Genomic DNA, 115,343 nt, shown 5'->3' with positions numbered 1-115,343 from the left:
TGTTGCACTTGTACGCCTTGCCGTCCTTCGGGCTGAGGCGCGGCACGTTGAACGGGCAGCCGGACACGCAATAGCCGCAGCCGATGCAGTTATCCTGGTTGTAGTCGACGATGCCGTTCTTGTGTTGGACGATGGCGCCCGGCGACGGGCAGGCCTTGAGGCAGCCGGGCTCGGCGCAATGCATGCAGCCGTCCTTGCGGATCAGCCATTCCAGCTTGCCGTTCTCCTCCACCTCGGCGAAGCGCATGACGGTCCAGGCCTGCGACGACAGGTCGGTCGGGTTGTCGTAGACGCCGACGCAGGTGCCGACATCGGCGCGCAGTTCGTTCCATTCGGAACAGGCGACCTGACAGGCCTTGCAGCCGATGCAGACCGACACGTCGATGAGCTGAGCGATCTCGGCCGGGTTCCGGGCCTCAGCCGCCGCGGTCGGGCTCGCCGAGCGGCGCTGGATGTCCAGGGATGACGAGGTCATGGCGTTACGCTCCCACGATCTTCTCGACGTTCACGAGGAACGCCTTGTATTCCGGCGTCTGGGTGTTGCAGTCGCCGACGGCCGGCGGCAGGGTGTTGGACAGGTAGCCCTTGCGCGCCACCGTCTCCCACCCCCAGTGCAGCGGAATGCCGACCTGATGGATCGTCTTGCCGCTGACCGTCAGCGCCTTGACGCGCTTGGTCACCACCGCCTTCGCCTTGATGAAGCCGCGCCGGGAGCTGACCTTCACGGTGTCGCCGGTGCGGATGCCCTTCTCGGCGGCCAGCGTCTCGCCGATCTCCACGAACTGTTCGGGCTGGGCGATGGCGTTCAGCGCCACGCTCTTGGTCCAGAACTGGAAATGCTCGGTCAGGCGGTAGGTGGTGCCGACATAGGGGAACTGGTCATGGGTGCCGAGCCGCGCCTTGTCGGCGGGGAAGATGCGCACCGCCGGGCTGGTGACCACCTTCGGATGGAGCGGGTTGGTGCCCAGCGGGCTTTCCATCGGCTCGTAATGCTCGGGGAACGGGCCGTCCACCAGCTTGTCGGTGGCGAACAGCCGGCCGACGCCCTCCGGATTCATGATGAAGGGGTTCATGCCGCTGGAGGGCGCCGCATCGATCTTGAAGTCCGGCACGTCGGCGCCCGCCCACCGTTCGCCGGTCCAGGCGATCAGCGTGCGCTTCGGATCCCAGGGCTTGCCCGACGGATCGCAGGAGGCACGGTTGTAGATGATGCGGCGGTTGGCCGGCCAGGCCCATGCCCAGCCCGGCGTGTTGCCGAGACCGGAATCGGAGTTGTCGCGCCGCGCCATCTGGTTGCCCGCCTGGGTCCAGCAGCCGGCGAAGATCCAGCAGGCCGACAGGGTGGAGCCGTCATCCTGCATTAGGGCGAAGCCGGGAAGCTGCTCACCCTTGCGGGCCAGGAACTTCGTCGGATCCTTTGGGTCGGGGATGTCGGCCAGCGCCCGGCCATTCAATTCCTTGGCCAGCTCCTCCGGCGTCGGTTCCAGCGGGTTCCGATAGGGCCAGGAGAGATTGAGGATAGGCTCCGGCGCCGTGCCGCCATCCCGGCGGTAGAGGTCGCGCAGCGCGACGAACAGCTCGGCGATGATCTCCTGGTCGGTCTTGGCCTCGCCCGGCGGATTGGCGCCCTTGTAGTGCCATTGCAGCCAGCGCGCCGAATTGACGATGGCGCCGTCCTCCTCGGCGAAGCAGGTCGACGGCAGGCGGAACACCTCGGTCTTGATGGCGGCGGTGTCGACATCGTTGATCTCGCCGTGATTGCGCCAGAAGGACGCCGTCTCCGTGGCGATCGGGTCGATCACCACCATGTATTTCAGCTTGGAGAAGCAGGCGGCGGTCTTGCGCGCGTCGGGGAAGGAGGTCAGCGGGTTGAATCCCTGGACGATCAACCCGTTGACCTTGCCGTTGTGCATCAGGTCCATGACCTGAAGCACGTCGTACATCTTGTCCCACTTGGGGATCCAGTCGTAGCCCCAGTCATTGTCCCGGGTGGCGTTGTCGCCCCAGAACCACTTCATCAGGCTGACGAAGAATTTCGGCGTGTTGCTCCAGAAATTGAGCTGGCCGGGCTGCTGCGCCTTGGGCGTCGTCCTGGCGAGATAGTCGGCGAGCGTCGGGTGCGCCTTCTCGTTGGGCAGCGTCAGATAGCCGGGCAGGCTGGTGGACAGCAGGCCGAGGTCGGACAGGCCCTGGATGTTGGAGTGGCCGCGCAGCGCGTTCACGCCGCCGCCCGGCATGCCGATGTTGCCCAGCAGCAGTTGGATCATCGCCATGGTGCGGATGTTCTGGGCGCCGACGGTATGCTGGGTCCAGCCGAGCGCATAGAGGATCGTGCCGACCTTGTCGCGCGCCGACGTCGCGCCAAGATAGCGGCAGACCGTCAGGAAGCCGTCCTTCGGACTGCCGGTCAGGTCGGCCACCACGTCGGGCGTGTAGCGCGCGTAATGGGCCTTCATCAGGTTCCACACGCAGCGCGGATGCTGGAGCGCCGGGTCGGTCCTGGCGTTGCCCGCCTTATCGAACTCGTAGTTCCAGCTCTTGCGGTCGTACTGCCCCTTGGCCGGATCGAAGCCGGAGAACAGGCCGTCCTCGAAGCCGAAACCCTCGTCGACGATGTAGGAGGCGTTGGTGAACGCCTTCACATACTCCCACTGGATCTTGTCGTTGGCGATCAGCCAGTTGATGACGCCACCCAGGAAGACGATGTCGGAGCCGGCGCGAATCGGGACATACTCGTCGGCCACGGCGGCGGAGCGGTTGAAGCGCGGATCGACAACGACGATCCGGGCGCCCCTCTTCTTCGCCTCGATGGCCCATTTGAAGCCGACGGGGTGCGCCTCGGCCGGGTTGCCGCCCATCACTAGGATGAAGTCGGCGTTGGAGATGTCCACCCAGGTGTTGGTCATCGCCCCGCGCCCGAAGGTGGAAGCCAGCGCCGACACGGTCGGGCCGTGGCAGACGCGGGCCTGCGCGTCGGTGCCGACGATGCCGAGCGAGCGCATGAACTTCTGCGTCAGGATGCCGGTCTCGTTCGACGAGGCCGAGGCGGTCAGCATCGCCGTCGACACCCAGCGGTTCACCGTCACGCCCTGGTCGTTCCTGACGACGATGTTGGCGTCGCGGTCGTCCTTCATGTGACGGGCGATGCGCGAGACCGCCTCATGCCAGGAGATGCGCTTCCATTCGCTGCTGCCGGCCTCGCGCACCTCCGGGGATTTCAGGCGGTTCGGGCTGTGGATGAAGTCCAGCAGGCCGGCGCCCTTCGGACAGAGCGAGCCGCGGCTGACCGGATGGTCGGGGTCGCCTTCGATATGGACGATCTCCGCCTTCGCGTTCTTGGCGCCATCGCCCAGGCTGTACATCAGCAGGCCGCAGCCGACCGAACAATAGGGGCAGGTGTTGCGAATCTCCTTGGCGCGGGCCAGCTTGAACTGCCGCACCTCGGCCAGCGCGGTCGCCGGCAGGAACCCCAGCGCCGCAACGCTGGAGGCCGCGATTCCCCCCGCCGTTGCCTTCATGAATTGCCGACGACTGAGCTGCATGGTTCCTCCCGGATTGGCGCTGTTCTGGGCGCGCCCAAGGCAGGTTCCGTGCCAGTCCGGAAAAGCCCTCAAATCCTGTGGCCTTCCGTCTGGCCTTAGCGTGTTTATGGACATTCTGTCCAGATCGGAGGGACAGAATGTCCACATAAGGGTTAGGCCGATTGGCGCTTTCCTCTGCGAAAAGGCGGCTCGGCCGGCTTGTACGGAAATTGCAGCGGACGGCGGGCACAACCTCATAAGAGACGGCCCTCCATGTCCCAGCACAGCCACGCCACTGCTACCGAAGGATCCACTCCCGTCAGCGGGGCGATGGCCGAAGCCATGGCCGCCGCCGGACTGGAGCCCGGCCGGTCGCCGTCCCCCGTGCGCCTGCCGGATGCCGGTAAGCTGTTTCAGCACCGCGCCATGCGTCTTCGCAGCCTTGCCTGCGGTCATCGCTTGTCCTCCTGGTTGGCCTTCATGGCGCAGTTGAGCGATGTCCAGCACGCGCTGGCCGCGGTCCCAGCCGCGGCGGCGCCTGAGACGGGCTGGCTTTCCGACCTCGAACAGCTGCGTCACCGGCTGCGCGGCACGCTCCCGGCGGCGGCGGAGAACGCGCTGGAGGGTTTGCCATGGGGCGACGGGGAGGCGCTGAACGCCTTGGCCGCGCGGCTGCTGACCGGCGAGGCGAACCGGGGGGACATCGGCGGCGCGCCCTTCATCGTCGCCGCCTTTCAGGTCGCCTGGACCCGCCACGCCGGCGGATTGGAGGCCGGTGCGGTCTCCGCCTCGGCGGTGGCCGGCCACTGCCCGGTTTGCGGAAAAGCGCCGGTCGCCGGGGTGATCCACACCGGGAGCAAGATCGGCGGGCTGCGCTATCTCCATTGCGGCCTCTGCCATACGGCGTGGCACCATGTCCGCAGTGCCTGCGTGGCCTGCGGCGAAGGCAACCGGATCGACTTGCGGCTGATCGAGGCGGGGGAGGATTCCGGCAACGGGTCCAACGATCCGGCGCGTGCCGAAACCTGCGAATCCTGCAATGGCTATCTGAAGCTGTTCCTGATGGAGAAGGCGCCCGGCCTCGACCCGGTGGCCGACGACCTCGCCTCCTTCGCCCTCGATATCTTGGTCGGCGACGAGGGATTCCAGCGGATCGGCGGCAACCCATTCCTTTCCCAGGGGGAATGAGCGACCGGTTCACTCGTCGCCGAACAGGACCGATGGGGATGCCGCTTCGCCGGGCCGGCCGGCGAAGCGGGCCTTCCGGCGCAAGGCCACGGTGAAGGTGGTGCGGAGGCCGGGCCGGCTCTCCACGGCGATGTGGCCGCCCTGGCGCTGGACGATGGCGAAGCTGATCGACAGGCCCAGCCCCGTCCCCTCGGACTTCTTGGTGGTGAAGAAGGGGTCGAAGACGCGGCCGAGACAGTCGGGCGGGATGCCGTGTCCGGTGTCGTGGACCGAGAGGACGACGCCCGCTTCGCCATCCTCCGGGAAACGCGTGTCGGCGGTCTCGATGGTCAGCGTGCCGCCGTCCGGCATCGCCTGGACGGCGTTGACCATCAGGTTGACCAGCACCTGCTGCAACTCGCCCCGGCTGATCTCGACCGGCACCGTCGCTGTCAGGCTGGTTTCCACCGCGATGCGGCGGCGCCCCATGGTGTGGCGGGTCAGCAGCAGGCAGTCGAGGACCACCGCATTGACGTCGACCGGCTCCGCCTGCCCGGCATAGTCGCCCGGCCGGGCGAACTGGAGCAGCTTGGCGATGATGGTCTGGATGCGCCGGGTCTGCTCGTCGATCAGGCGGATCTCGTCCTTCACCGGTGCGGCGGCATCGCCCAGCACCTCGCCCAGCAGGTCGAGGTTGCCCTGGATCACCGCGACGGGGTTGTTGATCTCGTGGGCGACCCCGGCGGTCAACTGGCCGATGGCGGCCAGCTTCTCGCTCAGCACCAGCTGGCGGCTGGCCTGCCGAAGCGTGGCATTGGCGCTTTCCAGCTCGGCCGTGCGCTCGGCAACCTTGCGGTCGAGATCCTCGGCCGATTGCTGCAATTCCAGCCGGCGGGACGCCAGCGAGTCCAGCAGCTGGTCGAAGGCCCGCGACAGACGCCCAAGCTCGTCCCGGCTCCGGCTTGGCCCGGCGCGCGCCGTCTCGTCGCCCGCCTCGATGGTGGCGATGACCCGGTTCATCCGTTCGAGCGGCCGGAAAATGGCCTGGGCGAAGCGCAGGTCGGCCAGTGTTCCTAGCGCGGAAACCGCCAGAATTGCCAGGACCAGCCCGGTCATGGCGCGGTACAGCGCATCCTGCAACGGCGCTTCCAGGAAGCCGACATAGAGCATGCCGATGCGCCGCCCTTCGGTGTCGAGCAGCGGCTCGTAGCCGGAGACATAGGTGTCGTCCACCACGAAGGCGGAGCCCAGCCACACCCTCCCCTCGCCCATCACCCGGCGGTAGACCGCCGCCGACGCCCGCGTGCCGAGCGCACGCTCCCCTTCGAACAGGCGGACATTGGTGGCGATGCGGGTGTCGTCGAGGAACAGCGTGGCGGTGCCCTGGCTGCCCAGCGGCAGCGACGCCTCCTGATAGACGACGGTGTTGATGCGGTCGACGATGGTCTGGCTGCCGTTGAGCAGCATGCCGCCTTCCAGCACACCGAGAATCTCGCCATCAAGCCCGAATATCGGCACTGCGGCGTGGATGGTCAGCGCACGGTCCTCCACGCTGCGTGCGGTGGAGGCCGCGTTGCGGGTGGGCACCAGCGGAATGACGGTGCGGGCCGGCAGGGACGGGTCGATGGTGGCCAGATGCTCCGGCTCCAGCACGTCGAGCCCGTGGGTGCCGTCGCCCCGCAAGGCCGAGCGCACCACCGTCCAGCCGGACCGGTCGGCCCCTTCCGATCCGGCCTTTTCCGATCCGCCGCCGGCCCGCACCCGGCCCTGCGGATCGAGCAGCAGCAGGAAGTCCAGACCCTGCCGGTGCGCGGTCTCGTCCAGCAGCGCTTCCAGTCTGCCGCCGTCCCGCCGCTCGAGCGCAAGCGCCAAGCGGTGGGAAGCGGCGAGCGCCGCCATCCCGTCGCCGACCGTGCCCTGCACGCGGTCGAACACCTGCCGGGCGGTGCCGAGATCGGCGCTGACCTTGTTGATCAGCAGCTGGTTGTAGCCCTGGGTGCCCCAGTACCAGACGATCAGCAGTAGGGCGGGCATGCCCAGCAGCAGCGGCGCCAGGACCAGCGCCAGCAGCTTGTGGCGGACCGATCCCGTGAAGGGTGTCAGACGCTCGTCCAGCGCGGCGCGCAGGCGGCTCAGACGCCCCATTCGGCCCACTTCCGGTCGAGCGTCTTGCGCGATACCCCCAGCAGGGCGGCGGCCCGCGCCCGGTTTCCGCCGCAATCGGCCAGCACGGCCAGGATATGACGCTTTTCGACCTCGGCCAGCGTCTGTCCGCCGGTTGCGTCGGCGCCGCCCCCCTCCGGGGCGACACAGACCGACAGCCCCAGATCCTCCAGCGGAAACTCGCCGAACAGCAGGGCGCGCTCCACGAGGTTGCGCAGTTCGCGCACGTTGCCCGGCCAGCCATGGGCGATCAGCGCCGCTTCGAGCGGCGGGTCGATGTCCAGCGGCGGAACCCCCAGGCGCAGCGACAGCACCCCCATGAAGCGGCGCGCCAGCTCGACGACATCGTCGCCCCGCTCCCGCAACGGCGGAACGCGCAGGGTCATCACGGCGAGCCGGTAGAACAGGTCCGCCCGGAACCGGCCGGCGGCGACCTCCGCCTTCAAGTCGCGGTTGGTCGCGGCCACCACGCGGACATCCACCGGAAGCTCCTGCTCGCCGCCGACCGGACGGATGCGGCGTTCCTCCAGAACGCGCAGCAGCTTCGATTGCAGCGCCAACGGCAGTTCGCCGATCTCGTCCAGAAACAGCGTGCCGCCATGGGCGTAGTAGAACAGCCCCTTGCGCGCCTCCTTGGCCCCGGTGAAGGCGCCGCGCAGATGGCCGAACAGCTCGGCCTCCACCAGATCGGCCGACACGGCGGCGCAGTTCAGCGCCACGAAGGGCCGCTCAGCCCGGTGCGAGCGGGTGTGCAGGGCGCGCGCTACCAGCTCCTTGCCGACGCCGGACTCCCCTTCGATCAGCACGGTGGACGGCGAGGGCGCGACCCGTTCGATGAGCGCCCGCAGGCGCAGGATGGCCGCCGAGCGGCCGACGATCTCGTCGGTGGTGCCGCGCCGCTTGGCCAACTGCCTCCGCAGGACGAAATTCTCGCGCTGGAGCCGGGTGCGCTCCATGCAGCGGGCGATGGCGCTGACGATCTGCTCGACCCGGAACGGCTTCAGGATCAGATCGGCCGCCCCGGCCCGCAACGCCTCGATGGCGGTGTCGATGTCGGCGAAGGCGGTGATCAGGATCACGTCGCCGCCGAAGCCGGCCGCCTGCAACTCCTTCAGCCAGTCAAGGCCCGACTGCCCCGGCAGGGCGATGTCGAGGATGATCAGATCGACACAGTGCCGTTCCAGATGAAGCGCGGCGTCCTCGGCGCTGCCCGTCGTGGTGACGCGCCAGCCGCGCCGCTCCAGGCTGCGCGACAGAAAATTGCGGATGCCTTCCTCGTCATCCACGATCAGCACGGACGGCGCGGTTGCCGGCTCCTCCGCTGCGGCCGCGGACGGGATGGCTGCGTCATCGGGCGGCGGGGTATCGGTTGGCATTCTCGGCTTCAGTGAGGCATCGCACAGGGGTATGACCGCGCGATCATAGCGAATGTCCACACTGTTTCCAGTGATAAGCGGCAATCTGCCGCTACTGCCTCCCGGTTGGGTTAACATTTCACTACCGCTTTGATTGCGGCGGTCCTGTCTATGGCACACGGTTGGCAAGAAAAACCGTTTGTTTGGACACAAACTATTGTCTATCATATTTCAGTCATTGCAATCACATAGCAATTAATTGGGCTCGGGTTTTCCTGATCCCGTTGCCGCCGGTTGCCTTGGGCAGAAAGACCCCGATCCACTCCATCGACCTTGGAAAGAGATATCCCATGGCCCTGCACGCCTGGTTTTCCGATCGGAAACTGGTTCACAAGCTGCTCATCCCGGCGGTCCTGCTGCTTGCCGTCATGGGCAGCGTGGTCTGGACGGCCAGATCGGCCTTGGTCGACCTGACCGCCTCCACGAGCCGGGTGACCGATGTGGTGGCCGGGCGGCTGTCGGCGGCACTGACCATCCAGTCGGCCATGGGCGACGCGATGGACGCGGAATCCAACGCGCTGGTCGCCGGCACGCGCGAGCGCATCGACGCCGCCTTCGCGAATTACAAGGACAACATCGGCAAGGCGCTGACCGCCATCGACCGGCTGGCCGCGGCCTACGACGCCCCGGCCGACCGCGAGGCGATCTCCGGGATCAAATCCATCGTCGGCGAGTATGAACGGGTGTCGCAGAAAGCGGTCGAGCTGGCGCGGGCCTACGACACCGACAGCGCGATCCGCGTGTCGATCGACGTCGGCCGCCCGGTCCGGCAGAAGCTGAACGCTGCCCTGTCGGAGCGGGTGGATCACAGCCTGGAGGAGACCAAACGCGCCGAGGAGCGGGCGCTGGCGCTGTCCTCCAGCGTCATGACCCGCCTGTACGGTGTCACCGGTGTCGGCCTGCTGGTCGCCTTCGGCCTGTTCGCCTCCATCATCGTGGCTTTCGTCGTCCGGCCGCTGCACCGGCTGGTCGCCGACATGACCGCCATCGCCGACGGCAATCTCGCGGTCGACATCCAGGGCGCCGGCCGCAAGGACGAGATCGGGCTGCTCGCTCGCGCGCTGCTGGTGTTCAAGAGCAACGGCCTTGCCATGCGCAGCCTGCAGGAGGAGCGCGAGGCGCAGAAGCTGCAGGCGGAACGCGACCGGCAGGCCGGCATGCGGGCGCTGGCCGACCGCTTCGACGCCGATGTGCAGGACGTGGTGCAGGCAGTGGCGACGGCGGCCCGCCATCTGCGCGGCAATGCCGAGACCATGACCGCCATCGCCTCGCAGACGACGGAACAGGCGGCGACCGTCGCCGCCACCACGGCGCAGTCCTCCGCCAATGTCGCCACCGTCGCGGCGGCGTCGGAACAGCTGGGAAGCTCCATCGGCGAGATCGGCCGGCAGGTCAACGCCGCCGCCGCCATCGCCCGCAACGCGGTGCAGGAGGGCGAGCGGACCAACGCGCTGGTCGCCCGGCTGGTCGAGGCCGCCCAGCGGATCGGCGATGTCGTCAGCCTGATCCAGAACATCGCCAGCCAGACCAACCTGCTGGCGCTGAACGCCACCATCGAGGCGGCGCGGGCCGGCGAGGCCGGCAAGGGCTTCGCCGTCGTGGCGCAGGAGGTCAAGGCGCTCGCCACCCAGACCGCCCAGGCGACCGAGGAGATCGGCAGCCAGATCGCCGAGATCCAGACGGTGACCGATGGCACGGTGACGGCGATCCAGACCATCGGCCGCACCATCAACGACGTCGATTCCATTGCCGGCGCCATCGCCGCGGCGGTGGAGCAGCAGACCGCCGCCACCCAGGAGATCGGCCGCAACATCCAGCAGGCGGCCCAGGGAACCCAGCTGGTGACCGGCAACATCGCTGAGGTCAGCAGCTCCGCTGGGCAGGTCGGACAGGCGGCCTCGGAGGTGCTGGGCGCCGCCGACAGCCTGTCGCACGATTCCGACCGGCTGCGCGAGCGAATCCAGGCCTTCATCGGAGAGGTCCGCGCGGCCTGACGCGACCGGCCGCATCCGGGCCGGATGGAACGCTATGGAACGGTTTTCCGGCCCTGTTCCACTGTTCCATCCGCCGCTCCTGCGACCGCAAGGGGGCAGGTTTTGGCGCGATGATCGGCGCCGGCACTCGATTGTTTCGGAAACGAGTCGGGTGGACCGCCGCCACCGCTCCATGCCGTTCCTCCGGTGGGTGAAACACTGGGGGTCACCCAGTTCTATCACCGTCGCCGGCCGGCGCTAAGCACGGGATGAAAAAAGCCGGGCGGGCGTCAGGCCCGCCTGCGGGTGCCGGACGCCGCGACCATGTTGAAGAACTGCGCCTCGTCGATGGTGTCGGGCTTGCCGTACTTGGCGCGCCGGGCGGCGGCGGTGTCGAGCTTGGTGGCGCCGGGGGCATGGCCGACGACGAGATAGTCGGTGTCCTTGCGGACGCTGTGATGCCAGTGTCCGCCCAGAGCCTGGATGCGGGCCATCACCGCCTCGCGCGACAGACCGGTCAGCTCGCCGGTGACGGCGAAGGCATAACCGGCGATGCCATGCGTGATGGGAACGGCCGGTTGCCGGACCAGCGGCGGCGGGTCGATCTGGTTCGTCGGCGCCAGATGGGGAACCGCCAGCATCTCGGCGCTGCCGAGGATCATCTTCTGGAACAGGCGGCTGGTGATCTCGGCATCGACGAAGGCGCCGTGGAAGCGCGCCCGGATCCCGACATCGATGCCGAACAGCGTCGCCACCGCATCGAGCGATGCCCGCCCGGCCACCTGCGCCCTGGCATGCTGCATGGTGCAGACCGACTGGCCCGCCATCCAGCGGATGCCACAGAGTTCGAACTCATGCCGGAGGAACTCGATGTCGAAGCCGACATTGTGGCCGACCAGCACCGCGTCCTCCAGGAAGCCGAGGATGTCCTGGGCGACGTTGTGGAAGGGATCCTGGTGGCGAAGCAGATGGTCCGGCAGCCCGTGCACCCTCAACGCATGCGGGTTCGACTTGCGCCCCGGATTGAAGATGAGGCTGAGACTGCGGCCGGTCGGGACCGCATCCGCCAGTTCGATGGCGGCGAAGCTGACCATGCGGTCGCCGCCGGCCGTCGACAGACCGGTGGTCTCGCAGTCGATGACGACAAAACGGCGGGAAGACGGCCGGCTCTGGCTAGGCTTCGCCCCCGCCGACGGACTGGTAGGCACTGTATCGCTCGAAAGGCTCATCGACGCTCGCCCTGGGGGCTGGACCGCCCCGTTGCACCACACAAGCACAGGATAATGGCAGGGTCGCCACCGCAGGTCGAGTGTGCGCGCCGCCGCATGGTCCACGGCCCGGTGGGACCAGAGCCGACCGGCATTCGCTTCCATCCCGGAAATTTCGTCGTCTATCCAAAAATTCGGTCTCTATGCAAAAAGTGGATTGTTGGCTCACCAATCACGCGCTATCATATTCCAGTTGCTGTAATCGAATAGCGATTACAAACAAACACTATGCAGATCAAGGAGATCGCGTGTGGACGTGATCGCTGAGCTGTCGGGCCTGATCGGCGCCGACGCCGTTCTGACATCCAAATCCGACCTGGACGCGGCGACGGAAGACTGGCGCGGGCGCTACCGCGGGCCGGCCCTCTGCCTCGTCCGGCCGGCGAATGCCGAACAGGTCGCGGCGGTGGTGCGCTGCTGCGCGCGGCACGGGATTCCGCTGCTGCCGCAGGGCGGCAACACCAGCCTGTGCGGTGGCGCCACCCCATGGGAAAGCGGCCCCGCCCCGGTCATCCTCAATCTGGCCCGCATGCGTGCGGTGCGCAGCATCGACCCTGTCAACAGCACCATGGAGGTCGAGGCCGGCTGCGTGCTCGCCACCGTGCAGGAAGCGGCGGCAGCGGCCGGGCGGCTCTATCCGGTCAGCCTGGGCGCCGAAGGCTCCTGCCAGATCGGCGGGACCATCGCGACCAACGCCGGCGGCACCTCGGTCCTGCGCTACGGCAACACGCGCGACAATGTGCTGGGGCTGGAGGTGGTGCTGGCCGACGGCACGATCTGGTCCGGCCTGTACGGCCTGCGCAAGAACAACACCGGCTATGACCTGAAGCATCTGTTCATCGGGTCGGAAGGCACGCTGGGCATTATCACGGCGGCGACGCTGAAGCTGCACCCGCTGCCGACGCGTCATGCCGTCGCCTGGGTCGGCATGGCGGATCCCGCCGATGCGCTGACGCTGCTGACCCGCGTGCAGCAGCGCTGCGGCGCCCGGCTGTCGGCCTTCGAGATGATCAACCGCCTCCAGCTCGATCTGGTGGTGGAGCAGGTTCCGGGCCGCCGCAGCCCGCTCGAAACTTCGGCCGACTGGCATGTGCTGATCGAGCTGTCGGACAACAGCGACGGCGACGCGCTGGACATGGAACTTCAGCTGATCCTGGAGGACGCCTTCGGCGATGGCCTGCTGACCGACGCGGCGCTCGCCGCCAGCGACGCCCAGCGCCACGCCATGTGGGAGGTGCGCCACAGCGTGTCGGAGGCGAACAAGAAGGCCGGCGTCGGCCTGACCACCGACTGCGCGGTGCCGCTGTCGGCGGTGCCCGCCTTCATCGACGCCGCCAATGCCGCGGTGCGGGCGCTGGTGCCGGATCTGCCGTCGATCGTCGTCGCCCATCTCGGCGATGGCAACGTCCACTTCATTCCCTTCTTCACCTTCGACGCCTGGAATGCGGTTGCCGACCGCGAGGCGCTCGCCGCCGCCATCCGCCATGCGGTGAACGACGAGGCCGCCCGGCTGAACGGCACCTTCAGCGCCGAGCACGGCGTCGGCCGCGTCCAGCTGGGCGAGATGGCACGCTACAAGCCCGCCGCCGAACTGGCGCTGATGCGCGCGGTGAAGCAGGCGCTGGATCCGCAGAATCTGTTCAACCCCGGCCGCCTGCTGCCGCCGGGCTAAGCCCTTTCCTTATCGTTTCCTGCCGTTCCGTCCGCCGTTCCGGCCCACCACGAGGAGTTCCGACATGAGCATCCGCCAATCCGGTTGGTCCCGCCGCACCCTGCTGAAAGCCGGCGCCGCCGGCACGGCCGCGCTTGCCATGCCGGCGATCTGGAGCCCTGCCCGCGCGCAGAACAAGCGGATCGTCGTGCGCGACGACGGCGGCATTTACACCAAGGCCTATGGCGAGGTCTTCTATAAACCCTTCACCGCCGCGACCGGCATCGAAGTGGTGGGCGTCCAGGCCAATGCCGAGCCGACCGCGCAGATCCGCTCAATGGTGGAAGCCAAGTCCTACACCTGGGACATGGCGAAGATCAGCCAGCCGGCCATCCTGATGCTGACCGGCGGCGACAAGCCGCTGCTGGAGAAGCATGGGCTGGAGGCCGATCCGGCCGTCGCCTCGATCCCCAAGCAGTACATGTCGGAATACGGCGTCGGCACCAACGTCTACACCACCGTGCTGGCCTACCGCACCGAAGCCTTCAAGGGCCGCAAGGCGCCGGCCTCCTGGAAGGACTTCTACGATGTCGCCAACTTCCCCGGCCGCCGCGCCCTGCGCAAGCACCCGTTCGACACCATCGAACAGGCGCTGATGGCCGACGGCGTGCCGAACGCGGAGGTCTATCCCTGCGACTTCGACCGCGCCTTCAAGGCGCTGGACCGCCTCAAGAAGGACGTCTCCGTCTTCTGGACCAGCGGCGCGCAGGTCGAGCAGATGCTGCTGTCGGGTGAAGTCGACATGGTCCCGACCTGGGTGTCGCGTCCGCAGGCGGCCATCGCTGCCGGTGCGCCGGTCGGCATCGTCTGGGACCAGAACATCTGGGGCCTCGACAGCTGGGCGATCCTGGCCGGCACCCCGAACGCCGACGCCTGCCGCCAGTTCATCAAGTTCGCCTCCGACGCCAAGCGTCAGGCCGAGCTGGTGAAGTATTTCCCGGCCGGCGTCACCCAGCCGGACGCCTTCAAGCACATCGACGCCAAGATCGCTCCCGACTGCCCGACCTTCCCGGCCAACATCGAGCGCGGCGTGCAGATCAACGCCGACTACTGGCTGAAGAACCAGCAGAAGGGTCTCGAGCGCTACAACGCCTGGCTGCTGAGCTGAGGAACAGCGGGGAAGGGACGCCGTTGCAGCCTCCCTTCCCCGCCCTTTCCGCCCCCATCCCCCTTCGGCCCCACCCCTTAGCGAGGAGGCGCGCATGTCTTCTTCCAGCCTTTCCGTCCAGGGTCTTGCCAAGCGCTACGGCGACTTCGTGGCGCTCGCCCCGACGGATCTCGTCGTCGCCGACGGCGAATTCCTGACGCTGCTCGGCCCGTCGGGCTCCGGCAAGACGACGCTGCTCAGCCTGCTGGCCGGGCTGGTGCCGCCCGACGAGGGAAGCGTGCGCATCGGCTCGCAGGACGTCACCTACGCCCCGCCCTATGAGCGCGACATCGGCGTGGTGTTCCAGAACTACGCCCTGTTCCCGCACATGACCATCGAGGAGAACATCGCCTTTCCGCTGAAGATGCGGAAGGTCGGGGCGGCCGAAGCCAAGCGGCGCGCGCTTGAGGCGCTGGAGATGGTCCATCTGCCGCACATCGCCGGCCGCTACCCGCGCGAGCTGTCTGGCGGCCAGCAGCAGCGCGTCGCGCTGGCCCGCTGCATGGTCTACAAGCCGTCGATCATCCTGATGGACGAGCCGCTGGGCGCGCTCGACAAGAAGCTGCGCGAGCACATGCAGCTAGAGATCAAGCGCCTGCACCGCGAGCTGGGAACGACGGTCGTCTACGTCACCCACGATCAGGAAGAGGCGATGACGATGTCCGACCGCATCTGCCTGATGAATGCCGGGCGGATCGAACAGCTGGGCACGCCGGCCGACCTGTATTTCCGTCCGCGCTCGCTGTTCGTCGCCGATTTCCTGGGCGAATCCAACATCCTGCCCGCCGCCCTGGGCAACCGCAGCGGCGACGAGGTCGAGATCGGGTTCGGCTCGCTGGGGGTGTCCGGCCGGGCGCTCGCCAACGGCAACGACCTGCCGCCGGGCACCGAGGTGCGCGTGATGGTGCGGCCGCAGAACCTGACGGTCGCCCGCAAGGGCGGTGGCGCCGCGGACGGGCTTCAGGGCCGCGTGTCGGAGGTGATGGTCACCGGCAGCCTGACCAAGGTCTATATGGAGCCGCTGGACGGCAAGCTGCCGCCGCTGGTCGCCGCCTTCCCCACCCGCAACGACGACGACGCGGTGCGCATCGACGACGTGCTGACGCTGTCCTGGAGCGGCCGGGACGCCGTGGTGATCGCCGACAAGCTCGCCGATACCGCCCGCGCGGCCGGGACGGCGTGAGATGAGCGGACAGTCCATGACCATGACCCACGCCCCCGGCGTCAAACGCCACTCGCCCCCGCCCGCCTGGCGCAAGCCGGTGCTGATGGGCGCCCCGCTCGTCCTGCTGCTCGTCGCCTTCCTGGTCTTCCCGGTCGGGCAGCTGCTGGCGCTCAGCGTCTACAACGGCCAGGGCTTCACGCTGGCGCCCTACGCCCAGCTGTTCGCCTCCAGCCTCTACATCACCGTCCTGTGGATCACGCTGAAGATCTCGCTGGCGACGACGGTGGTCGCGGTGATCGCGGCCTATCCGGTCGCCTACCTGATCTCCATCGCCAAGGGCCCGGCGAAGAGCCGGCTGATCTTCTGGGTCCTGCTGTCCTTCTGGACCAGCTTCCTAGTGCGCGCCTTCGCCTGGGTCGTCATCCTCGGCCGCAACGGCGTCGTCAACAGCACGCTGATGTCGCTGGGCGTCATCGACACCCCGGCCGACCTGCTCTACGGCTTCGGCGCCGTGCTGATCGGCATGGTGCACGCCATGCTGCCGCTGGCGGTGATGACCATGCTGGCGGTGATGGAGAACATCGACCGCACCCTGCCGCGCGCCGCCGGCACGCTGGGCGCCCGGCCCGGCACCGCCTTCTGGACCGTCTATTTCCCGCTGTCGCTTCCCGGCGTCGCAGCATCCGCGATCATGGTCTTCGTGTCGGCCATCGGCTTCTTCATCGTGCCAGCCCTGCTGGGCGGCCGGAAGGAGACGATGATCACCCAGCTGATCATCGATCAGGTGCAGCAGACGCTGAACTGGGGACTGGCCGGCGCCATCTCGGTCCTGCTGCTGACGGTCGTGCTGGTGGTGTTCCTGCTGTACGACCGCGTCTTCGGCTTCGCGTCGCTGACCGGCGAGAGCGCCGTGGTGCGCAACCGCGACACCGCCATGCGGCGGCTGGGCGGGCGTGTGCTGGCCGCACTCGGCTCCGCCAGCGATGCGCTGATCGGCCTGGTGCCGCGCCGTCATCCGCTCCGCGGCCGGTCCGAGCGTCCGGTGGCGCTGACCGCCTTCGTCTGGCTGCTGCTGGTGCTGATCAGCCTGCCCGCCTTCCTGATGATCCCGCTGTCCTTCGGCAAGGGCGGGCTCGCCTGGCCGCCGTCGGGCTTCACGCTGCAATGGTACCAGCAGCTGCTGGACTCGCCGATCTGGATGCAGGCGCTGTGGCGCTCCATCGTGGTGGCGTTCGGCACCGGCCTGCTGTCGATGGCCATCGGCGTACCCGCCGCCTTCCTGATGGTGCGCAGCCAGATGCGGGGCAAGGGCGCCATGCTGGCCTTCATCCTGTCGCCCATCGTCGTGCCGCGCATGATCATCGCCGTCGGCATGTTCTATGTCTTCGCCCAGATGGGTCTGGTCGGCACCATCCTGGGGCTGGTCATCGGCCACACCGTCGTCGCCGTGCCCTATGTGGTCATGACGATGATGGCGGTGCTGCGCAACTACGACACCCGACTCGACCTCGCGGCGCAGAGCCTGGGCGCCCGGCCGGTGGCGGCGCTGCGGCACGTCACCTTCCCGATCCTGGGGGCCGGCATGCTGTCGTCCTTTCTGTTCGCCTTCGCCACCTCCTTCGACGAGCTGACCATCTCCCTGTTCTCCTCGGGCGGGCTGAGCGCCACGCTGCCCAAGCAGTTCTGGGACGAGGTGACGCTGCAGGTCTCCCCCGTCATCGCGGCGGTGTCGACCGGGCTGCTGCTGTTCGTCGCCACCCTGATCTATGTCGCGGACCGTCTGCGCCGCCGCAGCCTCGCCGGCTGAGGCCGGCTCCCCAACCGCCTTCACCACCAGCTTCTTCCAAGGATTCGACATGCTCAACGCCACGAAGATTCGCGGCATCCTGCCCGCCACCCCGACGCCGGTGACAGCCGACGGCACCATCGACGTCGCGGCCTCCAAGGCGCTGTTCTCCTGGCTGTTCCGCCAGGGGATCGACGGGCTGGTCCCGCTCGGCGGCACCGGCGAGTATGGGGCGCTGGCGAAGGACCAGCGCATCCGCTTCGCCGAACTGTCGGTCGAGGCGATGGCGGGCGCGGGTGAGAAGCGCGGGCCGGTGATCGCCGGGGTGCTCGACACCGGCTATTACGACGCGCTGTCGGCGGGCTGCGATTTCGCAGCCGCCGGTGTGGACGGTCTGCTGGTGCTGACCCCCTACTACACCAACCCGACGCAGGCCGGCATCCGCGACTATTTCCTGCGCTATGCCGACGAATCGCCGGTGCCGATCCTGATCTACGAGATCCCCTACCGCACCCGCATCGCCATCGATCCGGAGATCCTGCACGAGCTGTCGCGGCACGAGCGGATCGTAGGCATGAAGGCCTGCAACACCGACATGTACCATTTCCTGCGCACGGTGGCGGGGGTGGACTCCTCCTTCGCGGTGCTGAGCGGCGAGGACACGCTGTTCCCGCTGCATGTGGCGTCGGGCGCCCGGGGCGGCATCGTGGTGACGGCCAACCTGCTGCCGCGGGCGTGGAAGCTGATCCACGACCTCGCCTCCACCGGCAAGCTGGACAAGGCGCTGGAAATCCACCGCACGCTGATCCCGATGATGAATCTCGCCTTCGCCGAGACCAACCCCGGCCCGATGAAGGCGGTGATGGATCTGATCGGGGTGCATGCCCCGGCGATGCTGGCGCCGCTGCGCGAGCCGGCCGAGCCGCTGAAGCAGTCGCTGCGGCGCGAGCTGTCCCGCCTGCTGGTCACCTACGAGGGAATGCCGGCCGCCCAGCCGGTATGACGGGTTGCACCGCGCGGCGCGTGGCATTCGGTTCGCCGGATGCTATGCGTTAGCGTGGACATGCCGGCCCCTGGCGCGCAAGCACGGGACCAGGGGCCGGCGGGATGGAGACTGCCTTGGGGAATTGCCGATGACGCGGACAGCAGGACGGAAGCCGAAGGCGGAACAGGCCGTGACGGAGCCGGGCGGCACTGCGACTGAAATGACGGCGGTTGGAATGACGGCGCCCGGCCTGAGCGCGGAGCCGGAGGCCAGGAAGCCCGACCCGCGCGACTCTTCGCTGTTCGTCGGCTCGACCGAGAAGACCTTCCAGATCCTCCACGCCTTCGACGGGCCGCACCGGCAGATGCCGCTGTCGGAGATCGCCCGGGCCGCCAACCTGGACCGCAGCGCCGCGCAGCGGCTGGTCTACACGCTTGAGGTTCTGGGCTACCTGCGCCGCGTCCACGGCACGCGCAACTATGCGCTGACGCCGAAGCTGCTGCAATTCTCCTACAACTACCTGCGCGCCAACGAGCTGATCGAGAAGGCCTTCCCCTATCTTCTCGACATCAGCCGCAGCGTCGGCGAAACCACCAACCTGCAGGAGCTGGACGGCGCCGAGATCGTCTTCGTCGCCCGTTTCCCCGGCAAGCATCTGGTCAACATCGAATTCATGGTCGGCAGCCGCCTGCCCGCCTATTACACGGCGTCCGGCACCGCCATCCTGTCGCGTCTGTCGGAGGAGGAGCGGGAGGAGATCCTCGCCCGCACCGACCTGCGCCCGCTGACGCCCTACACCGTCTGCGATCCCGACCGGCTGCGGGCCCGCGTGCGCGAAGCGGGGGAGAAGGGCTATGCCCTGCTGATCAACGAGACGGTGATGGGCGACATCTCGGTCGGCGCCGCCATCACCGACGAGCATGGCCGCGCCGTGGCCGGCCTCAGCATCTCGGTCCCGGCCACGCGCTGGACGCCGGAACAGGTCGAGCGGGAGCTTGCCCGCCATGTCCAGGTGGCCGCGGCCTCCATTTCCGTCCACAAATTCGGCAGCTATTCCCGATAGCGGCCCCACCCCGCGGGAGGCGGTGATCCCATGGCGGCCCACCAGGCATGCCTGAACATCGACGAGTTGCGGCTGCGCGCCCGCCGTTTCCTGCCGCGCGGCCTGTTCGAGTACATCGACCGCGGCACCGAGGACGAGACCTCCCTGCGCCGGCTGCGCGACAGCTTTGCACAGGCCGAACTGACGCCGCGGGTGCTGGTCGATTGCAGCGGACGCCACACCGGCGTGACGCTGTTCGGCCGCGACCGCCCGATGCCCTTCGTCATCGCGCCGACCGCCGCCGCCGGTCTGGTCCGCTATGACGGCGAGGTGCTGCTGGCCCGCGCCGCCCGCGCCGCCGGCATCCCCTTCTCCGTCTCGACCCAGTCGATCACCAGCATCGAGGCCATCGCGGAGTCCGGGGCCGAGCTGTGGTTCCAGCTCTATGTCTGGCGCGGCCGCAGCCTGACCCACACCCTGCTCGACCGCGTCGCCGCCTGCGGGGTGGACACGCTGATCCTGACGGTGGACACCGCGGTTTCGCCCAAGCGCGAGTATAACCGACACAACGGATTCAGTGTTCCGGTCACGCCGTCCCTGCGCGGCGCCCTGGACGTGGCGCGCCACCCGGCTTGGGCGGGTGGGGTTCTGCTCCGTCTGCTGGCCAACGGCGGCTGGCCCGGCTACGCCCATTATCCCGAGCAGTTCCGCACCCGCATCACCGACGCCGCGGCGCACGACCCGATCCGGCTGTGCGACCGGGTCAACTGGGACGATGTGGCGGAGCTGCGCCGCCGCTGGCGAGGACGCATCATTCTCAAGGGCCTGCTGGCGCCGGAGGATGCGCTGCGCGCGATGGCCGCCGGGGTCGACGCCATCGTGGTGTCCAACCATGGCGGGCGCAATCTCGATTGCGCGCCGTCGCCGCTCACCGTTCTGCCGCGGATCATGGACGCGGTCGGCGACCGGCTGACAGTGCTGGCCGACAGCGGGGTGCGGCGCGGCAGCGACGCGGCGAAGCTGCTGGCCGCCGGGGCCGTCGCGGTTCTGCTCGGCCGGGCGCCGCTGTTCGGCCTTGCGGCCGGCGGACAGGCGGGGGCCGAGCACGCGCTGGCGATCCTGCGGGATGAACTCGACCTGACCATGGCCCTGCTCGGCTGCCAAACCGTGGCCGATCTCCCCCTGCTGCGACGCCTGCCTGCCGGCCGGGTTGCCGAACCGGCGTGATCGCCGTCGGCGAATGATGGGAGGTCCGGCAACGAGGCGATGACCGGTCCGCGGATCGACGCGCCGTTTCGACGTTCTCGCTGTTCACGCAGCAGACGCGTCGGAGGTTCTCTTGTCCAGCAGACCCAGCCCGCTCACCACCCCCGATGGCCGCTACATCGTCGTGCGCGGACGTCTGTGGCGCACGGCCAACCCAGCCTTGTCCGACGAGGCCCGCGCCGGCCTGGTTGCCGATCTGATGCGGGCCCGCCGCGCCGTGGCGACCGCAAGGCGGGACGGCGACGACAGCGCGGAAGCGGAGGCGCATGCCGCCGTCGATCAGGCCAAACGGGCGCTCGGCGAGCGGGGACCCGTCTGGTGGTCCGACGGCGCGCCGGACCTGAACCGGCACATGATCCGGACGACACCCTATGCCGACTGGTTCCGCAAGATGGGCGGCACCGGCGGGCGATAGATTTTGGCCAGCCATGCGGCTCGGCCAACGGCATTGCTCCGAAAGAGCATATCCTGGGGCCTTGAGAAATGTCAGCCGAGCCCGTATCGTTTGTGTGCCGCAGATAGACTGCGGCGCTCTTTCAGCAAGGAGCTTGCTGAGCATGACCATCGTCTCTCCTACCGGACGCGAGTCCGGCACCCTGTCGTTGCCGCAGAAGACCGCGGCTCCCGGCGCGCAAAGCGCCTCAAGCCCCAATTCAAGCGAGAGCGCGCAGAGCGCCTCGAGCTTCGATTTCCTGGTCTTCGTCGGCCGCTTCCGCCCCTTCCATCTCGGCCATCTCACCGTCGTGAGGCGGGCCCTGTCGCTGGGTCGGCATCTGATCGTGCTGGTCGGGTCGTCGCGTCAGGCGCGCAGCCACCGCAATCCCTTCCGCTTCGAAGAGGTGCGCTCCTGCATCGAGGGCGCCTTCACGCCGGAAGAGTGCGGGCGCATCACGGTGCTTCCCCTCATCGACCGCTACAACGATCTGGAATGGATCCGCGATGTCCAGGCCGCGGTGCATGGCGTCGTCGTGCAGCACCACCGGCCTGCCGACGGCTCGCCCCCCAAAGTTGGGCTGATCGGTCATTCGAAGGACCACAGCAGCTATTATCTGCGCATGTTCCCGCAATGGGGTGCCGTGGAGTGCGCGAATTTCCAGGGCATTTCGGCGACGCCGATCCGCGATGCCTATTTCGCCGATGCCGCGGCGGCGCTGGAGGAGTGGAAAGAGGCCCTGCCCACCACTGTCGCCGCCTTCCTGGCGGAGTTCGCGCGCACCGACGAGTACAAGCGGCTGGCCGAGGAAAGCGCCTATATCGCCAAATACCGGGCGGGCTGGGCCAACGCACCATACCCTCCCACATTTCTGACCGCCGATGCCGTGGTGGTTCTGTCCGGTCATGTCCTGCTGGTCGAACGCCGCGGCCTGCCGGGGCGCGGCCTGCTGGCGCTGCCCGGCGGCTTCGTCGGCCAGCATGAGCGGATCAAGGACGCCATGATCCGGGAGTTACGGGAGGAGACGAAGCTCAAGATTCCGGCGGGGTTCCTGGAGGGTGGCATCCGCGCCAGCCAGATCTTCGATCACCCCTACCGCTCGACGCGCGGGCGCACGGTGACGCAGGCCTTCCTCATCCAGCTCAAGCCCACCGACGAAGGCTTTCCCAAGGTGCGTGGCGGCGACGACGCCAAGTCGGCCCGCTGGATGCCGATTGCGGAAATCGATCCCGAACGGATGTTCGAGGATCACTACCACATCATCCAGACCCTGATCGCCCAGTCCAACGGCTGAATCCGGCCGGCATCCGCACACATGGTCAGGGTCGCATCATTCTACGACGATCAAGCCCGCCGGACAGACCGGCGGCATTCGGCAAAGGAGCTTTGCCATGTCCAACGACACTACCACCATCTCTTCCACTTTGCGCATCGTCTGCGTCCAGGCCAACCCCACGGTCGGCGCGCTCCAGAGCAACTTCGACATCGTCCGCCGCCATCGGGCGCAGTATCGCGGCAAGGCCGACCTTTTGGTGTTCAGCGAGTGTTTCGGCAGCGGCTATCCGCTTCAGGATCTGGTGCTGCGTCCCGGCTTCCGGCGCGATTTCCGCGCGGCGCTCGACGCGCTGGCCGGTGAGATGCGGGGCGACGGCGGGCCGGCGGTGCTGGTCGGCGGTCCGCTCGACGGCGCCGCCCTGCCCTACAACGCCGCCTTCCTCATCGAGACCGACGGGTCGATGAAGATCGTACTCAAGCACACGCTGCCGAACGACGAGGTCTATGACGAGAAGCGGGTCTTCGCCCCCGGCCCGATGCCCTCGCCCGTCGATTTCCGCGGCTTCCGCCTGGGCATCGCCATCTGCGAGGATTTCTGGCACGGCAAGGTCGCCCAGGCGCTGGCGGCCGAAGGGGCCGAGATTCTGATCGTGCCGAACGGCTCGCATTTCAGGACCGGGAAGCAGGCGGTCCGCCTCGCCATCGGCCGGCGCACGGTCAAGGCCACCGGCCTGCCGGTCCTCTACGTCAATCAGGTCGGGGGACAGGACAGCCTGGTGTTCGACGGCGGAAGCTATGTGATGGACCGGGCCGGGCTGGTGATCGCCCAGGCCGGATTCCGGGAGTGCGAGTTCGATATCACGCTGGAGCGCGGCGAGGACGGCGGCGTCGATCTGCGGCGCGGCGACGTGCTCGGCATGCTGCCGAACGGCTACCCCGACGAGACCGAGGCGATGTATCGGGCGCTGGTGCTGGGCCTGCGTGACTACGTCGACAAGAACGGCTTCCCCGGCGTGGTGCTCGGCATGTCGGGCGGCATCGACAGCGCCCTGTCGGCCGCGGTCGCGGTGGACGCGCTGGGGGCCGGGCGCGTGCTGCCGGTACGCATGCCGTCGCCCTACACTTCGGCGGAGAGCATGGAGGATGCCGAACGGGCCGCTTCCCTGCTCGGCACCCGCCTGCTGACCGTGCCGATTGCGCCGGCGATGGCCGCCTTCGACGGCATGCTCGCCCCGGTCTTCGATGGGCTGCCGGTGCCGGCGGCGGACACCACCTTCGAGAATGTCCAGGCCCGGGCGCGCGGCATGACCCTGATGGCCCTGTCCAACCGGCTTGGGCTGATGGTGCTGAGCACCGGCAACAAGAGCGAGATGAGCGTGGGCTATGCGACCCTCTATGGCGACATGTGCGGCGGCTATTCGGTGCTGAAGGACGTCTACAAGACGGTGGTCTTCCGGCTGGCGCGCTGGCGCAACGCGCACAGGGCCGAAGGGCTGCTCGGCCCGCAGGGTGCCGTGATGCCGGACCGTATCATCGTCAAGCCGCCGAGCGCCGAACTGCGCGAGGGGCAGACCGACGAGCAGGCGCTTGGCGCCTACGAGCATCTGGACGCGGTGCTCGCCACCATGGTCGAGGGGCTGAACGGGGCGGACCGTGCCGCCGAACTGGCGAGCGCCGCCATCGGCCAGCCGATCTCCGCCGCCTATGCCGAGCGCATCGCCCGCATGACGGCGCGGGCGCAATACAAGCGCGACCAGAGCCCTCCGGGCGTCGTCGTCACCGAACGGACCTACGGGCCGGGCTGGCGTCTGCCGGTCACCAACCATTACGGGCTGTGACCCGGTCAGCGAAAACAGGAGGTTTCAGCCATGCTCGTCAATTTCAGCGGCCGCGCCCACAATCATAATTTCGCCACCGACTTCATCGTCCGGTCGCTGCTCGACACCGACTGGTACAAGCTGGCGATGCTGCAATTCATCTGGCGGCATTTCCGCGACGTGAAGGTCCGCTTCAGCCTGATCAACCGCACCCGCTCGGTGAAGCTGGCCCGGATCATCGACGAGGCCGAATTGCGCCGCCAGTTGGACAATGTGCGCTCGCTGCGCCTGAAGCGCTCCGAGGCGGTCTGGCTCCAGGGCAACACCTTCTATGGTCAGCGCGGGATTTTCCGGCCCGAATTCGTCGCCTGGCTCGCCGAGGATTTCGCCCTGCCCGACTACCGGCTGTCGGAGGAGGACGGCCAGTGGCGCCTGGATTTCGAAGGGTCGTGGGCGATGACGACGATGTGGGAGATCTACGCCCTCAGCGTCATCAACGAACTGAAGACGCGCGCCGCGCTCGCCAGCATGACCGAGACCGAACTCGACATCCTCTATGCCCGCGCCAAGGTCCGCCTGTGGGACAAGATCGAGCGGCTGCGTCCGCTGGAGGATCTCAGCCTGTCGGATTTCGGCACGCGGCGGCGGCACAGCTTCCTCTGGCAGGAATATGTGGTGGAGACGATGGCGGCCGAACTCGGCCCGCGCTTCATCGGCACCTCCAACACCCATCTGGCCATGAAGCATGATCTGGAGGCCATCGGCACCAACGCGCACGAGCTGCCGACGACGGTCGCGGCACTGGCGCGGACCGACGGCGAGCTGCGGGTGGCGCAGTACGATGTGCTGCGGCTGTGGCAGGAGACCTATGGTGGCGCGATGCTGGTGTTCCTGCCCGACACCTTCGGGTCGACCCAGTTCCTGCGGGACGCGCCGGACTGGGTGGCGGACTGGACCGGCATGCGGGTGGACAGCAAGGAGCCGGTGACGGCGGGCGAGGAATACATCGCGTGGCTGGAACGGCACGGCCGCGATCCCCGCGAGAAGCGCGTCCTGTTCAGCGACGGGCTGGATGTCGAAGACATCGTGACGCTTCACCAGACCTTCGGCGGCCGCATCCGAGACGGTTACGGCTGGGGCACGCTGCTGACATCGGACTTCCGGAACTGCCACCCGCGCAACGGCCAGGGGCTCGATCCGCTGAGCCTCGTCTGCAAGGTGACAGCGGTCGAGGTCGATGGCGCCTGGAAGGGGGCGGTCAAGCTCAGCGACAATTACGAGAAGGCCACCGGGCCGGCTGCCGAAGTCGCCCGCTATCGCGCCATCTTCGGCACCGAGGGCGTCGCCAACGTCCCGGTGCTGGTCTGAACCGGAGGAGAACAGCCATGACCGAAACCATCGTCAGCCCAGCCGCCGCTCTGGAGGTCGTCGCCGCCGCCCTGCCGGTGCGCAGCACCGTCGTCTCGCTGGCCGGCAAGCGGGTTGGGAAGCTTGACGTCGATCCGGTGAACGGGTTCGCCGCCATCGGCGGCGGCAATCTGGCGCCGCCGGTCGCCAATGCCCAGGTCTCCCGCATGATCGCCGAGATCGACCGCACGAACCGGCTGTTCCTCTCGGCCGGCTATCCAATTGCGGTCTTCCTCGACACCCATGAGCCGGGCAAGCCCGAATACCCGTACCCGCCCCATTGCGAGGCCGGCACCGGCGAGGAAAATCTGGTCGAGGAACTGTCCTGGCTGGACGGCACCCCCGGCGTCACGCTGATGCGCAAGGACTGCATCAACGGCGTGGTCGGGACGACCGACCTGACGACGGGGCAAAACCGGCTGTTCGACTGGATCGCCGCCAGTGGCATCGAGACGCTGGTGGTGGACGGCATCTGCACCGACATCTGCGTGCTTCAGGCGGTGCAGGCCCTGCTGTCGGCGCGCAACCACGGCATGACCGGGCCGCTGCGCGAGATCGTCGTGTATGAGCCGGGCTGCTCCACCTACGACTTGCCGCTCGACACCGCCCGCGGCCTCGGCCTGCCCGACACCGCGGCCCACCCGCAGGCGGTCGCCCACCACATCGGGCTGTATCTGATGCAGGCGAGCGGCGCCATCATCGCCGATGAGCTTGCCTTCCGCGGTGCGTGACCGCAAGCGCCGTCAGGCCGGCGCGATCAGGTGCGGGACGAAGCGGCTGGTGTTGCCGGTGATCAGCGCGCGGTCCTCGCGGATTCCCAGACCGCAGGCCCTGTCGCCGGCCATCCAGACGCCGAAGACGGCATGGTTGCCGTCGGCCTCCGCCAGCGGCGTGAAGGACTGGTACACCCAGCCTTCCTCGCCATAGGGCCCTTCGGTCTGGGCAACCGGCTGCCCGACCGGGAAGCCGGCGGCGTCGAGGGTGGCGATGCTGACGTTGCTGCCCTCGCGGCCGAGCAGCGGCTTCGCCACCACCGTGGCTCCCGCCGGAAAGCCGGTGCGGTCGAGCGAGGTCGGCAACAGGTTGGGGTGGCCGGGGTTCAGCTCCCACAGCAGGGCGAACAGCCCCTTCGACGCCATCACCATTTTCCAGGCCGGCTCGATCATCCGGATCCGCCCTTCCGCGGCCGCGGTCGCCAGTTCGCGGCCGGTCTCCTCCCGGATCATCCAGTCCCAGGGATATAGCTTCATCAGGTGCCGGATCGGCAGGCCGGCATCGTCCAGGAAGCAGCCGGAGGCGTCGTCGTAGCGGATCGCCTGGATCGGCATTGCCTTGGTGGTCATGCCGGCCCGCAGGGCCAGGGTCTGGAGATAGGCGATGGTCGCCTCGTCCTCCGGATGCGGCATCAGGCAGGCGAAATGCACCGCCTCGGCCTGCGACGCCAGCGCGGGGAAAGCCTGCATCCGCGCCTGCCAGCGCTCGACCAGGGCTTCTTCCAGGCTGTTGAACTGGTCGGCGTCCGGATGCACGTCCTGAAGCCAGCACCATTGGGCGACGGCGGTCTCGTAGAGCGAGGTCGGCGTTTCCGCATTCAGCTCCAGCGCCTTCGGCGGCCCACCCTTGCCGTCCCAGGCGAAGTCGAAACGGGCGTAGAGGGGCATGTCCCGCCCTTCGCGCTCGTTCCAGCTCGCTTCGATGGCGGGAGCCGCCCAACGGGGAAGTCCGACCGCCTCGTACAGGCCCCGCGACACGACATGGCCGACCGCCTCCTCGCAGAGCCGGTAAACCTCCTCGGCGGCGGCCTCCAGCGTCTCGATTTCGGCGAGGGAGAAGCGCCAATAGGCGCTTTCATCCCAATAGGCCGTGCCGTCGGCGTCGGTGTGGAAGGGAAAGCCGATCTCGTCGAGCTTGGCCTGCCACTGCGGGCGGGGGGCCGTGGGTACACGCTCCATCGTCTCAACTCCCCGAAAAGCCGCGTGACGACCCGGTCGAGCCGAAGCCGGCGCTACGCCCGCTGGTGGTGACCGTGAAGGACTTGCCCGAATTGCCCGAGCCCGGCCGGTAGTAGGACCCGGAACTGGAGGCCACGCCCCCGCTGCCCTGGCGAATCTCGTCCCGGCGCTGCGGCGGCAGCGGCGTCTCGGCGATCCGGGTGTTGCCGCTGCGGGCGTAGCCCTGGCGGTCGAAATAGACCGGCTGGGCGTAGCCGCCGGTCAGGCTGCGGCCGATCATGAAGCCGACCAGCGCCGGAACGAAGATGCTCCCCGTGCCGCTTCCGACGCCCTCGTTGGCCGGGGTGCAGGCGCCATCGCCCATCTCGGCCTCGCAGGCCTCCCGGCTGGCGAAACGGGGAGCGCCCGCCAGATGCTCGTCGCGGGCGGCGGCAAAGGCCTCGGCACAGTCGTTTGCCGGCTTCTCGGCGGTGCAGGCCTCGATCGAGGGATAGACGGTCGCCTCCTCTGGGCCGTCTTCGCCGCAGGCGAACAGGAGCGGGCTGATGCCGCCCAGCAACAGGGCCGCGACGGTGCGCGAGCGCTTCATCGGAAAGCCTTTCCTCAGATCAATAGGTCAGCGAGCCGTAATTCAGCAGCCCGACCGCGATGGACAGGCTGGCGAGCAGGATGCCGTAGGCGGTGCGGTCGGCTTCGACACCGGCACGGAAATCCGGCAGCAGCACGCGCGAGCCGATGACATAGACCAACAGCTGCGACACCAGCGCGATCACGCCCCACACCGCCAGATCGAGGATGTTGGTGGTGTGGGAGGCGACGCTCATTAACGGCAGGGCGAAGCCGATCATGGCGCCGCCCAGGGTCAGGGCCGCGGTCGTATTCCCCTGACGGACCAGGGCCAGATCGCGATAGGGGGTGACGGCAGTGTAGGCCAGGATGAACAGCAGCAGGAACCCCAGCATCACGACGGCGAACAGCAGATATGACGGAAGGGTTGTCAGAGACTGGAGAACCGGCGTCATATCTTCATCCAACGTTGCATCGCTACCCCCTAGCGTTGCATCGTTCGTGGGCGTTCGACAAGGACGGATCGGCATGGCTGGGGGTGAACTGCAGCGGCTCATAGGTGGTATATCCATGAGCTGGGCCGGGAACGCCGCACCCTATACTTATTTGTCGTTGCGCCCGTGAAATGGCCTCGTCACCTTGTGAGTGAACATTCATTCACACGGAGGCGTCATGTCCACCGACGTTCGCCACAAGGTCCGCGATGCCGCCATCGCGCTGTTCGCCCAAAAAGGGGTGAAGGCGACGACGGTCCGCGACATCGCCCGGTCGGCAGGGGTATCGGAAGGAGCGCTCTACCGCCACTGGCCGAGCAAGGAGGAGCTGGCGGCCGACCTGTTCGCGGCGGAATACACCGCCATGTCGCAGAGCCTGCGCGAGGCGGCGGGCCAGGGTCCGGCGCCGGAGCGGCTGCGGCGGGTGATCCATCACGCCTTCCATCTGGCGGAGGCGGCTCCCGACCGCACCCGCTTCCTCCTGCTGTCGCAGCATGAATCGCTGCCGCTGGTGCCCCAGGGCCAGGAAACGCCGGTCGACGTGATCTGCGGCATCGTCGCCGACGGGATCGCGGAGGGCAGCATCGTGCCGGCCGACCGCGATGCGCTGTCCCACATCGTCATCGGCGCCATCGTGCTGAACGTGCAGTCGCAGGTTTACGGCCGGCAGACGGCGCCGCTCTCCAGCCTCGCCGACCCGATCGCCGACGCGATCCTCACCGGGATCGCAACCCCCACCGCCCCCCTCACCGCCAGGACAGGAGCCGGACAATGAACGCGTCATCCCTTCTCGCGTCGCGGCGCTTCCTGCCGCTGTTCCTCGCCCAGTTCCTCGGCGCCTTCGGCGACAATGTCCTGCGCGGCGCCATCGCGGTGCTGGCGGTCTATGGCGTGTCCGGCGAGGGCGCGCTGAGCGGGGCAATGATCTCCACCCTGGCGGCGGGCGCCTTCACCCTGCCCTTCCTGCTGCTGTCCGCCAGCGCCGGCCAGTTGGCCGACCGCTACGACCGCACGGTGATCGCCCGCATCGTCAAGCTGGCGGAAATCGGCCTGATGGCGCTGGCCTCCTGGGGCATCGTCGCCGCCGACCTGCCCGTCCTGATCGTCGCGCTGGTCGGCATGGGCGCCCATTCGACGCTGTTCGGGCCGGTCAAGTACGGCCTGCTGCCCGACCTGCTCGACCCCTCCGAACTGACCGCCGCCAACGGTCTGGTCGAGGCCGGAACCTTCGTCGCCATCCTGCTGGGCACCATCGCTGGCGGCTCGCTGGCCCTGCTCCACCCCTGGGCGGTGCCGGGCATGCTCGGCGCTTCCGCGTTGCTGGGTCTGGCCGCGTCGCTGTTCATCCCGCGCGCCGGCAATGCCGACCCGGCGGTGGCCGTCGGGCTCAACCCGCTGTCGGTGACTGTGCGGGTGCTGCGCTCGGTCGCCGGAGACAGGGCGTCGATGCGGGCGATCCATGGCATCTCGGTGTTCTGGGGCGTCGGCGCGGTGGTGATGGCGCAATTCCCGTCCATCGCCCGCGAGACGCTGGGAACCGACAGCGGCGGCGCCACCCTGCTGCTGGCGGTGTTCGCCATCGGCGTGGCCGCCGGCTCGGTGTATGCCGGCCTCAGCCACCGCACGCCGTCCACCGCCGATGCCGGCCGCGCCGCGCTGGCCGGTCTGGTCGCCGCCGTGGCGGGCGCCCTCCTGCCCCTGCTGACCCCGGCCGCCCCGGCTTTGGTACCGCTGTCGCCGCTGGCCCTGCTGGCCCAGCCCTGGGCGCTGCCGCTGCTGGCCGACCTCTTCGTCATCGCCGCCGCCGGGGGCGCCTTCGCCGTTCCGCTCTATGCGCTGATCCAGCATCGCGCCGCACCGGGGGCCCGAGCCCGCGTCATCGCCGCCGCCTATGTGGTCAACGCGCTCTACATGGTGGCCGGCTCGGCGGTCGCCGCCGGGATGCTGGCGCTGGGAGCCTCGCCGCTGACCGTCGCGTCGGTGGGCGGCGCCAGCATGGCGGTCGCCGTCGTGATGGCGCTCGCCGTCGATGCGCAGGCGCTGATGCGCGCCGTCTTCCGCGGCCTGTTCCGGCTGGCTTTCCGTGTCGAGGTTCGCGGGGCGGAGCATCTGACAACTCTCGATGGCGCCGCCGTGGTGACGCCGAACCACCAGTCCTTCCTCGACGGCGCGCTCCTCGCCGCCTTCCTGCCGGGCATGCGCTTCGCGGTCGACACCCACATCGCCAGGCACCCGCTGGTCAAGCCGTTCCTGGCAATCGCCGACCATGTCACCATCGATCCGACCAACCCGCTCGGCACCCGTATCCTGGCCCGCGCCCTTGCCGAGGGCGACAAGGTCTGCGTCTTCCCGGAGGGGCGGATCACCGTCACCGGGTCGCTGATGAAGATCAACGGCGGCCCCGGCATGCTGGCCGACAAGGCGCTCTGCCCGGTGGTGCCGGTCTGCATCGAAGGCGCCCAGCGCTCGGTCCTGTCGCGGATGAAGGGCCGGCTGCGGCTCGGCCTGTTCCCGCACATCACCATCACCGTGCTGCCGCCGGTCAGGACGCCGGATGTCGGTGGTCTGGTCGGCAAGAAGCGGCGCGCCGCCCTGAAGTCCTGGCTGTCGCGCGTGATGACGGAGAGCGTCTTCGCCGCCCGCCCGCGGCAGGAGACGCTGATGCTGGCCCTGCTCGACGCCCGCCGCAAGGCCGGGGCACGCGAGGAGGCCGTGCAGGACGGCGATTTCTCCACCCTGTCCTACCGGGCGCTGGCGGCCCGCGCCCTGGTGCTCGGCCGCATCCTGACGCGCGGCACGGAAGCGGACGAGCCGGTGGGCGTGCTGCTGCCGACCGCCTCGCCGACGGCGGCGGTGTTCTTCGGACTCGCCGCCCATGGACGGCCCGCCGCCATGCTGAACTTCACCGCCGGGCCGGACGCGGTGAAGGCCGCCTGCCGCGCCGCCAGGGTGCGCCGGATCGTCACCTCCGCCCAGTTCATCGAGAAGGCCCGCCTCGGCGCGCTGGTCGAGGCGCTGGCCGCCGACCATGCCATCATCCATCTGGAAGAGGTCAAGCGCGGGCTGCGGCTGGGCGACAAGCTGCGCGCCCTGGCGGCTCTGCTGGCGCCGGAACGGCTGCTGCCGCCGCAGGGCAGTGCCGACGACATCGCCGCCATCCTCTTCACCTCCGGATCGGAGGGGCCGCCGAAGGGCGTGGCGCTCAGCCATGGCAACCTGCTCGCCAACATGGCACAGGTGGCGTCTGTGGTGGACTTCAACCGTCAGGACGTGGTGTTCAACTGCCTACCCGTCTTCCACTCCTTCGGCCTGACCGGCGGCATGCTGCTGCCGATCCTGAACGGGGTGAAGACGGTGCTCTACCCCAACCCGCGCCATGTCCGGCTGATCCCGGAACTGGTCTATCAGACCAACGCCACCGTCCTGTTCGGCACCGACTTCTTTCTGAACGCCTGGGCGCGGTCGGCCGACCCCTACGACTACCGCTCGCTGCGCCTCGTCTTCGCCGGGGCCGAGCGGCTCCAGGATGAGACGCGTCGCGTCTACACCGAACGGCTGCGTGTCCATCTGCTGGAGGGCTACGGCACCACCGAGACCGCGCCGGTGATCGCCGTCAACACCCCGGCCCGCTTCCGTCCCGGCAGCGTCGGGCAGGCCCTGCCCGGCATCGAGACCGAACTGGTGCCGGTGCCCGGCGTCGATGCCGGCGGGCGGCTGCGGGTGCGCGGGCCGAACGTGATGAAGGGGTATCTGCACGCCGACCGCCCCGGCGTGATCCAGCCGCCGCAGGATGGCTGGCACGACACCGGCGACATCGTCGAGATCGACGCCGACGGCTTCATCCGCATCGTCGGCCGGGTCAAGCGCTTCGCCAAGGTGGCGGGCGAGATGATCCCGCTCGGCCTCGTCGAAGAGCTGGCGAGCCTCGCCGATCCGGACGCCACGCATGCCGCCGTCGCCCTGCCCGATGCCAAGCGCGGCGAGCGGATCGTGCTGGCGACCACCGGCACCGTGCTGACCCGCGATGCGCTGGTCGCCGCCGCACGGGCCAGGGGAGCGCCCGAGATCGCCATTCCGCGCGACATCCTGCGCATCGACGCCGTCCCGCTGCTGGGCACCGGCAAGACCGATTATCCGGCCGTGACGCGGTTCGCCGCGGACGCCGCAGCCAAGGAGCCTGCATGATGGAGACCTCCGCAACCGCCGCCAAGGCTGCGGCCGCCAAAACCGCTGCCGCCGACCGCCGCCCCATCGCCACCCGGTCGGCCCGCTGGGCGCAGAGGCTGGCGGCGTGGCTGACCAAGACGCCGGTGACACCCAACCAGATCTCGCTGCTGTCGGCGGTGTGGGCGGCAATCGGCGGTGCCCTTCTGCTCCAGGGCGGCGTGCTGGCCTGGATCGGCGCCGCGCTGTGCGTCCAGCTGCGCCTCGTCTGCAACCTGCTCGACGGCATGGTCGCGGTGGAGGGCGGCAAGGGATCGCCGGTCGGCGCGCTCTACAACGAAATCCCCGACCGCGTTGCCGACACCGCCTTCCTGGTGCCGCTGGGCTATGCCGCCGGCCTGCCCTGGCTCGGCTGGGCGGCGGCGCTGGCCGCCATGATGACCGCCTATGTCCGCACCTTCGGCGGCGCGCTCGGGCTGGCGCAGGATTTCGGCGGCGTGATGGCCAAGCAGCGCCGCATGGCCGCCCTGACCGTTGCCCTGCTCGCCCAGGCGGTCGAGCATGTGCTGTGGGGGACGCGCTACAGCCTGCTCGCAGCGGCCTGGATCATCATGGCCGGCAGCCTGCTGACCGTCGCGACGCGCACGCTCGGCATCGCCCGCCGCCTGAATGCCCAACATCTGGAAGCCCATCACCCGGAGGTCCGGTCATGATCCCTCTGTTCCAACCGGCGCTCCGCCACGGTCTGCTCGGGTTGACCCGCCTTCTGGTCGGCGCCCGCGCAAGCTGGGAAGGCAGCGCTCCCACGGACACTCCGCGCATCTATTTCGCCAACCACACCAGCCATCTCGACACGCTGGCCGTCATGGCGGCCCTGCCGGCGAAGCTGCGGGCGCGCACCCATCCGGTGGCGGCGCTCGACTATTGGGGCGGTTCAGCCCTGCGCCGTGCGGTGGCGGTGGGTTGCCTGAACGCGCTGCTGGTCGACCGCACCGGCAAGGCGACGGCGGAGGTGATGGACGCCATGGCGGCGGTTCTGGAAAGCGGGCAATCGCTGATCCTCTTTCCCGAGGGCACGCGCGGCGATGGCACCGTCGCCCCCTTCAAGAGCGGACTTTACCACCTTTCCCAGCGGGTGCCGTCTGCGGAACTGGTGCCCGTCTTCATCGAGAATCTGCACCGCGTGATGCCGAAGGGCATGCCGCTGCTGGTGCCGCTGATCTGCACCATGCGCTTCGGCGCGCCGCTGCAAGGGATCGCAGGCGAGGACAAGGCGGCATTCCTGGGACGGGCACGCGACGCGCTGGTGTCGCTGTCCCGTCCCGCCTCCCAGCCCAATACCCAACCCGCCTCCCAACCTTCCGACCAACGGACCGCCCGATGAGCAGCGTGATCAACTCAGTGATGACTGTTTTCACGACCACCGAGCCGCTGTTCCTCTGGCTGTCGGGCGCCGCCCTCGGCCTGCTGGTCGTCGCCACGCTGATCGGCGCCGTGCTGGCCTATCGGGTGAAGACGCCGGCCGGGCGCGACACGGTGCGCAACCTGAACGCCCGCATCCGGTCTTGGTGGGTGATGGTGGCGCTGTTCGCCGCGGCGATGCTGCTGGGCAGCGGGGTGACGCTGGTGCTGTTCGCCCTGCTCTCCTATCTGGCGCTGCGCGAGTTCATCACGCTGACGCCCACCCGGCGCGGCGACCATGCCGGGCTGTTCCTGTCCTTCTTCGTGGTCGTGCCGCTGCAATACTGGCTGGTCGGGATCGGCTGGTACGGGCTGTTCTCGATCTTCATCCCGGTCTATGTGTTCATGGCGCTGCCGTCGCTGTCGGTGCTGGGCGCCGACACCACCGACTTCCTGACCCGCACCGCCAAGGCGCAGTGGGGGCTGATGCTGGCGGTCTACTGCACCAGCCATGCGCCGGCCCTGCTGTGGCTCGACATCCCCGGCTATAACCTGCCCCCCGCCCTGCTGCTGCTGTATCTGATGACGGTGGCGCAGCTGAGCGACGTCTTCCAGTATGTGTTCGGCAAGCTGTGGGGCAAGACGCGGCTGTCGCCCGGCATCAGCCCGTCCAAGACGGTGGAGGGGCTGGTCGGCGGCGGGCTGACCGCCATCGCCATCGGCACCGGCCTGCACGTCATCACGCCCTTCTCGCCGCTCCAGGCGGCGGCGATGTCGCTGTTCATCGTCATCGCCGGATTCTTCGGCGGCTTCGTCCTGTCGGCGATGAAGCGCGACCTCGGCGTCAAGGATTGGGGCACGATGATCGAAGGGCATGGCGGCGTCCTCGACCGTCTCGATTCCGTCGTGTTCTCCGCGCCGCTGTTCTTCCATCTCACGCGTTACTGGTTCACCTGACCACAAGCGCCGGCAGTCTGGACGCACGAACGCCCCGGCTCCTGCAAACCGGGGCGTTCGTGCAATTGCATGACGAACGGGCCTCAGGCAGCGCGGATCTCCGCCAGGAACGCGTCCAGTTCGCGTTTCAGCAGGCCCGCGTCGGTCGCCAGCGTGTCGGCGGACTGCTTGACCTGACCGGCGGCCACCCCGCTCTCCCGCTCGGCCTTCTGGATGTCGACCACGCTGTGCGAGACCTCGTTGGTGCCGAGGGCGGCCTGCTGGGCGTTGCGGCTGATCTCGTCGGTCGCCGCACTCTGCTGCTCGACCGAGGCGGCCATCTCGGCGGCCGACTGGTCGATCTGCTCCACCTGCCCGATGATGCCGCGCATCGCCTCCACGGTCCGGTCCGACGCCGCCTTCACGGTGCCGATCTGCTGGCCGATCTGCTCGGTCATCGCATGGGTCTGGCTCGCCAGATTCTTGACTTCGCTGGCAACCACGGCAAACCCCTTGCCCGCTTCGCCGGCGCGGGCCGCCTCGATGGTCGCATTCAGCGCCAGCAGATTGGTCTGGGAGGCGACGGCGTTGATCGACGCGACGACCTGATCGACCTGCTCGATGGCGGCGGACAGCGCATCCAGATGGCCGCGGGCCTGCTCCGCCCGCTCGGCGGTCACCTTGGACCGTTGGGCCGCCTGCACCACCCGCGCCGACAGGCCGCGGATCGCCGTCGACATCTCCTCGGCAGCGGATGCGACGGCCTGCACATTGACCGACGCCTGCTCGGAGGCCGAGGCCACCGACGTGCAGTCCTGCTCGGCCTTGCGGACCGCGCCGGACAGGTGCGAGGCGGTTTGCTGGAAACCGCTGGCCGACTGTCCGAGCTGGTCGACGATGCGGCCGACCCGGCTTTCGAACCAGTTCGCCAGATCGACCACCGCCGCCCGCTTTTCCGCGGCGGCCTGGACGGCGGCGCTGCGGCGCTCCTGCTCCATCTGACGGTTGCGCAGGATGTTCTCCTTGAAGACCTCCAGCGTGCGCGCCATGCCGCCGATCTCGTCCCGCCGCCCGCGTTCGGGAACCTCGGCGTCCAGATCATGGTCGGCAAGGCGCAGCATGACGCCATGCACCCGCGACAGCGGACGCGTCACGCTGCGGGCGACCGCCCAGCCCAGCAGGAGGGCCAGCGCCGACAGCCCGGCGACCACCAGCCCGAAGACGGTCATCATGCCGACGAAGGCGGAGCGCAGGTCGTCGGTATAGACGCCGGTGCCGATCACCCAGTCCCATGGCTCGAAATGGACGGAATAGGCGAGCTTCTCGTAGGTCGGCCCCTTGGGATCGTTGGGCCGCGGCCATTCGTAGGTCACGAACTCCGGCACCGGCGTCAGGGCGCCGCGCACCGCTTCGCGGATGACATAGACGCCGTTGCGGTCGCGGATCTCGGCACCGCTCTTGCCGATCAGCGCCGGGTTGGCATGCATGACGTTGATGACCTGCGAGGTCCAGATCCACAGATACTCCCCGTCGGCGTAGCGCATGGCGCCGATGGCCGTTTTGGCGCGCTCCTTCGCATCCTCCTCGCTCATCACGCCGTCCTGCGCCAGCCTGTGGAAGCGGGCGGCGATGCTGCCGCCGCTCTCGGCGATGAAGCGGACGCTGTTCATCCGCTGCTCGACCAGCGCACGGTTGACGAAATGGCCGCCGACCGCCGCCACCAGCCCGGCGGCGATGATCGACAGCGACGCGAGGAATCCGATTCGCCACCGCAGCGGCAGCTCTGACAAACGCATGATGCTGTTTCCCTCTTTCCGGCCCGCTTCCGGAAGCCGGATCGACGTTACGAGCCGCGGCCCGCACCGGCGACGATGCTGGTCACCGCTTCGACGGTGCCATGGTCCGCGGAATGGACCCGGTTCACCTCGTTGAACGCGGCGATCTGGGCGTGACTGACATGGCTGAAATGTTCCGCCGCCCGCAGGGCGAGGGCCGGCCCGTCAGAGGCGTCGGCGACCGCGATGTGGAGGGTGACGGACACCTCGATAATCTCTGCCATACTACTATCCTTCAAAAGGGTACAAATGGTCGCGGAGCCGCTGCCATCTGAGGGCATCGGCGGCTCCGCATGTCTCGATCAGGTCAGGCGCGCTCGACGCAGAGGGCGACGCCCATGCCGCCGCCGATGCACAGGGTGGCGAGGCCCTTGCGGGCGTCGCGCCGGCCCATCTCATGCAGCAGGCTGACCAGGATGCGGGCCCCCGACGCACCGATGGGATGGCCGAGCGCGATGGCGCCGCCATTCACGTTCACCCGGCTCTCGTCCCAGCCCATCCCGGCATTGACCGCCAGCGCCTGTGCCGCGAAAGCCTCGTTCGCCTCGATCAGGTCGAGGTCGTCCACCGACCAGCCGGCCTTCTGCAAGGCCTGCTTCGAGGCCGGGATCGGCCCGGTGCCCATGATGCTGGGATCGACGCCGGCCGTCGCCCAGGAGGCGATGCGCGCCAGCGGAGTCAGCCCGCGCCGGGCGGCGTTCTCCGCCGTCATCAGCACCAGCGCGGCGGCGCCGTCATTGAGGCCGGAGGCGTTGCCGGCGGTCACCGTGCCGTCCTTGGCGAAGGCCGGGCGCAGCTTGGCCAGCGCCTCCAGCGTGGTGCCGTGCTTGGGATACTCGTCGCTGTCGACGATGGTGTCTCCCTTGCGGCCCTTGATGGCGACCGGGACGATCTCGTCCTTGAAGCGGCCGGCCTTCTGCGCGGCCTCCGCCTTCTGCTGCGAGGCAACCGCGAATTGGTCCTGCCGTTCGCGGCTCAGGTCCCAGGCGCGGGCGACATTCTCGGCGGTGGTGCCCATGTGGTAGTTGTGGAACGCCTCCCACAGCCCGTCCCGGATCATGCTGTCGAGCATCTCGGCCGTGCCCATCTTGGTGCCGTTGCGCAGATGCATGAGGTGGGGCGACAGGCTCATGTTCTCCTGGCCGCCGACCACCATCACCTCGGCGTCGCCGCAGCGGATCGCCTGCCAGCCGAGCGCCACCGAGCGCAGGCCGGAGCCGCAGACCTGATTGATGCCGAAGGCGGTCTTTTCGACCGGGATGCCGGCCTTCACCGCGGCCTGACGGGCGGGGTTCTGGCCCTGGCCGGCGGTCAGCACCTGGCCCAGCACCACCTCGGACACCTCGGCGGCGTCGGTATGGGCGCGCGACAGCGCCTCGCGGATCGCGGTGGCACCGAGTTCATGGGCGGGGACGGACGCCAGCGCGCCGTTGAAGCTGCCGATGGCGGTGCGGACCGCGCTGGCGATGACGATCTCGGTCATGGAGGACTCCTAAGAACGATGTGTCTTGCCGGAACGTTATGTCTTGCAGGAAGGAAGGCCGCCGCGTCCGTACGGTGGAGCGCGGCGGCTGGTCGGTCGCAAAGGCTCAGAAATAAAGGCCGATCAGGAAGATGGGCAGCGTGATGACCAGGGCCGTCGCGCAGTAGCCCATGATGTCGCGCACCCCCAGCCCGGCGATGGCGAGCGCCGGCAGCGCCCAGAAGGGCTGGGCCATGTTCATCCACTCCTCGCCATAGGCGATGGCCATGGCGGCCTTGCCGAGATCGACGCCGAGCTGCTGGGCGGCCGGCATGATGAAGGGACCCTGCACCACCCAATGGCCGCCGCCCGACGGGACGGCGAAGTTGATCAGGCCCGACGACAGGAAGGCGAGGACCGGGAAGGTTTCCTTGTTGGCGATGTCGACGAACAGGTTGGTGATCAGCCCGCCCAGGCCGGAATGCTCCATCATGATCTGGATGCCGGCGTAGAAGGGGAACTGCACCATGATGCCGGCGGTGCCGCGGGCGGCGTTGGCGACGGCGCGGGCATAGGCCATCGGCGTGCCGTGCAGGATCAGTCCGGCCACCAGCATGATCAGGTTGACCGTGTTGATGTTGAGGTCGAAGCCCTTGGCCTGGAAGTGCAGGAACAGGTAGCCGATGCCGAGTGCGGCGACGACGAAGCCGAGGACGCGGCTCTCCTCCAGCTTTTCAGCCGGGCTGGCGTCGGGGCCGAGGACGCGCTTGGTCGAGGGTTCCGGCTTCAGCAGGGCCGGATCGACCGCCACGACCTCATGCGGCTTCGGGTGCATCATCCAGCAGATCAGCGGCAGGACGACGATCAGCGCCAGCGTGATGCCGACATTGTAGGTGGTGAAGATGGTGTCGGAGATCGGGATCAGGCCGACCGTCTTCTCCATCGGATTGCCCTTGGTCGCGGCGACCAGCGGAACCGAGGCGGAGAAGCCGCCATGCCACGTCATGAAGCCGATATAGGCCGAGGCGATCAGCAGCCGGTAGTCCGATTTCGGGACGCGGCGGGCCACCTCGCGGGCGAACATGGCGCCGACGACGAGGCCGAAGCCCCAGTTGACGACGTTGGTAACGGCGGCGGCGAAGCAGACCAGCATGACGCCCTGGGCCGGCGTCCTGGCGATGGAGGCCACCCGGCCCATGACGTTGCGCACCGGCTCGGAGCTGGCGAGCGAATGGCCGGTGACCAGCACCAGCGCCATCTGCATCGAGAAGGCCAGCAGGTTCCAGAAGCCGTTGCCCCACATGCGCACCAGATCGACCGGACTGCTCGGCGTCAGCCACCAGGCGAAGCCGAAGGTCAGCACGGTCAGGATGATGGCGAAGATCAGCGGGTCAGGCAGATAGCGGCTGACCAGCCAGGTCAGGGCACGGGAAATCGGCGTGATCGGGTTGAAGCGGGCGCTGGTCTCCGGCGCCGGCGGGGGGGCTGTGGTGACGCTCATGGCGGGTCTCCGGCACGAGGGGGGCCGTTCCCGCGCCGCCGGCTGCACGGCCGGACGGCGCGGGGAGGACGGTTCCCCGATGCTGACGATGCATGGATGGCGACGGTCAGGCAGCGACCGGCATGGTCGGCACGGCGGACGGGACGATCAGCTCGGCCCCGGTCTGGGCCAGCACGTCGGCGACGGTGACGCCGGGCGCGACCTCCCGCAGCACCAGCCCCTTGTCCGTCGGCTCGATCACCGCCAGTTCGGTGATGATCAGGTCGACGCGCCGGACCGAGGTCAGTGGCAGTTCGCAGCGCTTGACGATCTTGGGCGTGCCCTTCGCGCTGTGCTGCATGGCGACGATCACCCGCTTGGCGCCGGAGACCAGATCCATCGCACCGCCCATGCCGGGCACCATCTTGCCGGGCACCATCCAGTTGGCAAGCCGACCCTCCTCGTCGATCTGGAGGCCGCCCAGCACGGTCACGTCCAGATGTCCGCCGCGGATCAGGCCGAAGGACATCGCGCTGTCGAAGGACGCGGCCCCCGGAACGGCACCGATCGGGCTGCCGCCGGCATCGCTCAGATCCTCGTTCTCCGCTCCCGGTTCGGGGACCGGGGCCATGCCTATGATGCCGTTCTCCGACTGGAAGAAGACGTTGACGCCGGCCGGCAGATGGGCGGCGACCATGGTTGGCAGGCCGATGCCGAGATTCACCAGGTTGCCCGGCCGCAGTTCCTGCGCGACGCGCTTGGCGATCAGGGTTTTCTCATCCATGGCGACGCTCCTTGGCGACCAGGCAGTCGACCAGCACATTCGGGGTGACGACGCTGTCGGGCGGAATGACGCCCACCGGCACGATGTCCTCGGCCTCGGCGATCACCGTTTCGGCGGCCATCGCCATCAGCGGATTGAAGTTGCGCGCCGTCAGCGCGTATTCGAGATTTCCCAGATAATCGGCCCGCTTGGCGGCGATCAGGGCGAAATCGGCCTTCAGCGCCGTTTCCAGCAGATAGACCGTGCCGTCCAGCTCGATGCGCTGTTTGCCCTCCTCGACCACCGTGCCGACGCCGGTGGGGGTCAGCACGCCACCCAGACCGAAGCCGCCGGCCCGCACCCGCTCGGCCAGCGTGCCCTGCGGCACCAGCTCGACCACGGTCTCGCCGGCGATCATCTGGCGCTGTGTCTCGGAATTGGTGCCGATGTGGCTGGCGATCACCTTGCGCACCACCTTCGCCGTGACCAGCCGGCCGATGCCCACGGTGGGGCGGGCCGTGTCGTTGGCGATGACCGTCAGGTCGCGCTTGCCCTGGCGGAGCAATTCATCGATCAGGTGGGGCGGCGTGCCGACCCCCATGAAGCCCCCGATCATCAAAACCGCGCCGTCGGGAATCATGGCGACGGCCTCTTCCAGCTTTCGCACTTTACTCATTCGACGTCTCCCTTGGACGTCGGGGTGCGACGGATCGATTTCCGCCGGCAGCCCCGCGGGCGCGGAGCCCGCCCCGGGATCCCGGACGGGGATCCTTAAGAGGTGGACCGCGCGCTCATTCTTGGTTTCATAGCGCTGCGATCGGGGAACCCGCGACATCCAGGCCATTGCCGTGGACCGTCGAAGCCAGCCGATATACCCACACTCTAGCAATGGATGTGCCAATCGCCGGCTCCGGGCCGGATGGCGGAGAAATCCAGCATATACCTGGGAGTTCGGCGAATGCTGCCGGCCGGAACCGGGAGAAAGCCGGCCCCGCCGCCCCGTCCGGTGCGCAACTTTGTGCGTGCTGCGCAAAAACTTGCGCAGCAGCCCCCTCAGGCGGGCCGTTCAGGAGATGCCGTATTCCTGTAGCTTGTAGAGCAGGGACCGGCGGCTGATCCCCAACTGCTGGGCCGTCTTCATCCGGTTGCCGTCGTTGCGGGCCAACGCCTCGGCCACCACCCGCGCCTCGAAGCGGCTGACCTGTTCACGCAGGCTGCCGGCGGCGGACGGGGCGGCAGCGCCATCACCGTCGTTTTCGGCTGCCGCCTCGCTGTCCCCGGCCTGCCCGGCGATCTGCTCCGGCAGATCCTCGGTGACGATCATGGCACCGGTGCTCATCACCACCGCACGCTCCATCGCATTGGACAGTTCGCGGATGTTGCCCGGCCAGCGGTAGGCCAGCAGGCGCTCCATCGCCTGCTCGTCGATGCCGCTGACCTCGATGCGGTTCTCGGCGGCGAAGCGTTGCAGGAAATGGCTGGCGAGCAGGCGGACATCCTCCGGGCGTTCGCGCAGCGGCACGGTCCTGAGGGTTACGACATTCAGCCGGAAATAGAGGTCTTGCCGGAACAGCCCCTGGCGGACCATCTCCTCAAGGTTGCGGTTGGTGGCGACGATGACGCGCACATCCGTGCGCACCAGTTCGGCGCCGCCGACCCGCTCGAACTCACGCTCCTGAAGCACGCGCAGCAGCTTCACCTGCAAGCTGGGGGAGATGTCGCCGATCTCGTCGAGGAACAGGGTGCCGTGCCCGGCCTGCTCGAAGCGGCCGCGGCGGCGCGCCTGCGCCCCGGTGAAGGCCCCCTTCTCGTGGCCGAAGAACTCGCTTTCCAGCAGCCCTTCCGGCACCGCGGCGCAGTTGACCTTGACGAAGGGGCCGGCATTGCGCGGGCTGTTGTAGTGGATGGCCGCCGCCACCAGCTCCTTGCCGGTCCCGCTCTCGCCGGTCACCAGTACGGTGGCGTTGCTCTTGGCGACCTTGGCGATGGTCTGGAGAAGCTCGCTCATGCGCGGGCTGGCGGTCAGGATGCGGTCGGTGCGATAGCTGCTGGACAGTTCGCGGTGCAGGGTGGCGATGTCGTCGCGCATCCGGCGCATCTGCAACGCCCGCCCGACCTGCAGCAGGATCTCCGCGATGTCGAAGGGCTTGATGACATAGTCGAATGCGCCATCCTTGATCGCTTGGACCGCGGCACCAACCTCGGCATAGGCGGTCATCAGGATCACCGCGGTGGAGCGGTCGAGCTTGCGGATTTCCGCCAGCGCCTGCAACCCGGTCATCCGCGGCATGCGGACATCCATCAGCACCACGGCATGGCGCTGTGCGGCGAAGGCGGCGACCGCCTCCACGCCGTCGGCGGCGGTGGTCACCGACAGCCCGTCGCGCGTCAGCACCGCGGCGAGCATCTCGCGGATCGCCTCGTCGTCGTCCACCACCAGGACGGCCGGCGCCGAAATGGTCTGCAGGACAGGAAACTGGGTCGTCATGCGTCAACCGCCCGGTTGTGAAGGATGGGAATCCGCAGGGTCACCGTGGTGCCGGCACCCGGCACGCTGGCGATGGCGATGGTTCCATGATGCGCGTCGACGATCCGGTGCGCCATCGCCAGCCCGAGCCCGGTCCCCTGCGGCTTGGTCGAAAAGAAGGGATCGAACACCTTGTCGAGGTTCTCCGGCGCGATTCCTTCGCCGTCGTCGCTCACCGTGATGACGGCCTCGCGGCCATCTGCCGCCATGGCGGTGGCGATGGCGATGCCTCCGGTTTCCGAGGTCGCCTGGACCGCGTTGATGATCAGGTTGAGCATGACCTGCTTCAGCGCCTCGCCGTCGGCTTCGGCCAGGGGCAGGTCGGGGGCGGGATGCAGGGCGATGCGGGCGTTCGACTTGCGCCCGGCCAGCAGGGACACCTCGCGGATCAGATCGTTCAGCTGTACCGGCAGGAAGGCCGGTGGGCGGGGCCGGCCGAATTCCAGCAGTTCAGTGACGAGGCGGTTCAGGCTGTCGACCTGCCGCACGATCAAGGGGGCATAGCGCTGCCACTCGGCGACATCGTCGGAGCTTTCAAGGAACTGCATGAAGCCGCGGATCGAGGTCAGCGGGTTGCGCACCTCGTGGGCGAGGCCGGCGACCAGCTCGCCCAGCGCCGCCAGCCGGTCGGCCCGCATGATCTGGGTGCGGAGCCGCTGCTGCTCGGTCAGATCCTTCAGCACCACCACCGCGCCGATGGCCTCGCCATGGCTGTCGCGCAGCACGCTGCTCGATACCGTGAGATGAAGCGTCTGTCTGGTCCCCGGAAAATCCAGCGCCACGCCGACATGCTGCCGGCCGGTCTTCAGCGTGTCGAGCAGCGGGCTGGCGAAGCGGCCATCCGGCTTGAACAGGGACTCATAGGGTCTGCCGATCACCTCGGCGGCGCTCACCCCGATCATCGCCTCGGCAGCCGGATTGAGTGCCGTGACCTGCCCGGCCCGATCCACGGCGATCACGCCATCGGCGATGCTGTGCAGGATGTTCTCGGTCAGGGACTTGGCATCCAGCAGGGCGCGGGCCATGGCGTTGACCTCGACCGCGATGGCGCCGACCTCGCCCGGCGGCGGCCGGATCGCGTCGCCAAGGTCGCTCCGCATGCGCAGCAGGCCGTCGATGATCTGGCGGATGTCGCGGCCGACCCCGCGCGTCAGCACCTGCGTCAGCACAAGCCCGAGCAGTATTCCGCCAAGGCTGACGGTCAGGACCGCCCGGTCCATGGCGGCGGCCTGCCGCTCCACATCGTCGGAAAGCTCATTGGCCCAGATGTAGCCGATCACGCCGCCGTCGCGGAGGATGGGCAGCATCGCGTTCAGGATGAAGCCGCGCACCTGCCGGCCGCTCTCGACGGCCTGCCTGCCGCTTTCCAGCACATGCCAGCCCGGATGCTCCGGCGGTATCGTGGTGCCGACCGTCGCGCTGTAGTCCCGGCTCGGCCCATAGGTGATGATGGCGTTGAGCGCTTTGCTGTAATAGCCGACCCCCACGCCGGGATTCGCCCCGGCAATCATGTCGGTGAAGGGGGTCAGCCGGCCCGACAGGACCCGGATGGCGGCATCGCGGTCGCCGGCCGGAACACCGGCATCGGCCAGCAAAGGGGCGAAGCCGGGGCCGAGATGAGCATCCAGCAGGCGCGTCAGACCGAAGAGCTTCTCCGACTTTTCCCGGACCAGTGCCTGCCGCCCCTCCCGCTCCAGCAGATAGCCGGTCAGCGAGATGGGGAGAACCACCACGGCGAGCGAAACCAGAAGCAGCTTGCCGCGCAGGGTGCTCGGCAGGGAACGGCGGATCCAGTCAAGGGGCCACATGGCGCCCACTCCTTTCACCCGGGCATGGCATGGAGTGCGATCAGTTCAAGCGGAATCGCTTGAAGCGTGAATCGCACGGAAAACCAAAAGGCTAGAGTCCACCCGGTTCCGCGGCCATAGCAGATTTGCGGCCGGCTGGGGAAGGAGGAACACCCGCCTTCCCCCGGTGCAGCCGCAATGCCGGCCCCGATCCGGCCATCAACCGAGGTTGACGTCGGAGAGCGAAAGCACCGTGCTGTTGTAAATGCCGAGCAGCCGGGCCTCGGTGGCGGCCACCTGACCGTCGCCGTTGGTGTCGACCACCTGGTACAGGCCGGAGCTGGTGCCGTTGTTGGCCAGAACCAGCATGCTTGCACCGGCCGACGAGTTCGTCAGCGTCCCCAGGGCCGTGCGGAAATTGGCGAGGCCGGCATCCGTCAGGCTGCCGCTGACGACCGAGGTCAGGCTCACCAGTTCGTTGGAGCCGATGTTCACGCCGTTGGTCGCAGCAGAGGCCGTCGTGAGCGAGGCATCGCCGTTCTTGTCCGCAGCGGTCCGGGCCGTACCGGTCAGCTGCACGTTGTCGGTGCCCGACTGGAAGTTCGAGACCGAGACGAAGCCGGTGTTCGCGCCCAGCGCCGAGATGTCGGTGAAGGACGAGTACACGACCGTGTCGGTGCCGCTGCCCGAAGCCAGGCTCAGGCTGTCGCCCGTGCCGGCCTGGAAGCGGATGCCCGAACCGCCGGTCACCGTGATCGCATCGGTGCCCGTGCCGCCGACCAGCGTCTCGACGTTCTGCACCGCCATCGTCACGCCGGTGTTGCCCAGCGTGATCACGTCGTTGCCGGTGCCGCCGGTCAGGGTCTCGATGCCACGCAGCAGGACCGTGTTGCCGCCATCGCCGAGGCTGACGATGTCGGAACCGGCGCCGCCGACCAGGATCTCGATCCCGCTCTCGGCCCGCATGGTGACGCCCGTATCGCCCAGGATCACCAGGTCGCTGCCGGCACCACCGATCATGGTGTCGATGCCGCGGGTGATGACGGTGTTGCCCGCCGCACCCAGGGTCACGACATCCGAGCCGGCACCGCCGACCAGGAACTCGACGCCCGAGGCCGTCATCGTCACGCCGGCCGAACCGGTGAGGACGATGTCGGTGGCAGCGCCGCCGGTCAGGCTGTCGATGCCGCTGACCGTGACCGTGTTCGGGGTGTCGCCCAGGGTGATCGCGTCGTTGCCGGTGCCGCCGGTCAGCGTCTCGATGCCGCGCAGCAGGACCGTGTTGCCGCCATCGCCAAGGCTGACGATGTCGTTGCCGGCACCGCCGACGATGATCTCGATCCCGCTCTCGGCCCGCATGGTCACGCCGGTATCGCCCAGGAACACCAGATCGCTGCCCGCACCGCCCGACAGGGTGTCGATGCCGCGGACGGTGGCGGTCGCCCCGCCCGCCCCCAGGGTGACGACATCCGAACCGGGACCGCCGACCAAGAACTCGATGCCCGAGACCGTCATCGTCACGCCGGCCGGGCCAATGAAGACGACGTCGGTGCCGGCACCGCCGGTCAGGCTGTCGATGCCGGTGACGGTGACCGTATTCGGCCTGTCGCCGAGGGTGATGACATCGATACCGGCCGCACCGATCAGGGTCTCGACACCGCGGGTCAGCAAGGTGGCGCCCGCCGCGCCGATGGTCACCATGTCGGTGGCAGCGCCGCCGACCAGAATCTCGACACCCGAACCCAGCGTCAGCGTGTTGCCGGTGTCGCCCAGGAACACGAGGTCGGTGCCGGTGCCGCCGATCAGCGTCTCGATCCCGCGGATGGTGGTGGTGTTGCCCGCCGACCCCAGGGTCAGCACGTCGGTGCCGAAGTTGCCGATCACGAAGTCCGCGCCCGAGACGGTCAGGGTCACCCCCGCCGAACCGGTGAAGATCACCTCCAGGCCCGTGCCGCCGATCAGCGTCTCGATGCCGAACGCCAGCAGCGTGCCGCCGGCGGTGCCGATGGTCACGATATCGGTGCCGGCCCCGCCGACCAATGTCTCGACACCCGTGACCACCAGCGTGTTGCCGGCCGTGCCGAGGGCGATGAGGTCACTGCCGAGGCCGCCGACGATCGTTTCGAAAAGCGAAACCGTCGAGGTGCTGCCGGTATCGCCGAGCGTCAGCACGTCGACGCCGCCGTTGCCGATCAGGGTCTCGATGCCGCGCAGCAGGATGGTGTTGCCCGCCGAACCCAGCGTCACGACATCCGTGCCGGTGCCGCCGATCAGGGTGTCGATGCCCGACGCCGAGATCGTCGATCCGCCCGAACCGAGGAAAATGAGTTCGGATGCCGTGCCACCCAGCAGGGTTTCAAGGGCATTGGCCACCAGGGTCGCCCCCAGGGTGCCGACCGCGACCACGTCGCTGCCTGCCCCACCGGTCAGCGTTTCGAGGAGCGACACGGTCAGCGTGTTGCCGCTCGAACCCAACGCGACGATGTCCAGCCCGGTCCCGCCGGTCAGCGTCTCGACCGCACCCACCAGCATGGTGGAGCCGGTGTCGCCGATGGTGACGGCATCGCTGCCCGCCCCGCCGGTCAGCGTTTCGATCGCGCGCAGCAGCAGCGTGTTGCCGCCTGAGCCCAGCGCGATGACATCCCGACCGCTGCCGCCGACCAGGATATCGAGCGCCGATGCCAGCAGAGTGCTGCCGGAACCACCCAGGAAGACCAGATCCAGCCCTTCGCCGCCGATGATGGTTTCGAGCGCGGTCGCCTGCAGCGTGATGCCGCCCGACCCGATTGTGACGGCATCGGTCGCCGCACCGCCGGTGATGGTTTCGATGGCCGACACCGTCAGCGTCGTGCCGCCGGTGCCGAGCGTCACCACATCGAGGCCTGCGCCACCCCGCAGCGTCTCAAGCTGGGCCACCACCAAGGTGCTGCCGGCGGACCCCAACATCACCACATCGAGCCCTGCCCCGCCCGACAGCGTTTCCAACTGCGACGCCAGCAGTGTGTTGCCGGCGTTGCCGAGCAGGATGCTGTCGATACCGGTGCCGCCGATGATGGTCTCGAACAGCGACACCGTCGCCGTGTTGCCGGTGTCGCCCAGCAACAGCAGATCGGTGCCGGCACTGCCGGTCAGCGTCTCGACGCCGCGCAACAGCACCGTGTTGCCGCCGTCGCCCAGCGTCACCGCGTCGCTGCCTGCCCCGCCGACCAGGATCTCCAGCCCCGACACCAGCAGCGTGTTGCCGGCCGAGCCGAGATAGACCACGTCGGTCCCGCTCGATCCGACCAGCGTCTCCAGCCCGGAGACCAGCAGCGTGTTGCCGCTGGTGCCCGACACCCGGTTCATGTCCGCCACACTGTCGAAGCCGGCGGTGGCGAGCGTCACGATGTCCAGCCCGACCCCGCCGGTCAGCGTCTCCAGCTGCGACACCAGCAGCGTGTTGCCGCCGGTGCCCAGCCCGATCACATCCAGCGCGAAGCCGCCGATCAGCGTCTCGAGGTTCGACGCCAGCATGGTCGAGCCACGGTTGCCGATGGTGATGGCGTCCAGCCCGGTGCCGCCGGTCAGCGTCTCCAGCATGCGCAGCAGCGTGGTGTTGCCGCCGTCGCTGAGCGTGACGATGTCGGAGCCGGAGTTGCCGACGAGGATCTCCAGCCCGGCGATCAGCAGGGTCGAACCGCCGCCAAGCTCGCCGACCACCGCCACGTCGCTGCCGGAACTGCCGACCAGCGTTTCCAGCAGATTGACGACGAAGGTGCCGCCGCTCTCCGACAGATGGACGACATCGCGCCCGCTGTTGCCGGTGACGGACTCGATGCCGACGATCCGCACCGTCGTCCCGCCGGTGCCCAGCATTACCACATCCAGAGCGCTGCCGCCTATCAGCGTCTCCACCGCGACGGTCGCCAAGGTGCTGCCGCCGGACCCCAGCGTCACCACGTCCAGGCCGGTCCCGCCCCACAGCGTTTCAAGCTGCGACACCGCCAACGTGTTGCCGGCGTTGCCGAGCAGGATGCTGTCGACACCGGTGCCGCCGAGAATGGTTTCGAACAGCGACACCGTCGCCGTGTTGCCGGTGTCGCCCAGCGTCACCACATCGGTGCCGCTGTTGCCGGTCAGGGTCTCGATGCCGCGCAACAGCATTGTGTTGCCGCCACCGTTCAGGGCGACAACGTCGGTGCCGGCCCCACCGATCAGGATCTCGATGCCCGATACCGTGACCGTCGAACCGGTCGAGCCGAGGAAGATCAACTCGGAGCCCGCACCACCGACAATCGTCTCCAGCAGGTCGGCAAGCAGGGTGCCGCCGGCAGACCCGATGGCGACCACGTCGGTGCCGATGCCGCCGGTCAGGGTCTCCATCGCCCGAACCAGCAGGGTGCCGCCGGCTGTGCCCAGGGTGATGGCATCGATGCCCGAACCGCCGACCAGCGTCTCGATGCCCGCGGCCGCCATGGTGATGCCGGTGTCGCCGATGGTGACGGCGTCGATGCCCAAACCGCCGGTCAGGCTTTCAAGGCCACGCACGACGACCGTGCTGCCGGCCGGCCCCAGAGTGACGATGTCGGTGCTGGCACCGCCGATCAGCATTTCCAGGCCGGACACCAGGACCGTGCCGCCGGTCGAGCCAAGGAAAATCAGCTCGGAGCCCGTGCCGCCGGCAATCGTCTCCAGCAGATTGGCAAGCAGGGTGCCGCCGGCGGAACCGAGCGTCACAACATCGGTGCCCAAACCGCCGGTGATCGTCTCCAGGCCTGAGATCTGCAGGGTGTTGCCGGCAGTGCCCAGGGCGACGACATCGGCACCATCGCCGCCGGCAATGGTCTCGACACCCGAAACGGACAGGGTGTTGCCGGCAGAACCGAGAGCCACGACGTCGGTGCCCAGTCCGCCGGTCAGCGTCTCGAGAGCGATTGCAAACAGGGTGCTGCCCGCGGTGCCCAGCGAAATCGAGTCGAGAGACGCACCGCCGACGATTGTTTCGAGAGCCGAAACCAGCAGGGTATTGCCGGTGCCGCCCAGCGTGACGATGTCGGTGCCGGCGCCACCGGCCAGCGTCTCGATACCGCGCAACAGCAGGGTGTTTCCGGCCGAGCCCAGGATAATGACATCGGTTCCGGATCCGCCGGTCAGGCTGTCGATGGCCGAGAGGGAGATGGTGGACCCGGACGTGCCGAGGACGACCAGATCGGACCCCGTGCCGCCGACGAGAGTCTCGATCAGATCGGCCAGGATCGTGTTGCCGCCGGCTCCCAATGTGACGACGTCGGTGCCTGCCGACCCTGCCAATGTCTCGATGCCAGTCACCAGCAGGGTTGTGCCGGTGGTGCCCAGGGTGACGATATCGACTCCGCTGCCGCCGCTCAAAGTCTCCAGCCGGTCGACGAGCAGGGTGCCGCCTGCGCCGCCGAGGGTGATGATGTCGGTGCCGGCCCCGCCGATGATCGTTTCGAACAGCGTGGCCAGCAGCGTGATGCCGGCCGTGCCGACGATCACCGCATCGCCGCCGTTCGACCCGGTCAGCGTTTCGAGGCGTTCGACGAGAACCGTGCTGCCGCCGCTTCCAAGCGCGATCACATCGGATGCCGACGATCCGAGAATGGTCCTGTATTGGGTGGAGACGGTCAGGGTGCTGCCGCCGTCGTCCAGGACGAGAATGTCGGCACTGAGAATGCTGACCAGGGTTTCCAGCCCGCTCAGATGAAGGGTCTGCCCCGTCGCGATGACGGTTTCGATATTGGCGACGTGAATGGTCGCCCCGCTGGTGCCGATCACGACGACATCGGTGCCGGAGCCACCGATGAGCGTTTCGATCCCGGTCGTCAGCAGGGTGTTTCCGGCGGCGCCCAGCGTCACGACGTCGGTGCCGGTCCCACCGATCAGCGTCTCGATGCCGGCCACCAGCAGGGTATTGCCGGCAGCGCTGAGCGTTACAACGTCGGTGCCGGTTCCACCCGTCAGCGTTTCGAGAGCCGAGACCAGCAGCGTGTTGCCGGCGGTGCCAAGTATCGCGACGTCGGTGTCGGCACCGCCGGTCAGCGTTTCAAGGCCTTGTACCCTCAGGGTTGAACCGGCGGCGCCCAGGATGACGACGTCGGTGCCACTGTCTCCCGTCACCGTCTCGATACCGGACACCAGCAGTGTGCTGCCGGCGGTGCCGAGCGTGACGATGTCGGTACCGACCCCACCGGTCAGCGTTTCCAGCGCCGACACCAGCAGGGTGTTGCCGCCGGTGCTCAGCGTTACGACGTCGGTGTCGGTACCACCCGTCAGCGCTTCGATGAGCGAAACCAGCAGCGTGTTGCCGCCGGCACCGAGCGTGACGATGTCGGTTGCGCTGCCGCCGGTCAGGGTCTCGATAGCGACGACACTCAGCGTGTTGCCGGCGTTGCCAAGCGTTACGATGTCGGTGCCGGCCCTGCCGGCAAGCGTTTCGAGAGCCGAGACCAGCAGCGTGTTGCCGCCGGTGCCCAGCGTCGCCACGTCTGTGCCGGCCCCACCCGTCAGCGTTTCGACAGCCGAGATCAGCATCGTGTTGCCGGCGGTGCCGAGGGTCACGAGATCGATGCCGGTGCTGCCCGTCAGCGTCTCGATGCCGGTCATCAGCGTCGTGCTTCCGGTCGAACCGAACGTCACGACATCGATTCCGGCGCCACCTGTCAGCGTATCGATTCTCGACATTAAGACAGTGTTGCCCGTTCCCGCCAGCAGGATGGAATCGAGGCCCGAGCCACCGATCAGCGTTTCGATCTGGGAAACCAGAAGAGTGGCGCCGCTGGCACTGGCCGTGACGCTATCGATGCCAGCACCACCGACGAGCGTTTCAAGCGCCGAGATCAAGACCGTGTTGCCGGCCGATCCGAAGGTCACGATGTCGGTGCCGGCTCCGCCGGTCAGCGTTTCGATGAGCGAAGTCAGCAGAGTGCTGCCACCGGCGCTCAGCGTTACAACGTCGGTGCCGGCGCCACCCGTCAGCGTTTCGATGGCGGTGATGCTCAGTGTGTTGCCGACGGTGCCAAGTGTTACAGCATCGGTGCCGGCTCCACCCGCCAGCGTTTCGAGCGCCGAGATCAGCAGTGTGTTGCCGACGGTGCCCAACGTCACGATGTCGGTGCCGGCATCGCCGGTCAACGTTTCGATGAGCGAAACCATAACCGTGTTGCCCGCGGTACCGAGCATCACGATGTCGGTGCCGGCACCGCCGGTCAGCGCTTCGACAGCCGAGACCGACATCGTGTTACCGAACGTGCCCAACATCACCACATCGGTGCCGATACCGCCGATGAGCGTCTCGATGCCTTCGACCGTCATCGATGCGCCGCCGGATGCCATCGTCACGACATCGGTGCCACTGTCCCCCGTCAGCGTTTCGACGCGGAAAACCTGAATCGTGTTGCCGCCGGTGCCGAGTTGGACGGCATCGACCCCAGACCCGCCGATGAGCGTCTCGATTCTGGACACCAGCAGAGTATTTCCCGCTGTGCCGAGCGTCACGGCATCGGTGGCAACGCTTCCGGTCAACTTCTCGACAGCCGAGATCAGCAGAGTGCTGCCACCGGTGCCGAGTGTCACGATTTCGGTGCCGGCACCGCCGGTCAGCGTCTCCAGCAGCCTTACCAACATGGTGCTGCCACCAGAGCCGAGCGTCACGACGTCGACGTTGGTCCCGCCGGTCAACGTCTCGACGGCCGAGATCAGCAGAGTGCTGCCACCGGTGCCGAGTGTCACGATGTCGGTACCGGCATCGCCGGTCAGGGTTTCCAGCAGCCTCACCAACATGGTGCTGCCACCGGAACCGACGGTGAGGACATCGGTACCGACACCGCCCGTCAGGGTTTCCAGCAGGGAAACCCGCATGGTCGCGCCGGCTGTCAGGATGGTCACGGCATCGATGCCGACACCACCGGTCAGCGTCTCCAGTTCCGCAACCCTGGTGGTGACGCCGGCCGATCCCAGGGTGATTATGTCGGTGCCGCTATTGCCGACGATGGTCGTCACCAGCGACACCGTGGTGGTGTTGCCCTGCGTCCCCAAACTCAAAGTCGATGTGCCGCCCGCGCCGCCCGCAGCGACGAATTCCACGCCCGACACCGCATACCGTACGCCATTGGAGCCGAGGAGGATGGAGTCCGTTCCCGCACCGCCGACGATGGTTTCGACGCTATAGACCGCCGTCGTATTGCCGACATCGCTCAGGAGGATGACATCGACGGCGGCACCGCCCAGCACGGTTTCCACGCCCGAGAAGAACACGGTGTTCCCTGTCGAGCCCAGGGTGAGAGTATCGATTCCAATCCCGCCGAGCAGGGTTTCCACCAGCGAGGCAATCATGGTGTTGCCCGCCGAACCCAGCGTGATGACGTCGTTTCCAGTCCCGCCGAACAGGGTTTTGAGCGACGACACCGTCATGGTGGTGCCGGCCATGTCGCCCAGCGCGATCACATTGGTGCCCGTGGTGCCGGTCAGCGTCTCCAGACCCCGCACAAGCAGCGTCGAGCCGCCGGTACCAAGTGTGACGACGTCGGTGCCGACGCCGCCGGTCAGCGTCTCCAGCCCCCGTATAAGCAGCGTCGAGCCGCCGCTGCCCAGTGTGACGATGTCGGTGCCGACGCCGCCTGTCAGCGTCTCCAGACCGCTCACAAGCAGCGTCGAGCCGCCGCTGCCCAGTGTGACGACGTCGGTGCCGACGCCGCCGGTCAACGTCTCGAGTGCAGAGGCCAGCAGCGTGTTGCCGGCGGTGCCCAGCGTCACCACGTCGGTACCGGTTCCACCCGTCAGCGTTTCGTGAGCCGAGACCAGCAGCGTGTTCCCGGCGGTGCCGAGCGTCACCACGTCGGTGCCGGCCCCGCCGGTCAGTGTTTCGACAGACGACACCAGCACGGTGTTGCCGCCGGTGCTCAGCGTTATAGCGTCGGTGTCGGCGCCACCCGTCAGCGTTTCGACGGCAGTGACACTCAGCGTGTTGCCGCCGGTGCCGAGTGTTATGACGTCGCTACCGGTGCCACCGGTCAGCGTCTCGACAGACGAGACCAGCAATGTGATGCCGCTGACGCCCAGCGTCACGATGTCGGTGCCGACCCCGCCGATAAGCGTCTCGATGCCGGCCACCAGCACGGTGTTTCCAGTGGTTCCCAGCGTCACGGCATCGGTGCCGGCGCCACCGGTCAAGGTCTCAAGGCCCTGCACGCTCAGGGTTGAGCCGGCGGTCCCCAGGGTGATGATATCGGTGCCGCCGTCTCCCGTCACCGTCTCGATATCGGACACCGATATTGTGCTGCCGGTCGTGCCCAATATGACGATATCGGTACCGGCACCGCCGATCAGGGTTTCGATGTCGGACACCAGCAGTGTGCTGCCGGCGGTCCCGAGCGTGATTAGCTCGGTGCCGACCCCGCCGGTGAGCGTTTCCAGCGCCGACACCAGCAGGGTATTGCCGCCGGTGCCCAGTGCTACAAAGTCGGTGCCGATGCCACCTGTCAGGGTCTCGACGGCGGTGACGCTCAGCGTGCTGCCGCCGGTCCTCAGCGTTACAGCATCGGTGCCGGTGCCGCCCGTCAGCGTTTCGAGAGCCGAGACCAGCAGCGTGTTGCCGGCATTGCCGAGCGTCACGATGTCGGTGCCGGCACTGCCGGTCAGCATTTCGATGAGCGAAACCAGAACCGTGTTGCCCGCGGTGCCCAGGATCAGGACGTCGGTGCCGGCACCGCCGGTCAGCGTCTCGATGGCCGAGATCGACATCGTGTTGCCAGAAGTACCCAGCGTCACGACTTCGAGGCCGATACCGCCGGTCAACGTCTCGATGCCTTCCACCGTGATCGATGCGCCACCGGATGCCACCGTCACGACATCGGTGCCGCTGTCCCCCGTCAGCGTTTCGATGCGGAAAACCTGAATCGTACTGCCGCCGGTGCCGAGGGTAACGACATCCAGACCGGCCCCGCCGGTCAACGTCTCGACATCGCTTGCCAGCACCATGTTGCCGCCGGTGCCAAGCGTCACCACGTCGGTGCCGACACCGCCGGTCAGCGTCTCCAGCAGCCTCACCACGATGGTGTTGCCGCCGGTACCCAGCGCCAACACATCGATACCGGTATTGCCCGTCACCGTTTCGACGGCCGAAACCAGCAGGCTATTGCCGGCGGTGCCCAGCGTGATGAGGTCGTTGCCGGTGCTGCCCGTCAAGGTTTCGATGTCGGACACCGACACCGTGCCTCCGTTGGAACCGAAGGTCACGACATCGATGCCGGTTCCACCGATCAGCCCATTGATTCTCGACAGCAGGATGGTGTTGCCCGCTCCCGCCAGCGAGATGGTTTCGTTGCCCGAGTTACCGATCAACGTTTCGATCTGGGAAAGAAAGAGCGTTATACCAGAGGCGCTGACTGTGACGACATCGGTGCCCGCACCGCCGATCAGTGTTTCAAGCGCAGAGGTCAGGACCGTACTGCCGGCGGACCCGAAGGTTACGACGTCCGTGCCGGTGCCGCCGATGAGGCTTTCAACGGCGGTCATCAGCAGCGTGGCGCCGGCGGAGCCGATCGTCATGACATCGGTGCCGGCCCCGCCGATCAGCGTCTCGAGTCCTTGCACCTTCATCGATGAGCCGGCGGAGCCCAAGGTTATGACGTCGGTGCCGCTGTCTCCAGTCACCGTTTCGATGCGGGAGAGTTGAATCGTGTTGCCGGCGGTGCCGAAGATAACGACATCAACGCTAACCCCACCGATCAGCGTTTCGATCTCGGACAGCAGGGCCGTGTTGCCGCCGGACGCGAACGTCGCAATGTCGGTTCCGGTGCCGCCGATCAGCGTTTCAATGCGGGAGAGCTGAATCGTGTTGCCGCCGGCGCTGAGCGTCACGACATCGGTGCCGGTGCCGCCGGTCAGCGTTTCGATGCCGGTCACGCTCAGCGTGGTTCCGCCGGAACCGAAAGTTACGTAGTCGGTGCCAGTCCCACCCAGCAGCGTCTCGGCGGCCGCGAGCACGAGAGTGTTGCCCGCCGTGCCGAGCGTCACGACATCGGTGCCGCCGCCGCCGAGCACGGATTCCAGCCCCGAAACCAGAATCGTGTTGCCGGCGGTGCCCAGCGTTGCGCTGTCGCTGCCGCTACCGCCCGTCAGCGTTTCGACGCCGGTGACGCCGAAGGTCGCGCCGATGTCGCCCAGGGTGATGACGTCGGTTCCGGTGCCGCCGGTCAGCGTGTTGATCTGCGACAGCGTCAGCGTGTTGCCGGTATCGGCCAGGGTCCTGACGACCGGCGCGATGTTCCTGAGATATTTCAGGGTGCCGTTGGCGATGCCATAGAGTGCGTCGAGGTCGCCGTCGCCATCGAGATCAGCCAGCGCCGGCATCGGATAGGATTCGGTGACGAGGCCGTAGACGGCCGTCCCGGCGAGCGAGAATGTGGGGGACGATGTCGTCCCGACGTTGATGGAAACGACGTCCTTGCTCACCAGATCGAGATCGCCGTCACCGTCGAGATCGACGAGGACCGGCGCGCTGTGGCTGACGCCCGGCGTCATGCCGAAGAGGTTTGTTCCCTCCAGCGAAAAGGTGGGCACCGACGCGGTCCCGGTGTTGCGGTAGAAAAGGAGGCCGTTGAACTGGGTCCCCATCAGCAGGTCGGCGTCGCCGTCGCCATCCAGGTCGGCGAAGGTCGGGGCCGTGTAACTGTCGGTGGCGATGCCGAAGAGGTTGGTGCCCTCAAGGGAGAATGTTGGCGAGGACGATGTCCCGTTGTTGCGGAAGAACCGCGTGCCACCATCCTTGCTGCCGATGAACGCATCGAGATCGCCGTCTCCATCGATATCGACGAAGCTCGGTTTCGCGTAGGTGTTGGCGCTGGAAAGGCCGAAAAGATTCGTGCCTTGCAGGGAATAGGTCGGTGCCAGCGTCGTTCCGACATTGGCAAAATAGACCGTCTCGCCAAGCGCGTTGCCGACCAGAAGATCGAGGTCGCCGTCGCCGTCGAGGTCCTGGAACACGGGGGCGGAATAATCCCCGACATCGCTGAGGCCGAAAGAATTGGTGCCGACAAGGGTAAAGGTGGGAGTGATCACGATATTTCAGCCCCTCAAATACAAGCGCCGACAATAATTCCGCTCATCGTCCGCCATCGGACGTCCGGTCAGTTTGGGATTTCCGTTGGCGTGGCCACCGCTTCGGCCAGCGCCCGCGCGTCGAGCAATCCCACCGCCTCGGCACGGCGTACGCCGGGAAGGATGGCGACGTCGTACAGTTCGTTTACGGTGTGATGGAGCCACAACATATGCGCCACGGTTCCGCTGTCCGTGTCGACGACGGCCAAGCCGCACTGGGCAGAAACCCCGGCCCGCTCCAGCGCCGGTTCGAGCGGCAAGGCGCTCAGGGTTCCATGACCGCCCCGTGGGCGTGACAGCCCGACAACCGCCCATTTCCCATGAAAGGCCAGTCCGCGCGCGAAGCCGGGGCAGAAGCAGACCGGTTCGAAGCGGCCGGTTCCATCCACCGTCCCAAGCTCGCCGGTGCCGGAATTGAGCAGCCACAGCCGGCCCCGGTGCCAGCGGGGGGAATGGGGCATCGACAGTCCGGCGCAGGCGACCTCGCCGGACGGGACATCGATCAGCACGCCGCCATTGGTCCGGCGCTCGCGCCAGCCTTCGATGACATCGCAACGGCCCAATGCCGTCACGAAGATCGGTCGGCCGTCCTCGCCGAGCGCCATCCCGTTCAGATGGCAGCGGTCCTCGTTGCGCAGGGCGGAAATGAAGGCGGGCTTCCAGACCGGACGGAATCCGCGGTCGGCGTCGGGAACGGCAAGACAGCTGAAGCGCGTGTTGACGAAGACCGGAACACCGTCGGGCCCGACCGCGATGTCATGGATATCGATATCGCCGGTCATGTAGCCCAGGCGCGGCACGTAAAGACGGTCTGCGCCCGACGGCGTCCGGTCGGATGGCTGCAGCGTATTGGCGAAGCGCCAGAGGTGGGACTGTCCGCCGACCCACAGCGCGCTTCCGTCGACGCGCAGCCCCTGGCAACGCTGCACCATTCGCTCATGGGCCTTCAAACGCCCATCCTCACCCAACCCAAGAAAGAACAGCCTGTGGGTCTCGTAGGTCGAAAAGGCAATCGCGCAGCCGGTCGTCTCCAGCCAGTCGGGCAGATTCGGCGTACCTTCCAGCATCGGCCGGGCCGCCATGGGCTGGGATCGTTCTTCAGCGGCCATCCAGCGTTCCCTCTCGTCCGTTCCCACCCATCATGGATGATTTATTCGCATGCCGCGTAAAATAAAGTTAAATTAATAAGAGAATATGGAATCTCCTTAAAGTTGGGAATCACTCGCATCCAAAGATGGAAATGGCTTGAGAGGATATCGACTAAGGAACCATTTGGGATTGCACAGGTCGGAACGGACCATGAATTTCACCCATTCGAATCGGACCGGCGTTCAAACCCGCATAGACATATCTCGAAGGCTGCTCCGTATCGGTCAGATACGTTCCAGAGGGCAATTCCTTTATGTCCCACCCAACCGACAGTTTCACCGACCCGGCCGCCGCTCTCACCCTCCGAGGCGCCGCCGCCCTGGCCGGGGGGGAGGCCGCGCTTGCCGTTTCCCTCTTCACCACGGCCGCCCTGTTGGCGCCTCATCGGGCAAGCATCTGGCACAATCTGGCTGAAGCGCGGCGTGCCTTGGGCCAACCTGCCGATGCGGCGCAGGCCTACCGACGTGCATTGCGGCTGCGTCCCGCCTATCCGAAGGCCTGGGCCGGGCTGGCCTCTCTGCTGCTCAAGAGCCGCCGCTTCAAGGCGGCGGCACGGGCGGCGGTGCGGGCGCTGGCTCTCGATCCGGGGTTTGCCGAAGCTTGGTCGGTCGCCGGCTCGATCCTGCTGGACCGGCGGGCGATGGAGCGCCTGCCGATTGTCCTGCGCCGGGCGGTGCGGCTGGCTCCGGACAACCCGCTGCCGTGGCTGGCGCTGGCCGCAGGGCTTGGCGAAACGGCGGAGCCGGCTCTTCCGCTTGCCTGCGTGCGGCGCGCGGTTGCGCTGGCGCCCGACCGGCCGGCCGGCTATGTGAACCATGCCGGCTTCCTGATCAGGTCGGGTTGCCTTGACGCCGCGCAGGCCCTGCATGGCCGGTTGCGCCGGCTGGCGCCGCTGGAGGGACATGCCGAGGCCGGCGACAGTCTGGCGGCAACCCTGCGCGGCGATTTCACGACGGCCATCTCGCTGGCCCGCCGCGCTCTTGTCCTGCAACCGGCTTCTCCCGCCGCCCTGATCAACCTGTCCCTGGCTGAACATGGCAGCGGGATGACGGAACCGGCGCGCCGCAGTAACGAGCGCGCCCTGGCGCTTCAGCCCGAAAGCGACGTGGCACGCTTCAACCTGTCGATGGTGCTGCTGGCGGAAGGCGACTTCGCCAAGGGGTGGCGCCTCTACGAATCCCGCTGGCGGATGGAGCGTGTGGCCTATCCGGCCCATGCGCCACGCTGGACCGGCGGAAACCCGGCGGGACGCTCACTGCTTCTGGTGGCCGAACAGGGGCAGGGAGATACGCTTCAGTTCGTCCGTTATGCCCCGGTGCTGGCGGCACTCGGCGCCCATGTCCACCTGATGGTGCAGCCGGCATTGGTCCGGCTGCTGTCCGGGCTTCCCGGCATCGCCTCCGTCCGGTCGCTCACGGAGCCGCCACCGGCATGCGATGCCTGCATTCCGCTGCTCAGCCTTCCCTTGGTGTTCGGCACCGATCTGGCCACAATTCCGGCCTCTGTCCCCTATCTGCGCCCGTCCGGGCAGGAGCGTGCCGCCTGGAAACGGAGGCTCGACGGGAGCCCCGGCGGTGAGGGCGGACTGAAGGTCGGTCTGGTCTGGGCCGGTTCGGCGCATGACGAGCAGTTCGTCGCGCATATGGTCGACCGGCGGCGCAGCCTGCCGCTGGCTGCCCTGGCCCCGCTCGCCGGCATTCCGGGTGTGAGGTACTACAGCCTGCAAAAAGGCCCGCCGGCGAGCGAAGCGCGGCCATCCGGTCTCGACCTTGTCGACTGGATGGATGAGGTCGAGGATTTCGCCGACACTGCCGCGCTTGTCGCGGAACTCGACCTCGTCATCAGCGTGGACACCTCGGTGTGCCATTTGGCCGGCGCGCTGGGACGGCCGGTCTGGATGCTGTCGCGCCACGATGCCTGCTGGCGCTGGCTGCGCAACCGGTCCGACAGCCCCTGGTATCCGACCATGCGCCTGTTCCGCCAGGATCGGCCGGGCGATTGGCCTTCCGTCATCCTTCGAGTCCGCGCCGCCCTGGAACGTTGGGCTATGATGTGAGGCGAAAACTGCTATTGGCCGACCGACAGCAGCCCGCCGACACCCATCGCCACCGGCACCGTCGCCGGATTGGCAGGCACGGTCCGCGAAAAGGCAGGCTGGGCAAGGCCGAGTGCGGCCAGCAGCGACAGGGTGCCGGCGACCAGGGCGGTGGAACGAAGGATCAGATCGAGCATCGGGCTGTCTTTCAAAAATCTGGCTTTCAAATTTTGAAATTCGGATCGGTTGGAGGCAGCGGGATGTCCGGATCGGCGGCGACCGTCCGGGCGACAGTGACGGAATGCCGCGGATCGCCATCCCTCCTCGTTCGGGATCGTGTACAACGCTCTCCATTCACCATCTGAGGAGAACATAGACCTTATTTATTCCTACTGTAAAGATAGCGATTGAAAATTATATTGAACAAATATTCCATGTGCTATGAAGCCGGGATGTCCGTCGCCCGCCCTTACCCTTCCCAGCGGTGGGACAGGATGAAGCTGTAGCGCTCGGATCTGATGTGGAACACCGAACGGTCGGCGCAGCCGCCGCCGACGAAGACGGAACGGCGGTCCATCACCAGCACCGGCGCGCCCGCCGGCAGGCCGAGCGCCGCCCCCACCTCCGCATCGGCCGCTGCCGCCTTCACCTCGATGTCGGCGCCGCCGACCGGCTTGCCGACGATGTCCTGCAGGATGCCGTAGATCGGCTTGTGTCCGGCCGCCTGCCAATCGACCGGCTCCAGAGCCGGCGGCAGCAGGCTGCGGCCCAGGGCCACCGGCTCGCCATCCACCAGATGCAGGCGGCAGACCTCCAGGCAATGGGGACCGAAATCCTCCCGCAGGTCCGGCGGCGTCGCGACGATCCGCGCCGAGATCGGCCGCATCGTGGCGTCCAGCCCCTGAAGCCGCAGGGATTCATGAAAACTGCGCAGGCGGTCGAGCGGATGCTGGACGCGCTTGCCCGCCGTGAAGGTGCCCTTGCCCTTGCGACGCTCGATCAGCCCGTCCGCCTCCAGCCGGTCGAGCGCCAGCCGGACGGTGACCCGGCTGACGCCGAAGCGGGTCCCGATCTCGCTTTCCGTCGGCAGCCGCCCCGACGGCTCGAACAGCCGGGCGGCGATCTCGTCGCGCAGCCGGTCGGCGATCTGCCGGTACAGCGCCGTCGCGTTGTCTCGCACCACGGGCACCCTGGCTTCCCTCCCCGATTGATCGACCCGGCCAGCGGATCGAGGCCGCCTTGATGCCACCTGCGACGGGACGGCTCAAGCGTCTATCCCGCCACGGTGCCGGCCACGTGAATCCCGATTCAATTCCCTAGTTGTCACGTATTTTATAATATGTATTATAATGTATTATTGAGTTGAACCGGTTGATCGGGGGGATAAGACGGACATGGACTGTGGAAATCCGGCCTGTTCCTCCAGCAGCCGCTTCGAGGCTTTTTCCAATGACCGCTCCGGCGGTGTCGACTTCCACGTCGATGGCGTGGATTTCGCCTATGATGGCGCGCACCCGGTGTTCCGCTCGCTGGCGCTGTCCGCCCGGCCCGGAGAGTTCGTGGCGCTGCTCGGCCCGTCGGGCTGCGGCAAGACCACGCTGCTGAACCTGCTGTCCGGCTTCCTGCCGCCAGACTCCGGCCGCATCACCATCGACGGCGAAACGGTGACGCCGGAGATGCCGGCGCTCGGCTATGTCTTCCAGTCGCCGCAGCTGTTTCCCTGGCTCGACGTGCTCGACAATGTCCGGTTCGGCCTGCGGATGGCCGGCCGGCTGCCGGATGGGGAGCAGCGGGACAAGGCGCTGGCGGCGCTGGCGCTGGTCGGGCTGGAGGCCGCGGCCGGCAAGTTTCCCCACCAGCTGTCGGGCGGCATGCAGCAGCGGGTGGCGCTGGCCCGCGCGCTGGTCCTGGAGCCGCGCCTGCTGCTGATGGACGAGCCCTTCGCCGCACTGGACGCTATCACCCGCGCCACCCTGAACGAGGAGCTGCTGCGCCTGTGCGGCCGGCTCGGCCAGACCGTCCTGTTCATCACCCACGACGTCGAGGAGGCGGTGTTCCTGGCCGACCGCGTCGTGCTGCTCGGCATCGCCCCGGCCGGCATCCACAGCGAACTCACCATCGACCTGCCCCGCCCGCGCCGCCTGCGCGAGACCCGGCGGCTGGACCGCTTCACCACCCTGACCGACACGCTGCTGGAGCGGATTTCCGCCATCGTCGCCGCGGCCTGAGCCGCAGCCGGGACCAGCCCCGACCAGAAGGATTTTGCGCATGAACCGGATATTCGCCGCGGCACTGTCCGTCGCCCTGTACGGCTCCATCGCTCTGCTCGCCGGCATCGCCCCGGCCGGGGCCGCCACACCGGGCGACAACCGGCCGCTCCGGGTCGGCTGGGTCTTCGCCATGGCCAACGCCCCGGCGCTGGTCGCCGACCGCAAGGGCTTCTATGCCGAAGAGGGGCTGACGGTGGACGCCAAACCCTTCGGCGACGGGCCGGTCATCCAGCAGGCGCTCGCCGCCGTTGAGTTGGACGTCGCCTATATCGGCGCGCCGCCGGTCTACCAGTGGGCGGCGCGCGGGCTGGACAGCCGCATCCTGGCCAAGGTGAATTACGGGCAGGCGGCGGTGATCGCCAACAATCCGGCCATCGCCAAGCTGTCCGACCTGCGCGGCCGCAAGGTCGCCGGGGTGGCGCGCGGCAGCGGAATGGACGTGCTGCTGCGCGGCGTCGTGCTGAAGGAGGCGGCCGGCCTCGACCCCGACCGCGACCTGTCGGTGATCTCCATGCCGGTCGGTAACATGAACGCCGCGCTGGACAGCGGCACGGTGGACGCCGCCTTCACCTGGGAACCCTTCATCAGCCAGCAGGTGCTGCGGGGGAGCGCGCATGTGCTGTTCGACGTCAATCAAGCGCTGCCCGGCTATCCCTGGTACGTGGTGATGGCGCCGAAGAAGACGCTGGCGGAGCGGCCGGACGATGTGGTGAAGCTGCTGCGTGCCCATGCGAAGGCCATTGCCTGGCTGTCCGACCACCCGGCCGAAGGCGACGCCCTGATCGCCGAAGCGTTCAAGCTGGAACCGGTCAAGCGCGCCGATGGCAGCGAAATCGCCCCGGCCGCTGTCGCCGCCGAGGCGCGCAAGCGGCTGGGCTGGTCGGACCGGCTGGAGGAGAGCGACCTCGCCTTCATCCAGCGGCTGATGGACACCTCGCTGGCGCTCGGCTTCATCCCGGCGCCGATGAAGGCGGCGGACATCATCGACAGCTCCTATCTGCGCCGGGCGGGCCGCTGATGCGGACCCGGCTCTACGGCTGGGCGGCTTTTCCGACACTGCTGCTGGTGTGGAGTGCGGCCGCCTGGAACCTGCCGCCCTATGTCCTGCCGCAGCCCTGGGCGGTGGCGGCGGAGGCGGTGCGCTGGCTGAACAGCGGCCAGCTCGCCGCCCATGTCGGCGCGAGCCTGCTGCGCGAGGCCGGCGGCTTTACGGTGGCCGTTCTGGGGGCGCTGGCGCTGGGTCTGGCCGGCGCGCTGTCGCCGGGTTTCCGCGCCTTTTCCGCCCCGCTGACCGGCCTGTTCATGGCGATCCCGCCCATTGCCTGGGCGCCGCTGTCGATGATCTTCTTCGGGCTGGGCTATGTCGCCATCACCATGGTGATCGTGGTCGCCGCCCTGTTCCCGATGGCGGTGACGGTGCAGGAGGGCTTCCTCGCCATCCGCAACGGCAACCTGCGCGCCGCCCGCGTGATGGGCGCCCGCCGCTGGCAGCTGATCCGCCATGTCTACCTGCCGGCCTCGCTGCCCTTCCTGACCGCAGCCCTGCGCATCGGCTTCAGCCAGGCGTGGCGGGCGCTGGTGGCGGCCGAGATGCTGGGCGCATCGCAGGGGATCGGCTGGATGGTGGCGATGGGCGGCCAGATCGGCAACGCCACCCAGGTGCTGCTGGGCGTCGCCATCATCGGCATGACCGCCTGGATCACCGAAAGCCTCGTCTTCCGCCGCATCGAACGGCGCTACCGCCACTGGCACCTCGCCTGACCCGATAACCCGCAAAACCGGAGGAACCGCCGCCATGTCCGAAGCTCAGCCGCCTGTCCGCCACATCGCCCCCGTCGGGCTGTACGAGCGCAACAAGGTCCGCCCCTTCCTGGGGTCAACCAGCTGTTCGCACCGCCGGCTGGTCGCCGGCGAATGGACCGAACTGCAACTGGTCTACGAGGTCGGGGCGTCGGGCCTCGCCGACGGCGCCGGCATCAAGCTGGCGATGAAGTTCTATTCGGACTGGGCGCTGTTCCAGACCAGCGAGCCGCAGGCGGCCAACTATGTCTCGGCGGAGTATGAGGCTGGGCCGCTGGTGCCGGGGCAGAGCCCGGCGACGATCCAGACGCTGAAGGTGCGCTTCGACCAGAAGGGCCATGAACGCCCCTATCAGAAGGCCATCGTCATCGACGTGATCGACGGCTATCTCAACCCCGGCGACCGCATCGTCATCCGGCTGGGCGACCGGCGGCGCGGCGGGCCGGGCACGCGGGTGCAGAGCTTCGTCGAGCAGGGCTTCCGCTTCCGCGTCTTCATCGACCCGCTAGGCAGCCAGAAATATGCCGAAGTGCCGGGCGACTGCGTGATCGACATCGTCCCCGGCGCGCCGGCCGCCCTGCGTCTGGTGGCGCCGCGCCTGACGGCACCCGGTCCGGCCAGCCTGCTGCTGCGCGCCGAGGACGTCTGGGGCAACTGCTGCACCGAGGGTCCCCTCGACACTGCCCTGACCCTGACGGGACCGCAGGGTGAGACCACGCAGCAACTGACGCTCTCGTCCAACCCCGATGCTTATGGCTGGCTGGTCCATCGCCAGCAGGCCGGGCTGACCGAAGGCGAATGGCGCATTGCCGCCACCGCCGACGGGCTGGTCCCGGCCGAAGCCTTCGTCACTGTCGAAGAGAGCGCGCCGCGCGCCTTCTACGCCGACCTGCATGTCCATTCCAACGACACGGTCGGCACCAACGACACCGCCTACAACCTGTCCTACGGCCGCGACATCGCCGGGCTGGATGTGCTGGGTTATACCGCCAACGACTTCAACGTAACCGAAAAGGCCTGGGGCGAGGCGGTCGGGCTGATCGATGGCTTCAACCAAGCAGGCCGCTTCGTCTGCTATCCCGGCACCGAATGGTGCGGCAACTCGGCGGCCGGCGGCGACCACAATGTGGTGTTCCTGCGCGACGGCGTGCCGCAATTCCCCACCGACAGCCGGGGGCAGCCGGTCCGCTCCTTCGAATGGAACGAGTCAACGCGCGGCAAGCTGCGCCCGGGCGCTTGGCCGCTCGACGACCTCTATGCCGCCTATCAGGACGACCCGGAAGGCCATCTGCTGATCCCGCATGTCGGCGGACGGCGCTGCAATCTCGACTGGCACCATCCTGAGCTGGAGCGGCTGATCGAGATCGGCTCCGCCTGGGGTCAGTTCCACTGGGTCTATGCCGAGGCGCTGGCCCGCGGCTACCGGCTGGGCGCCTCGGCCAGCAGCGACGAGCACCAGGGCCGCTGCGGCGGCGGCGCACCGGCCACCGCAGTGTTCGGTGCGCGCGGCGGGCTGACCGGCGTGCTGGCCGACCGGCTCGACCGCGCCACCATCGGCCGGGCGCTGCGCTCGCGCCGCACCTTCGCCACCACCGGGGAGCGCAGCTTCGCCAGCCTGCGGCTGGGCGACCGCTGGATGGGCGAGGTGGTGACGACGTCTGACGGCGACGGGCTCGATTACCGGCTGCTCGGCGACCGCGGCTGGGAACGCCTGCGGCTCTACGACGGCGAGACTCTGCTGTGGGAGCGCGACCTGCACCGCGAACTCGGGCTGTCGGAGCGGCGGATCCGGCTGCGGCTGGGCGGCGCCCGCATCAAGGACCGCTATCGCGGTGCCTATTGGAGCGGCGGCATCACCATCACCGGGGCGGCGGTGCAGCGGGTCGAGCCCTTCGGCTTCGACCATCCCGAACAGGGCTGCTGGCGGCAGGACGCCACCACGGTGGCTCTGCGCACGGTCACCCACGGCGACACCGACGGGGTGGAACTGACGTTGTCGCGGCTGGCCGGCACGCGCATCCGGGTGCATCTCGACATCGGCACCTATGTGAAGGTCGGCAACCCGCTGACCCCGCCGCCCAACCCGCATGCGCCGGAGGCCGTGCTGGAGATCGACGGCGACGCGCTGCTGGATGCCGCCCGCTCGCCGACCGGAGCCGTCAGCCGCCTGCTGCCCGGCACGGAACTGGAGGTGACGGTGGAGCGTGTCACCGAGGCGCCGCTGCCCCGCGACCTTGCCGGCCGCATCCTGCTGGCCGGACTGGATCTGGCGGCCGGCCGCGAGCACCCGCTGTTCCTCACCGGACGCCAGCGCGACCAGTCGCGGGTGTGGACCTCGGCGCTGTTCCTGACGGTGTGAAACGGGTAACGCCGCTCCGGCGGAAACCGACGTGAAGGAAGCCGTCGTCGCCGGTCAGAGGGCCGGCGGCGACGGTGCCCGCATTTGCATCGTGCCGGCACCGGCGTCCTCAGCCCGACTTTCAGCCCGACTGCGGATCACTGCTTCCGGGTTTGCCGGGAACAGTCCGGCCAGGGACAGGCGCAGGCGGGAAACCGGCAGTCGTCGCCGTTCACATCGCATGCCTGGACAGCGATCTTGTAGCGCAGGCCGAACTCGTCGTCCGCGGTGATCAGCCCACAGGCCGCGTGTGCTTCCAAGTCGACGCGTGCCGCCTGGAGGCAAACGCGCGCGATCTGCTTCGGATCCTTCATCATGGCACTCGCCTCGGTGTCATTCCCGGAGATGGAACGCACAGATGCGGCATCCGGACCCTGACGCTTCCGAATGCCTACTTCCGGGACAGGTGACACCCAACGACGAGTATGCCGCTCAGTGCGGCAATCCGCACCTCCAATATCCGGCGGACATCCTATGGCGGGAGACCGATGCGACCGCTGCCGGCGGCGCTACGCCGTCCCGTCGGCCACTGCCGCGCCCAGCCTTGCGACGGTATCGGCCAGATTCACAGCGACTTCCATCTCCACCTTGTCCCAGGGCATCGCCTTCCATGTCCCTCCCTGCGCGCATTTATCGCAGAGCTTTCGGGTCGTTGAGGACATGTTGACTTCTTTGGCCGAACCCACCCGGATATAGAGTTCATAGGCCTTCTGGGCGTTGGCCTCCGAGTTCACCTTCTTGTTCAGGATCAGCCCGAAAAGCTCCATATTCTCGGTCGAATATTCCTTTTTTGCCTGCTTCAGCAGGAGCTTGTACCAGTATGGCGATTTGAAGAAGTTGTCGAGCTTGTCCGGCCAGCTTCCGAACCGTTCCAGATCCATGAAGACGTTGGCGGCGATCTTGTTGAGCGACGCGACCATCGCGGCGCAGGCGTCAGCGTATACGTCGTCCCCATCCTGCCGCGCCGCTTTGCCGGCGGCGTCCAGCGTCGGGATGTAGTCCGAGGCGGCAGACTGGAAGGCGCGTGCGTACTTCTCCGCCTCCTTGACGGTCTTCGCCGCATCGTACGCCTTCAAAGATTTTTCGAATCCCGTGGAACTGATTTTGGAGAAAATCTTCCCGAATCGGCTCTTCGGATCGGGCTTTTTCTTGCCGGTGTCGGCCTCGAATTTGGCTTTGGCCTTTTTCCAGGACTCCAGATATTTTTTTGCCATCGTTTACTCTTGTATTTTACGATTATTGATCGTTAAATTGTCACCCTTCAATGGACCGCGGCTGTCGTTCCATGAAGGACGCCCTTCCGTCCAATCCGGCCTCTCCGTCCGGTGACCTGCATCCGTCGGACCGGGCGGGCGCCATGCCCGCCCTGCTCCGACCTGCGAAGTTACCCTCCGGTACAAACCGATGGCAGATCAGGCGTTCGTGCGCGAGTTGACGAGCTGGACGACGCCTTTGCAGGCTGCCGAAAACTCCTTCATATGGTCGAGGATCACCTTCGGCGTGGCATCCGCCGGCACCTTGACCGGCTCGTTGGCGTTGCTCTGGTTCGCCCAGGGATCCAGCTTCTTCTTGAAGAAGTCGGGATCCGCCAGCAGGCCTTCGATCTTGCGCGCGAACACCAGCTGCATGGTGATGTCACGGGCCAGCGTCGGGAACAGCTCGTTGTAGGTTTCCGCCGTCGGCTTGGCCTTGACCTTGGCAACGCCGGCCGCGGCACGGGCCAGCGCGCCGTTGATGTTCTTTTCCCAGTTCTTGAGCATCTTCTGCTCGACGGACAGATCCTTTTCCGCCTCGTTGAACTTCTGGGTGTACATCGCCACGGCGGACTCGATGGTGGCTTCCAGCGCCGCAAGCTCCTTGACTAGGAACTTCAACGCCTTCTCGTAGTTCGTCTTGAAATCCTTTTCCGTGCGCTTGTCGAACTCGGCGTAGATTTCCTTTTGAAGGACTTCAAGATAGCCCTTCTTGGCCTTGGAAAAATCCTTCGACGCGGCCAGGAACGCGGCAACGACCTTCTTGCCTTCCTTGATGTCGGTCGAGTTGGCGGTGTCGCAGGCGGTGAGCGCCTTCTCGCACTTCTTCAGCGAACCGGACAGGCCGGTGTGGCTGCCGAAGGCATTGAAAATGCCTTTGCTCTCCTTCGGCTTATGCTTGCCGGTGAGAGCCTCGAACTCCTTCTTGGCCTTGTCCCACTGCTGATCGTACGGAGTGTGCGCCATCTATTCCTCCTTGCGGGTCGATTGCTTCAGGGGGTTACCACCGGTTGCAGACTCTCTTCCATTTCACGGATTGACGCCCAATCGCGTTCGAACACCGCCCGGTCGACATGGGAGAGATAAACTTTCGCCAGCACTTGTGTCAGGTCGAGCGTCGGGATGATCCGGGCACCGATGCGCGGCACGATGCCGTAGCCGCGGACGCTCTCGAACCGGTCCAGCACGCCGAGGTCGGGGAGCGCCTCCACACGGCCGGAGACCAGCACCGGCAGGTAGAGCACCATGGCGTCGGCCAGGAAGCGGTAATGCCCATCGGCACCACTGGGGCAGACCCCGCTGTCGAAGGCCTCGACCAGCAGGTCCACCTGATCGTGGCCGGTGCCGTGACCTATCGCCGTTGTCGAGCCCGCCGGCCCCATGGCCCGGGCGGCAATCTCCACCAGCGCCGGTCCGCGGGAGGTCAGCCGCACTTCAGCATGGGCGGCGCCGTCGGTGATCTCCAGCGCGTCGAGCGTGCGCCGGATGTAGGACATGAGCTGGACGGACCGCTCGTCGTCCGGCGGCAGCAGGCGGTAGTAGTCGTAAACGAAGGGCGAGCCGTTCAGCGTGCGCTTGGCCGACTGCAGCACGTCGCAGACATAGTGGCGGCCATTGCGGCTCACCGTGTTGACCACATATTCGGTGCCGTCGAGATAGGTCTGCACCAGCGCCCGCCGGTTCGGCGTGCCGCAGAAATTGCGGCTGGAGAGGATCGACTCCACGGCCTCGCGCAGCGCCGGAGCGCCGTCGCAGAAATAGACATGATCGGTGGAGGCGCTGTCGAGCGGCTTGGCGACCACCGGCCAACCGGCGCCCGCCGCCCATTCCACCGCCTCCGCACCCGACTCCACCATGGTCTGCCGGGCCGTCAGCAGACCGGCGGCGCTCAGACGCTCGATCATCATGTACTTGTTGCGACGCGCCACCGTCAGCTTGGGCGTGTTGCCCGGCGTGCCCAGCGCCGCGCCGAGCGCGTCGGCCAGCTCCACGGCGGACTCGTTGCCGGGCAGCACGAAGGACGGCTGATGTGGGCGCATCCGCTCGGCCAGGGCCGGGAGGTCGCCGTCGAACAGGACCAGCTCGTCGAAATCGCCGGGAACGTAGCTGAGAAGCAGCGAGGGCGCGAGATCGGGACTGCTCTGCACCGCGATGACGCGGTAACCGCGCGCACGCAGCCGCGGAGCGAGCAAATGTCCGGTCGAGTAGGGATCGACGACGATCGCTGTCTTCATGGGATGGCCTCCAGTTCGGCAGGAGCGGTCGCCCGGCGGGCGGCGGCAGCCGGGCGGGCGTAGATCATGAAGGGCTCGTCGCCGCAGAAGGTGACGGTGCGCCCGACCAGCCCCGCCTCGAAGGCGGCGTTCTGCGCCGCATGGTCTGCGACGCGCAGGGCACGGTCGGTTCCGGGCTCGAAGGCCGGCGGCGGCGCCTGCATGTCGCGGTGCAGCAGGTAGCGCAGCCGGCCGCTGTGCATCACCAGGATGCGGCGGGCGGTGAAGCCGGACGCCAGCATGTTGGAGAGGCTGACCGGATTGGACAGCGCCACCCGGCTCAGCAGGTGCGGACGGCCGGCTCCCAGGGCGTACAGCGTGCGCATGGTCACCAGAAGGCGCTGGAGCCCGTTGCCCCGGAAGTCGGTGTGCACCATGCAGCTCGACATGTGGGCGGTGGCCGTCACATCGGGGCCTCCGCCCGGCAGGTCATCGGCGAAGGCCGGCATCCCCGGTTGCGGCAGGCCGAGAACGGCGCAGCCGATGAGGCGGTCGCCGCCCGGCGCGCCCTGCGTCTCCAGGCCGAGCGTGACGCCGCGCTCGGCCATATGCAGGCCGGAGAATTCCGGCGTTTCCGGGAAATAGGCGTCGATGTCCGGAAGGCTGCCGAAGATGAAGGCGCGGAACTCCTCCAGCGCCGGAAGATCGTTGGCGTCGAGGAAACGCACGCGGTAGGGAATGCCGGAAGGCTGTCCGTTGCACAGGCTCAGAATGCCTTGGTGGAGGGGCTGGGACGGAAAGGACACGACCGGCATGTCAGGCATCCTTGACGATTTCGGCGATGTTGAGCAGGCGCATCGGCGGATAAAGGTCGAGGCGCTTGGCGGTGTTGATGCGCAGCAGCAGGGAGAAGCGGTTCAGCGTCTCCACCGGTATCGCGGTGGCCGGCTTGGCTCCGCTCAGGATGTCGTAGGCCTTCAGCCCGGCGAACCGGCCGACGTTGACCGCCGGGCTCACCAGCCCCATCAGCAAGCCGGAGCGGCGGATCGGCAGTTCGGTGGAACAGAAGGTGGCGACATTGTTGGCCAAAGCCGCGTCGGCCACCGCCTGGCTGTTGTTCGACGCCACCAGCGTGTCCGGGCCGATATAGACCAGTTCCGCCCCGGCCCGCGCCACGTCCCGGATGAGGTCGGGAATGGCGTCGGCATTCGGCCTGCCGGCTCCATCGCGGGGAACCGCACCGTCGATGATCTCCACGCCCTGGCGGGCCGCCTCCTCCTTCAGGTCGCGGACGGCGACGACCATGTTCTCTTCGGCCGGGTTGTAGACGGCCGCGATCTTCTTCCAGCGCCGGTAGGCCAGCATCGTCTTCAGCTGGACCGCCACCGGAGCGATGTGGCGGGTGCCGGTCACCGCCCGGCCCGGCTGCTCCAGCGAGCGGACGATGCGCGAGGCGACCGGGTCGGTGACGGAGGTGAAGACCACCGGCACATCGGTCAGAAACTTCGACGGATCGGGATCGTCGTAGCGGCCGACGGTCGCCAGCGTCAGCGGCGTGAAGACGGTGAGCACGAGATCGGGGCGGGCGGCGCGGATCTCCGGCAGCATGCCGGCGACCGCGGACGCCTGCTGCACCTCGCGCACGTCGATCTTCGCCTGCATGCCCATGGATTCGAGCAGATCACGGAATCCGAGCACGTCGCCGACATCCTTGCGCGGCGTCAGCACGATGATGTTGGCCGGCCGGTTGCCACGCCCGGCCGTGGCCGGATTGGGCGTCGGGGCTCCCGTCGGGGCACCCGTCATGGCGGCCGATGCCGGGCCGGATGCCAGGAGCGCGCCGGCGGAGCCGAGGAGCAGCGAGCGTCGGGTCACGGAGGTCATGCCGGGTCCTTCTGGGGGAGGTCAGCGGAGGGCCGTCCGCCGGTGGCGGCCAGCAGGAGAAGCTGGGCGGCGACACAGGCGGCCAGCACGATGCCGATGCCCTTCATGGCGCCGTGGTAGCCGTAATAGGCGAGGAACAGGCCGGCCAGGAACGGCGCGATCACCGACCCCATGCGCTCGATCAGCCGGAACATGCCGATCACCGTGGTCTCGCCGAGCGTGGAGCGCTCACGCACGCAGGATTCCGCCAGAAGCGCCATCTGCGGGGTGTTGACCAGCGCATGGGCGAAGCCGAGCAGGGCGACGCCGGTGATGGTCATGGGCAGCGTCCCGGAATTCGCCAGCACATAGGCGGCACCCGCGGCGATCACGCCGCCGACCGCCAGGAACGGGGTTCTCCGCCCCGAACGGTCGGACAGGTGCGCCACCAGCGGCGACGCCACGATCATCATCAGCCAATAGAGAAGAAGCACGCGGCCGATCCACGACTGGCTGACGCCGCTGTCGTCCAGCGCCAGCGGCAGCAGGAAGAACAGCAGGGCGGTCAAGCCGAACTTCGCCGGTACGGCGCTGAACAGGGTCACCGCCACGAAGCGCGGATTGGTCAGGCAAACGCCGACGTCGCGCAGCCTCAGCCCACGGGTCTTGGCCTTGCCGCTGTCGACATGCCTGGGCAGCAGGTGCCACGCCATCAAGGCCGCCGCCAGGGCCAGCGTCGCCGAGACGATGAAGGTCATGCGGAAGCCGATCTGGTCGGCGACGACACCGCCGATGGCCGGACCGCAGACGCCGGCCGTCAGGATGCCGCCGGCATAGAGCGCGATGGCGCCGGCGCGCCGGCGCGGGTCGGTGGCATCGATGACGAAGCCCTGCGCGGCGATGAAGACGCTGGCGTAGCCGACCGCGGTCAGGCAGCGGGCGACGATGAGCTGGATGAGATCCGTCGCCAGGCCGGAGCCCAGCAGCCCGAGCGCGGAGAACACCGCGCCGGCAAGGAAAACGGTGCGGCGGCCCCGGCGCTCCGACACGTTGCCGGCAATCGGCTGGGCGACGGCCCAGAGCAGCATGAACAGCGCGATGGGTGCGCCGATCACCAGCTCCTTGCTCAGGCCGGGCACCGGCTCGAAGAGATCCTTGATATAGACGGACAGGAAGGTGCGGGTCAGTTCCTCCGCCAGGGCGAAGACGAAGATGGCGAAACGCAGCTCGCTGATCCTCTGCATCGTCACGATACGGTCGCCAGCGGCGGGGGCCTCGGCCGCATTTGCCCCCTGCTGCCGCGGGGCGGCCCCATCCGCATCGCGCATGACATCGAGCGCGCGGTCTATGGCGCGGCCGAGATGACCCACCTCGTCGCGCCCGCGCAGCCCGGTCCGCAGGGTCAGCCTGCCCTCTGCACCCTCCTTGAGAACGTCGCCCACCCGCTGAAGCGGTGCCGTCACCGAACTGCCGACCACCAGCAGCAGGATTTCGATGTTCAGAAGGATGGCGACGATCAGCACCGACCCGAGATCGAAGACGATGTCGTTGAGCGCCGCCTCGACCGACCCGGCCGGGACGCCGACATGCAGGAGCGCCGGCACACCGCCGCCGACGGTCAAGGCGGCATCGATGTAACGCCCGGCCACCGCGCCATCGGCGTCGCGCGCCGCCAGCACGTCGCCGGCACGCGCATCCGGGGCGCCGGCGAACGCGGCGATCCGGTCGCCGACCATCAGCGCGATGTAGTTGACATCCGGATTGACCGCGAGGGCGTCGGCGAGGATTTCGTCGACCCCGTTGAGCTTCTCGACCTCGAAGCCAAGCGACACGGCCCGGTCGATCTGCGCGACGATGTAGCTGCCGACGACCTCCGCCTTGCGCGCCAGTTCCGGCTCCGCCTGGGGACGGAAGAGCGTGTTGAAATGAGAGGTCTGGACGACGAGGCTGACCAGCATGAGAACCGACACGAGGCCGGTGAGCAGCCAGTTCAGCCGCTTGATGAAGGTGAGTTCCATCACGCGACCTCCACCGGCGCCGCCTTGCGCTCGTCCCTGCCCTGCCGGCGTCGCGCGGACACGCGGTCCACGAAACCGGCAAGTCCCGGAGCGAACGCCGCGATCTCCGGCGGAACGACAGGCCGCCCGCCGTCGGTCGCGGCCTCGACGATGACTGCCGCCTCCCGCAGGGACCGCTGAAGGCGCCGCATCACCAGCCAGACGACGATCAGGCTGATGACGTAGCAGGTGGCGAGGTTGATCGCGCCGGAGATCGCCAGTTCCGGAATCGTGCCGCGGATGCCCGCGCGCAAGGCGTCGAGGGAATAAGTCAGCGCGACGCCGCCGGCCACGCCGCCATAGGCGTTACCGATGCTGAGCAGCAGCACCTGCGAGCCGCCGTCGACGATCTTCGCCCCCCGGTCGGTTTTGCCGTCGCGGTGGAAGGCCGCGAGCCAGGTGTCGGGCAGCGTGCCACGGACCGCACTGCCGCCTGCCGCGCCCAGCACTTCGCCCCGGTCGTTGAACAGCATCAGTCCGGTGATCTGGAGGTCACGCACCAGGGCGCGCTGGATCATCTCGTCGAGGTTGCGTAACGCGTTCAGCGCCACGCCGAGGCTCACCGCACCTTCGACCTCGCTCGACAACCCATGGGCAACGACCCGGAAGCGCGAAGCCACTGTCTCCTCCACCATGCGCTCCATTTTGAGATACGAGAGCACCGCGGTGGAGGCGAGCGCGAAGCACAGCGCCACCTGAAGCAGGAGCATGATCTTGGTCGACAGGGTCAATCGCATTGTCGGTCGGTCGCTTGGCTGATCGCAGATTTGTCTGCTCGGCTTTGCTGCCGGGCCTGGAACTCGGGTTCAGCCGACCTTAACGCAAATTCACCGACCCAGAGGACGAGACGGGTCCAGAGTGGACGCGTCCGGCGTGCACTGGCCGGAGCAGGGATCCATTTCGTGCGCTTACGACTTAAGTGATATTACTACAATCTGAGCGATAGCTTCGCTTCCTTCAAGAACAATCTAATATTTCTAAGCTGTAACATGACAATTGCGGGGTAATTGCATCAACCATCCGAATAAGCGCGAGTCGTGTCACAGCATTGTTTCCGCAAATTCGGGAGGTCACGGAAGTTTATGCCCATCCGTGCTACATCGCTTCTTTTCATGCCGCTGCCCGTTGTGGTACCTACTATGGGCATAGCTACATCGCAACCCAGAGGGTAGGATGATGCGGATCGAAATCGAGCGACCGTTGACGTGGCCGATCCGACCGGTGGAGACCAGCACGGAGCTTGTTGCGCCGGGTCCTTCCATATTGGTGGTCGGGCAAAACCTCCCCGCGGCCGACCGCGTGCGTGAGAGTTTCCTGCGCAACGGCCACCGCATCCAGGTGACCAGCGACATCGTCCAGGCGCTCGACACGCTGGAGGCCGACTCCTCCATCGGTGTCGTCGTCGTCCAGATGGTGATGCCGCATTTCGACGGGCTGGCGCTGGTCGAGCGCATGCAGTCCTCCATCGGCAGCCGTTCCGTCCAGTTCATCATCCTGGCATCCGGTGCGCAGGTCGGTGACGTGGTGCGCGCGATGCACTTGAAGGTAGCGGACTTCGTGGACGATCCAGAGGATTTCGGCCGGCTGCACGGTGCCCTAGTGCGGGCGCTATCCGTGAGCCAGACCACGCGCGAAGCCCCGCCCCACGACGCAGCGCTCGACGAGGCTTACCGGCACGGAATGGCGATGATCGCCGCCGTGAAGGCACTGCGCGAACGGCAAAACCCGGCCGCCCAGCACGCCTTCGCCGGAACGGTCGCGCCGTCCGCACCGGCGCTCAGCGTCGTCCCCATGACCAAGGCGAAGAAGCCCGTTCCGATCCGCCCCGAATCGGATCATGAGCGGTTGCGTGCGCTTCGTGCGCTCCAGCAGTGGCAGGCGTCCCGCGACAAGTTCTTCCCGAAGGATCTGTTCGAGGATCCCTGCTGGGCCATGCTGCTGGATCTGATGACCAACCACCTGCTGGGCAAGCGGATTTCGGTATCCTCGCTGTGCATGGCCTCCGGCGTTGCGCAGACGACCGCCTTGCGCCGCATCTCCAACCTCAAGGGCTGCGGCCTGATCCGCCGGGTGGCGGACGATCAGGACGGCCGGCGGGTCTTCGTCGAACTGACCGAAGAGGGGATCGCCGCCATGTCCCGCTACATCGAGCACATCCAGTCCATCAATCCGCCTCCGTTCAATTGATGGCCTGACGGACCCTTTGGCGGTCCGCAGACCGCACCAATGAGGACTGTTTGGGCATCGACAACCGCGATGCAAACCCGCGACACTCGGGAAGGCCGGACAATCTTGAAGCGCGTGGCCGCGGGGGCTGAATGAGCGATCGGAAATTCAAGGAGTTGATCGTGCTGTCCTCGGCCGATCAGGCCGGCGACCTTGGCCGCAAGCTCCCCGACCAAGTCCCGACTTCGCGCGACGAGATGGACCGCCAGAAGATGGCCGAGCGCCTGCGGGCGCAGGGCTGGAGCTATCGGCGGATATCCGAGGAGTTGCAGGTCTCCTACATCCTGGTGGCGCGCTGGTTGGGCGATGGCCCGGCACAGCAGGCGGCCCGGGTCGCTTCTGTTTCAAAATCGACATCCACCCCGGCGGAAACGCCCGCACCAGCCCCCAAGGGGAAGGCCGCCAAGGCTGCCGCCGCCCGGGCCGCTGCCGCCGCGGACGACGACCGGGATGTCCTCGCCCTTCAGTTCCAGGCGTTCGAGCAGTATGTCCGCGAGGTCATCGCCACGCTCGACGAGCGTCACGAGACGATGATCGACCGCCAGGACGAACTGATCCGCGCCCTCGACGAGGAGCGCGCCAAGGCGCGTGCCCGCGAAGAGGAATTGCTGGAAGCGCTCGAGGCCGAGCGTGCGCGCTGGTCCGAGGCGGAGGAGCGCTTCCGCGCCGAACTGGACCAATTCAAAGAGGAAATGCGGGCTTCCGGCGGGTCGTCGGCCACCGATGACGACGAGGCCGCGTCGGACGAAAACCCGTTCAGCTTCGGCGATGACGACGAGGAGGGGGGCAGTTCCGATCCCTTCAGCTTCGGCGACGACGAAAGCGGAAAAGACCCGTTCAGCTTCGGCGACGATGACGATGCTGAAACAGCTGCGGAGGATCCGTTCGGTTCCAGCAGCGACGACGAGGAAGAGAAGGAAAAGGAGCCTGGCGAAGAGGATCCCTTCGGTTCCGACGATCCGTTCGCTGCCTTCGACACCGACGAGGATACGTCCGAAACGGAGCAAAGCACGGCCGGGGCTGCGGACGATGCGGAGGACGTGACAGCCGGGAGCGAGACGGCTGAAGACGAGGACCCGTTCAAGGCCTTCGAGGACGAAGCCGAGGCCGACGACACCCCGACGGTCAGCGCCGACGCTTTCTCCTTCGACGAGGAGCCCGAAGCCAAGGAACCGGAGCCCGAGCCCGAGCCGCCGAAGAAGCGCAAGGGACTGCTGTTCTGGCGGCGTTGATGCTGGAGACTTTACGTCGATGGAGGGAGGCCCGCCGCATTGCGGCCTCCCCGTCCGCCGCCCACCCTGAGCGGCGGGGGCCTTAGCCCACCGTGATCCAGGCGCAGAGAAGCACGTAGGCGATCGGGAAGACGATGACCGAGATGCGGTCGAGCCTGACGGCTTTCGCCGCGTCCCGCTCGTAGATCATCAGCGACACCGAACTCTGCAGCAGGCTGAGGAAGATCAGCCCCATCGACGCCATGTTGATCTTGTCGGACAGGGTGAAGCCCGTGCTGTGCGGAAGCTCGCCGGCGACGATGAAGTAGCTGGCCACCACAGCGAACAGCGCACCGATGCCGAGACCGAAGCGGGGGTCGAGATCGACCGGCTTGACCAGGAAGGCCAGGAAGGCGACCAGGCACGAAATGAAGATGGTCGAGAAGGTCTTGAAATAATAGACTGTGTTCGGCCTGTCGATCTGCACTTCCTGCACGAAGCGCGAGAAGCGCGACTCGTGCGCCTTCGGCAGGGAAATGTCGCCGTAGTTGGTCCGGTACGTCTTCTCCATGATGCCGGCCGTGGTCTTGCTCACGTTGTAGCCGGCAACGTCGATGTCGGGATTGACCTCGGTGTTCTCTGTGTCGGCGACATAGACCAGATTTTCGACGGTGCGGTCGTTGTCCTCGATCTCGATGCGGATCGACTGCTTGTCCAGCGGGAAACGGCTGATGTCCCACGCCTGGTTGAGCACGGCATGCACGCGGGCCGAGATGTAATTCTGGTCCTTGATCTTGCGCAGCGGTGTCGGCTCCTTCGAGCTGATGGTGCCGTTCATCACCTCGAAGGAGTCGAGCGGATTGAAGTCGTCGGCATCCCAGCGGAACCAGACATAGAAATCCACCGTCACCTGCTTTTCCTTCAGGTTCAGTCCGGTGATCTGGTTGATGTAAGTCCCCACGACCACCTTCTGCGGCTCGGCACGCGCTTCGTCCGCCGCCATGGCGAACAGACCGGCGAACAGCATAAGCGCGAGCGCCAGCACGTTCCTAAACATCGCAAGCCCCCCTTTCCGGCTCGGTTAGTGGTCGAGCGCGTGGCTCTTCTTGACCATGTAATCCATGAAGGCGAGCAGCAGACCCGAGACCACGAAGGTGCAGTGGATGGCCACCAGCCACATCAGGTCGCGGTCGGACACCGTCCCGACATGCATGAAGGTCTTCAGCACCTGGATCGACGAGATCGCCACGATGGAGGCGATCAGCTTCACCTTCAGGGCGCTGAAATCGAGCTTCCCCATCCATTCCGGACGGTCGGAATGGCCGGCCACGTCGATCTTGGACACGAAGTTCTCGTAACCGCTGAAGATCACCATCAGCACGAGGTTGCCGACCATGGTCAGGTCGACCAGCGCCAGGACGACCAGGATGACCTCGGACTCGTTGCCGCTGGCCAGCTTCGGGAATGCGTGGACGAACTCGACCGCGAAGCACCAGCCGATCATGCCGAGCGCGCCGACCAGCCCGAGGTAAAGCGGCGCCAGCAGCCAGCGGCTCTGGAACATCGCCTGTTCGAGCAGATGTTCGACCTGCTTCGCCGGTCCGCGGGGGGCCCGGATGGGGGTGCCGGTCGGGAGTTCCGCCGGAGTAATATGAGCGTGGGTCATTCTTTTTTTGCCACCTTGATTTCAGCCGGAACGTTCTGCGGCTGGCCGTTCTTGTAATGGACGTAAGTCATGTTGAGCTTGGTGAAGGACAGCGAGATCGTCTCGTCGCCGCTGTTGTCGCCGCTGCCATTGGCGGAGACCGTGTAGGACGTGACGTGGACATCGGTCAGCACGATGGTCATGAACTTGTCGAAGCTGATCTTGCCGCCGTCGATGTCCGACTGGCTGGCCGACACCTGCGTGTCCATCGGCCGCAGGAAGTAGATCGTGGCTTCGGCGCCCGGCACGGGGTCGGCGAACGCCGCCTTCAGCAGCAACGGCGAAGCCATGTCGATGGATTTGCTGAGGTCGATGCTGTCGATGCCGACGGTGCGCCGCTTCGCCTGCGGCTTCACATTGCTGTAATTGTCGTGCATCGCCGCGATGCCGTAGACGTCGTAGTCGTCGTCCTCGACCGCCGAGCCGTATTCCAGGGATCCGGCGTCGTTGGAGCCGGTCTTCATGTCGAACTTCGAGCAGAAGATCAGGTTGCTGTAGCCCTGGAGCAGCGAATCGCCGGCAATGCCCGGATATTTGAGAAGAATGCGCATCGCGGGGTCACTCGTCCTTCAAGCGCAGCACGGAGAACATCCGCCCGACCTCGCCGCGGTCGCCGAGCAGGTCTGCATAGAGTTCCGGCAACGAGAGCTGACCCCAGGAGGCCGCGCGGCGCACCAGATAGGAGGTCGGGCTGTGCGGCTCCTCCTTTTCCAGATAGTCGGCGATCTGCCGGAGCATCCCGTAGGCCTCCTCCCGATTGCGCGGCCCGCCGGTCCAGCCGGCGCCGGACGGACGGGCCGCAACATCGGGGGCTGCGGCGGCATCGCCGGTCGCAGCGTCTTCGGGCGCGGCCACGGGTGCCGCCGGTTCGAGAGCGACACCGCGTTTGCGCAAGACATCCTCCTGGAACCGGCACAGCTCCTCGACCGTGCGCTTCATGCGGGAGAGGGCGGGAGCGTTGCGGCCGGCGAGCCGGTCCAGCACCGTGCCCAGCCCAAGCGCCGCCGCCTCTGCCGCTTTCAGGCTTTCACGCTGGGCGACGTAGAACTCCGAAGGCGTCTTCTCGACATCCTTGACGATGCGCTCCACCGGCACCTCGCCTTCGGCGATGGCGGCCTTGTAGGCGCGGGCATCGCGGCCTGCCAGCTTGCGCAGGCGCTGGGCATTCTGCCAGTCCTGAAGCCGGAGTCCCGACTTGGCGCCCTGTTCCGGCAGCGCGATGGGCATCGCCAGCAGATCGCGGGCCAGCCGTTCATCCAGCCACGACAGGGGCGCGAAGCGCGCCTCCATGTCGCCGTCCTCGTCGATGCGCGGGTAGAGCCCGTCCCAGAATGTTTCGGCAAGGCCGGCGAGCATCGACAGGCCCGGCGCGATGGCGGACGGCCCATGCTGCTGCACCAGCGCCTGGACCAGCCAGACGGCGATCTGGAGATCCTTCGAGCGGGTCGCCAGCAGATCGGTGGCGCCGGCCGCGACGCCCTTCCAGTCGGCCCGCTTGACGTCGTCGGTCTGCCAGATCCCCTTGTCGGTGTCGTCGTCCATGCGCCGGGCCTCGACCAGCGCGTCGAACTCGGGCTCGTAGCGGATATCCTCGCCGGCCGGGAGATCTCCCGGGATCGGCATAAGAATCCGGTCGACGTCGATGAGAGGGCGTTCGGCGGTCTGCGTGTCGGTCATGGCGTTGACTGGGATCCGTTCGTTGACACGTCAGTAGACGCGCTGGTTGGCCGGCCGCAGCAGCGGCGGCACGCCCGGCGGCGCCTGGAGGTCGAAGAAGGCGCGGTCGGTCGGGTTGACCGGCTGACCGCCGAAGCCGGCCGAGGGGAAGCCCGTCAGCCCCGCCGGCGGTGTCCCTGAAGAGCTCGGGGGGAAGCCCGGCGGGTAGCCCGGCCGCGGCATGGCGCCGGCCGACGCCAGCAGCGGCGCCGACGACGGAAGCTCGGGCAGCGCCACCTTCTCGTCGCGCGGCGGCTTGCCGTCGGTCACGACGGTCCGCTTGGCGCCCAGCGCCATGAAGACCCGCGTGTCCGGCCGTTTCGCCTCGGGCACGGAGGGCAGGCCCGGCGTGCCGGGACGCAGGCTCGGGCTGAGGGAGACCGGCGCATCGCGTCCGGCCTTGTCCTCGACCTCCCTGCCCTCGCCGTCCCTGGCGGCCGACACGGGCCTGGTCTGCGCCTCGAACAGGAGGACCGTATCGGCGTTGGTGGGCCGGTCGCGCTGCGCGGCATTGTGCTGGCGGACCAGCGCGAACAGCGCCCACGGCCCCTCATAGGCGAAGGTCAGCGTGGCTTCGTCCACGCTGGACGATGCACCGATGCCCGCGACCGGAACGAGCTTGCCGTCCTTGGCCCAGCGCAGCGACACCGCGACGCGGTCGCCAGGGTACCAGCGCAAGGGCGAGCGCGCACCGATGTTGGCGATGGTGCCGGCCGGGGTGGACAGCTTCCACTCGATGATGTTTGTGCCGCCGGTCTCGCGGCCACGGTTGACGCGGAAGGTCGGGTCGAGCAGCAGTCCGCCGGACTGGTCGGTGACGGTGGCGGCCGTCAGCGCCGGCTTCGCCAGCGCCATCGTTTCCATGAAACGCAGGGCGTCGTGACCGGCGGTGCCGAGGCGGGTCGAGCGGCGCAACCCCTCGATCACATAGCCCTGGCGGGCATCGAAGGCGTCATAGAAGGCCCGCACCATGGCGACGTCGGCCTGGTTCTCTCCGACCGGACCGAATGGGAAGCGGCCGGCCAGCGAGACGTTGAAGGCGGTCGCAAGCTCGGCATAGCCCAGATAGACGCGCTGGTCGACCATCAGGCGGCAGCGGTCGGCGATGGACTGCTTCAGCTCGTTCAGGCGGCTGGCGAAGAAATCGCCGGCCTGCGGGTCGAGCTGCGCCTTATCCCAACAGTTGGCTGCGTCGATGGCGGCCACGTCGGTGGTGACGAACTTTTCCAGGGCGGCCAGCGTGCTGTTCGGACGGCCGCCCTCATAACGGTCGAACTCGGCGACGATGCGCGACCATTTGGCCGAGAGACCGGAGGCCGCGCCACCGCCCATGACGGGCTTCTCCAGGATTTCGACCACCGGGGCCGCGACCTCGCGGGTCAGCGCCATCACCTCCTGCCGCGCATTGCCGAGATAGAGGGCCAGCGCCGTCGGGCTCTGCTGGCCGAACAGTTGGGCGGGAACAAGCGGCCCGTCGATCCAGGCGTTCAGCGACCGCGCATCGGGGCGGTAGAGCTGATCCTCCTCCAGCATGCGGTCGGCCTGGGCGAGCACGGCGTTGGCCTGCCGCGCGACGATGTCGCGGATGGCGTCGGCCGGCGTGGCGAGGCCGATCTGCCGGAAGCTCTGCATCGTCTCGGCCAGCACCGGGAAGGCGAGGCGCAGCGAGCGCGCAGACTCCCGAAGCTGCGTCAGCCCGCCGGCACGGTCGATGGTCCCGCCGGCCGGCGTGCCGGACAGGGCGCGGGCAAGAACCTGCTCGACACCGCGGCGGAGCTGGTGCTGCGCCGCGGCGCGCATCGAGGCGCGCAGGATCTGCGGGGCCTGCGGCACCTCCTTGGCATCGAACAGCAGGTAATCTTCCAGCAACGGCGGGATCGTCTCCAGCGCCGCACGGTCCCAGCCGGCGCGGTTGGTCGGAGCAGCCGCAGAGGCCGCCGTGGTGCCCGACGCCTCGCCGGAGCGCATGAAGTGGCGCGCCGACCAGACGGTGAGAGTCTGGCGGAGGCTTTCCGCCGTCGGCGACAGACGCGGGGCGCCGTTGGGGCCCTGGACCAGCAGCCGGCCGATCACCGAGTCCAGCGACTTTCCGCCCGATCCGGCCTCGTCATAGCGGCGCTGGGCCAACTCCATGATGTCGGCGCGCAACGACGGCCCGAACAGCTCCGATTTCTCCAGTCGGGTGAGAAGGGTGTCGAACTCTGGCGGCAGCACCGGGCCATCGGTGCCGATCCAGGCGCCGCGCTCCATGTTCAGGCCGCGTGCGGCCTCGTCCAGGCTTCCCAGCACCTCGGCGTAGGAGGTCGCGGCATCGGCACCGGTGCGGGCTCCCCCGGCGAGCAGTTCAAGCTCGTTGGCGGCGACCGACAGGCGGGCCACGGCGAGGCCGCTCATGGCGAGTTCGCGCAGATAGGCGTCGGCGAACTGGCGGAAGCGGCGCGTCACGTCGCCGCGATAGGCGGACAGGTCGATCGGCCGCTGCGCGCCGGGACCGGGGGCCGGGATCGCACCGCCCGACGGCGGCACGTCGACGCTCCAGCCATGCAGCCTTGCGGAGAAGCCGCGCGCTCCGGCGGAGCCCAGCGAGAATTCCAGCGCCTCGTCGAGCGGCATGTTGGCGTCGCGGGAATCGACGGTGTTGTAGGCCCTGGCCAGTCCTTCGGCGATGCCCACCTCGGCGGCGAAGGCGCGCAGGCGGTCGAACTCGCCGGCACCGATCTGGACGCGGAGCGGGTCGCGGGCCAGCCGGCGCAGCCGGTCTTCGGCGACGTCGCGCATGGTCGCCAGCGTCAGCCGGCGATAGCCGACCGCCAGCGCGCGGGACACCTCGTCGGGCACGCCGCTGATCCAGGCGGCCGGCAGCGGGTTGAAGGGCGGATCCTGGGGCAGGGTCGCCATGCCCTGGACGAACCGCGCAGCGGCATCGGCATAGGTCGGCGGCAGCGGCGCGCCGGCCTGATTGGCGGCGCGCTGGTCGGAAAGCTGCTGAAGGTTCGCCGGGATGTCCGACAGGATCGGCACCAGCTGATCCGACAGCGTGTTCACCCGGTGCACACCCATCCACAGCAGCAGGATCGCAGCGGCGGAGGCGACGGCGGTGCCGACCGGCCAGGCATGGCGACGCAGGGTTCGGGTCGCGGCGAAGGCGCGGGTCGGCTTGGGCAGGCCCGCCTCGGGGAAGATCTTGCGGTTCAGCAGGTCGCGGCCGAAGACGGCCGGCGTCTCCGGCGCCGTCTGGCCGACGAAATAAAGACCGCGGACATACAGGGTTTCCTGATAGGCGGTGCGCTTGAAGGCGGTGCCGAGCATGGCGCGCAGGGCCGCCTCCGTCCCGGTCAGCCGGTCGGTCAGCGCCACGATCTGCGCCCCGTCCTCCCGCGCTGCCGCGCCGAAGACTTCGAGCTGGAGGGCCAGCATGCCGGCGGCGACGGACTGGAGCGCCTCGCCGACGACGTCGGGGGTGAACACCGTCTCAAGCGCGTAGGGCGACGACCAGCCGAGCATGCCGTCGCGCAGGGGCTCGGGCAGCGCATCGGCCAGCAGCGGGAAGCCGGGAATGGTGTCGCAGCCGGTGACCACCACATAGACCGGCAGCGCAAGCCCGAGCGTGCGCTGGATCTCCCACAGGCGGGCGTAAAGCTCGGTGCCGCGCGCCGCGGCGCGGCGCACGTCCTCAAGCTCCTCCAGCGGGATGGTCAGGATCACGCCGTCGGCCGGCATCATGACCCGATGGCGGGCGAGCTGGTCGAGCACGCCCTTCCACGCCACCCGCGCGTCGTCGATGTCGATCACCACCGCCCGGTCGTAGAAGCGCCAGTGGAAGCCGAAGGGCCGGTCCTTGGACTCCACCGGCGGCCGCACCTCCTCGGCGCAGGTCAGCAGGCCGCCGTCGTCGCCGGGAACGACGCCGGTGCGCAGGTACCACGGCACCAGATAGACGTTGCGCGACAGGGTTTCACGATAGGCGGCGAGGCCTTCGCGGAACAGGCGGCGGAGGTCGCGCCCGCCGACGATGGGCAGCGCCGCGGGCACTCCCGGCGTACCGGGCGCCCCGGCGGGATCGGCGCTCTCGGGCGCCGGCAGGGCCTTCACCTCGGGCGGCGGCTCCGCCGGCCGGCGGCCGGCGCGCAGCAGGATCACCGCCATGACGGCGATGATGACGAGGACGACCAGCAGAAGCGCTGCGAAGAACCACAGCTGGTTCTGCGCGATGCCCGTCAGGACGGTGCCGAGAATATCCATGGTCCCTCTCCCAGCCCCGGCTCAGCGCGTCACGCGGACGGACGCCTGCATCACCGCGTCCGCCGCACTCGACAGGTTCGCGGTCGTCACCCACCACATCGCCTGACCGACGACCAGCCACGCCCCGGCCAGGGCGGCCAGCACGACCGGCCAGCGGACGCCGCGCGCCAGCGTGCGCATCTGCCCGTCGGTCATGGTGTGGGCGTAGGCGGACGGGATCAGCGTGCGCCCGGCCGGCAGCAGGCCGGGCGCAAGCTCGGACTCACGTCCGGCGATGAACTCGAAAAGGCGGGCGGAGATGCTGCGCAGCTGCACGGCACCGCCGGGCTCGCGGTAACGGCCCTTGAAGCCCAGCCCCAGCAGCAGCAGGTAAACCGCGGCGAGCTGCGACAGCCGGCGATCATTGCTGGCCAGCAGCGCCTCCATGCGGTCGAACACGCGCTCGCCGGCAAGCCGGGTGCGGAACAGCGCCTGCTCCAGCAGCGCGGAACGCCAGACCTCCCGCCCGTTCCACTCCACGTCGTGGATGAACAGGTCGTCGGCCAGCGCCGCCATGGCGTATTGCGCCTCGCGGTACTGGCTGATCATCAGTTCGGTGCCGGTGCGCGCGACCTGCGCCGCCTGGGCTTCCAGAAAATCCTGGAGGCGGCGGATGACGATCTCCGCATCGGGTTCGAGGGACAGCGCCGGCGGGGCCGCGCCCATCCCCGGCCGGGCCGCGAAGCCGGCAGGCGCATGCATGGCCGACAGGGCAAGCACGTCCTCGTTCAGGAAGGCCGGCAGGCTTTCAGTCGCCTCCGCCCCGGAACCGGCGGCGGCAGCGGCAGCCGGGCGGCCGGCGCGGATCGCCGCACGGTGCTGCTGGATCTCGCGGGCGAAGGCGAGGAAGTGATCGACCAGATCCCGGCGGTGAAGCATCGTGCCAATCCTCAGCTCAGGCCGTGACGAACAGCGTGATCTCGGCGGGCCGGAACCGGCTGCCGATGCTGTCAGGGTTCCAGATTTCCAGCCGCTCGCCGGGGACGATGTAGCGGGGGTCCACCACCACCTCGAACGGCACGACGCCGCGCGGTGCGGCGACGCCGGATTCGCCGCTGTCGTCGAGCGCGATGCGGTCGGCTCCCTTCACCCGCAGGCCGGAAAGCGTCTCCAGCTTGGAATGGGAGGCGACGATGCAGTTCTCCATCCAGGCCGCGACCTCGCCCACGGTCGCGGCGGCAGGGCCGCGCACGCCGATGACCAGACGTCCCTTCAGCCAGGCCTCCTCCATCACCAGACCGAACATCCCGGCCTCGAAGGTGAAGGGGATGCGGGCGACACCCTCCTTGACGCGGTCGATCATGCGCAGGATGAAGTCGCGCACCTCGCCATAGGCCGACATCGGGTCGTCATGGTCGTAGCGCGACAGCTTGGCCGGCACGGCGCCGTTGGCGAAGGCCGAGAGGTGGCCGGCCAGCGTGCACAGCGAGAGATAGACATCGAAGGGATGGCAGACGCCGACGGCGAGCTGCGCCTCCAGCGGCGGCAGTCCGGTGACGAGGCTGCGGATTTCCGTACGGGCGGCATCGGCCAGCTCGGTCGCGGCGTTGCCGGTGCCGACGCCGGAGCGTTCAGCCAGGAACAGCGCCTTCTCGCGCACGCGCCGCACGATCTCGCCGCCCAGGCGGCCGAGCGCCGAGTTGGCGGTCACCGACAGCGTCGGCGGCACGAAGTCGGTCAGCACGAAGGCGTCGTTGCGGAAGGTCGCCTGGGCCACCGGCATCGACACGAATTTCTGCGGCGGCTTCTGGTTCGGACCGGTGGTGGCGAACAGTCCCAGGCGCGGGCGCAGGCGGGCGATGGCTACCTCCTCGCCGCCGTTCAGGTCGGGGACCGGACGCCCCTCCACCGAGAGGAAGCGGGAGATCTCGCCGGGACCGGGGGCCCGGTCCGCCAGCGCCTGCGGGATGACCAGATGGATGGTGATCTGCGTCTGGCCGACCGGGTCGGCATAGGCGGAGATGTCCACCTCCAGCGGCTCGGTGCTGTCGCCGGCATGATGGACGATCAGCCCGTCGGGCATGATCGCCTCAAGCTCGCGGATGCGCACCAGACCGGACACCAGATTGACGCGGTCCACCTGGAAATGCACGACGCCCCAGTGGAAGGGACGGGCATGGCCGGCGTGGTAGGTCAGCAGCCGCTCGTTGCGCAGAGCCTGCTGCTGGAAATGCTGCGGGGCCAGCAGCATGCCGTCGTGCCAGGCGATGGCCTCGGGAATGTCGCGTGCCTCGGTCATGCCGGCCTCCGGTGAATGGCGGATACGTCAGGGAGCAAGTTCGACATCCTTGTCGCCGACGGAAAGGGAAAGCGTGCGCGTGTCGGGCACGCGCAGGCGGTGCGGTCCGGGGGTGGCGTAGTTGGCATAGACAAGGATCGCCCAGGCCGCCTCGCGGTCCGACGGAAGCTGGGCGTCGAGCTTCTGGCCGGGCACCAGTTCCCAGCTTGCGATGTCCAGGGTCGAGGGATGGTCGCGCCGGTACTGCTCGCGCTTGGCGAACCAGTCGGCGGCGGTGAGGGCGGTGAGCTGATCGACCAGAGCCTTGTCGCGGATCGACACCACGTCGATGGCGACCGGCGTGCTGTCGTTGGCGGCGGGTGCCACGGTGAAAGACACGGTGTTCAGCCAGGCCGCCGGCTTGTCGGCACAGGCGCCGAGAAGCAGAAGAAGGGCCAGGGGGATGGCGAGGGCAGCATGGGAACGTCGAAGGGACATCAGGACCGTCCTCCCGGCTCGGCTAGGGTGACGACTGTTCCGGCGACGCCGCTGGACCGCTTGATGGCGTCCGCGGCGGCGGTCGCCTCGTCGGTGGTGGCGAAACGGCCGCTGCGCACGGCGTAGGGCGTCGTGGCCCCGCCGTCGGGCGCGTAGGAGACGGCGGCGGAAACGCCCCGCTGGCCGGCGGCATCGGCGAAGCTCTCGGCATTGACCTGATTGGCGAAGCGGCCCAGCTCGACCGCGAAGCTGCGGACGGGGGCCGGGTCGCCCGCCTTCGTTCCTTGCCCCCCTTGTCCTTGCCCGGACACCTGATCGAGCCCGTTGAAGAGACGCTCCTCGACGCTGTTCTCGACGCCGTAGGACAGCTTGCTGCGCGCCTGGAAGGAGGCGCGGTTCACCGACTTGGCCATCGGAGCGGCCATCCAGGACGGAAGGAAGCGGCCGGCGGCGGCGAGCGTGCCGTGGGCGACCGGGTCCAGCACACTCTCCGCCACGCCCGAGACGGTGTCCGCGGCGCGGTCGGCGGTGGCCTTGACCGCCTGTTCGGTCTCGAACCGGCGAGAGATGGCGCTCATTCCGACGGTGTCGGCGACGCCGGCAAACCGGCCTTCGCCAGCAGGGGCGGCACCCGGCGCGGCACCGGGGCCGGCGGCGACCTGCGTGGCCGGCCCCGGCCCCATCGTCGCCACGGCGATCCCGACGCCCAGCAGCACGGCGACAACCATGAGCACGACAACGCCGATGGCCAGCCCGGCCACCTGTCCCCGCCCCAGCGTAATCGTCGTCATCGCCATCGCATCCCGAGCGAAATCCTGTTCCGAGAGCCCGTCGGCCCGGATCGTGGCAATTGAAGCATCAAGCCGCCGGAATCACGCCCTCTGTCTGGTTCGTTCTGGCGTAGTCCGCAGGGGTGGACGGGACGCTGTCCCGAAGGCCTATTTCCGGCATGGGCGAAAGTCCGCATCCCATGCGTTTCCGCGGGGTTGAGGCATACATCCAATGTGGAGCATTCAACTTCCGCGACAGGTCGCGAACGGCCGCCGGTCACGGCGGGGCGGCGGCAGCGGCAGGGGATGTCTCGCCGACCACCACGCCGCCGATCCCCGCCACCCGCTCATACTCCGGCCGGCGCGCCTCCGCCTGCCACAGGTCGGCGAAGCTGCCGGCGCGCACGCGCAGCCAGGGCCGTCCGCCGGCGTCGAGCGTCTCGACGATGGACACGGGCAGACCGCGCTCCTGCATCACGCCGGCAAAGGCCTTCGCATTGTCGGGCGAGCGGAAGACACCCAGTTCGACGGCGTAGACCGTGCCGCCCTTGGCCGTTGCCGCCGCGGGCCTCACCGGGATGTCGGGCGGCGAGGTCTCCTTGGGAGCGCCCTTCGCATCCTTGGCGTCTTTCCCGTCCGCGCTCTTCGCTTCGGCCGGGGCGCCGGCCGGAGCAATGCCGTTGGCCGCCCCTGCGGCACCTCCTGCCGGCGCCGAAGCGTCCTTGGCGGCTTGGGCGGTGACACCCGGAAGCCCGCCGCCGGCCAGATAGTAACCGCCACCGAACGCCACCACCAACAGCAGCAGGACCAGCACGGCGAGGAGGACCTTCTTCATCGCCCCTCCGCCGAGACGGTCCGGGCAGCGGCGCACAGGCCGTCCATCGCCGAGGTCTCGCGCTGGTAGCCGAGACGGACCCGCCAGCCCAGCACCCGGCACAGGTAGACGTCCTGCGCCTGGGTGTTGCCGGCACCGGCATGGTAACGGCGCACCGCCTCGGTCCAGGAGCCATGGCGGTCATAGAGCAGGCGCAGGAAGGCCGCCGCATAGGCGACATTGGTCGCCGGGTCGAGAATATCCTCGCCGAAGCGGAAGGCGTGCGAATGCCAGCGCGTGTGCACCTGCATGCAACCGACCGCCATGTCGAGGCGCAACGACCCTGCCCCGTCGCCCATCAGCGCCAGCGCCTCGCCTCGGCTTGCCGGAAAGGCCGGGGCGCCGCCCAGGTTCAGCGCCCAGGGCCAGGTCGCGCCGCCGCGGCCGGACTCGGTCATGCCGATGGCGTGCAGGATGCCGGTGGGGATGCCATAGGCCGCCTCGTTCGCCGCGAAGTAGCTCTCGCATGGGTGCTGCGCCCGCGCGGCCCCAGGGAGAGCGAGCAGCACGAGAAGGGCGAGCGCCGCCGCTGCGGCTCGGGCAAGCATGCCGGCCGTCATGCCCGCACCCGTACGGCGAGGCAGGTGCGGTCGCGCGCCATCGGAACGGTGCGGCCGCCTGCATGCTCGAACAGCGCCGCCTGCACGGCGGCGACCGTGCTGTCGGCCGAAAGATCGTCGAGACCGCTCAGCACATCGCCCATGTGGGTGCGGCCGAACGGCACGTCGAAGCGGTTGGTGCCGTCGAGCAGACCCGAGCCGCACAGAACCAGCGTGCTCGGCACCGGCAGGTCGAATGCGGTCTCGGCGACCGTCAGGCCGGCATCCAGCCCCAACGGCAGGTTCTCCGCCACCGGCAGGTCGACAACGTCGCCCAGACGGCGGGCCAGGAAGGGGGCCGGCACGCCGGCACCGGCGAAGACGAAGCGGCGATTGCGCAGGGTCACCACGCCCATCGCCAGCCCGATCCGCAGCCCCGCCGCATTGTCGGCGGCGAGAAGGCGGTTGGCGCCGGTCAGGCAGGCCCCCGGACCGAGCCCGGCGGAGGCCAGCGCGCGCACGGCGGTGCGGGCGGTCACCGTCATAAAGCCGCCGGCCAGACCACCACCCGATACCTGGCCCAGCAGGACCACCAGCGTGTCGTCGTCGGCCAGGAAGAAGTCGTAGAAGCTCCCGTCGAACTCCGCCGCCGGCAGCAGCAGCCCGGCCGCCGCCAGATCGGGGCGGGCCGGCAGGCCGGCAGGCAGGATCGCCTCCTGCATGCGGCGGGCGATCTCGAACTGCTTTTGCAGTTCCACCAGTTCGGTCTTGGTGTCGAGCGAGGCGCGAAGCTGCACCACCATGCCGTCCAGGGCGGCGTGCTGGCTGCGCACGCGCTCGGCCATCACCTCGAAGGCGACCGCCAGACCGCCCGCCCCATCGCCGCGGCCGGTGACGGACTCGATGCGGTCCAGATCCCCCAGCAGTTCCACCCGGCCCTGGTCGGGCAGGGTTTCGGCCATGCGCAGCATCTGCTTGCGAATGAAGGACTGCTGACGCAGCCAATGGCGGCCACGCCGCGCCTCGGCATCCTGAAGGGCGCGGCTGCGGTTGCGGAACACCTCCACCGTGCGGGCGAGCCGACCCGCCTCGTCGTTGCGCTCGGCGCCCAGCACCGCCACGTTGGTGTTGCCGTCGGCCAGCGCCGACAGCGCGGAAAGCGACGCGTGGATCGGCGCCAGGGAGCGGCGGAAAAACCACTCCAGCCCGAACAGGCTGGCCGCCAGCACGGTCATCAGCACCAGGATGGCGCTGGTGTCGAACAGGCTGGTCGCCATGTCCTCCAGCGTGGATTCACGCGCCACGACCAGTGCCAGCGTGTTGCCGCCGGCAGGATCGGCGAGGCGAAGAGTGCGGACCTCGAAACTGCGGCCGGATCGGTGGACCTTGGCGTGGTCCCCGCCGCCACCCAGGGACGGCTGGATGTCCTCCCAGGGCAGGGCCCCGGCGCGGTCGTAAAGCGCGCCGTTGCCGTCGACCAGATAGGCTGAGCCGCCGAGGACGCGGGCAAGGACCGTCAGGCTCGGCTGCACGGTGCGCAGCGCGAGGACGACACGGTCGGCCGGCCGGGCCTCGCCGAAGGGTGCTGCCACCATGTGCTGCACGGCACCACCGACGACGACGAGGCCGGTGTAGGCATCGTTCTGCGCCAGCACCTGGGCGACCCGCCGTTCGTCGATGAGGCGCATGTCGGTCGGCGCCGGCACCGATATCAGCGGCTGCCCGACGCTGTTGACCAGCGCCGCTGAGGAAAAGCCAAGCAACGGCAACCGGGCCGCTGCGGCCTGGCCGTTGTTGCGGTCCATCGCCGCGACCAGCAGCGGGTCGGCGGCCGCCCGCTGCATGACGACGGCCTCCTCCTCCATCAGGCTTTCCCAAAGCCGCTGGGCGACACGGGTCTCCTCCGCCACACGGCGCTCCGCGGTGCGGTCGCCCCACAGCACGGAGAACAGGACCGCCGTGGCAAGCACCGCCAGCACCGCACCGGCGGCGAAGACGAACATCCGCCCGCCCAAACCAGCTCCCATAATGTTCGTTCTCATGCCGCCGCACTCCCCTCCGCCGCGGCGGCCGGCACGGTCCGGCGGTCCAGCAGGACGCGCCGCAGCGCAAGCGCGATGGGCGGCAGCAGGGCGACCGTCACCACCAGCCCGGCCGAGGCCGCGGCGACGCCGGCATTGCCACCGAGCAGCAGCGGCAGCCCCATTCCGGCCAGAAGCGCCATCGCTCCGCGCAGCGCGACCAGACCGCCATTCTCGCCACTCGCCGCCAGCGCGGCATGCCCGGCACCGAGCGCCGCGGCGACGGCCAGCGCCGAGCCCGGCCCGGCCGCGGCGGCCCCCAACGCCAACGCGCCGGCCGCCAGGGCGGTGGCGGACAAGGACAGCAGCACGGCGGCCGCCGGCCGGGGCGAGAGCGCCACCACCGCAATCGCCGCCAGCCACGCGGCACCGCCGTGGAACCAGATGAACTCCGCGCCCTGGCGGACACCGGGGGTGCCGGCCACCTGCGGCATGGCGGCGTAGGTCAGGGCAAGGCCGGTGACCAGCCACAGCGCCCAGCCCTTCGGCGCGGGCCGTCCGCCGCTCCACCAACGGTCGAGGGTGAAGATCTGGCGCAGAATCAGGGGAGCCCGGCGCGCCGACGCGACGCGTTCCACGCGCAGGGCGACCAGCAGGCCGATGGCGGCCGACAGGGCGCCGATGCCCATGACCGGTCCGGTGCCGATGCTCGCGGTGCACAGGATGGAAATTCCCGCCCCGGCGACCAGCCCCCCGGTGGCCGACACCCCAAGGTCGGCGCCGAGCGTGTCGAGGATCGGGCGGATGGTCTGGACCGACAGGCCGGCGCCGATGCCGCCCAGAACCGCCGCGGCGAGCAGCAGGTCGCGGCCGGGGTCCGACAGGGTGGTCACACCCCAGGCCACCAGCGCGGCGAGCGTCACCGCCAGCCCGTACCGCCCGACGATGCGGGCGAAGGGGGCCGCCAGGGCGATGCCCAGCGCCGTGGCGGCCAGAGCGGTATCGAGGGGCAGGCGCTGGGCGGCGACGCCGGCGAGGATGGACAGGGCCACCGCGGCGAAGAAGACAACGGCATGCGGCAGCGGGTTGCCCGCGACGGGCGGCAGCGCCGCGAGCCGGTCGGGCGAGAAGTGGCCCAGCCGCTCGATGCGGACGATCAGGGGCTCGACCTCCGCCGCCGCATCCGGATTGAAGCTGAGGTCCCGCACCTCGGTCAGGTAGGCGTGCGCGCGGGCGAAGCGGTCGTTGACGCCGATCACCAGCCGGTTCATTTCCGCCAGCAGGCCGCCGATCAGGCTTTGGTCCACCGGCGGAGCGATCCGGTCATAGACGCGCCGGGCCACCACCGCGTCGAGCCCGCTAGCATAGCCGAGCGGCGCGACCAGCTGCGTGTGCACGAGCATGCGGAGAAGCAGAGACCCGCCCGTCAGCGCGATGGTCAGCGCCACCGCGAAATCGATGAGGATGCGCCGGGTGTTCGCCGGCTGCGCCAGGGCCTTCCGGCCGAGGATCACCTCGCCGGACTGCGTCGCCCCGGTCCGCAGGGGATAACGCTGCACCGACAGGTGGAAGGCCGACCAGTCGGTCTCGGCCGGGGACAGGCGCGCCGACAGGTCCGGCCGACCGGTGGTCGCCTTCTGGAACAGCGTCTTCCCATCGGCGTCGGCGATCAGCACCAGCTCGATCTCGGGAACGATGTCGGAGAGTTCCTCCAGGTAATCGTCCATGCCGGCCAGACGGTTGAGCGGCAGCCCGAGGCCGAGCGCCTTTTCGAGGTCCTGCACCAGGGCCTGGCCGACGATGTCGGTGCGCGTCGCCGTGCCGCGGTCGGCCAGATTGGCGGCGCCGACCAGCGCCGCCGCCAGCGTGGCGATCCACGGAATGACGACGACCGCAACCAGCAGGGGCACGAAGCGGCGGACCGGGTGCTCGGATCCAAACAGCATTGGTTATGCTCCCGATGTGCCGCGGGGTGGCGCATCGTCGATGCGCGCCGCCTGTTCCTCGGCCTGCTCCAGACCGTGCAGCACCACGCCCAGGGCCTGCCCCGCCGGGCGCGTCTCGGCGTTGGCGGGCTCCGCCCCCATCAGCCTCTGGCACTGCGCCTCGTAGAACGCCTTTAGCTTCAAAACGGAACGATGGGTCTCCCCGACCAGCAGGCGGGTGCCCAGCGCCGCCAGCACGGCGACCAGCATCAGGAACACAAGGGTGACCGTCGCCGTCTCGCGCAGCGCCGTCAGCACCTCGACCCGCGCATCCTCCTGCGCCGCATGGCCGAGAATGGCGCCGCCCACCGCCCCCAGGGCGTCGAGCACCGGCACGCCGATGACCACGCCGTCGCGCCCCTCGTGGCTCCACGGATCCGCCGGAGCGGCTGCGACGATGCCGATCCACGAGGCCGGAACCGTCGCGCCGACCATTTCCCGCGCGGTGCTGAAAAGCACCGTGCCGCGCGCGTCGACGACATGCAGCGCCACGCCGCTGCCGACGCCGGTCGCCAGCTCGATGCGGCGCTGGAGGTCGGTCTGGTGGGCCAGCGGAATTCCGATGGTGGCGCGTTCCGCGGCGGCCGCGGCGACGCGGTTCGTCAACGCCGAAAGCCGCGCGGCGATCTCGCTGGTGTGAGCCTCGGCCACCGCGTTGTGGAAGGCGAACAGGGTGAAGACCTGACCGCCGACCGCGCAGAGCCACAGGACGAATGCAAGGCGCCCGAAACCGAAGAGCATGGCTGGCCTCCTGGTTCGGCTATAGCCGGATTCCGGCGCCGGAGCCCCTGAAGATTGGCCCATGTTGGTTCGATCTGCTTTTGCGGCGGCATCGGGGGTGCGGTATGCCCTTTGTCACGGCATAGGCCGGAATATCAGTCTTTCTCGGAGGGGACCGCCATGGACGAAGCGTCCGCCGCAATGGCGCCCGCAATGGCGCAGCCAAGTGTCGCCGGAACACCCTCTCCCCGTCATGCCCCGTCTCTCCACCCCCCCTCATTCCAAGCCCGCGAGATCCCGGACGAAATCCGGGCGAAGGTGGAGGACGGCACGGCCCTGCTCCGCCAGGGGTGCTTCGCCGAGGCCGCCGATTTGTTCGGCGACGCCATCGCCGCGCAACCCGACTGGCCGATGCCCTACAACAACCTCGCGGTCGCGCTGCGCGGCATGGGCCGGTTGGACGAGGCGCTGCTCGCCTGCGCCGCCGCGCTGCGCCACCGCCCAGACTATCCCGAGGCGTTCGCCAACCTCGCCCGCATCCTGCTGGCCCAGAACCGCTACCGCGACGCCGCTCTCGCCGCCGAGCAGGCGGCCAAGTTGCGCCCGGACCACTCGGCAATGCATGCCCTACGCGCCATGGCCCTGTTCAAGGACCAGGCGCCGGCGGAGGCCCTGCCCGTATGCCGCGCCGCGCTCGCCCTTGATCCGGCGGGCACGGAAGTCCTGGCGGTGCAGGCCCAGGCGCTGGATGCCGTCGGCCGGTCGGCGGAGGCCCTGTCCGCCGCGCGCCGCGGGGCGGCGCTCGACCCGTTGCGGCGGGAATCGCTGATCGTGCTGGGATCGCTGCTGGTGAACCGCAATCACCGCGACGAAGCGCTGGCGGTGTACCGCCGGGCGATGGAGCTCAATCCGGACGACACGGTTCTGACCCACCTCGTCCACGCCATCGCCGGAACGACCTCGGCCAAGGCGCCGGAGGCCTATGTCGCCAACGTGTTCGATTCCTATGCCGACCGTTTCGACGAGCATCTGGTCAAGACGCTCCAGTACAAGGCGCATGAGATCGTCGCACGCACCGCGGTCGCTGCCCTGCCCGCAGCATTGTCGGCGGATGACAGTGCGCGGATCCTCGACATCGGCTGCGGCACCGGCCTGTGCGGGCCGATCCTGCGTCCGGCGGCATCCCGGCTGGTCGGGGTCGATCTGTCGGCGCGCATGCTGGACAAGGCGCGCGACCGCAGCCTCTACGACCTGCTGGCGCAGGCCGAACTCGTCCAGTTCATGACCGGAACCGACGAACGCTTCGATGCCGTCGTCAGCGCGGATGTGCTTTGCTACATCGGCGACCTGACGGAGGTCTTCCGGGCGGCGGCGGGGGTGCTGGAACCGGGCGGGCTGCTCGCTTTCACCGTGGAGCGGCAGGAGGAGCCGGGATACCGGCTGACGCCGAGCGGCCGTTACGTCCATGGCCTCGACCATCTGCGAAGCAGCGCGCGCGGCCTGTTCCGCGCCAGGACCATCGACAACGTGATCCTGCGCACCGAAGCGTCGGTTCCGGTCCACGGCTATCTCTGCATGTTCCAGCGGCTTCCTCATGCCGTGCATTGACCGGGCGGCGCGTTGAGCCGGGACAAACGCCTGCGGGCGGTGCTGCCGCGTCTGGGCAGCGAGGCGGCGGGCGAGCGGATTGCAGCCCTGGCGGCGCTGGAGCGGCTGTTGCCGGCCGGCCAGACGCTGCGGGAGGTGATCGAGGTCGGTCTGTTCTACCTCGACCGCCGGGGGGTGGACGCGTCGCCCATCGAGGAGGTCGGCCGCCTGCGCAGCGCCGCACAGGCCGCCACTCGGCGCGACGAACAGCAACGCGGCCGGATCGCCGCGCTGGAGGCGGCGATCCGCGATGCGCTCGCCCAGCTCCGGCAGGCGCGGGACTGAGCCTTACAGGTCATTCATGGATTCACTCACACTTCGGGGTCGCCCCTTGTCCTCCATCGTCGTGCCTTGCCAGCATTCCCTGAGGTCGGCCGTCGAGGCGGCAGCGGTCGCCCGCGGCATGACGACTTCGCAGCTCATTCGAGCATTCCTGACGGTCATGAGCCCCGACGTGCTGGAGGCCCTGCCGGATCCGGGGGAACCCAACCCGGTGGACGTGTCGTACCGGCGGGTGACGCTGAAGAACGGACGCACCCGGCGGGTGCGCGTGGTGCCGAAGCTGAGGGTGCGCTACCCGGTCCGCCTGGACCATGCGACGGTGCGCAAGGCGGCGTGGGCAGCGGCGACCATCGGTGCGTCCGACGGGGCGCGTCTGGTCACGTCGGGCGAACTGGCCGCGGTGGAAACCGAGATGAGCCGCTGCCGCCTGCGCCTTGAGCAATTGACCTCCGCGCTGGAGACGCTGGCCTTCCGTCCGCTCCAGCAGCCGATCCTGAAGCCCTGGCAGGCGACCTATGTGCTGGGATTCACCCACGAGTGGGGGCTCGATCCGCAGGCGGTCAACAGCCGATTCCGCACATTGGCGCCGATCTACCATCCCGACACCGGCCTGCTGTCGAGCGCGGAACGGATGAGCCAGCTGGTGGAAGCGCGCAACTTCCTGCTGCGGCACCTGCGCCGGTAACTCCGTACCGGCGCGGGACTTCCCGCCGGAATGGAACAGGCCGAAAGGCCTGCTGCGGGGTAATACCTCCGAAACGGAGGTGTTACCGGGGGATGCCAGCCAATTGGGGCCTATCTCGGCTGGCTAAGATTGATTGCACTCCGAATGATGGCGGGGCTAACGCGCGGCGCAGGGCGCGCATGGATTCATTGCGAGGTGGTGAGGTCATGACCGAGAGCATCCAGAAGAAATTGGAGCGCGTCCGTCCGCCGCGCGTCAAGCTGACGTACGAGGTTCACACCGGCGGCGCGACCGAGATGAAGGAGCTTCCGTTCCTCGTCGGCGTCCTGGCCGACCTGAGCGGCAAGCCGGAAAAGCCGCTGCCGAAGCTGAAGGAGCGGAAGTTCGTCGAGGTCGACCGCGACAATTTCAACGACGTTCTGGCCTCCGCCGCTCCGCGGCTGGCGTTCCAAGTCGACAACAAGCTCCAGCCCGACGGCGGCAAGCTCAACGTGCTGCTGAACTTCGACGACATGGGCGATTTCGAGCCGGTCCAGGTGCTGAACCAGGTGCCGGCGCTGGCCCGCCTGTTCGAGGCCCGGCAGAAGCTCTCCGACCTGCTGGCGAAGCTGGACGGCAACGACGAGCTGAGCGGCCTGCTCAACGACGTCATCTCCAACACCGAACAGCAGGACGAGCTGAAGAAGCTCCTCGGCCCCACGGAAACGGCCATGGCGCCGGTTCCGACGGAAGAGCCGCCGGCCGCCTGACGGCCGCCCCTCCGCTGATACGGAACGCATTCACAGGAGTGCCCAAGTGACTACGGAAATGTCCGTCGAGAGCACCGCCAGCGCCAGCCTGCTCGACCGCATGATGGTCGAGGGCAAGATGGCGCGTGAAGAAGGCCAGCGCCCCTACGCCCGCGACCTGCTGTCCGAGTTCGTGGACCAGGTCGTCGCCGAGACCGGCGACGCCGTCGCCGTGGATGTCGTCGAGGCGATCAACCACCGCATCGCCCAGATCGACGAGCTGATCAGCCTTCAGCTCAACGAGGTGCTGCACCATGAGGACTTCCAGAAGCTGGAAGCCACCTGGCGCGGCCTGAACTACCTCGTCATGAACAGCGAGACCGGCAAGCAGCTCAAGATCCGCGTGCTGAACAGCTCGCGCAAGGACCTGCAGAAGGATCTCGACAGCGCGGTCGAGTTCGACCAGAGCGCGCTGTTCAAGATGGTCTACGAGGCCGAGTACGGCACGCTCGGCGGCACGCCCTACAGCGTGCTGATCGGCGACTACGAGTTCGGCCGCCATCCGCAGGACATGTCGCTGATCGAGAAGATCTCGAACGTCGCCGCTGCGGCCCACGCGCCCTTCATCGCCGCCGCCTCGCCCAAGATGTTCGACATGGACAGCTTCTCAGAGCTGTCCGGTCCGCGCGACCTGTCGAAGATCTTCGAAACCGCCGAGATGACGAAGTGGCGTTCCTTCCGCGCGTCGGAAGACTCGCGCTACGTCGCGCTCGTCATGCCGCACACGCTGCTGCGCCTGCCCTACGGCCCGAAGACGGTGCCGGTCGAAGGCGTGAACTTCGTGGAGGACGTGGACGGCCGCGATCACTCCAAGTACCTGTGGGGCAACGCCGCGTGGGCGCTCGGCGCGCGCATCACCGACGCCTTCGCCAAGTATGGCTGGACTGCGGCCATCCGCGGCGTCGAGGGCGGCGGCCGGGTAGGCGGTCTGCCCACCCACACCTTCAAGACGGACGAGGGCGATGTCGCGCTGAAGTGCCCGACCGAGATCGCCATCACCGACCGTCGTGAAAAGGAGCTGAACGACCTCGGCTTCATTTCGCTGGTGCACTGCAAGAACACCGACTATGCGGCGTTCTTCGGCGGCCAGACGGCCAACAAGCCGAAGGTGTACAACACCAACGAAGCCAACGCGAACGCGCGGCTCTCGGCGATGCTGCCCTACATGCTCGTGTCGTCGCGTTTCGCGCATTACCTGAAGGTCATGCTGCGCGACAAGATCGGCTCGTTCACGACCCGCGGCAACGTGCAGAGCTACCTGAACACCTGGATCGGCAACTACATCCTGCTGGATGACGACGCCTCCCAGGACATGAAGGCGCGCTTCCCGCTGCGCGAGGCCCGCGTGGACGTCTACGAGGTGCCGGGCCGTCCGGGCGTTTACCGCGCCAACGTGTTCCTTCGCCCGCACTTCCAGCTCGAAGAGCTGTCGGCTTCGATCCGGCTGGTGGCCGAGCTGCCGGCGCCGGAAGCCTGACCCCGGCCCCGACCGTCCAACGCCCATCTGTTTAGGAGTTCATCACCATGTCCATGGTCATCCTGGAGATCCCCGAGGTCAAGGGCGAGTGCCGGGTCAAGACGAAGCAGGTCGACTTCACCGACATGATCCTGTGCGAATCGCTCGCGCAGGACATGGAAGTCGAGATGGAAGTCACGACCAACGCACGCCGCACCGTCCACACGCCGAAGGTCAACAACATCACGCTGGAGCGCAAGTGGGACATCGCGTCCCCCAAGCTCATCAGCCTGCTGCTGCGGGCCGGCGTGAAGGGCGAGACCTGGAAGATCCACTGCGTCAAGCCGCTGGGCGACGACGAGTTCCAGTGGGTCGAGTTCCTCACCCTGGAGCTGACCAACCCGCTTCTGTCGAAGCACTCGCTGAGCGTCAGCGAGGGCGACACCACGGAGAGCCTGGAGATCAACGCGACGAAGATCACCTGGGTCTACAAGCAGTACGACGAGAAGCAGACCAGCCAGGGCGGCGGCGGCGTCTCGTTCGATCTGCTCACCGGTGCGGTCGGCGGCGCGAGCTGAGACTCTGCGGCATGAGCCCCCGGCAACCGCCGGGGCCATGCCGTGGCGGAAACGGTTGCCCCCTCTCTCGCTCCGCAAGGGAGGGGCAAGCGTGGCAACGCCGCGGGCACGCGGACGACATGGGATCGGAAGGCCGGTAATGACACAGTCCAAGGCGATGAACGGCGGGCGTACGCTGCTCTTCGAGCGCCTGATCGATTTCGAGCCGGACAACCCGTCGACCGACGATCCGTCCATGACCGTCATGTCCATGCCCGACCTGACCGCGTCCATCCAGCGGGAGATCCAGCGCCTGCTGGACAGCCGCACCGCGGGCGAACGCCGGACCGACACCGGCGGCACCGTGATGGAATACGGACTGCCGGACTTCGGCGAGATCCACCCGCGCTCCTTCACCGACCGCCGCCGGGTGGAGACCGTGGTCCGCCATGCCATCCTTGATTTCGAGCCGCGCCTGCTGCGGCCGCGCGTCGTCGTGACACCCGGCAAGGGCAACGGGACGCTGACGGTGGAAATCTCCGGCGAGGTGGCCGCCGGGACCGTCGTCGAGCCGCTGTTCTTCTCCGTTAATCTCGGCGCTGCATCCCAGGCGCCGACCGCCGGCCTCGCCGCCGGGACGGATTGACATGCGGCGCGAGGATCTCCTCGAACATTACGAGCGCGAACTGCTGTACGTCCGCCGGGCGGGCGAGGCGTTCGCACGCAGTTACCCGAAGATCGCCCGGCGCCTGGCGCTCGGACCCGACCAGGCGGCCGATCCCAACGTCGAGCGGCTGATCGAGTCCTTCGCGTTCCTGACCGGACGCCTGCAACTCAACCTCGACCGCGAATTTCCGCGCTTCACCGAAGCGCTGCTCGGCATCCTCCATCCGCAGCTGGTGGCGCCGGTGCCGCCGATGGGCATCGCCCAGATGGAGCCGGCGGCCGGCAACGGCCAGCTCACCGGCGGCTTCACCGTGCCGCGGGGCACGGCGCTGCACGCCCTGGCCGAAGGATCGGCGCGCTGCCGTTTCCGCACGGCCTACGACGTGACCCTGTGGCCGCTGGCCCTGACCGAGGCCGCGGTCGAGCCGACCGAGCGCTACGACTTCATCGACAGCGGCGAAGCCGCCTCGGTCCTGCGCCTGCGGCTGGAAACCTGCAATCAGGTCTTCGAGAACCTGCCGGTCGAGAGCCTGAGGCTGTTCCTCAACGGCGAGCCGGTGCTGAACGCGGCGCTGCACGAGCTGCTGCTGTGCGGCATGGTGGAGGTCGTCTATCTGGTGCCCGGCAAGCCGCCGGTGCGGTTGCGCGGCGACGACCTGCTCCGCCCCGTCGGTTTCGAGCCCGACCAGACCGTGCTGCCGCACCCGCGGCACGCCCAGCCGGCCTACGGCCTGCTGCAGGAGTATTTCGAGTTCCCGCAGAAGTTCGACTTCTACGATCTGGCGCTGCCGCAGGGCCGGCTATCGGGAACGGTGGTGGACGTGCTGATCCTGGTGTCGCGCCCGCTGCCCAACCGGCTGACGGTGCGCCGCGACTGTTTCCGGCTGGGCTGCACGCCGATCGTCAACCTGTTCACCCGCTCGGCCGAGCCGGTGCGGCTCAACCACAAGCGCACCTCCTACCGCGTCGTCGCCGACGCCATGCGCGAGCGGACCACCGAGATCCATTCGGTGCTGGAGGTCACGGGCATGCGCGACGCCGACGGCGCGCGCCGCACCTATGTGCCGCTGTTCTCCTTTCAGCATGCCAGCGCCGATGCCGATCCGCGCGGCTTCTGGCTCGCCGCGCGCGAACCGACCCAGCGCGAGGACATGCCGGGCACCGACGTCTATCTCAGCCTGCACCATCTCGACCTCGATCCGGCGGAGCCGGCGGACGAGACGCTGCTGGTGCGGGTCGCCTGCACCAACCGCGGTCTGGCGGAGCAGGTGCCGGCCGGGGCGGTGCTGATGATCGAGGAGGCGGCCCCCATCGCATCCATCCGCTGCCTGAACAAGCCGACCGCCGGGCGTCCCGCCCCGATCGGTGGCACGTCGGCGTGGAAGCTGGTCTCGCACCTGTCGGTCAACCATCTCAGCCTGACGGGCGATCCGGAGGGTCTGCGGGCGCTCCAGGCCATTCTCGGGCTCTATGCGCCGGACGACGTGATGGCGCAGAACCAGCTGCGCGGCCTGAACGCCCTGTTCTCGCGGCCGGTCCTGCACCGCATCGGCCAGGATGCCTGGCGCGGCTTCGTGCGCGGGCTGGAACTGACGCTCGACATCGACGAGCGCAACTTCGTGGGCACCAGTCCGCTGGTGTTCGGCGGGGTGCTGAGCCGCTTCCTCGGCCTCTACGTCAACGTCAACGCTTTCGCCCAGCTCCGGCTGCGCTCGGTGCAACGAGGGGGGATCTGGAAGACATGGCCACGCCTGGCAGGCAATCAGCCCGTCCTCTGATCGAGGCGCTGGAGGCCGAGCCCTGGGGGTTCGACCTGTTCCAGGCCATCGCCTTGCTGGAACGCGCCGCACCGGACCGCGAGCCGCTGGGGTCGGGCATCGATCCCGACCGCGAGGCCGTGCGCATCGAGCATGACGCCACCCTCGCCTTTCCGGCCAGCGACGTGGTGTCGGCGCGGCAGGACGAGGATGGGCGCGGCGTCGTGCGCTCGCCGGTGCTGGGGCTCGGCGGCACGGGCGGCCCCCTGCCCTATGTCGCCACCGAGATGATGCTGGAGCGCGTGGCCCGCCACGATACGGCCGGCGCCGCCTTCTACGACATCTTCAACCACCGCCTGATGTCGATCCTCTACCGGACGCGGCAGGGCAGCCTGCCGCTGCTGGAGCGCGATCCGGAGCGGTCGCTGCTTGCTCGGGCCCTGCGTTCCCTGGTGGGCATCGGCACCGATCATCTGGAGGAACGGCTGCCGGGTGCGCCCGACCGCATGCTGCTGGCCTTTTCCGGCATCCTGTCCTGCCGCGTGCGTTCCGCCGCCGGGCTGGAGACGATGATCGGCGCCATCTTCCAGGTCGAGGCACGGGTCAAGGGCTTCGTCGGCCGCTGGCTTCCCCTGGGCGAAGAGGCGACGACCGTCGTCAGCGCCGGGCGGCGGGGACGCAACAACCGGCTGGGCCAGGACGTGGTGGTCGGACGGCGCGTCTGGGACCAGCAGACCTGCTACGCCATCGAACTGAAAATGGACTCACTGGAGCGCTACCGCGACTTCCTGCCCAGCGGCCGCCACCACGCCACGCTGTGCGCCCTCGCCCGCTTCCACAGCGGTGACGGCATGGATTTCCAGATCTCCCTGGTGCTGAGCCCGCCGATGGTGCCGCACACCCGCCTTTCCGCCCGCGACGGCAGCCTGCTCGGCTGGACGTCCTGGCTGCGCTTCCCCAACTCGCCGAGCCGGACACCCGGCCAGCTCACTCTTCAGCCCGCGACCGGAGGCAGCCCGTGACCGCCGACATCAAGACCCTGATCGGAAAGCTCGACCGCGACGGCCGCAAGGTGCTGGAACGCGCCGCCGCCCTGTGCGTGTCGAACACCCATTACGACGTCGAGGTCGAACATCTGCTGCTCAGTGTCCTGCGCGCCAACAGCGGCGTCGTGGCCGGCATCCTGCGCCATTACAACGTCGATTCGGCGCGGGTCGAGGCCGAGCTGAACGCGGCGCTGGAGAAGATCCGCCGCGGCAACACCCGCACCCCCGCCTTCTCACCGCGGGTGCCGGAGCTGCTGGAGAACGCGCTGCTCACCTCGGTGACGCATCTGGACAGCCCGCAGATCTTGGTGCCGGCCCTTCTGTGGGCAGCGGTCGCCTGCGATTCGGTGCGCGCGGTGGTCGGCGAGTCCGCACCGTCGCTGCTTGCCATCCCGCGCGACCGCACCGCCACCGACCTGCCGGAACTCGTGCGCATGCTGCGCAGCGACGCCAAGCTCGGCGAGGCGTCCGCCACCGCGCCCGCACCGCTCGGCGGCGAGGCGCCGCCGACCCCCTCGCCGCTGGCCTCCGGCCAGTCCATGCTGGACCAGTACACCGTCGACCTGACGGCGCAGGCGCGTGCCGGCAAGATCGATCCGGTGATCGGCCGCGACCGGGAAATACGCCAAGTCGTCGACGTGATGATGCGGCGGCGGCAGAACAACCCGATCCTGGTCGGCGACCCCGGCGTCGGCAAGACCGCCATCGTCGAAGGGCTGGCGTTGCGCATCGCCGAGGGCGACGTGCCGGAGCCGTTGCGCGGCACGGCGATCCGCACGCTGGACCTCGGCCTTCTCCAGGCGGGCGCCGGCGTCAAGGGCGAGTTCGAGAACAGGCTGAAGTCGATCATCAAGGAGGTGGCGGCCTCCGCCGTGCCGACGGTGGTCTTCATCGACGAGGCCCACGCGCTGATCGGGGCCGGCGGGGCGGCCGGACAGGGTGACGCCGCCAACCTGCTGAAGCCGGCGCTCGCCCGCGGCGAGTTCCGTACCATCGCCGCCACCACCTGGGCCGAGTACAAGAAATACTTCGAGAAGGACCCGGCGCTCGCCCGCCGTTTCCAGCCGGTCTCCGTTCCCGAGCCGGACGAGGCCGCCGCCGCCGCCATGCTGCGCGGGCTGGTGCGCCGTTTCGAGGAGCACCACGGCGTGCGCGTGCTGGACGACGGCATCGCCGCGGCGGTGAAGCTGTCGGCGCGCTACATCCCGGCGCGCCAGCTTCCCGACAAGGCGATCAGCGTGCTGGACACCGCCTGCGCCCGGGTGGCCGTTGCTCGCACCTCCAAACCCGAAGCCGTCGAGACGCTGGAGCGCGAGGACCAGATGCTGGCCCGCGAGGCCGAGCGGCTGGAGCGCGAGGCCGGCGCGGCGCACGAAGCCCGGCTGGCCGGCATCGCCGCCCGCCGCCGTGCCGTCGCCGAGGAGCTTGCGGTGCTGACCGGGCGCTGGAACCGCGAGGCCGAACTGGTGAAGGCCATCGACGAGGCGCTGACCGCAGGGCGGCAGGCCGACGCGGTGGCGGCGGAGGAGCGGCTGGCCGCGCTGCGCGGCGACGACGCGCTGGTGCCGCACCGGGTCGACGGCGGTGTGGTCGCCGCGGTGGTGTCGAACTGGACCGGCATTCCGGTCGGCTCGATGTCCAAGGACGATGTCGATGTCGTCGTCGGGCTGGAGGAGCGCATGGAAGCGCGCGTCGTCGGCCAGCCGCAGGCCCTGCGCGCCATCGCGCGGGCGGTGCGCGGCTACCGCGCCGGCCTGAACGAGCCCAACCGCCCCATCGGCGTCTTCCTGCTGAGCGGTCCCAGCGGAGTCGGCAAGACGGAAACCTCGCTGGCCCTGGCCGAGCTGCTGAACGGCGGCGAACAGAGCCTCATCACCATCAACATGTCGGAGTACCAGGAGTCGCACGCGGTGGCGACCCTGCGCGGCGCCCCGCCGGGCTATGTCGGCTATGGCAGCGGCGGCGTGCTGACCGAGGCGGTGCGCCGCCGCCCGCATTCGGTCATCCTGATGGACGAGGTGGAGAAGGCCCACCCGGACGTGCTGGACATGTTCTATCAGGTCTTCGACAAGGGCGTGCTGGAGGATGGCGAGGGGGTGGAGGTCGATTTCCGCAACACGCTGATCCTGCTGACCAGCAACCTCGGCGACGTGGAGCTGACGGAACTGGGCCGGGCGCGGCTCGATGCCGGCGGGATCCGCGAGGCGCTGGAGGAGGGTGTCGAGGCCATCTCCGATCCGCTGCGGCGGCGCTTCCGGCCGTCGTTCCTCGGCCGCCTGACGGTGGTTCCCTACTATCCCCTCAGCGAGCAGCAGGTCCGCGCCATCGCCATGATGAAGGTGGACAAGTTGCGCAAGCGCACCGAGGGCAACCGTGCGGCAGCGCTGACCGTGGCGCCGGCGGCACTGGAGGCGCTGGTGCGGCGGGCCGTGCATTCCGATGCCGGCGCCCGTATGATCGACACCCTGCTGTCGGAGTTCGTGGTGCCCGAAGTGGCCATGCGGATCCTTGATCAGGTGGCTGCCGGACAACCGGTGGGGGCGATCCGGGTCGATTGCGACAGCGACGGGCGTTTCACCGTGACCGTTGGAGCCACGGAACCGGCGCTGGCCTGACCGGCGGCGGAACGGGGCGAGGAAGCACGAGGGAAGGCAGCACGAGGGAAGAATGAGCGAGCGTTTCTCACAGGCCCAGCAGCACCTGTCGATCTCGACTCCGCTCGGACCCGACAAGCTGATCCTGCGCAACATCGTGGGCGAGGAGCGGCTGTCGTCGCTCTTCTCCTACCGGGTGACCATGCTCTCGTCGGACGACGACATCGACTTCGACCAGATCGTCGGCAAGCCGGTGACGGTGACCCTGACGCTGGGCGACGGCACGTCCAAGCGCTACATCAACGCCATCGTCGGCCGCATCGAGCTGACGCACATCGACGACCGCGATTCCTCCGCGCATTACGAGGCGGAGCTGCATCCCTGGCTGTGGATGCTGACCCATTCCGGCGATTGCCGCATCTTCCAGGAAAAGACGGTGCCGGAAATCGTCGAGGCGGTGATCGGCTCCACCGGCACCATCAAGACGGTGCTAAACGGCACCTATTCGACCCGCGAATATTGTGTGCAGTACCGCGAGACCGACTACAACTTCATCGCCCGGCTGCTGGAAGAGGAAGGCATCTTCTATTTCTTCGAGCATGCCGACGGCGAGCACAAGCTGGTCCTGGGCGACGGCGACAGCGCCTTCACCACCAGCGCGCTGGTCTCCACCTACGAGTATCGCGGGCACAAGGCCTACGACAACGAGGACAACGTCATCACCCAGCTCGGCGTCGAGCGGCGGGTGACGACCAAGAGCGTCGGGGTGGACAGCTATCACTTCGAAACACCCGCGACCGACCTCTACGCCACGGCGGAGGGGACCGCCGGCACCGGCACGATGAACGACTATGCGGTGCGCCACACGGTGTCCGCCGACGGCGAGCAGATCGCCCTGGTTCGCCAGCAGGCCCTCGCCTTCGCCAGCCAGCGCATCCGCGGCGGCGGACACTGCCGCGGGATGGAGGCCGGGACCAAGATCACCATCTCCGGCCACCGCAAGGACTCGCTCAACGCGGAGATGGTGCTGAACTCCGTGCGCATCGACGGGGCGACCAACCGCTTCGTCGCGACCTTCACCGGCTTCCCGTCGGCCCACCCCTTCCGCCCGCTCAACACCGCCCAGAAGCCGCGGATCCATTCGACCCAGACCGCCAAGGTTGTCGGCAAGTCGGGCGAGGAGATCTGGCTCGACCAGTATGGGCGGATCAAGGTGCAGTTCCACTGGGACCGGCTCGGCACCAGCGACGAGAAAAGCTCCTGCTGGGTCCGGGTTGCCCAGGGCTGGGCCGGAAAGAATTACGGCATCATGTTCTTCCCGCGCGTCGGGCAGGAGGTGGTGGTCACCTTCCTAGACGGCGATCCCGACCGGCCGCTGGTCACCGGCGCCGTCTACAACGCCGACCAGACCGTTCCCTATACGCTACCCGACGATTCCACGAAGAGCACAATCAAGACCCAGACCTCCAAGAACGGCACCGGCAAGTTCAACGAGATCCGCTTCGAGGACAAGGCCGACAACGAGGAGATCTTCGTCCAGGCCCAGAAGGACATGAACATCAAGGTCCTCAACGACCTGACACGCCTGGTCAAGCACGACGAGATCGAGACGATCGAGAACGACAGCACCATCGACGTCAAGAACGACCGCAAGCTGACGGTCAAGAACAACCATACGATCACCGTGTCCGAAGGCAACGAGACGCACGCGATTTCGAAGGGCACCCGCGACCTGTCGGTCAAGGGCAAGGAAACGCACCTCAACAACGACGATTTCGAGCACACCGTCGACAACAACTACACGCTGACGGTCAAGGGCAACCTGACCATCGACGTGACCGGCGACATCGTGATCAAGGGCAAGTCGATCAAGCTGACGGCGACCTCGGCCGACATCGGCATCAAGGCGGCGACCGGCATCGAGATCAAGGCGGGCACCTCGCTCGACGTCAAATCCGGCACCGCGATGACCGTGAAGGCCGGGACCGGCATGGAGATCGACGCCGGCATGGGCCTGGACATGAAGGCCGGCATGGGCGCCACGCTCAAAGGCGGGACGACGCTGGACCTCAAGGCGGGCCTGGCCCTGACGGCCCAGGGCCTGACCAGCACGGTCAAGGGGTCGGCGACGGCCGAGGTGAGCGGCGGCGGCATGCTGACGCTCAAGGGCGGCGTGGTGATGGTGAACTAAGATGACGGACATGGACTCAGCAACCGACAGTCCCGACGCCGCGGGCCCCACCGAGATCAGGGTCGAGGAGCGCGACGCGCACGGGCGCATCGTCCAGTCCGGACGGCTGGTGGACGGGGTATTCGACGGCGATTTCATCCGTTATGGGGAAACCGGCCGGCCGGCGATGCGGGCCCGCATGCGTGGCGGCGCCATGCACGGCGAGACACGCCACTATGACGATGACGGCAACATCGTGCAGGTCGCCGACTATGTGAATGGCGTGCTGCACGGCACCTCAACCTTCTACATGCAGGCGCGGCTGGTCTGCCGCATGAGCTACCACGGCGGCGAGCTGGAAGGGCCGTCCGTCTATTTCGCCACCAACGGTACGGTGGCGGCCGTGGTGCAGTACCGTGCCGGCAAGCGTGAGGGCGAGTCGGTCTTCTACAGCCCGCATGGTGCGGTTCTGCGCCGGGAGACCTATGCGGCGGACCGTCTGAACGGCCCGACGGCAGGCTTTTTCGAGAGCGGAGCGGTCAGCGAACAGGCATTCTTCAAGGACGGACTGCTGGAGGGAGAGTTCCTGCGTTTCTTTCCTTCCGGCAAGCCGATGCAGCGCGGCGTCTATCACCAGGGCGTCCTGGTGGAGCCGCTGCGGACCTTCTCGGAGAGCGGGAAGGAAACCGGCGCGATCCCGGCGCCGAAGCCGCCGGGGCGATAGCGTCGGGCGGTTCGGTCCGGAGATCGACTCTCAAGGGATCATTTCGGTGAACTGGCCGGGCAGCGTGATCTGGATGACGCCCCCGAAGCTGCATATGCATTTCGAACTGTTGTTGAGCGCCGGCATCTTGCCGACCAGAACGGTCGGGCAGCCGGGCACCCAGGGGGCAGCGGTCATCGGCGTGCAGGGCATGGGCGTCAGCACACCGAAAGCCGCCGCGGTCGCGGCGGCCACCGCCGGGTTGGCCATGCTCATGCACATGCCGAACGGCAACACATTGACGAACGGCTTGCTGTCCATGATGTTGGCGGCGGGCACTTTGGAACTCATCACCGCGCTGGCGGGAAGCACCATGAGGCTCGACGGTGCGGCGCCGAAGCTGCACATCGTCATCGCGCCCATGACGGCCTGCATTCCCATGATGCGTCTCCTTTTCCCGTTTCCTGCGGTCCATCCCCGGAATAAAGCCTGGAGTCTGTCCAGTGCCTCTCCAGGCGCCGGACAGCCTCCGATGAGGCACAGGCGTCAGCCGCCGGCCAGCTTGACGATCTGAAGCGTCGTAGAGACGATGGTCTTCAGGGTCGAGCCGATGGTGACGATGGTCTCGAGCGTCTCCTTCGTCACGCCGATCTTCTCCAGCGGCTTGCCGCGCAGATCCTTGTAGCAGACCAGGTGGCCGGTCATCTGATCGTAGAAGACGTCCTTCGTCTTGATACGCGCCTGCAACTCATGAATCTTGTCGAGCGTGAAGGTGACCTTCTCGCCGAGAATCTTGACCAACGCATCGGCCTGCTTGGAGAGCTTCTCCTTCTCCAGCTTCTCGATCTGGGTCATCATCTTCTTGGCCTGATCGTAGAGCTTGTCGGATTGCTCTTCCATCTTGCCGGTCTTGGCGTGGTATTCGAGCAGCAGTTTTTCCATGCCGCCGACCGACTTCACGAACGGCACGCCCAGGATCGCCGCCACCTCGCGCGCGCCGGCCTTGAAATTCAGATCGCCGCTGCTGTAGGCCGACGCCAGCGTGTCGTCGGTCTTGCGGATGTCGGTTTCCGCCTTCTCGATGTCGCGGGCGAAATTGTGAATGGCGAGCGCCATGGTGACCGCGGTCTTGCCGATGCTGGCGACGGTCGTGCAGATGCCGATGATCGCCATCGGGGTGGCGCCGCCCGCCGTCACCGCCGCGACACCGACGCTGACGCCGGCCGACACGGTGCTGGCAAGGATGCTGATCGACCCCAGCACCATGCTCTTGGCGAACTTCAGCTTGAACGACTTCAGATCGGACTTCTTGCTGGCATAGGCGTCCCATGCCTTTTCCACCGCCTTCAGCGCCAGCCCCGACTGTGCCTCGGTGAACTGCTTGCACATGACGTTGATGGTCTTCTCGCGCTCGGCCAGTTCCTTCTCGCTGGCCGGCGGCTTCTTGCCAAGGTTGGCGTCGAAGTCCTGGAGAGCCCCCTGGATGTCCTTCTTGGACTTGTTGAGCTGCTCATAGGCCGCTTCGATCAGCTTCTGGACAATGATCTTGTCCTTGTCGATGGCCTTCTGGAGATCTTTCGGAACCTCCTTCAGATCCACCTTCGCGACCATGGCAGGCACCTTCATGTGCTTGGTCTTGAGCCCTGCGGAAAAATCCATCTCGGCGATCTGAATGCCGGCCATCGGGTGCTCTCCAGTGTTGGTCCGTTTCTCCCGCCTCAGTATCCACACTGGCAGCGCCACTTCGACCGGGACTTGCTCCGAACTGGACTGTTGGATAATCCATTTCCGGAACAATCGACCGCTGCAAGGTAACGGTTCAAAGAAAATTTGAGCGTAATTGATGATTGCGCCTGCGGCCACTTCGAAAATGAAGGACGGCTCTCCGCACGGATTGCGACCGGCCGCCTCCGTTACCGAGGCTCGTCTTCGGTCGAAAGCCCGCCCGCCAATCAGGATTTCCTGCCTGCGTTCGCTTGGCGCAGCCGATCAGCGCGCCCGTGCGGAGAGGGCGATGCCGCCGCCGATCAGCGCCACGCTCAGCAGCACGCCCAAACTCAGCGGTTCGCTGTCGACGAGCGCGCTCAACAGCAGAGCCGTGACCGGCACCAGACAGACGATCTGCCCGGCTTGGCTGGCCGGCATCACCGACAGCGCCTTGCTCCACCACCAATAGCAAAGCCCGGTGGCGATCAGGCAATTGTAGGCGATGACCGCCAACAGCGAACCCGACCAGTTGATCGGGTGCGCCGTTTCGGCGAACAGCGCCAGAGGCACCATCACCGCCGCGCTGGCGGCGACCTGCCAGAAGATCTGGGTCCAGAACGGCGTGCGCCACAGCCGTCGGCGGTAGAGCGTCGCCCCCAATGCCCAACTGATCGCGCAACCGATCAGGAAGCCGTTGCCGATCAGCGCGTTGATATCGTTCCAGTTCACCAGCGCCGGGTTGAAGAAGACGACCACCCCGGCGAAGGTCAGCAGCGCCGCCGCGGCTTGCCGCTTGGAGATGCGCTCGCCAAGCAGCAGCAGGCCGAGCGGCAGCGTCCACATCTGCATGGTGTAGGCAAGCACAGACGCCCGCCCCGGCGAGACGAACTGCAACCCGATGTTGCTCAGCCCCATCATGCCGCCGACCTGCAGCAGGCCGACGACCGCGATCATCAGCCGCTCGCCGCGGTGGGGCAGTAAGGGAAAGCGCAACAGCGGCGCCAGCAATGCCAGGCTTACTATGGTGCCGACCAGCCGAACGGCGCAGAAGGCGAGCGGTCCGATGTCGAGCAGCGCCAGCTTCATCAGCGGCCAGTTGGCGCCCCAGAACAGGACGACCCCGGCAAGTTGCAAATAGATCCTCGGGCCGGGTTCCGTCCCGGCTGCCGTCTGAAGGGCCGTCCCGTTTCGCCTGCCGCCCACCGTTTCGTCCATCATGACCGGCCGCCCTCTTTAGGTTGCAGAGCATGCTAATTCGGTAGACTGACAATCAGCCCTGCATTCCTCTGGCGGCAGCCGTGCGTCGACGTTTCATGTTTCCAGCCAGAGCCTGACACCGGAGTAAGCGCGGCCCGAACGGCGAAACGCCCCGTCTCATTCGAGGCGGGGCGTTTCCGATCAGTGCGAAGATGCAAGCGTTTGTGCTTTGGCTTTGAGCGTCTCTTGTGCCTGAGCGACCTGGCGGCGACCTACTCTCCCACGTCTTAAGACGCAGTACCATTGGCGCGGAGGCTTTTCACGGCCGAGTTCGGGATGGGATCGGGTGTTTGACACCTCGCCATGACCACCAGGTCACCGAGGCACAAGACCGACGCATCGTTACCGAAAGCGCATATGCTTGTTCGTGCAAGTGATTTGAGGATGTATCGAACGGCGATGCGCTGGTCAAGCACTGCTTGGAGCAGGCTTGCTGCTGCGCATGGCGCGGTTAGTGGTGTCGAGATCAAGCCGATCGAGCGATTAGTAAGGCTTAGCTTCAGGCATTGCTGCCCGTCCACATGCCTCCTATCGACGTGATGGTCTGTCACGGCTCTCAAGGGAGCTCTGGTTTAGAGGTGGGTTTCCCGCTTAGATGCTTTCAGCGGTTATCCCGTCCATACTTAGCTACCCGGCCATGCCACTGGCGTGACAACCGGTGCACCAGAGGTATGTCCATCCCGGTCCTCTCGTACTAGGGACAGATCCTCGCAAAACTCCGACACCCACGGCAGATAGGGACCGAACTGTCTCACGACGTTCTAAACCCAGCTCACGTACCACTTTAATCGGCGAACAGCCGAACCCTTGGGACCTGCTCCAGCCCCAGGATGTGATGAGCCGACATCGAGGTGCCAAACGACTCCGTCGATATGGACTCTTGGGAGTCATCAGCCTGTTATCCCCGGCGTACCTTTTATCCGTTGAGCGATGGCCCGTCCACGTGGAGCCACCGGATCACTATGGCCGACTTTCGTCTCTGCTCGACTTGTCAGTCTTGCAGTCAGGCGGGCTTATGCCATTGCACTCGTCGAGCGATTTCCGACCGCTCTGAGCCCACCATCGCGCGCCTCCGTTACACTTTGGGAGGCGACCGCCCCAGTCAAACTACCCGCCATGCAGGGTCCCGGACCCGGATAACGGGCCACGGTTAGATGCCAGAGACTTCAAGGGTGGTATTTCAAGGTTGGCTCCACACGAGCTGGCGCCCATGTTTCCAAGCCTCCCACCTATCCTACACATGAAGTCCCTAGCACCACTGCAAAGCTGTAGTAAAGGTGCACGGGGTCTTTCCGTCTGACCGCGGGAACTCCGCATCTTCACGGAGAGTTCAATTTCGCTGAGTTGGTGTTGGAGACAGCGGGGAAGTCGTTACGCCATTCGTGCAGGTCGGAACTTACCCGACAAGGAATTTCGCTACCTTAGGACCGTTATAGTTACGGCCGCCGTTTACCGGGGCTTCAATTCAGAGCTTGCACTCCTCCTCTTAACCTTCCGGCACCGGGCAGGCGTCAGACCCTATACGTCGCCTTGTGTGGCTTCGCAGAGCCCTGTGTTTTTAGTAAACAGTCGCTACCCCCTGGTCTGTGCCCCCCGCCATGGCTTGCGCCACAACGGGGCCCTCTTCTTCCGAAGTTACGAGGGCAATTTGCCGAGTTCCTTCAACACCATTCTCTCAAGCGCCTGGGTATACTCTACCAGTCCACCTGTGTCGGTTTGGGGTACGGTCTGTAAGGCGGGGCTATTTCCTGGAACCGGTCCACAGCACGATCAATCCGATAAGATCGTACACGCTTTCCAATCCGTCACCTCCGCCAGGCCCACGAATATTAACGTGGTTCCCATCGACTACGCCTTTCGGCCTCGCCTTAGGGGCCGGCTCACCCTGCGTGGATTAACCTTGCGCAGGAACCCTTGGACTTTCGGCGACAGTGTTTCTCACACTGTTTGTCGCTACTCATGTCAGCATTCTCACTTCCGATACCTCCAGGCGGCCTCACGGACACCCTTCGCAGGCTTACGGAACGCTCCGCTACCACGCGATCAAAGATCGCATCCGCAGCTTCGGTACACGGCTTGAGCCCCGATACATTTTCGGCGCAGGCCGGCTTAACTAGACCAGTGAGCTATTACGCTTTCTTTAAAGGATGGCTGCTTCTAAGCCAACCTCCTGGTTGTCATGGCCTTCCCACATCCTTTCCCACTTAGCCGTGATTTGGGGACCTTAGCTGGCGGTCTGGGCTGTTTCCCTCTCGACGATGGACCTTAGCACCCACCGTCTGTCTGCCGGACTGCACTCTGCGGTATTCGGAGTTTGGTTAGGTTTGGTAAGGCTCGCGCCCCCCTAGCCCATCCAGTGCTCTACCCCCGCAGGTGATATCCGACGCGCTACCTAAATAGCTTTCGCGGAGAACCAGCTATTTCCTGATTTGATTGGCCTTTCACCCCTAGCCACAGGTCATCTCCGACTTTTTCAACAGGCGTGAGTTCGGTCCTCCAGTGCGTGTTACCGCACCTTCAACCTGCCCATGGCTAGATCATCAGGTTTCGGGTCTAAAGCATGCAACTCGGTCGCCCTATTCAGACTCGCTTTCGCTGCGCCTCCACCTACCGGCTTAAGCTCGCTGCATACTCTAAGTCGCTGACCCATTATACAAAAGGTACGCCGTCACCCCGCAAGGAGGCTCCGACTGCTTGTAGGCATCCGGTTTCAGGAACTGTTTCACTCCCCTTGTCGGGGTGCTTTTCACCTTTCCCTCACGGTACTGGTGCACTATCGGTCACTGAGGAGTACTTAGGCTTGGAGGGTGGTCCCCCCACGTTCAGACAGGGTTTCACGTGCCCCGCCCTACTCGAGCATCCGATCCGGTTTATCCGTACGGGGCTATCACCCGCTATGGCCCGACTTTCCAGACGGTTCCGGTTATGTAGATCGAATGACTGGCCTGGTCCGCGTTCGCTCGCCACTACTAGCGGAGTCTCGGTTGATGTCCTTTCCTCCGGCTACTTAGATGTTTCAGTTCGCCGGGTTCGCTTCCCATACCTATGGATTCAGCATGGGATACCGCTTGCGCGGTGGGTTTCCCCATTCGGAAATTCACGGATCAAAGCCTGCTCGCGGCTCCCCGTGACTTATCGCAACGTGCTACGTCCTTCATCGCCTCTCAGTGCCAAGGCATCCACCAGATGCCCTTCAGACGCTTGATCTCAACTCCAACGAA

83 protein-coding genes and 2 rRNA genes (1 of these 85 cut by a window edge) are annotated in these 115,343 nt (G+C 67.7%); 38 read left to right on the top strand and 47 right to left on the bottom strand.

The features are described 5' to 3' along the window. Positions 1-475: the 5' portion of a formate dehydrogenase subunit beta gene (gene fdxH / locus ABNQ38_RS00440; protein ID WP_377805136.1), read on the bottom strand. The gene continues 437 nt to the left of window position 1, outside the view; the window shows 475 of its 912 coding nt (coding positions 1-475); the start codon lies at positions 473-475; its stop codon lies off the left edge, out of view. Between the two features lie 4 nt (positions 476-479). Next, positions 480-3,542: a formate dehydrogenase-N subunit alpha gene (fdnG, locus tag ABNQ38_RS00435; RefSeq protein ID WP_377805135.1), complete on the bottom strand. Its 3,063-nt coding sequence runs from the start codon at positions 3,540-3,542 to the stop codon at positions 480-482. Positions 3,543-3,794: 252 nt separating this feature from the next. Here fdnG and ABNQ38_RS00430 point away from each other — a divergent pair, with 252 nt between their 5' ends. Continuing rightward, positions 3,795-4,709 carry a formate dehydrogenase accessory protein FdhE gene (locus ABNQ38_RS00430; protein WP_377805134.1) on the top strand — a complete coding sequence of 305 codons (915 nt, stop codon included), beginning with the start codon at positions 3,795-3,797 and terminating at the stop codon, positions 4,707-4,709. A 9-nt stretch (positions 4,710-4,718) separates the two neighbouring features. On the opposite strand, the gene ABNQ38_RS00425 is transcribed toward ABNQ38_RS00430, so the two are convergent. Together ABNQ38_RS00425 and ABNQ38_RS00420 are read right to left on the bottom strand one after the other, a co-directional pair. Then, complete coding sequence (locus ABNQ38_RS00425) at positions 4,719-6,833, bottom strand: cache domain-containing protein (RefSeq protein WP_377805133.1); 2,115 nt, start codon at positions 6,831-6,833, stop codon at positions 4,719-4,721. Further along, entirely contained in the window at positions 6,821-8,227 is a 1,407-nt protein-coding gene (locus ABNQ38_RS00420; RefSeq protein WP_377805132.1) for a sigma-54-dependent transcriptional regulator, read from the bottom strand. Before ABNQ38_RS00420 ends, ABNQ38_RS00425 begins: the two co-directional genes overlap by 13 nt. Before the next feature lie 329 nt (positions 8,228-8,556). Between ABNQ38_RS00420 and ABNQ38_RS00415 the strand changes: the two genes are divergently transcribed. After that, a complete protein-coding gene (locus ABNQ38_RS00415) occupies positions 8,557-10,260 on the top strand; it encodes a methyl-accepting chemotaxis protein (RefSeq protein ID WP_377805131.1) in 1,704 nt (567 codons plus the stop codon). Positions 10,261-10,529: 269 nt separating this feature from the next. Here the strand turns inward: ABNQ38_RS00415 and ABNQ38_RS00410 are convergent, their stop codons facing one another. After that, positions 10,530-11,468 carry an exonuclease domain-containing protein gene (locus ABNQ38_RS00410; RefSeq protein ID WP_377805130.1) on the bottom strand — a complete coding sequence of 313 codons (939 nt, stop codon included), beginning with the start codon at positions 11,466-11,468 and terminating at the stop codon, positions 10,530-10,532. 289 nt (positions 11,469-11,757) lie between these two features. Between ABNQ38_RS00410 and ABNQ38_RS00405 the strand changes: the two genes are divergently transcribed. The 12 genes from ABNQ38_RS00405 (at position 11,758) to ABNQ38_RS00350 (ending at position 26,272) form a co-directional block, all read left to right on the top strand. Beyond that, positions 11,758-13,179 (top strand): FAD-binding oxidoreductase, encoded by a 1,422-nt coding sequence (locus ABNQ38_RS00405; protein WP_377805129.1) that lies wholly within the window; start codon positions 11,758-11,760, stop codon positions 13,177-13,179. 64 nt (positions 13,180-13,243) lie between these two features. Further along, the gene (locus ABNQ38_RS00400) at positions 13,244-14,326 is read left to right on the top strand and encodes an ABC transporter substrate-binding protein (RefSeq protein WP_377805128.1); all 1,083 of its coding nucleotides are present in this window, start codon (positions 13,244-13,246) and stop codon (positions 14,324-14,326) included. A 94-nt stretch (positions 14,327-14,420) separates the two neighbouring features. Further along, complete coding sequence (locus ABNQ38_RS00395) at positions 14,421-15,548, top strand: ABC transporter ATP-binding protein (RefSeq protein ID WP_377805127.1); 1,128 nt, start codon at positions 14,421-14,423, stop codon at positions 15,546-15,548. 1 nt (position 15,549) lies between these two features. Beyond that, on the top strand, positions 15,550-17,337 hold the full coding sequence (locus ABNQ38_RS00390; RefSeq protein ID WP_377805126.1) for an ABC transporter permease subunit: 1,788 nt from the start codon (positions 15,550-15,552) through the stop codon (positions 17,335-17,337). A 49-nt stretch (positions 17,338-17,386) separates the two neighbouring features. Next, complete coding sequence (locus tag ABNQ38_RS00385; RefSeq protein WP_377805125.1) at positions 17,387-18,319, top strand: dihydrodipicolinate synthase family protein; 933 nt, start codon at positions 17,387-17,389, stop codon at positions 18,317-18,319. Positions 18,320-18,449: 130 nt separating this feature from the next. Next, positions 18,450-19,364 carry an IclR family transcriptional regulator gene (locus tag ABNQ38_RS00380; RefSeq protein WP_377805124.1) on the top strand — a complete coding sequence of 305 codons (915 nt, stop codon included), beginning with the start codon at positions 18,450-18,452 and terminating at the stop codon, positions 19,362-19,364. A gap of 30 nt (positions 19,365-19,394) precedes the next feature. Beyond that, positions 19,395-20,570, top strand: a complete 1,176-nt coding sequence (locus tag ABNQ38_RS00375; protein ID WP_377805123.1) for an alpha-hydroxy acid oxidase — start codon at positions 19,395-19,397, stop codon at positions 20,568-20,570. A gap of 112 nt (positions 20,571-20,682) precedes the next feature. After that, complete coding sequence (locus tag ABNQ38_RS00370; protein WP_377805122.1) at positions 20,683-21,024, top strand: hypothetical protein; 342 nt, start codon at positions 20,683-20,685, stop codon at positions 21,022-21,024. Positions 21,025-21,166: 142 nt separating this feature from the next. Then, positions 21,167-22,336: a bifunctional nicotinamide-nucleotide adenylyltransferase/Nudix hydroxylase gene (locus ABNQ38_RS00365; protein ID WP_377805121.1), complete on the top strand. Its 1,170-nt coding sequence runs from the start codon at positions 21,167-21,169 to the stop codon at positions 22,334-22,336. 97 nt (positions 22,337-22,433) lie between these two features. Next, on the top strand, positions 22,434-24,155 hold the full coding sequence (locus ABNQ38_RS00360; RefSeq protein ID WP_377805120.1) for an NAD+ synthase: 1,722 nt from the start codon (positions 22,434-22,436) through the stop codon (positions 24,153-24,155). A gap of 30 nt (positions 24,156-24,185) precedes the next feature. Next, positions 24,186-25,502 (top strand): nicotinate phosphoribosyltransferase, encoded by a 1,317-nt coding sequence (locus tag ABNQ38_RS00355; protein ID WP_377805119.1) that lies wholly within the window; start codon positions 24,186-24,188, stop codon positions 25,500-25,502. A 17-nt stretch (positions 25,503-25,519) separates the two neighbouring features. Beyond that, on the top strand, positions 25,520-26,272 hold the full coding sequence (locus ABNQ38_RS00350) for an isochorismatase family protein (RefSeq protein WP_377805118.1): 753 nt from the start codon (positions 25,520-25,522) through the stop codon (positions 26,270-26,272). Between the two features lie 12 nt (positions 26,273-26,284). Here ABNQ38_RS00350 and ABNQ38_RS00345 read toward each other — a convergent pair whose 3' ends face one another. Genes ABNQ38_RS00345 through ABNQ38_RS00335 form a run of 3 tightly spaced genes read right to left on the bottom strand, consistent with a single transcriptional unit; the run spans position 26,285 to position 28,515 of the window. Beyond that, positions 26,285-27,493 (bottom strand): glutathionylspermidine synthase family protein, encoded by a 1,209-nt coding sequence (locus tag ABNQ38_RS00345; protein WP_377805117.1) that lies wholly within the window; start codon positions 27,491-27,493, stop codon positions 26,285-26,287. A 4-nt stretch (positions 27,494-27,497) separates the two neighbouring features. Next, positions 27,498-28,082, bottom strand: coding sequence for a DUF1190 domain-containing protein (locus ABNQ38_RS00340; RefSeq protein WP_377805116.1), 585 nt, complete (start codon positions 28,080-28,082; stop codon positions 27,498-27,500). A 19-nt stretch (positions 28,083-28,101) separates the two neighbouring features. Beyond that, a complete protein-coding gene (locus tag ABNQ38_RS00335; protein WP_098735762.1) occupies positions 28,102-28,515 on the bottom strand; it encodes a DUF350 domain-containing protein in 414 nt (137 codons plus the stop codon). 217 nt (positions 28,516-28,732) lie between these two features. Between ABNQ38_RS00335 and ABNQ38_RS00330 the strand changes: the two genes are divergently transcribed. Genes ABNQ38_RS00330 through ABNQ38_RS00310 form a run of 5 tightly spaced genes read left to right on the top strand, consistent with a single transcriptional unit; the run spans position 28,733 to position 35,076 of the window. After that, a complete protein-coding gene (locus ABNQ38_RS00330; RefSeq protein WP_377805115.1) occupies positions 28,733-29,329 on the top strand; it encodes a TetR/AcrR family transcriptional regulator in 597 nt (198 codons plus the stop codon). Then, positions 29,326-32,739 carry an acyl-[ACP]--phospholipid O-acyltransferase gene (locus tag ABNQ38_RS00325; RefSeq protein ID WP_377805114.1) on the top strand — a complete coding sequence of 1,138 codons (3,414 nt, stop codon included), beginning with the start codon at positions 29,326-29,328 and terminating at the stop codon, positions 32,737-32,739. Before ABNQ38_RS00330 ends, ABNQ38_RS00325 begins: the two co-directional genes overlap by 4 nt. After that, the gene (locus ABNQ38_RS00320; RefSeq protein WP_377805113.1) at positions 32,736-33,431 is read left to right on the top strand and encodes a CDP-alcohol phosphatidyltransferase family protein; all 696 of its coding nucleotides are present in this window, start codon (positions 32,736-32,738) and stop codon (positions 33,429-33,431) included. Before ABNQ38_RS00325 ends, ABNQ38_RS00320 begins: the two co-directional genes overlap by 4 nt. Then, positions 33,428-34,102 carry a lysophospholipid acyltransferase family protein gene (locus ABNQ38_RS00315; RefSeq protein ID WP_377805112.1) on the top strand — a complete coding sequence of 225 codons (675 nt, stop codon included), beginning with the start codon at positions 33,428-33,430 and terminating at the stop codon, positions 34,100-34,102. Before ABNQ38_RS00320 ends, ABNQ38_RS00315 begins: the two co-directional genes overlap by 4 nt. Further along, the gene (locus ABNQ38_RS00310; RefSeq protein ID WP_377805111.1) at positions 34,099-35,076 is read left to right on the top strand and encodes a phosphatidate cytidylyltransferase; all 978 of its coding nucleotides are present in this window, start codon (positions 34,099-34,101) and stop codon (positions 35,074-35,076) included. Before ABNQ38_RS00315 ends, ABNQ38_RS00310 begins: the two co-directional genes overlap by 4 nt. Positions 35,077-35,159: 83 nt before the next feature. Here the strand turns inward: ABNQ38_RS00310 and ABNQ38_RS00305 are convergent, their stop codons facing one another. From ABNQ38_RS00305 to ABNQ38_RS00260, 10 genes are all read right to left on the bottom strand, one after another. Next, positions 35,160-36,851: a methyl-accepting chemotaxis protein gene (locus ABNQ38_RS00305; RefSeq protein ID WP_377805110.1), complete on the bottom strand. Its 1,692-nt coding sequence runs from the start codon at positions 36,849-36,851 to the stop codon at positions 35,160-35,162. 47 nt (positions 36,852-36,898) lie between these two features. Further along, positions 36,899-37,114 (bottom strand): hypothetical protein, encoded by a 216-nt coding sequence (locus ABNQ38_RS00300; protein WP_377805109.1) that lies wholly within the window; start codon positions 37,112-37,114, stop codon positions 36,899-36,901. An 83-nt stretch (positions 37,115-37,197) separates the two neighbouring features. Beyond that, the gene (locus ABNQ38_RS00295; RefSeq protein WP_377805108.1) at positions 37,198-38,373 is read right to left on the bottom strand and encodes an acetyl-CoA C-acetyltransferase; all 1,176 of its coding nucleotides are present in this window, start codon (positions 38,371-38,373) and stop codon (positions 37,198-37,200) included. Positions 38,374-38,479: 106 nt separating this feature from the next. Beyond that, entirely contained in the window at positions 38,480-39,853 is a 1,374-nt protein-coding gene (locus tag ABNQ38_RS00290) for a TIGR00366 family protein (RefSeq protein ID WP_377805107.1), read from the bottom strand. Positions 39,854-39,959: 106 nt separating this feature from the next. Then, on the bottom strand, positions 39,960-40,616 hold the full coding sequence (locus ABNQ38_RS00285; protein ID WP_377805106.1) for a 3-oxoacid CoA-transferase subunit B: 657 nt from the start codon (positions 40,614-40,616) through the stop codon (positions 39,960-39,962). Then, positions 40,609-41,271 (bottom strand): CoA transferase subunit A, encoded by a 663-nt coding sequence (locus ABNQ38_RS00280; RefSeq protein ID WP_109047543.1) that lies wholly within the window; start codon positions 41,269-41,271, stop codon positions 40,609-40,611. Before ABNQ38_RS00280 ends, ABNQ38_RS00285 begins: the two co-directional genes overlap by 8 nt. Before the next feature lie 390 nt (positions 41,272-41,661). Continuing rightward, complete coding sequence (atoC, locus tag ABNQ38_RS00275; protein ID WP_377805105.1) at positions 41,662-43,083, bottom strand: acetoacetate metabolism transcriptional regulator AtoC; 1,422 nt, start codon at positions 43,081-43,083, stop codon at positions 41,662-41,664. Next, positions 43,080-44,930: a two-component system sensor histidine kinase AtoS gene (atoS, locus tag ABNQ38_RS00270; RefSeq protein WP_377805104.1), complete on the bottom strand. Its 1,851-nt coding sequence runs from the start codon at positions 44,928-44,930 to the stop codon at positions 43,080-43,082. Before atoS ends, atoC begins: the two co-directional genes overlap by 4 nt. Before the next feature lie 198 nt (positions 44,931-45,128). Further along, the gene (locus ABNQ38_RS00265; protein ID WP_377805103.1) at positions 45,129-56,966 is read right to left on the bottom strand and encodes an FG-GAP-like repeat-containing protein; all 11,838 of its coding nucleotides are present in this window, start codon (positions 56,964-56,966) and stop codon (positions 45,129-45,131) included. Positions 56,967-57,034: 68 nt separating this feature from the next. Next, entirely contained in the window at positions 57,035-58,114 is a 1,080-nt protein-coding gene (locus tag ABNQ38_RS00260; protein WP_377805102.1) for a TIGR03032 family protein, read from the bottom strand. Positions 58,115-58,407: 293 nt separating this feature from the next. Between ABNQ38_RS00260 and ABNQ38_RS00255 the strand changes: the two genes are divergently transcribed. Then, positions 58,408-60,210 carry a tetratricopeptide repeat protein gene (locus tag ABNQ38_RS00255; protein WP_377805101.1) on the top strand — a complete coding sequence of 601 codons (1,803 nt, stop codon included), beginning with the start codon at positions 58,408-58,410 and terminating at the stop codon, positions 60,208-60,210. A gap of 11 nt (positions 60,211-60,221) precedes the next feature. Here the strand turns inward: ABNQ38_RS00255 and ABNQ38_RS00250 are convergent, their stop codons facing one another. Together ABNQ38_RS00250 and ABNQ38_RS00245 are read right to left on the bottom strand one after the other, a co-directional pair. Next, a complete protein-coding gene (locus ABNQ38_RS00250) occupies positions 60,222-60,386 on the bottom strand; it encodes a hypothetical protein (RefSeq protein ID WP_377805100.1) in 165 nt (54 codons plus the stop codon). Between the two features lie 272 nt (positions 60,387-60,658). Beyond that, a complete protein-coding gene (locus tag ABNQ38_RS00245) occupies positions 60,659-61,378 on the bottom strand; it encodes a GntR family transcriptional regulator (RefSeq protein ID WP_377805099.1) in 720 nt (239 codons plus the stop codon). Positions 61,379-61,583: 205 nt separating this feature from the next. Here ABNQ38_RS00245 and ABNQ38_RS00240 point away from each other — a divergent pair, with 205 nt between their 5' ends. Genes ABNQ38_RS00240 through ABNQ38_RS00225 form a run of 4 tightly spaced genes read left to right on the top strand, consistent with a single transcriptional unit; the run spans position 61,584 to position 66,618 of the window. Then, positions 61,584-62,417: an ABC transporter ATP-binding protein gene (locus tag ABNQ38_RS00240; protein WP_377805098.1), complete on the top strand. Its 834-nt coding sequence runs from the start codon at positions 61,584-61,586 to the stop codon at positions 62,415-62,417. Between the two features lie 40 nt (positions 62,418-62,457). After that, the gene (locus ABNQ38_RS00235; RefSeq protein ID WP_377805097.1) at positions 62,458-63,477 is read left to right on the top strand and encodes an ABC transporter substrate-binding protein; all 1,020 of its coding nucleotides are present in this window, start codon (positions 62,458-62,460) and stop codon (positions 63,475-63,477) included. After that, complete coding sequence (locus ABNQ38_RS00230) at positions 63,477-64,220, top strand: ABC transporter permease (RefSeq protein WP_377805096.1); 744 nt, start codon at positions 63,477-63,479, stop codon at positions 64,218-64,220. The genes ABNQ38_RS00235 and ABNQ38_RS00230 overlap by 1 nt, the downstream gene beginning before the upstream one ends. 34 nt (positions 64,221-64,254) lie before the next feature. Beyond that, on the top strand, positions 64,255-66,618 hold the full coding sequence (locus ABNQ38_RS00225; protein ID WP_377805095.1) for a hypothetical protein: 2,364 nt from the start codon (positions 64,255-64,257) through the stop codon (positions 66,616-66,618). A gap of 137 nt (positions 66,619-66,755) precedes the next feature. Here ABNQ38_RS00225 and ABNQ38_RS00220 read toward each other — a convergent pair whose 3' ends face one another. The 8 genes from ABNQ38_RS00220 to ABNQ38_RS00185 all read right to left on the bottom strand — a co-directional run bounded on the left by ABNQ38_RS00220 (position 66,756) and on the right by ABNQ38_RS00185 (position 74,780). Further along, complete coding sequence (locus ABNQ38_RS00220; protein ID WP_109051073.1) at positions 66,756-66,974, bottom strand: hypothetical protein; 219 nt, start codon at positions 66,972-66,974, stop codon at positions 66,756-66,758. Positions 66,975-67,166: 192 nt separating this feature from the next. After that, on the bottom strand, positions 67,167-67,871 hold the full coding sequence (locus tag ABNQ38_RS00215) for a hypothetical protein (protein WP_377805094.1): 705 nt from the start codon (positions 67,869-67,871) through the stop codon (positions 67,167-67,169). Positions 67,872-68,069: 198 nt separating this feature from the next. After that, entirely contained in the window at positions 68,070-68,876 is an 807-nt protein-coding gene (locus ABNQ38_RS00210; RefSeq protein WP_377805093.1) for a hypothetical protein, read from the bottom strand. 26 nt (positions 68,877-68,902) lie between these two features. Beyond that, complete coding sequence (locus ABNQ38_RS00205; protein ID WP_377805092.1) at positions 68,903-70,144, bottom strand: ATP-grasp domain-containing protein; 1,242 nt, start codon at positions 70,142-70,144, stop codon at positions 68,903-68,905. After that, entirely contained in the window at positions 70,141-70,938 is a 798-nt protein-coding gene (locus ABNQ38_RS00200) for a hypothetical protein (RefSeq protein ID WP_377805091.1), read from the bottom strand. Before ABNQ38_RS00200 ends, ABNQ38_RS00205 begins: the two co-directional genes overlap by 4 nt. A gap of 1 nt (position 70,939) precedes the next feature. Next, positions 70,940-72,007, bottom strand: coding sequence for an ABC transporter substrate-binding protein (locus tag ABNQ38_RS00195; protein ID WP_377805090.1), 1,068 nt, complete (start codon positions 72,005-72,007; stop codon positions 70,940-70,942). Further along, positions 72,004-74,004, bottom strand: coding sequence for an MFS transporter (locus ABNQ38_RS00190; RefSeq protein ID WP_377805089.1), 2,001 nt, complete (start codon positions 74,002-74,004; stop codon positions 72,004-72,006). Before ABNQ38_RS00190 ends, ABNQ38_RS00195 begins: the two co-directional genes overlap by 4 nt. After that, positions 74,004-74,780: a hypothetical protein gene (locus ABNQ38_RS00185; RefSeq protein WP_377805088.1), complete on the bottom strand. Its 777-nt coding sequence runs from the start codon at positions 74,778-74,780 to the stop codon at positions 74,004-74,006. The genes ABNQ38_RS00190 and ABNQ38_RS00185 overlap by 1 nt, the downstream gene beginning before the upstream one ends. A 436-nt stretch (positions 74,781-75,216) precedes the next feature. Here ABNQ38_RS00185 and ABNQ38_RS00180 point away from each other — a divergent pair, with 436 nt between their 5' ends. Both ABNQ38_RS00180 and ABNQ38_RS00175 read left to right on the top strand, forming a co-directional pair. Beyond that, positions 75,217-76,230 carry a response regulator gene (locus ABNQ38_RS00180; RefSeq protein ID WP_377805087.1) on the top strand — a complete coding sequence of 338 codons (1,014 nt, stop codon included), beginning with the start codon at positions 75,217-75,219 and terminating at the stop codon, positions 76,228-76,230. A gap of 161 nt (positions 76,231-76,391) precedes the next feature. Further along, complete coding sequence (locus tag ABNQ38_RS00175; protein ID WP_377806207.1) at positions 76,392-77,501, top strand: helix-turn-helix domain-containing protein; 1,110 nt, start codon at positions 76,392-76,394, stop codon at positions 77,499-77,501. Between the two features lie 82 nt (positions 77,502-77,583). On the opposite strand, the gene ABNQ38_RS00170 is transcribed toward ABNQ38_RS00175, so the two are convergent. The 14 genes from ABNQ38_RS00170 to ABNQ38_RS00105 all read right to left on the bottom strand — a co-directional run bounded on the left by ABNQ38_RS00170 (position 77,584) and on the right by ABNQ38_RS00105 (position 94,828). Next, positions 77,584-78,537, bottom strand: coding sequence for a hypothetical protein (locus ABNQ38_RS00170; protein ID WP_377805086.1), 954 nt, complete (start codon positions 78,535-78,537; stop codon positions 77,584-77,586). Between the two features lie 24 nt (positions 78,538-78,561). Next, positions 78,562-79,146, bottom strand: a complete 585-nt coding sequence (locus tag ABNQ38_RS00165) for a TIGR00645 family protein (protein ID WP_377805085.1) — start codon at positions 79,144-79,146, stop codon at positions 78,562-78,564. After that, a complete protein-coding gene (locus tag ABNQ38_RS00160) occupies positions 79,143-79,736 on the bottom strand; it encodes a type VI secretion system tube protein Hcp (RefSeq protein ID WP_109051061.1) in 594 nt (197 codons plus the stop codon). Before ABNQ38_RS00160 ends, ABNQ38_RS00165 begins: the two co-directional genes overlap by 4 nt. A 7-nt stretch (positions 79,737-79,743) precedes the next feature. Further along, positions 79,744-80,862 carry a type VI secretion system protein TssA gene (gene tssA / locus ABNQ38_RS00155; RefSeq protein WP_377805084.1) on the bottom strand — a complete coding sequence of 373 codons (1,119 nt, stop codon included), beginning with the start codon at positions 80,860-80,862 and terminating at the stop codon, positions 79,744-79,746. A 30-nt stretch (positions 80,863-80,892) separates the two neighbouring features. Next, a complete protein-coding gene (locus ABNQ38_RS00150; protein WP_377805083.1) occupies positions 80,893-85,143 on the bottom strand; it encodes a type VI secretion protein IcmF/TssM N-terminal domain-containing protein in 4,251 nt (1,416 codons plus the stop codon). A gap of 21 nt (positions 85,144-85,164) precedes the next feature. Beyond that, positions 85,165-86,061 carry a DotU family type IV/VI secretion system protein gene (locus ABNQ38_RS00145; protein WP_377805082.1) on the bottom strand — a complete coding sequence of 299 codons (897 nt, stop codon included), beginning with the start codon at positions 86,059-86,061 and terminating at the stop codon, positions 85,165-85,167. A 16-nt stretch (positions 86,062-86,077) separates the two neighbouring features. Then, positions 86,078-87,421 (bottom strand): type VI secretion system baseplate subunit TssK, encoded by a 1,344-nt coding sequence (gene tssK, locus ABNQ38_RS00140; RefSeq protein WP_377805081.1) that lies wholly within the window; start codon positions 87,419-87,421, stop codon positions 86,078-86,080. Between the two features lie 27 nt (positions 87,422-87,448). Further along, positions 87,449-87,898 (bottom strand): hypothetical protein, encoded by a 450-nt coding sequence (locus ABNQ38_RS00135; RefSeq protein WP_098735796.1) that lies wholly within the window; start codon positions 87,896-87,898, stop codon positions 87,449-87,451. After that, positions 87,898-88,689 carry an SPOR domain-containing protein gene (locus tag ABNQ38_RS00130; protein WP_377805080.1) on the bottom strand — a complete coding sequence of 264 codons (792 nt, stop codon included), beginning with the start codon at positions 88,687-88,689 and terminating at the stop codon, positions 87,898-87,900. Before ABNQ38_RS00130 ends, ABNQ38_RS00135 begins: the two co-directional genes overlap by 1 nt. 256 nt (positions 88,690-88,945) lie before the next feature. Continuing rightward, the gene (locus tag ABNQ38_RS00125) at positions 88,946-89,503 is read right to left on the bottom strand and encodes an SPOR domain-containing protein (protein ID WP_377805079.1); all 558 of its coding nucleotides are present in this window, start codon (positions 89,501-89,503) and stop codon (positions 88,946-88,948) included. After that, on the bottom strand, positions 89,500-90,102 hold the full coding sequence (locus ABNQ38_RS00120) for a lytic transglycosylase domain-containing protein (RefSeq protein WP_377805078.1): 603 nt from the start codon (positions 90,100-90,102) through the stop codon (positions 89,500-89,502). Before ABNQ38_RS00120 ends, ABNQ38_RS00125 begins: the two co-directional genes overlap by 4 nt. Then, positions 90,099-92,123 (bottom strand): PP2C family protein-serine/threonine phosphatase, encoded by a 2,025-nt coding sequence (locus tag ABNQ38_RS00115; RefSeq protein WP_377805077.1) that lies wholly within the window; start codon positions 92,121-92,123, stop codon positions 90,099-90,101. The genes ABNQ38_RS00120 and ABNQ38_RS00115 overlap by 4 nt, the downstream gene beginning before the upstream one ends. Beyond that, entirely contained in the window at positions 92,120-94,048 is a 1,929-nt protein-coding gene (locus ABNQ38_RS00110) for a hypothetical protein (RefSeq protein WP_377805076.1), read from the bottom strand. Before ABNQ38_RS00110 ends, ABNQ38_RS00115 begins: the two co-directional genes overlap by 4 nt. A gap of 3 nt (positions 94,049-94,051) precedes the next feature. Further along, on the bottom strand, positions 94,052-94,828 hold the full coding sequence (locus ABNQ38_RS00105; RefSeq protein WP_377805075.1) for a hypothetical protein: 777 nt from the start codon (positions 94,826-94,828) through the stop codon (positions 94,052-94,054). Positions 94,829-94,987: 159 nt separating this feature from the next. Here ABNQ38_RS00105 and ABNQ38_RS00100 point away from each other — a divergent pair, with 159 nt between their 5' ends. From ABNQ38_RS00100 to ABNQ38_RS00045, 12 genes are all read left to right on the top strand, one after another. Continuing rightward, complete coding sequence (locus tag ABNQ38_RS00100; protein ID WP_377805074.1) at positions 94,988-96,415, top strand: methyltransferase domain-containing protein; 1,428 nt, start codon at positions 94,988-94,990, stop codon at positions 96,413-96,415. Between the two features lie 12 nt (positions 96,416-96,427). Beyond that, positions 96,428-96,739: a hypothetical protein gene (locus ABNQ38_RS00095; RefSeq protein ID WP_377805073.1), complete on the top strand. Its 312-nt coding sequence runs from the start codon at positions 96,428-96,430 to the stop codon at positions 96,737-96,739. A gap of 157 nt (positions 96,740-96,896) precedes the next feature. Beyond that, the gene (locus ABNQ38_RS00090; protein ID WP_244592340.1) at positions 96,897-97,421 is read left to right on the top strand and encodes a hypothetical protein; all 525 of its coding nucleotides are present in this window, start codon (positions 96,897-96,899) and stop codon (positions 97,419-97,421) included. 206 nt (positions 97,422-97,627) lie between these two features. Next, entirely contained in the window at positions 97,628-98,170 is a 543-nt protein-coding gene (gene tssB / locus ABNQ38_RS00085; RefSeq protein ID WP_109451193.1) for a type VI secretion system contractile sheath small subunit, read from the top strand. 58 nt (positions 98,171-98,228) lie between these two features. After that, positions 98,229-99,686 (top strand): type VI secretion system contractile sheath large subunit, encoded by a 1,458-nt coding sequence (gene tssC / locus ABNQ38_RS00080; protein WP_377806206.1) that lies wholly within the window; start codon positions 98,229-98,231, stop codon positions 99,684-99,686. 47 nt (positions 99,687-99,733) lie between these two features. Continuing rightward, positions 99,734-100,243, top strand: a complete 510-nt coding sequence (locus ABNQ38_RS00075) for a type VI secretion system tube protein Hcp (RefSeq protein ID WP_098735784.1) — start codon at positions 99,734-99,736, stop codon at positions 100,241-100,243. Between the two features lie 139 nt (positions 100,244-100,382). After that, the gene (tssE, locus tag ABNQ38_RS00070) at positions 100,383-100,868 is read left to right on the top strand and encodes a type VI secretion system baseplate subunit TssE (protein ID WP_377805072.1); all 486 of its coding nucleotides are present in this window, start codon (positions 100,383-100,385) and stop codon (positions 100,866-100,868) included. A gap of 1 nt (position 100,869) precedes the next feature. Further along, entirely contained in the window at positions 100,870-102,666 is a 1,797-nt protein-coding gene (tssF, locus tag ABNQ38_RS00065; RefSeq protein WP_377805071.1) for a type VI secretion system baseplate subunit TssF, read from the top strand. Further along, a complete protein-coding gene (gene tssG, locus ABNQ38_RS00060; RefSeq protein ID WP_377805070.1) occupies positions 102,630-103,667 on the top strand; it encodes a type VI secretion system baseplate subunit TssG in 1,038 nt (345 codons plus the stop codon). Before tssF ends, tssG begins: the two co-directional genes overlap by 37 nt. After that, positions 103,664-106,306: a type VI secretion system ATPase TssH gene (tssH, locus tag ABNQ38_RS00055; RefSeq protein ID WP_377805069.1), complete on the top strand. Its 2,643-nt coding sequence runs from the start codon at positions 103,664-103,666 to the stop codon at positions 106,304-106,306. Before tssG ends, tssH begins: the two co-directional genes overlap by 4 nt. Positions 106,307-106,358: 52 nt before the next feature. Next, positions 106,359-108,476, top strand: coding sequence for a type VI secretion system Vgr family protein (locus ABNQ38_RS00050; RefSeq protein ID WP_377805068.1), 2,118 nt, complete (start codon positions 106,359-106,361; stop codon positions 108,474-108,476). 10 nt (positions 108,477-108,486) lie between these two features. Beyond that, positions 108,487-109,179, top strand: coding sequence for a toxin-antitoxin system YwqK family antitoxin (locus ABNQ38_RS00045; protein WP_377805067.1), 693 nt, complete (start codon positions 108,487-108,489; stop codon positions 109,177-109,179). 30 nt (positions 109,180-109,209) lie between these two features. On the opposite strand, the gene ABNQ38_RS00040 is transcribed toward ABNQ38_RS00045, so the two are convergent. The 5 genes from ABNQ38_RS00040 to ABNQ38_RS00020 form a co-directional block, all read right to left on the bottom strand. Beyond that, positions 109,210-109,599 carry a DUF4280 domain-containing protein gene (locus ABNQ38_RS00040; protein ID WP_174472559.1) on the bottom strand — a complete coding sequence of 130 codons (390 nt, stop codon included), beginning with the start codon at positions 109,597-109,599 and terminating at the stop codon, positions 109,210-109,212. Positions 109,600-109,704: 105 nt separating this feature from the next. Further along, the gene (locus ABNQ38_RS00035) at positions 109,705-110,841 is read right to left on the bottom strand and encodes a hypothetical protein (RefSeq protein ID WP_098735776.1); all 1,137 of its coding nucleotides are present in this window, start codon (positions 110,839-110,841) and stop codon (positions 109,705-109,707) included. A gap of 306 nt (positions 110,842-111,147) precedes the next feature. Beyond that, positions 111,148-111,999: a DMT family transporter gene (locus tag ABNQ38_RS00030; protein WP_377805066.1), complete on the bottom strand. Its 852-nt coding sequence runs from the start codon at positions 111,997-111,999 to the stop codon at positions 111,148-111,150. Positions 112,000-112,321: 322 nt separating this feature from the next. Then, positions 112,322-112,437: ribosomal RNA gene (gene rrf, locus ABNQ38_RS00025) — 5S ribosomal RNA — on the bottom strand. A 147-nt stretch (positions 112,438-112,584) separates the two neighbouring features. Further along, positions 112,585-115,329, bottom strand: a 23S ribosomal RNA gene (locus ABNQ38_RS00020). Between the last annotated feature and the right edge of the window lie 14 nt (positions 115,330-115,343).

Source organism: Azospirillum sp. A29 (genome assembly GCF_042604625.1).
Lineage (GTDB): Bacteria > Pseudomonadota > Alphaproteobacteria > Azospirillales > Azospirillaceae > Azospirillum > Azospirillum palustre.
The sequence above is the reverse complement of the archived record's forward strand: the minus strand, read 5'-3'. Positions and strand labels throughout refer to the sequence as shown.

Bases quoted from the DNA above. Each gene is read 5' to 3' on its own strand.
- fdnG (WP_377805135.1), bottom strand. From the start codon at position 3,542: ATGCAGCTCAGTCGTCGGCAATTCATGAAGGCAACGGCGGGGGGAATC.
- ABNQ38_RS00430 (WP_377805134.1), top strand. From the start codon at position 3,795: ATGTCCCAGCACAGCCACGCCACTGCTACCGAAGGATCCACTCCCGTC.
- ABNQ38_RS00425 (WP_377805133.1), bottom strand. From the start codon at position 6,833: ATGGGGCGTCTGAGCCGCCTGCGCGCCGCGCTGGACGAGCGTCTGACA.
- ABNQ38_RS00420 (WP_377805132.1), bottom strand. From the start codon at position 8,227: ATGCCAACCGATACCCCGCCGCCCGATGACGCAGCCATCCCGTCCGCG.
- ABNQ38_RS00415 (WP_377805131.1), top strand. From the start codon at position 8,557: ATGGCCCTGCACGCCTGGTTTTCCGATCGGAAACTGGTTCACAAGCTG.
- ABNQ38_RS00410 (WP_377805130.1), bottom strand. From the start codon at position 11,468: ATGAGCCTTTCGAGCGATACAGTGCCTACCAGTCCGTCGGCGGGGGCG.
- ABNQ38_RS00400 (WP_377805128.1), top strand. From the start codon at position 13,244: ATGAGCATCCGCCAATCCGGTTGGTCCCGCCGCACCCTGCTGAAAGCC.
- ABNQ38_RS00395 (WP_377805127.1), top strand. From the start codon at position 14,421: ATGTCTTCTTCCAGCCTTTCCGTCCAGGGTCTTGCCAAGCGCTACGGC.
- ABNQ38_RS00390 (WP_377805126.1), top strand. From the start codon at position 15,550: ATGAGCGGACAGTCCATGACCATGACCCACGCCCCCGGCGTCAAACGC.
- ABNQ38_RS00385 (WP_377805125.1), top strand. From the start codon at position 17,387: ATGCTCAACGCCACGAAGATTCGCGGCATCCTGCCCGCCACCCCGACG.
- ABNQ38_RS00380 (WP_377805124.1), top strand. From the start codon at position 18,450: ATGACGCGGACAGCAGGACGGAAGCCGAAGGCGGAACAGGCCGTGACG.
- ABNQ38_RS00375 (WP_377805123.1), top strand. From the start codon at position 19,395: ATGGCGGCCCACCAGGCATGCCTGAACATCGACGAGTTGCGGCTGCGC.
- ABNQ38_RS00365 (WP_377805121.1), top strand. From the start codon at position 21,167: ATGACCATCGTCTCTCCTACCGGACGCGAGTCCGGCACCCTGTCGTTG.
- ABNQ38_RS00360 (WP_377805120.1), top strand. From the start codon at position 22,434: ATGTCCAACGACACTACCACCATCTCTTCCACTTTGCGCATCGTCTGC.
- ABNQ38_RS00355 (WP_377805119.1), top strand. From the start codon at position 24,186: ATGCTCGTCAATTTCAGCGGCCGCGCCCACAATCATAATTTCGCCACC.
- ABNQ38_RS00350 (WP_377805118.1), top strand. From the start codon at position 25,520: ATGACCGAAACCATCGTCAGCCCAGCCGCCGCTCTGGAGGTCGTCGCC.
- ABNQ38_RS00345 (WP_377805117.1), bottom strand. From the start codon at position 27,493: ATGGAGCGTGTACCCACGGCCCCCCGCCCGCAGTGGCAGGCCAAGCTC.
- ABNQ38_RS00340 (WP_377805116.1), bottom strand. From the start codon at position 28,082: ATGAAGCGCTCGCGCACCGTCGCGGCCCTGTTGCTGGGCGGCATCAGC.
- ABNQ38_RS00335 (WP_098735762.1), bottom strand. From the start codon at position 28,515: ATGACGCCGGTTCTCCAGTCTCTGACAACCCTTCCGTCATATCTGCTG.
- ABNQ38_RS00330 (WP_377805115.1), top strand. From the start codon at position 28,733: ATGTCCACCGACGTTCGCCACAAGGTCCGCGATGCCGCCATCGCGCTG.
- ABNQ38_RS00325 (WP_377805114.1), top strand. From the start codon at position 29,326: ATGAACGCGTCATCCCTTCTCGCGTCGCGGCGCTTCCTGCCGCTGTTC.
- ABNQ38_RS00320 (WP_377805113.1), top strand. From the start codon at position 32,736: ATGATGGAGACCTCCGCAACCGCCGCCAAGGCTGCGGCCGCCAAAACC.
- ABNQ38_RS00315 (WP_377805112.1), top strand. From the start codon at position 33,428: ATGATCCCTCTGTTCCAACCGGCGCTCCGCCACGGTCTGCTCGGGTTG.
- ABNQ38_RS00310 (WP_377805111.1), top strand. From the start codon at position 34,099: ATGAGCAGCGTGATCAACTCAGTGATGACTGTTTTCACGACCACCGAG.
- ABNQ38_RS00305 (WP_377805110.1), bottom strand. From the start codon at position 36,851: ATGCGTTTGTCAGAGCTGCCGCTGCGGTGGCGAATCGGATTCCTCGCG.
- ABNQ38_RS00300 (WP_377805109.1), bottom strand. From the start codon at position 37,114: ATGGCAGAGATTATCGAGGTGTCCGTCACCCTCCACATCGCGGTCGCC.
- ABNQ38_RS00295 (WP_377805108.1), bottom strand. From the start codon at position 38,373: ATGACCGAGATCGTCATCGCCAGCGCGGTCCGCACCGCCATCGGCAGC.
- ABNQ38_RS00290 (WP_377805107.1), bottom strand. From the start codon at position 39,853: ATGAGCGTCACCACAGCCCCCCCGCCGGCGCCGGAGACCAGCGCCCGC.
- ABNQ38_RS00285 (WP_377805106.1), bottom strand. From the start codon at position 40,616: ATGGATGAGAAAACCCTGATCGCCAAGCGCGTCGCGCAGGAACTGCGG.
- ABNQ38_RS00280 (WP_109047543.1), bottom strand. From the start codon at position 41,271: ATGAGTAAAGTGCGAAAGCTGGAAGAGGCCGTCGCCATGATTCCCGAC.
- atoC (WP_377805105.1), bottom strand. From the start codon at position 43,083: ATGACGACCCAGTTTCCTGTCCTGCAGACCATTTCGGCGCCGGCCGTC.
- atoS (WP_377805104.1), bottom strand. From the start codon at position 44,930: ATGTGGCCCCTTGACTGGATCCGCCGTTCCCTGCCGAGCACCCTGCGC.
- ABNQ38_RS00260 (WP_377805102.1), bottom strand. From the start codon at position 58,114: ATGGCCGCTGAAGAACGATCCCAGCCCATGGCGGCCCGGCCGATGCTG.
- ABNQ38_RS00255 (WP_377805101.1), top strand. From the start codon at position 58,408: ATGTCCCACCCAACCGACAGTTTCACCGACCCGGCCGCCGCTCTCACC.
- ABNQ38_RS00250 (WP_377805100.1), bottom strand. From the start codon at position 60,386: ATGCTCGATCTGATCCTTCGTTCCACCGCCCTGGTCGCCGGCACCCTG.
- ABNQ38_RS00240 (WP_377805098.1), top strand. From the start codon at position 61,584: ATGGACTGTGGAAATCCGGCCTGTTCCTCCAGCAGCCGCTTCGAGGCT.
- ABNQ38_RS00235 (WP_377805097.1), top strand. From the start codon at position 62,458: ATGAACCGGATATTCGCCGCGGCACTGTCCGTCGCCCTGTACGGCTCC.
- ABNQ38_RS00230 (WP_377805096.1), top strand. From the start codon at position 63,477: ATGCGGACCCGGCTCTACGGCTGGGCGGCTTTTCCGACACTGCTGCTG.
- ABNQ38_RS00225 (WP_377805095.1), top strand. From the start codon at position 64,255: ATGTCCGAAGCTCAGCCGCCTGTCCGCCACATCGCCCCCGTCGGGCTG.
- ABNQ38_RS00220 (WP_109051073.1), bottom strand. From the start codon at position 66,974: ATGATGAAGGATCCGAAGCAGATCGCGCGCGTTTGCCTCCAGGCGGCA.
- ABNQ38_RS00215 (WP_377805094.1), bottom strand. From the start codon at position 67,871: ATGGCAAAAAAATATCTGGAGTCCTGGAAAAAGGCCAAAGCCAAATTC.
- ABNQ38_RS00210 (WP_377805093.1), bottom strand. From the start codon at position 68,876: ATGGCGCACACTCCGTACGATCAGCAGTGGGACAAGGCCAAGAAGGAG.
- ABNQ38_RS00205 (WP_377805092.1), bottom strand. From the start codon at position 70,144: ATGAAGACAGCGATCGTCGTCGATCCCTACTCGACCGGACATTTGCTC.
- ABNQ38_RS00200 (WP_377805091.1), bottom strand. From the start codon at position 70,938: ATGCCGGTCGTGTCCTTTCCGTCCCAGCCCCTCCACCAAGGCATTCTG.
- ABNQ38_RS00195 (WP_377805090.1), bottom strand. From the start codon at position 72,007: ATGACCTCCGTGACCCGACGCTCGCTGCTCCTCGGCTCCGCCGGCGCG.
- ABNQ38_RS00190 (WP_377805089.1), bottom strand. From the start codon at position 74,004: ATGGAACTCACCTTCATCAAGCGGCTGAACTGGCTGCTCACCGGCCTC.
- ABNQ38_RS00185 (WP_377805088.1), bottom strand. From the start codon at position 74,780: ATGCGATTGACCCTGTCGACCAAGATCATGCTCCTGCTTCAGGTGGCG.
- ABNQ38_RS00180 (WP_377805087.1), top strand. From the start codon at position 75,217: ATGATGCGGATCGAAATCGAGCGACCGTTGACGTGGCCGATCCGACCG.
- ABNQ38_RS00170 (WP_377805086.1), bottom strand. From the start codon at position 78,537: ATGTTTAGGAACGTGCTGGCGCTCGCGCTTATGCTGTTCGCCGGTCTG.
- ABNQ38_RS00165 (WP_377805085.1), bottom strand. From the start codon at position 79,146: ATGACCCACGCTCATATTACTCCGGCGGAACTCCCGACCGGCACCCCC.
- ABNQ38_RS00160 (WP_109051061.1), bottom strand. From the start codon at position 79,736: ATGCGCATTCTTCTCAAATATCCGGGCATTGCCGGCGATTCGCTGCTC.
- tssA (WP_377805084.1), bottom strand. From the start codon at position 80,862: ATGACCGACACGCAGACCGCCGAACGCCCTCTCATCGACGTCGACCGG.
- ABNQ38_RS00150 (WP_377805083.1), bottom strand. From the start codon at position 85,143: ATGGATATTCTCGGCACCGTCCTGACGGGCATCGCGCAGAACCAGCTG.
- ABNQ38_RS00145 (WP_377805082.1), bottom strand. From the start codon at position 86,061: ATGCTTCACCGCCGGGATCTGGTCGATCACTTCCTCGCCTTCGCCCGC.
- tssK (WP_377805081.1), bottom strand. From the start codon at position 87,421: ATGACCGAGGCACGCGACATTCCCGAGGCCATCGCCTGGCACGACGGC.
- ABNQ38_RS00135 (WP_098735796.1), bottom strand. From the start codon at position 87,898: ATGTCCCTTCGACGTTCCCATGCTGCCCTCGCCATCCCCCTGGCCCTT.
- ABNQ38_RS00130 (WP_377805080.1), bottom strand. From the start codon at position 88,689: ATGACGACGATTACGCTGGGGCGGGGACAGGTGGCCGGGCTGGCCATC.
- ABNQ38_RS00125 (WP_377805079.1), bottom strand. From the start codon at position 89,503: ATGAAGAAGGTCCTCCTCGCCGTGCTGGTCCTGCTGCTGTTGGTGGTG.
- ABNQ38_RS00120 (WP_377805078.1), bottom strand. From the start codon at position 90,102: ATGACGGCCGGCATGCTTGCCCGAGCCGCAGCGGCGGCGCTCGCCCTT.
- ABNQ38_RS00115 (WP_377805077.1), bottom strand. From the start codon at position 92,123: ATGAGAACGAACATTATGGGAGCTGGTTTGGGCGGGCGGATGTTCGTC.
- ABNQ38_RS00110 (WP_377805076.1), bottom strand. From the start codon at position 94,048: ATGCTGTTTGGATCCGAGCACCCGGTCCGCCGCTTCGTGCCCCTGCTG.
- ABNQ38_RS00105 (WP_377805075.1), bottom strand. From the start codon at position 94,828: ATGCTCTTCGGTTTCGGGCGCCTTGCATTCGTCCTGTGGCTCTGCGCG.
- ABNQ38_RS00100 (WP_377805074.1), top strand. From the start codon at position 94,988: ATGGACGAAGCGTCCGCCGCAATGGCGCCCGCAATGGCGCAGCCAAGT.
- ABNQ38_RS00090 (WP_244592340.1), top strand. From the start codon at position 96,897: ATGAGCCCCGACGTGCTGGAGGCCCTGCCGGATCCGGGGGAACCCAAC.
- tssB (WP_109451193.1), top strand. From the start codon at position 97,628: ATGACCGAGAGCATCCAGAAGAAATTGGAGCGCGTCCGTCCGCCGCGC.
- tssC (WP_377806206.1), top strand. From the start codon at position 98,229: ATGTCCGTCGAGAGCACCGCCAGCGCCAGCCTGCTCGACCGCATGATG.
- ABNQ38_RS00075 (WP_098735784.1), top strand. From the start codon at position 99,734: ATGTCCATGGTCATCCTGGAGATCCCCGAGGTCAAGGGCGAGTGCCGG.
- tssE (WP_377805072.1), top strand. From the start codon at position 100,383: ATGACACAGTCCAAGGCGATGAACGGCGGGCGTACGCTGCTCTTCGAG.
- tssF (WP_377805071.1), top strand. From the start codon at position 100,870: ATGCGGCGCGAGGATCTCCTCGAACATTACGAGCGCGAACTGCTGTAC.
- tssG (WP_377805070.1), top strand. From the start codon at position 102,630: ATGGCCACGCCTGGCAGGCAATCAGCCCGTCCTCTGATCGAGGCGCTG.
- ABNQ38_RS00050 (WP_377805068.1), top strand. From the start codon at position 106,359: ATGAGCGAGCGTTTCTCACAGGCCCAGCAGCACCTGTCGATCTCGACT.
- ABNQ38_RS00045 (WP_377805067.1), top strand. From the start codon at position 108,487: ATGGACTCAGCAACCGACAGTCCCGACGCCGCGGGCCCCACCGAGATC.
- ABNQ38_RS00040 (WP_174472559.1), bottom strand. From the start codon at position 109,599: ATGGGAATGCAGGCCGTCATGGGCGCGATGACGATGTGCAGCTTCGGC.
- ABNQ38_RS00035 (WP_098735776.1), bottom strand. From the start codon at position 110,841: ATGGCCGGCATTCAGATCGCCGAGATGGATTTTTCCGCAGGGCTCAAG.